Raw genomic sequence first — 94,333 nt, 5'->3', positions numbered from 1 at the left:
ATCTACGTCGGCAAGGCCAAGAGCCTGCGCAACCGGTTGAACTCCTACTTCGCCGATATCGCCGCGCTGCATCCGCGCACCCGGCAGATGGTCACCACCGCCGCCAGCGTGGAGTGGACGGTGGTGACCACCGAGGTGGAAGCCCTGCAGCTGGAATACAACTGGATCAAGGAGTTCGATCCGCGGTTCAACGTCCGCTACCGCGACGACAAGACCTACCCGATGCTCGCGGTGAGCATGAACGAGGAGTATCCGCGGGTGTTCGTCTACCGGGGCGCGCGCAAGAAGGGGGTGCGCTACTTCGGTCCCTATGCCCACGCCTGGGCCATCCGCGAGACGGTCGACCTGCTGTTGCGGGTGTTCCCGGTGCGCACCTGCTCGGCCGGAGTCTTCAAGCGGCACCGGCAGATCGGGCGGCCCTGCCTGCTCGGTTACATCGACAAGTGCTCCGCGCCGTGCATCGGCCGGGTGAGCGCCGAGGAGCATCGCCGCATCGCCGAGGACTTCTGCGACTTCCTGTCCGGTAAGACCGACCGCATGGTGCGCGAGCTCAAGCGCCAGATGCAGTCGGCGGCAGAGGATTTGGACTTCGAGGCCGCGGCTCGGCTGCGCGACGACGTGCAAGCGCTGGAGCGTGCGCTGGAGAAGCAGGCGGTGGTGCTGGGCACCGGTACCGACGCCGACGTGATCGCCTTCGCCACCGACGAACTGGAGGCCGCGGTGCAGATCTTCCACGTGCGCGACGGCCGGGTGCGCGGCCAGCGCGGCTGGGTGGTCGACAAATCCGGCGACGCGGCCGACGTGGTCGAGGCCGGGGGCGAGCTGCCCGCCCTGGTCGAGCAGTTCCTCACCCAGTTCTACGGCGAGCAGGCCGCCTTCGCCGAGCACACCGATACCGAGACCGCGGCGACTGTGGTGCCGCGCGAGGTGCTGGTGCCCGCGCTGCCGGGCGATCCCGAGCAGGTCCAGAGCTGGCTGTCGGAGCTGCGCGGATCCGCGGTACAGCTGCGGGTGCCGCAGCGCGGCGACAAGAAGGCGCTGATGGAGACCGTGCAGCGCAACGCGGGTGAGTCCCTGGCCCAGCACAAGCTCAAGCGCGCGGGCGACCTGACCGCGAGATCGGCTGCGCTGCAAGGAATTCAGGACGCGCTGGAACTGGACAGCGCCCCCCTGCGCATCGAATGCGTCGACATCAGCCACGTGCAGGGCACCGACGTGGTGGCCTCGCTGGTGGTGTTCGAGGACGGGCTGGCGCGCAAGTCCGAATATCGTCACTACACGATCAAGGAGGCCGCGGGGGAGGGCCGCTCCGACGATGTCGGCAGCATCGCCGAGGTGACCAGGCGGCGGTTCCAGCGGCTGCGCCGCGATCTGGATGCGATGGAGGCCGCGGAGCTGAGCGGCCGGGCGGTCGCGGGGGCGGAGCTCACGGACACGACGGGCGCGGCATCGGCCGAATACGGCGGCGACACACCCGGCGACACCGAGCCGAATATCCCGCCCGGGATCGACCCCAAGACCGGTAAGCCGCGCAGATTCTCCTATCCGCCGAACCTCTACGTCGTCGACGGCGGCGCACCCCAGGTGAACGCCGCCGCCGAGGTGCTCGACGAGCTCGGCATCACCGATGTGGCCGTGATCGGGCTGGCCAAACGCCTGGAGGAGGTCTGGGTCCCGGGCGAACCGGACCCGGTGATCATGCCGCGCAACAGCGAATCGCTCTACCTGCTGCAGCGAGTCCGCGACGAGGCGCACCGCTTCGCGATCACCTTCCACCGCAGTAAGCGCTCGCGGCGCATGACCGCGTCCGCGCTGGACTCCGTGCGCGGTCTCGGGGAGTCGCGGCGTACCGCCCTCGTCACCCACTTCGGGTCGGTGGCGCGGCTGCGGGACGCTACGGTGGAGGAGATCACGGAGGTCCCGGGGATCGGGGTGGCGACGGCGAAGGCCGTGCTGGCGGCCCTGAACGCGAGCGAGGCGAACGGTGGGTGACCGGTGCCCGCCCCGGGGCGCCGGTGCATGGAAACGGTCACGGCTCGGTTTCGCCTGCCGCGTGTCGGGCGACACGCCCGGCCGCGGGACGGAATGATCGAACGACAGGCAGACACGGATCCGGTAGGACATGACCAGCGTCGAATCGAACAGCAACCCGGCGACCTCGTCGCCGCCACAGCCGGGCAGCGCCGAGGCCACGCCCGCAGCCCCGTCCGGCAACGGCGGGCGGGTCGAGGTGGTCATCGTGACCGGCCTGTCCGGCGCCGGGCGCGGCACCGCGGCCCGGGTGCTCGAGGACCTGGGCTGGTACGTCGCCGACAACCTGCCGCCCGAACTGATCGGTCGGATGGTCGAGCTGGGCGTCTCGGCGGACCCGCCGATCCGCAAGCTCGCCCTGGTGATGGACGTGCGCAGCCGGTTCTTCACCGGCGATCTGTCGGGCGTGACCGAACAGCTGCGGGGCGCCGGGGTGCGCACGCGGGTGCTGTTCCTCGAGGCGTCCGATGACGTGCTGATCCGCCGGTTCGGCTTCGCCCGCCGCCGCCACCCGCTGCAGAGTGAGAGTGCCGACGGCACTCTCACCGCGGGCATCGCCGCCGAGCGGAGCCGGCTGTCGAAGGTGAAGACCGCCGCCGACCTGGTCATCGACACCACGGCGCTGTCGGTGCACCAGCTGCACCGCAAGCTCGAGGAGGCCTACGGCAGCGGTGCGGCGGCCGCCCTGCAGATCACAATCCAATCGTTCGGTTTCAAGTACGGAGTACCACTGGACGCCGACATGGTGTTTGATTTGCGTTTCCTACCCAATCCGCATTGGGTACCGGAACTACGCGAACACACTGGACAGGACGCGGTGGTCAGCGAGTACGTGTTGTCCCGCCCGGGCGCCGAGGACTACCTGCGGACCTGTTGCCATCTGATCGATCTGACGACGAACGGGTACCGCCAAGAGGGGAAGCGATACATGACCGTGGCAGTGGGCTGCACCGGCGGCAAGCACCGCAGCGTGGCGATAGCGGAGGCGCTGGGCGAGCTGCTCCGTGACAGAGAACCCGACCCCAGCGATGTCGTGCGGGTGGTGCACCGGGATCTGGGGCGCGAATGAGCGCAGGCGAGGACACCGCGGCAGACCGTGCACCGGAGCCCGCGGCGGACGGCCGTGAATCCGGTCCCGCGATCGTCGCCCTCGGCGGCGGCCACGGGCTGTACGCGACCCTGACGGCGGCACGGCGGCTGAGCCGCACCATCACCGCGGTGGTGACCGTGGCCGACGACGGCGGATCCTCCGGCAGGCTGCGGGCCGAGCTGGGCATGTTGCCGCCGGGCGATCTACGTATGGCGCTGGCCGCGCTGGCCGAGGACACCGACGGACTGTGGGCGCGCGCCGTGCAGCACCGATTCGGCGGCACCGGGGCGCTGGCCGGGCATTCGGTCGGCAACCTGATCGTGGCGGGCCTGGCCGAGGTGCTGGGCGACCCGGTGGCCGCGCTGGACGAGGTGGGCCGGATCCTGGGCACCACCGGCCGGGTGCTGCCCATGTCGCCGACCGCGCTGACCATCGAGGCCGACGTGTCGGGGCTGGAGGCCGATCCGCGGGTGAGCCGCTGTATCCGCGGGCAGGTGGCGGTCGCGACCACGCCCGGCAAGGTGCGCCGGGTACGGCTGATCCCGTCCGACCCGCCCGCCAGTCCGGAGGCGACCTCCGCGATCGAGCACGCCGACGTGGTCGTGCTGGGCCCCGGATCCTGGTTCACCAGCGTGATTCCGCACGTCCTGGTGCCCGGTCTGCGCGAGGCACTGGTACATACCAGGGCACGAAAAGTGCTGGTACTCAATCTCGCTGCCGAGCCCGGCGAGACGGCCGGATTCTCCGCCGAGCGGCACCTGCATGTATTGTCCCAGCACGCACCGGATTTCGCGGTCGAGGATGTGGTGGTGGATTCCGGGTCCGTTCCGGAGGGCAGAGAACGCGAACATGTGGCAAGAGCTGCCGAACAGCTGCGTGCACGAGTAACCTTCGCTGATGTCGCCGAGGCAGGGACGGACCGGCACCACCCTGGAAAGCTAGCCGCCGCACTGGATCAGGTGATCCGGCAACCTCGGCCGGAATCAGCAAGGCTTCGAGTCGAAGGACGGCACATGGGCCAGCAGGTGCGGTCCGCGTTGGGTGGAAAGGAGCGGGTCTCGTGGCGATGACAGCCGAGGTCAAGGACGAGCTTAGCCGTCTGTCGGTCTCGCAGGTGAGTTCACGCAAGGCGGAACTGTCGGCGCTACTCCGGTTCGCGGGCGGCCTGCATATCGTCGGTGGCCGGGTGATCGTCGAGGCCGAGGTGGATATGGGATCCATCGCGCGCCGGCTGCGCCGGGAGATCTTCGAGCTGTACGGCTACGGCTCGGATGTGCATGTGCTCGGTGCCGGCGGGCTACGCAAGACCTCCCGGTATGTCGTGCGGGTGTCGAAGGAGGGCGAGGCGCTCGCCCGCCAGACCGGCCTGCTGGATGTGCGCGGCCGTCCGGTGCGCGGGCTGCCCGCCCAGGTGGTCGGCGGCAGCATCCCCGATGCCGAAGCCGCATGGCGCGGTGCGTTTCTCGCGCACGGCTCGCTCACCGAACCCGGCCGGTCCTCGGCGCTCGAGGTGAGTTGCCCGGGTCCCGAGGCGGCGCTGGCGCTGGTGGGCGCCGCCCGCCGGATGGGCATCTCGGCGAAGGCCCGCGAGGTGCGCGGCACCGACCGGGTGGTGGTGCGCGACGGCGAGGCCATCGGCGCGCTGCTGACCCGGATGGGCGCCCAGGACACGCGGCTGACGTGGGAAGAGCGCCGCATGCGCCGCGAGGTCCGGGCGACGGCGAACCGCCTCGCCAATTTCGACGACGCCAACCTGCGGCGCTCGGCGCGGGCCGCGGTGGCCGCGGCCGCCCGGGTGGAGCGCGCCCTGGAGATACTCGGCGACGACGTGCCCGACCACCTGGCCGCCGCCGGTCAGCTGCGCGTGCAACACCGCCAGGCGTCGCTGGAGGAGCTGGGCCAGCTCGCCGACCCGCCGATGACGAAAGACGCGGTGGCGGGCCGCATCCGGCGCCTGCTGTCGATGGCCGACCGCCGGGCGAAGGAACTGGGCATCCCCGACACGGAGTCGGCGGTCACGGCCGAACTGCTCGAAGACGCGTGAGTAAGGAGGGCCGGTCGATATGACCGGCCCTCTCTCATGTGCCGACCGTCAGTCGTCCGCGGGGCGGCGGAGCATGGCCCAGGTGCGGGGGCCGTTGTCGGGGAGGTCGACCTCGGCGGTGACCGTGAATCCGAGGCGCTCGTAGAAACGGACGTTGGTCTCGTCGGAGGTTTCCAGGAAGGCCGGGACTCGATCCTGTTGCGCCGCTTGCAGTCCCGGCTCGATCACCGCGCGGCCGAGGCCGCGGCCCTGCCGGTCGGGATCCACTCCGACGGTGCCCAGGAACCACACCGGTTCCACCGGCCGGTGCGGCGCCATGGCGTGCTCGGCGGCCTCGCTGGCCGCCAGGCGATCACCGGCCAGCTCGGCGAACAGGGGAGCCAGCTCGCCGAACACCGGCCCGGCATCCGTCTCGGGTGTCGTCCAGACGGCCACGGCATCACCCTCGTCCGCGACCCAGACCCGCCCGTGCGGCAACCCGATACGCGTGACGAACAGCCGCTGGAACCGCTCCACTCGCCCCTGGTGATCGTCGGCCGCCACGGTGTGCCGCGTCCACGGGTAATCGGCGAACGCCCGCCCCAGCGTCCGCACCGCCTTCGACACATCCGCCGCCGTCCCCACCCGCACCCTGACCCCATTGTCGGCCACTCGAACCTCCTAGTCTGTTATTGCACAACCGATGCTACCGATCGCGTCGGATTGCCCGATTGCCCTGCACCGCAAGACAATCGAGCCTGCTTAGCTCGGCGTGTCGCATGCGGGTGTCGCGGTCGGACGATCCTCGACGCGGTCGCAGTGCGGGTAGCGTGAGCCCCCATCGACCGAGAGCCGCGACGCAAGGGGCTGACGATGAATCAGGCCACTCAACTCGATCCCGAACAGTTCGACTGCGAATCGATGAGGATCCTCGTCCGGCTCCGCGAGCTCGAGACGGCCGAGCGGGCGTCCGGCGAGGCTGCAGCCCGAGACGCTGAGGGTCGACTACACGAGTTGCGAGAGTTTCGGTTGTCGACCGAAGCGCACTTCGCCGACATGAAAGCGATGCTGCTGGAGTACCTCGAAAGTCGTGGAATGCCCTAGTTTCACAACCCGGTTGATTATCCACAGGTGGCTCTCGACAGCGCCTGACGTGGGTCGGCTGTGCGGTAAGTTCGGGCCTCCGGATCGAGAGTTGCCGAGCAGCGAAGGGGGATCGACAATGACGAGGTTGACGCAACTGGAGGCGAGGGTGGCCGCGTTGGAAGCAGAGCGGGTCGACGGCCGGGCAGTGTTGGCGGCGGTACATGCCCACCGAGCGAAGACCGACGCGGACCAGGAGCGCAACGAGTCGAAGTTCGCTGCGTTGCAGGCGGGGCAGGAGGCGCTGCAGGCCAGGCAGGATGTGCTGCAGAGCGGGCAGGAAGCGCTGCAGGCGGGGCAGGAAGCGTTGCAGGCCAGGCAGGATGTGCTGCAGAGCGGGCAGGAAGCGTTGCAGGCCGGGCAGGAGGCTCTGCAGGCCGGGCAGGGCGTCCTCGAAACAAGGGCGGACTTTCAGCGCGAGGCAACGAATGCACTCGGCCTGCGGCTCGCGGAGTTCCAACAGGAAACCCGCGATCGGTTCGATCGCACGGACCGGTCTCTGGCCGCGTTGCGATCCGGGCAACGCGCCTTGGAGGAGAACTTCGCCGAGTTCAGGGATCTTCTTGTCCAGGCGCTGGATAGGGGCCGCGGCGAATAGACGCGCTGCATTGTCGAAGACGGCCGCCGACCGGCCCCGGGTGGGATTCGGGGTCGGCTCGGCATCGCCCTGCGACGTCGAAGTCGCCCGTCGGCAGGGGCATGTCCGTGATGTAACACGCGGGCATTAGGGTGGACCTGCAACGGAACGAATCCGCTTGAAAGCTGAGGAGCGATAACGTGACTGTCCGGGTAGGCATCAACGGCTTCGGCCGCATCGGACGTAACTTCTTCAGGGCGGTCGAGGCGCAGAAGGCGCTCGGCACCACGGATATCGAGATCGTCGCGGTCAACGACCTCACCGACAACGCCACGCTGGCGACCCTGCTCAAGTACGACTCCATCCTCGGCCGCCTGCCGAAGGACGTCTCGCTCGACGGTGACGACACCATCGTGGTCGGCGACCAGCGGATCAAGGCGCTGGCCATCAAGGAGGGTCCGGCCGCGCTGCCCTGGGGCGATCTGGGCGTCGACGTGGTCGTCGAGTCGACCGGTATCTTCACCGACGCCACCAAGGCGAAGGGCCACCTGGCCGCCGGCGCCAAGAAGGTGATCATCTCCGCGCCCGCCAAGGGTGAGGACCTGACCGTGGTGATGGGCGTCAACGACGACAAGTACGACGGCAGCCAGAACATCATCTCCAACGCGTCGTGCACCACCAACTGCCTCGGCCCGCTGGCCAAGGTGCTGCACGACAACTTCGGCATCGAGCGTGGCCTGATGACCACGATCCACGCCTACACCCAGGACCAGAACCTGCAGGACGCGCCGCACAAGGATCTGCGCCGCGCCCGCGCCGCCGCCCTGAACATCGTGCCCACCGGCACCGGTGCCGCCAAGGCCATCGGCCTGGTGCTGCCCGAGCTCAACGGCAAGCTGGACGGCTACGCCCTGCGAGTCCCGGTCCCGACGGGCTCGATCACCGACCTGACCGCCGACCTGCGCAAGCAGGCCTCGGTCGACGAGATCAACGCCGCCTTCAAGGCCGCCGCCGAGGGCCCGCTGAAGGGCATCCTGAAGTACAACGTCGACCCGATCGTCTCCAGCGACATCGTCACCGATCCGCACTCGTCGATCTACGACGCGCCGCTGACCAAGGTGATCGACGGCCAGGTCAAGGTCAGCTCCTGGTACGACAACGAGTGGGGCTACTCCAACCGCCTCGCCGACCTCATCGGCCTCGTCGGCAAGTCGCTGTAAACCCATGGCAGTCAAGACACTTCAGGATCTGCTGTCGGAGGGTGTCGAGGGCCGGGGCGTGCTGGTGCGCTCCGACCTGAACGTCCCCCTCGACAGTGCCGTTTCGAGCGACCCGCAAGCGATCGCTAGCGGCGGGAAGATCACCGACCCGGGCCGCATCATCGCGTCGGCGCCGACGATCAAGGCGCTGGCCGAGGCCGGCGCCAAGGTGGTCGTCACCGCGCACCTGGGCCGCCCGAAGGGCGAGCCGGATCCGGCGCTGTCGCTGGCCCCCGTGGCCACGAGGCTGGCCGAGGAACTGGGCCGCAACGTCCAGCTCGCCGGTGATGTGGTGGGCCAGGACGCGCTGGCGCGCTCCGAGGGCCTCACCGACGGCGATGTGCTGCTGCTGGAGAACATCCGCTTCGATCCGCGCGAGACCAGCAAGGACGACGCCGAGCGCGGCAAGCTGGCGCGCGCCCTGGTCGAGCTGGTCGGCGACGACGGGGCGTTCGTCTCCGACGGCTTCGGCGTGGTGCACCGCAAGCAGGCGTCGGTGTACGACGTCGCCAAGCTGCTGCCGCACTACGCGGGCACCCTGGTGGCGGCGGAGGTCGAGGTGCTGCAGAAGCTGACGGCCGATCCGGAGCGGCCCTACGCGGTCGTGCTGGGCGGGTCGAAGGTCTCGGACAAGCTGGCCGTCATCGAGGCGCTGGCTCCGAAGGTCGACACGCTGGTGATCGGCGGCGGCATGTGCTTCACCTTCCTTGCGGCACAGGGCCTTTCGGTCGGCACCTCGCTGCTGCAGCAGGAGATGGTGGCTACCTGCCAGGGCCTGCTGGAGCGGTACGCCGATGTCATCCACCTGCCCGTCGACATCGTGGTGGCCGACAAGTTCGCCGCCGACGCGGACTCGAAGGTCGTGCCCGACAACGAGATTCCCGACGGTTGGATGGGCCTGGACGTGGGCCCGGAGTCGGCGAAGCGATTCGCGGCGCTGCTGACCGAGGCGAAGACGATCTTCTGGAACGGCCCGATGGGCGTGTTCGAGTTCGAGAATTTCGCCGCGGGCACCCGCAGTGTCGCCGAGGCGATCGTCGCGGCCACCGGCAAGGGCGCGTTCTCCGTTGTGGGCGGCGGAGATTCGGCCGCGGCGGTCCGTATTCTGGGTCTGCCCGAGGACGGTTTCTCGCACATCTCCACCGGCGGCGGCGCGTCGCTGGAATACCTGGAGGGCAAGGAACTTCCGGGCATCGCGGTTCTGGAGGAATGATGGCACGCAAGCCGCTGATCGCCGGCAACTGGAAGATGAATCTCAACCACCTCGAGGCGATCGCCCTGGTGCAGAAGATCGCTTTCGCCCTGCCGGACAAGTATTTCGCCAAGGTCGACGTCACGGTGATCCCGCCGTTCACCGACATCCGCAGCGTGCAGACGCTGGTGGAGGGCGACCGGCTGCTGGTCACCTACGGCGCGCAGGATGTGTCGACGCACGACGCGGGCGCCTACACCGGTGAGATCAGCGCCTCCATGCTGGCCAAACTGGGCTGCTCGTTCGTCGTGGTGGGCCATTCGGAGCGCCGGCAGTACCACACCGAGGACGACGCCACCGTGGCGGCCAAGGCCAAGAAGGTGCTCGACAACGGGATGACGCCGATCGTGTGCGTCGGCGAGGGCCTGGGTGTCCGGGAGGCGCAGACGCACGTCCAGTACAACCTGGAGCAGCTGCGCGGATCGCTGAAAGGCCTGTCGGCGGAGGAGATCTCGAAGGTCGTCATCGCCTACGAGCCGGTGTGGGCGATCGGCACCGGCCGGGTGGCCACGCCCGCCGATGCGCAGGAGGTCTGTGGCGCGCTGCGGGCCGAACTGGCGGAGCTGGCCGACCCCGAGATCGCCGGGGCGACGCGGGTGCTCTACGGCGGCTCGGTGAACGCCAAAAACGTCGGCGAACTGATCGCGCAGACCGATATCGACGGCGCGCTGGTCGGTGGGGCCTCGCTGAAGGGCGACGAGTTCGCCACGCTCTCGGCCATCGCCGCGGGCGGCCCGCTGCCGTAAACGGTTGCAGGACAGCAGAATCGGCCCGGTATCGCTCAGTCGGTACCGGGCCGATTGCTTTTGTGGATGAGTGATTCCGGGCAAAAGCGTGCCGGAATGACGAGGGGGGAGGGCTGGCGTTGTTCGCCGCGAATGTCGAGGGGTGGGCTGGCGTTGCTTCAGGGCACCCGCGCGACCGCGCCGAGCATGGACACCGCCTCCGGCCGGGGATGGGCCTTCCAGCTCTCCGGACGCCACGACATGATGGATCCGATGCCCGGCGGCACCACGTCCAACCCGTCGAAGAAGCGGCTGAACTCGGCCGTGGAGCGTAGCCGGAACGGAATGCCGCTGCGCCGGTTGGCCTCGTCGCTCTCGGCGAGGTCCTCCGCGGTGAGGTGATCGCTGGTGGCATGAGTCATCACCAGGTAGCTGCCCGACGGCAGCGCCTCGCACAGCTCCCGGACGATCTCGTAGGGCCGGTGCTCGTCGGTGATGAAATGCATGACGGCGACCAGCATGAGCGCGACCGGCTCGGTCAGGTCGAGGGTGGCGAGCAGGTCGGGATGGGTCAGGATGCGCCCCGGCTCGCGGACGTCGGCCTCGAGGTAGGCGGTCCGGCCCTGCGGGCTGCTGTTCAGCAGCGTGCGGGCGTGGATGAGCACGATCGGATCGTTGTCGACGTAGACGATGCGCGATTCGGGCGCGATGTCCTGCGCGATCTCGTGCACGTTCCCGGCGGTCGGCAGCCCGGCGCCGAGGTCCAGGAACTGCCGGACACCCGCCTGCTGCGCCAGGTAGGTGACCGCGCGGCGCAGGAAAGCGCGGTTCTCCAAGGCGGCGAACTGGATGCTCGGGAAGGCCTCGGCCACCATCTCGGCCGATTCCCGGTCGGCCTCGAAGTTGTCCTTGCCGCCGAGCCAGTAGTCGTACCGGCGGGCCGGATGGGGCTTGGTCACATCGATGCCGGGCGGTGCCTGTTCGGATTCCACGATGCTCTCATTCCTCTCGACTACTGTGATCATGTCAGCTCGCAGTGTGAAAAACGGTAGCGCCCCCTGCCGCACCGCTCGGAAGGCTCGCCATGCAATTGCAGTACAGCCCCTACGATTTCGACGTGCACGCGGACCCGTATCCGTACTACGCGCGGCTGCGCGAGCACGCCCCGGTCTTCCGCAACGAGACCGACGATTTCTGGGCCCTGTCGCGGCACGCGGATGTGCTTGCGGCGCTGCGTGATTCGCAGCGCTTCTCGAGCGCCAACGGGCTGCGCATGGAGCCCGCGTTCTGGGGTCCGCAGGCGGAGCAGTTCTTCTCCTTCGTCGCCATGGACCCGCCCAAGCACACCCGCATGCGCGGCCTCGTGACCAGGGCGTTCACCCAGCATCGGGTGCAGTCGCTGGAATCGCGGGTGCGCGAGATCGCCCGCGGCCTGCTGGAGCCGCTGCTCGCGCGGGGCAGTTTCGACCTGATGTCCGAATTCGCGGCGCCGTTCCCGACCGAGGTGATCTCCGAGCTGGTCGGAGTGCCCGAAGCGGACCGGGACATGGTGCGCAAACTCGGCATGGAGATCATGTACACCGAGGAGGAGTCCACCGATCTGCGCCCGGAGGCGATGCAGGCGATCGGCGCCCTGGTCGGCTATTACACCGAGCTGACCATCGAGCGTCACAAGCATCGCGGCGACGATCTGCTGTCGGACCTGCTCGACGCGGCCGACGGTGACGATCGGCTCACGCCGGAGGAGATCGTGGGCGTGCTGATCCTGCTGGTCGGGGCCGGTAGCGAGACGGTCATGCTGACCCTCGGCAATCTCTGGCACGCGGCGTGGGAGCATCCCGAGCAGCGTCGGCAGGCGCTCGGCGGCCGCCTCGACGACTGGATCGCCGAGGGCATGCGCTACGACCCGGCCACCCAGTCCAACCTGCGCACGGCCACCGAGGACCTCGAACTGCACGGGGTCCGCATTCCCGCGGGGGCGCGGATGCTGCTGATCAGCGGGTCGGCCAACCGGGACCCGGAGGTGTTCCCGAATCCGGACGCCTTCGACCTGGACCGGGACACCGGCGCATCCCTGGTGTTCGGCAGCGGCCGACACCACTGCCTCGGCTCGAACCTCGGCCAGCTGGAGCTGCGCATCGCCCTGCAGGAGATCGTGGCGCGGATCTCGGACTACGACATCGACGCCCAGGCCTTGCGCCGCATCCACTCCTCCAACAACCGGGGATTCGCATCCCTGCCCACCACCGTCGTCAACCGGTGAGAGGAATCTCAGGGGGCGGCGACCAGCTTCTGCGCCGCGGTTTCGACGGCGGTTTCGTCCAGTAGGACGGTGCTCGCCGCGGGGCCTAGGGGAACGAAGCTGTCGGTGCTGGTGGCTCGGGCGATGCGGCCGTCGAATCCGGCGTCGAGGAGGGTGGCGCAGACCGATTCGGAGACGCCGCCGCTGCGGCGGGTCTCGTCGGCGATCAGCACCCGGCCGGTGGCGCGGGCGTGCCGCAGCAGGTCCGCCTCGGGAAGCGGTGCGAGCCAGCGTAAGTCGAGGACGCGGGCGTGAATTCCCTGATCGGACAGGCGTTGCGCGGCCCGCAGGCTCATCGGTACGCCGTTGGCGAAGGAGACGATGGTGAGATCTGTTCCGTCACCGTAGGTTCGGGCGCTGCCGATCTCGACGTGCTCTCCGGTGGTCTCGGCGAGCCAGGCGTCGTCGCCGGACTCGTAGAGGTCGCGGGTGTGGTAGAGCGCGATCGGCTCCAGGAACAGGCACACCCGGCCGTCCACCCGGGCCGCCGATACGCAGGTGCGCAACATGGCGGCCGCATCGTCGGCACGGGCCGGTGACGCGACCAGCACGCCCGGGATATCCCGCAGCGCCGCAACGGAATCGTCGTTGTGGAAGTGCCCGCCGAACCCCTTCTGGTAGGCGTAGGCGGCGATCCGCACCACCATCGGGTTGCGGTACTGCCCGGTGGAGAAGAACTGCAGCGTGGCGGCCTCGCCGCGGATCTGATCGAGCGCATTGTGCAGATAGGCGAGATACTGGATCTCCGGAATCGGCACGAATCCCGCGAGTCCGGCCCCGAGCGCGGTGCCGAGGACGCTCTGCTCATCGAGCAGGGTGTCGAAAACCCGTCGTGCCCCGAAGGTTCGCTGCAGCCCCTTGGTGACGCCGTAGACCCCGCCCTTGCGCCCGACGTCCTCGCCGAAGACCAGCACATCGTCGTCGCGCTCCAGTGCCTGGGCGAGTGTGCTGTTGACGGCCTGCGCCAGGGTCTGCGGAATGTCACTGCGGGACTGCGTGTCTCGGCTGCCGGAGGTTCTCTCGTCGTCGCGGCGGGCGGCGGGATGCCTGGGCCCTTGTTCGCCGCTCCTCGGCTCGCGGTCCGCAGAACGGGTGTCGGTGCCGCGGTATGAAACTGGACCCTGCTGCGGCGCAACATCTTCCGTGTGACCTGCGGCAGTCTCGGCGCGTGCGTCGGCCGATGGTGCGGTGTCGCTCGCCGTGACCCCGGCCTCGGGCAGGTCCTGCGGCAGCGACTCGGTGCGGGTGGCGTCGGCGCGGATCCGGCCCGGGTCCTCGGGCGCCAGGGGTGCCGTCACCGCGGCCGCCGACGTCAGCTTCGCCTCGCGTGCAACGCTTTCCGCTACCTCGGCCACGTACGCGCCGATGGCGTCGTACCGCGCGAGCACCTCGGTCGAGTCGGCAACCCCTGCGGTGACCAGCAGGCGGGCGGTGGCCGTCAGCGGGTCGCGTTCGGCGTCGCCGGAGATGTCGGCGGATCGGCGGTAGGCCGATTCGACATCGGAGCCCGCGTGTCCCAGCAGCCGCACGGTGCGCAGCCGGAGGAAGGCGGGCTCGCGGTGCTCGCGCACCCATTCCACCGCCTTCGCCGAAACCGACAGCGCCTGCAGGAGATTGCAGCCGTCGGCGCTGAAATACCGCATACCGGGCCGCGATCCGTACGCGTGCTCGATCCATTCGGGTGGGGTGGGGACGCTGATGCCGATGCCGTTGTCCTCGCACACGAACAGCACCGGAATCGGGATCCGCTGGTGCGCAGTGTGAATCGCGGCATTGACGGCCCCGGCGGCGGTGGAGTGGTTGGCGGAGGCGTCGCCGAAGCTGCACAGCACCACCGCGTCCGGCGGCCATTCGGTGTACCGGCCCAGCCGGTCGGCGCGGCCCAGCGCGAACGCCAGCCCCACCGCGCGCGGCACGTGCGAGGCGATGGTCGAGGTCATCGGGATCACGGCGGCGTGCTTGCTGCCGAAGACCTTGTGGCGCCCGCCGGAGATCGGATCCGTCGCCGCGGCCACCACACCGAGCAGCACATCGCGAACGGGATCCGCCCCCTGTGCCTGGCGGCTGCGATAGACGAAGAACGCCCCCGAACGATAGTGCAGCAGCGCGGGATCGGACGCGCGCAGGGCGGCCGCCACGGCCACATTGCCCTCGTGCCCGGCCGAGCCGATGCTGTAGTAGCCGCGCCCGGCGGCGCTCAGGTGGCGCGCGGCCAGATCGAGATGCCTGCTCGTCGCCTGCGCGTCGAAGTACCGCAGGCAGTCCGCGGCCGTGTAGGGATAGCCCTTGTGGACCGGATCGTCTGCGGCACAGCGAAATCCCGGTGCCGCGGCCGCCACGTCGGTGCGGAACCGCCGGTCGAGTTCTGCTTCCCGTTCGTTGATCACGTCTCCCATGATGTTGCCCCGCGGCCGGAAGCGGGCCGGATTCACTGGGCGCGCAGGACCAGGCCGGTATTGTTGCCCGAATTGCGCAGTGTGAGTGTGTCGGCGTCGATCGTGGCCGAGGTCTTGCCGTCCAGCGCCTCCAGCACCTGCCGCTCGACCTCCATCACCTCCGGCGCGCACGCCATCCGGGTGGTGGCGATCCGGAAGGTGACGTCACCGCCCGCGATCTCGGCGGTGCCCATCATCCGATTGCAGCCCGCGCTGCCGCTCACCTGCCCGTCGGGGGCGATGGTGAGCGTCGGGTGCGCGTCGTCGAGGGCCTGCGAGCGCACCTGCGCATCGGGTCGCAGCAGTGCGGTGACGGTCCAGGAGGTGCCGGTGAGCGGCCGGTCCGGCTGGGCGACCTTCTTGTCCAGCAGCGTGACGGTGATGCCGTTGCCGGTCAGTGTGAGGGTGTCGTCGGAGAGGGCCCACTTCGGCGCCGACTGCAGCAGGTCGGTCTGCCAGCCGTCGGCACCGGACTTGCCGTCGGGGCAGGCCATCAGCGTGGTGGCCATCCCCGCGACCCGCAGGACATCGCCGTCGAAGCTGACCGGTCCGCTGCCGGTGTTGCAGCCGGAGTCGGCGGAGACGCGCCCGTCGGCGAAGGTGAGTTGCATCGGCCCGCCGCCGGGGATCGGAGTGCCCTCGACCTTCGTCGAGACGAACGAGCGTCCCATCGGTGTGGGCGCGGGCGTGTCGTTGCTGTTCCCCGAGCAGGCCGCGGCCAACCCGAGCGCGGCGAGAAGGGGAACCAATCGCAGCAGGGGAGCCGGCATGCCGCGATCCTACCGGCGGGCGCCGCCGGTAGGCCGCAGGCGCGACCCGGCCAGCCGGTGCCGGTAGGCCGGGTCGCGGCGCTCGGCGCGATCAGACCGGCATGCCCAATGCCGAGGCCAGCGTCTGCCCGATCGCGTTCACGAAGGTGCCGATCGCGCCCGGATCCAGGATCTGGCTGGGCACGTCGCGGTTGTGGCATCCGGCGGGCGCGGGAATGCCGTTGAGCCGGTCGTTCAACCACATGGCGGCGCTGGCGGTCCCGGATACGGCGGCGATGCCGTGCTCGCTGAGGATGTCGCGGGTGTAGAAGACCTCGGCCTCCGGGTCTCGGCAGTAGATGTCGTAGGTCTTGTTGACCGCGTTGATCGGCATGGCCTCGTCGAACGGCGCCTCGTAGATGTGCAGCGGCGCGGTGGGGGTGCCGCGGTTGCCGAGGGTCAGTTCGTCCAGCAGCGGCTGGAGTTCGGGCGCCAGCAGCGGATCGCCACCCGGATAGTCGAACAGGCCCTTGATGTTCACGAACGGAAATCCGGCGAATTGCAGTGCGACGCACTGGTTTTCGTGAATCACCCGGACGCCCTTGCCGAGCGGGTTCATGTACTTGTCGATGAACTCGTTGAGCTGCGGGTATTCCCGCGCCACCCCGAACAGGCCGCCGAGCACCGCGCCGCCGAAGGTGGAGGTGGCATTGTTGTAGTCGAGGGCCATCCGGATATCGGCCATCAGGCCGCCGGTGGACGAGCCGACGAGGTTCAGTTCGGGCGCGTAGGTGGGCTGCAGCTCGGCGGCGTGCGCGGTGGGAATGGCCCCGCCGGAATAGCCCCACATCGCGACGCGGGTATCGGCGCCCTGCAGCCCGGCCGGATCGAAATTCTCGGCGGCCCGGATGCCGTCGAGGGTGATGCGACCGCCGAGCGGCCCGGCCGCATACGCCGCGTCGGGGCCTTCGTGATCGGGGATCACGACCGCGTGGCCGAGCTGCAGCATGGCTTGGACTTCGACGAATTCGAGCTGGATGACATTGTTGAGCGGATTGGGCAGCGACCCCATCTGCAGCGCGTAGGACGGCGCGCAGTTCTGCGACAGCGAGTCCTCCGCGAACTGGAACGACAGCAGGCTGCGCTGTCCGGTCGGCGCCGGGCGGTGCGGCACGATCACCGTCGCCACCGCGGCGATCGGCTCGTCGCGAGTGTTGGTGCTGCGGTAGGAAACCTGCCAGGCCCGCACATTCAGCGGGATCAGCCAGAAGTTGGCCAGATTCACCTGCCGGGCGGCCAGGATCTGGCCCGGCTGCGCCGCCGCGACCCGCGCCGGATCCGGGTTGTAGAACGCCTGATCCTGATACGGCGGCGCCGGCGGCAGCGGGAACGGCAGCGGCGGCGCCACCGGAACCGGTTCCGCGGCAGCGGTATTCGCGACGATCGGGCAGACGGCCACGGTCAGTCCGGCCGCCATCATCGCCACACAGGTCCGGGCGGCGATCGCCCGAGTTGTCGCCTTCATTCCGAGCTCCTCCACATGCGCGCGGATCGCGCTCGTGCCACAAATAGAGAGCGAGCGCTTCCTAAGTTACGTGCATGACTGTATGTCTTTGCGGGAAACTGTGTCAACGGTCACGTCCGCGAGCACTGGCATGATGGGCGATCGTGACCCGACCGCACCGCCGCACCCAGCAGGAACGCCGCGCCGCCACGGTGACGAAACTGATCGACGCCACGCTCGCCGCCATCGGCGAGGTCGGCTATCACCGCGCCAGCGTGCAGGAGATCTGCGGGCGCGCCGGGCTGTCGACGGGTGCGATGTTTCGCCAGTTCGACAGCCGGCTGGATCTGATCGTGCGCACCGCCGAGGCGATCGTGGCCCGGCAGCTCGACGGTTTCCGTGCGGCGACAGCGCAACTCGGCGCCGCCGACGACACTCTCGATGTGGCCCTGCGGTTTCTGCGACAGGCACAGTCCTCGGCGCTCACCCACGCGCTCCGTGAGATCTATCTGGCCGCGCGATCGGACGACGAATTGCGTTCGCGCATAACGCCGATCGCGGAGTCCTACTACCGCGACATCGTGTCGGCCGTCAACGAGGCCGAGGTGCTGGCGAATTTTCCGGAACAGGTGCGGGAGCCGCTGTTCTTCGCGATGCTGTACGTCTTCTCGGGGGAGGCCGTGGTCCGGGGTGTGTACACCCGGCCGGACCTCGACGATGCGGTACTGGGGCTACTGGAGGACATGCTGCGGACGTATGCGGAGCGCGGTCCGAGTTCGGGTGGGTGAGCACGTGCGAAAAATCCCCCGTAGGTCCGACATCACCGGAACTACGAGGGATTCGCACCATGGGTTCACGGACGCGGCGATGCCGCCCGGCAGTCGGCACCGTCGCGGCGAACCCCGGGCCTCAGCCGGACTTGCCCGCCGCGATCGCCGGTTCCGAAGTCTGTTGCGGTACCGCTGATTCGAGGCGGAAGGTGCGGTACACCAGCGCCGCCGTGGTGCCGAAGCCGAGGCACAGCCCGAGCCACACGCCCGGCCCTTCCCAGCCGAGCCCGTAGCCGAACAGGCCCATGGCCGGGATGCCGACGGCGAAGTAGCCGATCAGCGTGTTCTTCATGCCGGCCTTGGTGTTGCCCAGGCCGCGCAGCAGGCCGATGCACAGATTCTGCGAACCCTTGCAGTACTGGTGCACGATGGCGAACCAGAGCAGCGTGGCCGCGGCGGAGGCGACCGCCGCGTCGTCGCGGTGCTCGCGCAGGAACGGGGTGAGCACCGCATCGGGGGCGAGGACGTACACCAGCCCGATCGCGGTCATGAGCGTAAAGGCGAGGGTGAACGTGCGCCGGGCGATGCCGCGCGCGGCGTGCCGTTCGCCCTGCCCGACCACGCGGCTCACCAGGATCGACGAGCCTTGGGACAGGCCGATATTGAACTGGTACACGATCTGCGCCAGGTTGTTCACGATATTGCTGGCCGCCAGCGCCACCGGCCCGAAGCTGCCCATCATGAGGGTTGCGACGGAGGTGATCGCGGCTTCGGCGCCGTAGGTGAGCGAGATCGGGGTGCCCATGGCGGTGATCTGCCGCACCGTGGCGAGATCGGCCCGCCACCCGCGCACGGTCAGGAGCGAGCCGAGCAGGTCGTCGCGCCGCACCGACACCAGGTAGGTGCCGCAGGTCCACAGCTGAACGATGGTGGTGGCCAGCCCGATTCCGGCGAGCCCGAGCTCGGGCAGCCCCAGCCACCCGTAGATGAACACGGCGTTGAGCAGCGCGTTGACGCCGATCGAGAGGATCGTCACCCGCATCAGCGATCCCGCCCGGCGCATCCCGACGGCGAACTGCCGCAACACGTTCAGCCACAGCATCGGCACCAGGCCGGGCGCCAGCGTCCAGATGATCGAGCGGGCCGCGTCGACGACCTCCGGGCGCTGTCCCAGCGCGCCCAGCAGGTATCCGATCGCGATCAGGACGATCGCCCCGGCCACCGAGGTGAGGGTGGCGACCGCGAAGGCTGCCCGCAGGTATCCGCGGATCTCGTCGCGGGCCTGCTCGTCGAGTTCCGCATCGCCGCCGCGCTTGTCGGCCCGGCCGACGGCGCCGGACACCATATTGCCGACGCCGGTGACCATCCCGACGCACATGGTGCGAATCTGGTTGTACAGCAGCAGCGCCAGGCCGCCCGCCGCGACCGCGGCGACGCCGAGCAGGCCCATCATCGCCAGGTCGACGGTGGTCAGCGCGATCTGGGCGAGCTGAATGCCGATGACGGGACCGGCGACGCCCAGGATGGCGCGATAGTCGGCCCAGCGAATCCTCATGTGCTCCCTCATGTTCCGGTCCGTTCCAGGTCGGCCGCGCGGCCGGGCCGGCCCCGGGTCCCCGCGTTGTCGTGCGGCCCGTCGACGACGTATCGGACGGCGGCGAGCTGGACTGAATCGTCGTAGGCCGTCAGCAGTCTCTTGATCCGCTGATGCGCGAGATGGTCGAGCAGGCCGCGCTCGAGCAGCCAGTCGTCGTCGTAGACCGAGTCGAGATACTTCTCGCCCGCATCGCACACCAGCACCACGGCGGTGCTGCCGGGCCGCAGGCGCAGCAGTCGGCGCAGCGCGACATATATTGCGGCACCGGCGGTTCCGCCGATGAGCAGCCCGGTGCGGCAGGCCACGACGCGGGCCGTGGCGAACGCGTCGACGTCGGCGACCTTGCAGCCCTCGTCGATGTGGCGGTAGTCGACATTGCTGCCCACCTGGAATCCGGCGGGGCTGCCCGCGCCGGTCTGCCAGTACGGGCGGCCGGGCCCGCCGAAGATGATCGAGCCGGTGGGTTCGACGCCGACGGTGCGCACCCGAGATCCGTGGCGGCGCAGCTCTTCCACCGTGCCGCACAGCGATCCGCCGGTGCCGACCGCGCCGATCAGGCAGTCGATGTCGGTGCCGAGGTCGGCCCGCAGTTCCTCGGCCAGCCCCCGGTAGCCCGCACCGTTGCCCGGATTGTTGTGCTGGTCGGGCCAATAGGCCCCGGTGGCCGCGGCGATCTCGGCCGCCTTGGCCCGCCGCGCGACGGTGCTCGGTCCGCCGTCGGCGCCGTCGACGAATACCAGCCGCGCACCCAGGGCCCTCATCGCCCGGAGTTTGTCGCGGGCCGCGTGCCCGTCCACGACGGCGGTGAACGTGTAGCCGCGCTCCAGGGCGATCAGGGCCAGCCCCGTGCCCGTGTTCCCGGAGGTCGGCTCGACGATGTGCCCGCCGGGACCCAGCAGTCCGGTGCGCTCGGCGTGCAGCACCATCTCCCGGGCCATGCGCACCTTCGCCGACCCGGTGGGGTTGAACTGCTCCAGCTTGAGCAGCAGCCGCGTGCCCGTGCCGGTGCGGGTCAGCTCCAGCAGGGGGGTGCGGCCGATCAGCTCGGAGGCCCGGTGCACGACGGGTTCGCGGCGGGGCGCGAGACCGGTCATCGGTCGAGTCTCCAGCGCAACCGCCCGTTCTCGCGGGTCAGCACGATCTTCGGGGGCAGCGGGAGCTGGTGGAATTCGCTCTCGTTCTTGTCCATCTGGTACCCGGCGGTATTGGGATAGACGAGCAGATCCCCGGCCGCGGGCGCCTGCGGGAACGGCACCTTGCGCCAGGTGAGGACGTCGTACTCCATGCAGCTGGCGCCGCCCACGCACGAGGCGACCGGTTGCGCGTCGGCGATCCTGTTGCGCGGCACCAGGATCGGATCCGGAAGGAACTCGCTGCCCTTCCACTGTTCGGAGACGCTCATGCTCAGCCCGGCCACCGTGGTGATGCCGTGGGCGTCGTTGCGCTTGAAGCCCTGCACCGGGAACACCGTGAATCCGGCATCGATCAGCAGGGCCCGGCCCGGTTCCAGAAACAGCCGGATGTCGTTGTCGCGCAGGTGGTGCGCCAGCGACGCCCCGTCGAATTCGACGGTCAGAACGGCCTCGAGCATGGCCGCCCCGACCGGTCTCTGGGCGTACGGGTAGAACTTCTCGAACTGCTTCCCGGCATGGAACCAGTCGTCGGTGCGACCGCTGGTGAACGCCTCCCAGTCGTCCGCGGCGAGATAGCTGCAGGCGAACCCGCCGCCGATGCAGACCGCCTGCGCCGCGAGCCCCGCGGCCCGCGCCTTGGCGACCAGTTCGATGAGCTCCCAGGCCAATTCGGCGCGCGGCGCTACGGCGTAGCCGTCGAGATGGAAGGAGAAGCCGGACATTTCGAGGTGCTGTCGCAGTTCGGCGCAGCGGACCAGCGCCGCCTCCAGATCGCCGGGGGACAGCCCGAACCTGCTGTGCGGCGCGCGCGGCGGCAGCACTCGCAGCAGGATGCGGGCCGGTCCGTCGGTGCGGGCCAGCGCGGTGATGCGGTCCAGTTCGTCGAGGGAGTCGATGGCGACCAGGCAGCCGTGCCGGACAGCGAGCCAGAGCAGCTCGTCGCTCTTGGCGGCGCCGGTGACTCCGATGTCCTGGCCTCGGATGCCCTGTGCGAGAGCGTGAATCAGCTCGGGTGCGCTGGCGACGTCCACCGCGCCGCCCAGTTCGGCGACCTTCGACAGCCAGCATCCGGCCTTGTTCGCCTTCTTGCCGAAATAGACCTGGCCGCGCACACCGTGCTCGTCGAGCACCGCCTGGAACGCGCGGAGATTATCGGCGAACTGCTCGGGATAGACGACGTGGAACGGGCCGCCGACGGCGTGCCCGATATCGAACAGCAGCTCGGAATCGGCCCGAACCTCCTGGGCCCAGGGCTTTTCCAGCGCGGGCAGGGAAATGGTGGTCACGACCACAGCGACACCTCCTGTCCGCGCCCGGCCGCCACCGCGCGGGTGGCCAGGGCGTGTGCCACCGGGATGTCGGTGATCACCATGCCGCTCGAGAAGGCGAACACCCGATCCTGCGGGTCGCGGCGCCCGGGGGCCCGTCCGGCGACGATATCGGGCAGTTCGGCGTGGATCTCCACCTTGCCGTCCGGCCCGGCGAGCCGGGTCCCGGTCACCCCGAGCTGGCCGGTGTTGGTGGCGATCGCGTAGTCCGCGTTCCGCAGCGCGCCGCCCGCGACACCCTTGCTGGCGACCGAGATCAGCAGCCCGCCCGGCTTCAGCCAGGCCGTCTGCACCTTCGGATGCGCGGCGCGGCCGGAGGCGGCCACGACGATATCGGATTCGGCGACGGCCGCCGGAACATCCTCGACGAGTTCGACCTCCCGGTTGGGGAAGTAGCGGTGCAGGGTGGCGATGGTGTCGGCGATGCCGTCGGGATGGGTGCCGAACAGCCGCAGCCGCTCCAGGCCGGGCAGCACGGTCAGCAGGAACGGCAGCGTGTTGCGGCCCTGCACCCCGGTGCCGATCATCAAGGCGCTGGTGGCATCCGGCCGCGCGCTGTGCTTGGCGATGATCGCCGTGGTCGCGGGCGTGCGCGAGGCGCCGACCCGCTGGCAGTCCATGAACGCGAACGGCAGGCCGGTGGTGTCGTCGTAGAGACTGATTGTCGTGTAGTACTTTTCGGCGTTGTCGCTGCCCTGCCGGTAGGAGGTCTTGAAACCGAGCTGCTGCAGCGAGCCGTCGTAGCCGAGCATGGAATAGGACACCGCATCGCGTTCCTCCACCGGAATCGGCATCATCAACTTCGTCGGACAGCGCGAATCGCCCTGCGCGAACGCCTGATAGCCGTCCTCGACGAGCGCGATGATCTCGCCGGGCATGATGTCGACATCGGCGAGATCGGTGCGGGTCAGGATGTGCAGCGTGGGATTCATCTCGTTTCCTCGTTCGGTTCGGACCGGCCGGTCACGCCGCTGCCGTCGAGGTGCACGAGGCGATTCGTGCAGGCCCGCAGCAGCGGCAGATCGTGGCCGATGAGGAGTACGCCGACTCCGGTGGCGGCGGTTGCGGTGACGGTTCGGACGACGGTGGCGGTGGTGGCGGGGTCGAGCATGGCCGTCATCTCGTCGCAGACGATGTAGTCGGGCCGCCAGGCCAGTACCCGGGCCACCGCGGCGCGCTGGAGCTGGCCGTCGGACACCTGCGACGGGTAGCGGTCGAGAAGGTCCCGGGTCATGCCCGCGGCGGGGAGTACGGTATCCCAGTCCACGGGCCCGCGGCCGAGCTCGGAGATGGTGTCGCGCAGCGTCATCCGCGGGCTGCACGAGCGCCGCGGCGATTGGAACAGCATGGCGATCCGGCCGGAGTGCCGCCGCGAGAGCTCGGCCCCGTCGCAGCGCACCCGGCCGGAATCCGGCCTGCGCAGGCCGGTGAGTACCTGTGCGAGAGTGGTTTTCCCGGTGCCGGACGGCCCGGTGAGGCCGACGATCTCGCCGGGGGAGACGGTGATCGACACCCGGTCGAGCACGCGGCGCCTGCCGAAGGAGACGGAGATGTCCTGGGCGGCAAGGACTTTGTCGGTCATCGGGCACCGTACCGGTAGTCGTCGGGCAGATTCACCAGCGACGGGGTGAGGTGGGGGATGGGTTGCAGGCCGTTCTCCGGCAGCGCCGCCAGCAGGTCCCGGGTGTATTCGTGCCGGGGATGGTCGAGAACCTCCGTGGCCGTGCCGGTCTCGACGATGCGGGAGGCGTGCATGACCGACAGCTCGGTGCAGAGCGCGGACTCGCGGAGCGCGGTGATGTCGTGGGTGATGAGCAGTACGCGGCCGCCCTCGCCCGCGAATTCGGCGAGCAGCTTCAGGATCGCGGCCGATCGCTCGGCATCCAGGGCGGAGGTGGGTTCGTCGGCGACGATGACCGCCGGATCGGCCGCGAGCGCGAAGGCCACGGCCGCGCGCTGCGCCATGCCGCCCGACAGCTCGTGCGGATACCGCTGCAGCGCAGAGGTTTCCAGCCCGACCCGGTCGAGCAGATCCGCCGGATCGTGCCCGGTGCCGAGGTAGCGGATGGTCTCCGACAGCTGCGGCCCGATGCGCCGCACCGGCGTGAAGTAGGTCATCGCCGACTGCGGGACGAGGGCGACGGTATGGCCGCGGGCCCGCTGGATCTCCGGGCCCGTCAGCGTGCGGTCGCCGACCGTCAGTGTGACGGTGCCCGCCACCCGGGCTCGGCGCGGCAGCAGCCCGGTGACGGTGGCTCCGAGCATCGACTTGCCCGAACCGGATTCGCCGATGAGGCCGTGCACGGTCCCGGCACGCACCTCCAGCGCGGCGTCGGTGACCGCGTGCACCGTCCGCCCGGGAGCGAGCGGGATCCGGACGGTGATGCCATCGAGGGTCAGGGTCACAGCGAAACCTCCTCGGGCGCGGCGGTTCTCGCCTGCCGACGTCCGCCGATCACCGAGATGCTCAGTGTCACCAGGACCAGCACTCCGCCCGGAAAGACCAGCAACCACCAGTCGCCGAGCAGGATCGAGGTCTGCGCGTCCGACAGCAGCGTCCCCAGCGAGGCCTGGTGTGGCGGCAGGCCGACGCCCAGGAACGACAGCGTGGACTCGTGCCAGATGGCGTGCGGGATCAGCAGCACCACGCCGATCAGCGCCTGCCCCAGCGCCACCGGCACGAAATGCCGGGCGATGATGCGGTGCGGGGGCAGTCCGCGCAGCCGCGCCGCCTGCACGAACTCGGCATGCCGCAGCGCCAGCACCTCGCTGCGGACCGCCCGGGCGACCGTGGTCCAGTGCGTCAGCACCAGCGCGGCGACGATCGCGGTGATCGAACCGCGGAACATCGCCACGATCAGCAGCGTGAGCAGCAATGCGGGCAGCGCGCTGAAACCCTCGGCGATGCGCATCGCGATCCGGTCCCACCAGCCGCCGAACGCACCGGCGGTCACGCCCACGACGATGCCCAGCAGCGCGGAGCTGACCGCGGTGGCCAGCGCGATGCCCAGCGAGATCCGCATCCCCTCCGCCACCAGGACGAAGACGTCGCGGCCCGCGCTGTCGGTGCCGAACGGAAACCGCGGACCGGGCGGCCGGCGGCTCATCGCGAAGTCGACCAGGCTCGGATCGAGTGGGCGCAGGATCGGCACCAGGGCCGCGTAGAGGACGGCGAGGGCGAGGACGGCGCAGGCCGCGGCGAACAGCGGGCGGCGCGAACGCTCAGCCATCGGCGTCGATCCTCGGATCGATCAGGATCCCCGCGGCGTCCGCGCACAGGTTGCCCAGCAGCACCACCGCGGTGGTCAGCACCGTGAGAACGGCCAGCAGCGGAAAGTCCAGGGCGCGAGCGGCGTTCACGGTGGCGTCCCCCACTCCGGGCCAAGCGAAGACGGTTTCGACGACGGTGGCGCCGACCAGCAGTTCGGGCAGCCGTGCGCCGCACAGCGTCAGGAACGGCGCGATCGACATCGGCAGCACGTGCCGGAATGCGATGACGTGCCAGGGCAATCCGCGCGCCCGGGCGCCCCGCACGGCATCGCCGCCGAGATGTGCGGTCACGGTCTGGCGCAGGCCGAGCAGCAGCCACGGCAGCTGGGTGAGGCCGAGCACGATCGCGGGAAGCACCAGGTGCCGCACCGTCGAGGACACGGAGATCGGTTCGCCCGGATCGGTCAGACCCGACGCCGGGAACCACTGCAGCGTCAGCGCGAACAGCAACACCGTGCCCAGGACCAGCACAAAAGGTGGAATCGACTGCAGCACAACGGCTACCGCGCTCAGCGTGCGGTCCACGAGCCCGCCGCGGCGCAGCCCGGCCCAGGCGCCGAGGACGAACGCCAGCACGATGGCCACGAGACCGCCGCACGCGCCGAGCAGCAGCGTCCAGGGCAGCCGCTCCGCCAGCACCTGTGTGACCGGCTCACCGTAGGAACGGGATTCACCCAGGTGGCCGTGCAGCAGGTCGGTGAACCACGACCACCACTGGCCGGGCCATGCCCGGTCCAGACCCAGGCGCTCGCGCAACTCGGCGCGCTGCGCCTCGGTGAACCGGTCGCCCTGGTCGCGCAGATACGCGTCCAGCGGATCGAACGGGCTGGCGGCGGCCAGCGCGAAGACCGCGACCGACACCAGCAGGACCAGCGGTACGGCCAGCGCGGCCCGGCGCCCGGCCAGCCGCAGTACGCGACGAGCCCGCATCAGTGTGCCCAGCGGGCCAGCGAATACCACGGACCCCAGGCGACGCCGTGCGTGTGCGGCTCGAGCGCGGTCGGCGGAATCCGGAAGCCCTTGTCCCGCACCACGTATACGTGGTCCTCGCTGACCAGCGTCAGCATGGCGGGATCGGCGTGGTATTCGGCCTGGAACTGCCGGTAGAGTTCCGCGCGGCGCTGCGGATTCGGCTCCACGCGGGCGGCGTCGAGGACCGCGTCGACGCGCGGATTGACGTAGTCGGACAGGTTGTCCCACTTGGAACCCGCGCCGGGGGCGGCGTAGCGGGAATGGAATTTGGTGTAGAGCTGGCTGTCGATCGTGTAGGGCTGCCCGCCGCCGCCCACCATGAACGGCGTACGCGCCAGATAATCCGAGGTCATGGCCTTCTTGTCCACCGCCACCGGGGTGATGTCGATGCCGACCTTCTTGGCGTCCGACACCGTCGCCATGGTGAGGTCGCGGCGGACGACCTCGGTGGGGTAGTAGGCGATCTCGAAGGCGGCCCGGCGGCCGTCGTGTTCGCGGACCCCGTCGGCTCCCCGCCGCCATCCCGCGGCATCGAGAATCCGCTCGGCGTCGGCGGGATCGAACGCGAAATCCTGTGCGGGGTCGTAGGAGTCGCCGTAGATGCGGCCGAGCAGGGTGGAGGTCGGGCGGCCCGCGCCCTGCAGGATGTGCTCGACCATCGAGTTCCGGTCGACGGCGCGGTTGAGCGCCCTGCGGATCGCCGGATCGCCGGCCACGGGGTTGCCGGTCGGCAGGCTGATCCCGAGCCAGTCGTTGGCCGATGCGGTGACGGCGCGGAAGCCGTTGCGCGCCACGCCCTCCGCCAGTTCGGCGGGCAGCCGGGTGCCGTCCGCGCCGTCGCGCACCTGGGCGGCCCGCGCGTTGTCGTCGTCGGTGCGCCGCACCACGAACGTCTTCACCTGCGGCTTCTCGCCCCAGTAGTCGTCGCGCGCGGTGAGTACGGCTTGGTCGGGGCGCAGTTCGGTGAGCGCGTACGGCCCGGTCCCGACCGGGTGGTGGTTGAGTTCGGACTTGTCGGCCGGGCCGGGCTGCGCGAATGCCTCGGCGGGGGCCACCGCCAGGAACAACCGGTGGTCGAAGTCGGGGTACGGCCCGTTCAGCTGGAATTCGACGGTGTCGGGCCCGGTCTGGGCGGCATGGCGGAGGAACTCGTAATCCGCGGCGATCGGGGAGGAGAAGGCCGGATCTATCACCGAATTGTAGGTTGCGGCAACATCTTCCGGGCCGAACGGGCTCCCGTCGGAGAATCGGACGCCGGGCCGGGTGTGGACCACCCACCGGCTGTAGTCGCCGCCGACGGGCTCCGGCGCCCCCGCGGCCAGCACCGGCACCGCGTCGGGGATCCGGTCGTCGACGCCCTCCTGTACCCGGTACAGGCTGTCGTAGATCTTCGACTCGCCCGTCTTTCCGTGCCCCAGCAGCGGGTTGAAGTTGCCCAGCTCCTCGGTGTCGATCACCACGAACCTCTCCGTGCGTGAATTCGATTGCGGCGCAGCGCATGCGGTGGCTGCGACGGCGAACGAGGTTGCGGCGGCGAGGATTCCGAGCCGGAGCAAGTGCATGCGTGTACTGTAGACTAATGATAATGATTGTCAATATAAATAGTATCGTGATCTGGCGCACGCTCGCAACTCGGGGCGGAGGAGTCCCTGGTGGGCGACCGGAACGGGGGCGTCTCGAATTGCATTGAGGCCAAGGTGGTTTCATCCGGAAGTTCACCGGATGCGCGGCCGCCGCGCTGTCGCGCCGGATCCGGCCGCGGTCCTACGCGCCCGGCCGGACGACGTCCGTGCACCCGCGACGGCGTGGTTGCTGCGGATAAGCTCGCATCCCGTGACCGTCTCCAGCACCGAATCACCGGTCTCGACGTGGGCGCCGCTGGCGTCGCGGATCTTCCGCGCGCTGTGGATCGCCCAGCTGGTCTCCAACCTCGGCACCTGGATGCAGACGGTCGGCGCGCAGTGGCTGCTGGTCGGCGAGCCGAATGCGGCCACGCTGGTCTCGCTGGTGCAGACCGCGACGGCGCTGCCGGTGATGCTGCTGTCGGTGCCGTCGGGTGTGCTCGCCGACCTGGTCGACCGCCGCCGCCTGCTGATCGGGGCGCAGTCGGCGATGGCGATCGCCGCGGCGGTGCTGGCGGTGGTGACGGCCACGGGACACATCACGCCCGTGCTACTGCTGACGCTGCTGTTCCTGCTCGGGGCCGGGCAGGCGCTGACCGCCCCGGCCTGGCAGGCGATCCAGCCGGAACTGGTGCCGCGCACGCAGATTCCGGCCGCGGCGGCGCTCGGCAGCATGAGCAACAATGTCGGGCGCGCGGTCGGCCCGGCGATCGCCGGGGCGCTGGTGTCCCTGGCCGGGCCGACGCTGGTGTTCGCGCTGAACGCGGTCTCGTTCGTCGGGATCGTGGCGGTGCTGTGCTGGTGGCGGCGCCCGCCCGACGATCACGACCTGCCCGCCGAACGGCCCGTCGCGGCACTCGCGGCCGGGCTGCGCTTCATTCGGGCGGCCCCGGCGGTGCGGCGGGTGCTGCTGCGCTCGATCCTGTTCATCGCGCCCGGTAGCGCGCTGTGGGCGCTGCTGCCGGTGATCGCGCACGACCGGCTGCACCTCGGGTCGTCGGGCTACGGGCTGTTGCTGGGCGCGCTCGGCGCGGGCGCCGTGCTCGGCGCGACCCAGCTGTCGCGGCTGCGGGGCGTACTGACCCCGACGCAGCTGCTGGCGGTCGGCGCCGGGCTGTTCGGCCTGGCCACCGTCGTGGCCGCGACCGTGCAGAACATGCCGATCGTGCTGGTATGCCTGGTGTTCGGCGGATTCGCCTGGATCACCTCGATGTCGACGATGAACTCCACCATGCAGCTACTGCTGTCGTCGTGGGTGCGGGCGCGCGGGCTGTCGGTGTATCAGCTGGTGTTCATGGGCGGGCAGGCGCTCGGCGCGCTGGCGTGGGGGCTGGTCGCGGGCGCGTTCGGCACGGTGACCGCCATGATCGCCGCCGCCGCGCTGCTCGGAGTGTGCGCGCTCAGCACGCTGTGGCTGCCGGTCCGGGTGACCTCGATCGACACCACGCCCGCCGCCTACTGGCCGGAGCCGGTGCTCGACTACGCACCGGAACCCGACGACGGCCCGGTGCTGGTGCTGGTCACCTACCACGTGCCCGGCGAGGCGGTCGCCGAGTTCTCGGGCGCGATGGCGCGGGTCGGCCGCTCCCGCCAGCGCACCGGCGCGATGGAATGGCGGCTGTACCACGACGTCGGCGTCGCCGACCGCTATGTGGAGGCCTTCGTGGTGCGGTCCTGGCAGGAACACATTCGCCAGCATCAGGTGCGGTTGACGGCGCAGGACCGCCTGGCCGAGCAGCGGGTCGCGGAGTACACGGTGGGGGAGAGCCGGACCCTGCACCTGGTGGCCGTGCAGCCGGTGCGCACCTGGCGGCGAAACTGATCACCCCTGGCCGGCGCCGCCGAGGCGACCGCCTAAACTGTCGGGCATGCGCATGTTCCTGGATATCCTCCTGATCATCACCAGCGTGTTGCTGGTGTTGCTGGTGCTGCTGCATCGTGCGAAGGGCGGAGGCCTGTCCAGCCTGTTCGGCGGCGGCGTGCAGTCGAGCCTGTCGGGGTCCACCGTCGTCGAGAAGAACCTCGACCGCATCACCATCTTCGTCGGCGTCGTCTGGCTGATCGCCATCCTCGGCATCGGTTTCGAGATCAAGTTCGCCTGACCGGCAGCGCCGCCGCGGTCGCGAGCCCCAGCACCACGGCGGCGATCGCGAAGGCGGCGGCGTAGCTCGACCCGAGCACCGGCGCGACCGCCAGCGGCCCCAGCATCTGGCCGCAGCTGTACCAGGCGGTCAGCGCCGCGGCGGCACCGGGACCGGCGAGGTCGCCGCCCACCTCGATGCTCAGCATCACGATCCCCATGAACGTCCCGCCGAACAGCGCCGCCGACACCACCGCCGGGATCACACCGGTGGACACGGCGGGTAGCACCGCCGACACCACCTGCAGCAGCAGTGCCACGATCAGCGCCGTGATCGGTGTCCAGCGCCGCGCCGCGAGACCCCACAGCACGGTCGCCGGGGCCGCGGCGAGACCCACCACCACCCACATCGCCGTGCCCAGCGACTGGTGCCCCGGCGTGCTCACGGCGGCGACCAGGAACGTGCCGATGACGATATAGCCCAGGCCCTCCAGGAAATAGGACACCAGCAGCGCCCGCCACGCGCGCAGCGAACGGGCCGCGGTCGCCACGGCGCGGGCGCCCGGAACGATATCGAGCCGCAGCGCGGGCAACAGCAACAGCGCGGTCAGGACGGCGGCACCGAGCCACATCGCCTGCCAGGAGGCGATCGGACGGGCCGCGAGGGCGAGCAGTCCGGTGAGCGCGATTCCGCAGCCGACCCCGGAGAACGCGATACCCGCCGCGCGCCTGCGGTTTTCGTGTCGTGCCGCGATACCGGCGCAGCCGATGAACACGATCGCGCTGGCGACCCCGGCGAGCAGGCGCAGCACCACCGGCACCGCGGTGGGCGCGGGCCAGGCCATCAGCGCCTCGCTGGCCACCAGCACGGCCGCCGCGAGCCGAAACAGGTTGCGGCTGTTCCATTCCGGGCGGCGTGCCAGGAGTACGGCGCCGAGCAGGTAGCCCGCGTAGTTGGCGGCCGCGACGACCGCACCGGCGTGCGCGTCCATCCGCCCGGCGTCGATCATCACCGGCATCAGCGGGGTGTAGGCGAAGCGGCCGATCCCCATCGCCGCCGCCAGACCGGCGGCCGCCCGCAGCGCGGGGGCCAGGCTCTGCTGTCGAGGTGCTGCGATTGTCACCGTATCGACGGTAAGGGTCGCGATCGATCCGGTGAAATGCTTTCTGCGCACCATGTATACGCTGGACGCATGGAACTGGAGCTGCGGCATCTGCGCGCCTTCGCCGTGCTGTGCGAGGAGCGGAACTACACCCGCGCCGCGCAGCGGCTGCACCTGGCGCAGCCGTCGCTGTCGCGCACGATCCAGCAGCTCGAGCGCATTCTGGACTGCCGCCTGATCGATCGCACGCCGCGGCGCTTCGAGGTGACCGGGGAGGGGAGGGAATTTCTGACCCACGCGCGCCGCATACTCGCCGACCTCGACTCGGTGGTGGCGGACCTGCAGCTGCGCTCCGGGGTGGCGGTGGGGTTCGCGTGGCTGCTGCCCGACGGGTGGTTCGGCGCCGCGCGAACCCGGTTCGAATCGGTCGGTGGGCACGTGGAGATTCATCGCGTCGACGACCCGATCGCCGCCCTGGCGGCCGGGACCATCGATATCGCCCTGTACCGCAAGGATATTCGGCTGCCGAAGAATATGGCCGCGCGCACCATCGGCACCGAGCGCCGGGTGCTGGCGGTATCCACCGCGTCGCCGCTGGCCGGTGCGACCGATCTGTGCTGGCGGGACCTGGCGGGATATCCCTTGGTGGTCAACACGGTATCCGGGACCATCGACGAAAACTCCTGGCCGGAGCCGGATCCCGCGCGGGAGATCGTCACCTGCACGAATTTCGACGAATGGCTCGAGCTGGTGGCCGCCGGGCGCGGTATCGGCGGGGTGCCCGAACTGGCCCGTACGCGCGCACCGCATCCGGGCGTGGCCTATGTCGATGTGGCCGACGCGCCGCCGTCGCGCATCTACCTGGTCTGGCGGACCAAGCCCGCGCCGTCGCGCTCGGTGCAGCGGTTCCTCGAGGTCGCCTGAGGGCGGGCCGGATTCGACGGCGCGATACGCTCGAGCGGTGTGGGGCTGGCCGGATTCCAGCCCCACACCCGTATTCACCGCGCGTGTGCGGATTCGATCACGCGTGATCGAGACTCACGCGCTGTCGCTCGTCATCGATGTCGAGAATCCGTACCGACAGCGTGGATCCGACCAGCGGATCCCGCTGCCACTGCGACTTGTGCAGCAGCCCATGGATTCCCGGCGCGACCTCGAGGAACGCGCCGAACGGCACGAGCGATACGACGGACGCGTCGAGCACCGCGCCGCGATCGTGGGCAGTGCGGAACGCCTGCCACTCGCGCGGCGAAATGGATTCGTGGGACATGTATTTCACCTCCTTCCGCAGTCCCGAGAAGTGAACGGGATGCGTCGGAGGGGCGGTCCTCTCGCCCGCGCCGCGCTCAACGCGCGGCCGGGTTGCCCATCTGTGTGCGGCTGGTAGCCGACCCGGCAGTCACGGGGCGAAGATTAGCACGGGGTGGGGGATTCGGCGCAAGGCGTTCGCAGCCGGGGCTGTGAGACACTGTCCCGGCCGAGGACGGAGAGTGACAGTGGGGAGCGAATGATCATCCGGATGCGGGCGGCGGGCCGGGGCGCGATGGTCGCCGCGGTCGTGGCGACGGTGATCACCGGTTCGTCCGGTGTGAGTGCGGCGCAGGATGGAGACACCGACGACGGGCCGAATATCCAGTGTCGCAAGGATATCGACCCGCAGGCCCACCACTTCTATCCCGGTGAATCCGGCGGCACCGCGTACGACGCGGTATTCACGCGCGGAACCGGAAAGCCGCTGCCCGACCTGGGCAGCTACGTTCCGCAGGGCGCCGCGACCTGGGGTAACTGGGACGGGCAGGGAAACGACCTGCTGCTGGTCACCCAGCATGGACCGGGGAACGGCCCCGCCCATATCGCGGGAATCGACCTCCGGACGTACGAGACGGTCGGCGTGGTCACCATCGAGGCGACGCATGCGGGCGGGATCGGGGTCACCGGCAACGGGTGGGTGTACGTGTCGGGCGGGCAGAATCGAGTACTTCGGTTCTCGCAGCAGCGTTTACGGGAAGAACTGCCCCGGCGCGGAAACCTCGAGCACACCGGATCGCTGGAGGTCGCCGGGTCGTCGTTCCTGTCCGGATTCGGGGACAAGCTCTATGCCGGAACCTTCGACAAGGACAAGCCGGGCACGATGGCGCGGTACGGCGTGGGCGCCGACGGCGCGCTGCTGCACGAGGAGGACTACCAGGTTCCGCGGAGCACACAGGGGCTGCTGGTCACCGAGAAGAATTTCGTGTTCAGCTCCTCGTACGGCCGGACGAAACGGGGCAACATCTACGTTGCCGCGCACGGTGAACGGACGATCGCGCCGAACACCGTGCAGTGCTTCCGCACACCCAGCATGCCCGAGGGAATCGCCGGGCTCGGAAACACCGCCTATCTCGTCTTCGAATCCGGCGCCGGTGAGTTCGCGAACGACCCGAAGACCAGGAACAAGATCTCCGACGTGCATATGGCGGATATCGGCGCGCTGGTCGCACCGCGACCGTAAGAGGTTCGGCGCCATACCGACTCGCTATGTCTGCGCTATCCGCTATACGGAGCTGTTCGCCGGTGGCTTGACGACGCCGACCAGAACCGAGCTTCCCATCTGGTAGTCGTTGCGTTTTACTTCGCCCCGGGCTCCGGCGTTTCCTTCGATGGTTCTGATCGTATTGCCGTCGACGGATTCCACGATCCCTATGTGGTCCTGTGTCCCGTCGCCGTTCCAGTCGAAGACGATCATGTCGCCGGGTTTGGCATTCTGCACGCCGTCGTTCAATCCCATGTGCTGGGCATCGGCCCAAATGCTGGGCACATAGTCCTTGTTCGACCACTTGACGTCGTAGCCGGCCTCTTTCCAAGTCCAGCTGGCGAATGCGGCACACCATGCGTCATTGATGTCGTACGGCTTACCCGGCAGGTCGTCGCCCGCCTTTTCCACGGTGCCCACCTCGCCCCTTGCATTCTGGAGAATGCCGTTGATCGTGCCTTTCTCATTCAGCCTGTAACTGGCGTTGCTGGCCGCTGGTGTGGGAAGCCTCGGACCGCCGCGGGTCGGGCCCGGTGAGTATGGATGGGAGCTGCTGATTTCCCCCGCCTCTGTGCGCATCTTCGTCGTCGCCTCGTCGACTTTGGTGTAGACGTCGTCGAAGGCCGACAGCAGGCTGTGGATGGCCCGCGCCTCACTGGCGGCCGTCAGCGGGAGAAGTGCACCCTCCTTGTTCACACGCTGTTCGATACTTCGCAGTTCGCCGTCGAGGTGGTCGATTCGTTTCTTGATCGCCTGGAAGGTTCCGTTCGCGACCTTGAAGGTGTTGAGCACCGAGTCGTTGACGGCATCGCCCTGCCGGTCCATTTCCTTGATTTTCGACTCGAACTCGTCTTTTCGCGAACTGTAGCCCTCGGCCATTGCCGACTTGTCCCGAGGTACGTTGAGGCCCTTCTCGCCGAGCAGCTTCTTCTGCATCATCCACTGTGTCAGGTCTGGCTGCTCCTCTCCTCTGCCGGAGGCGAACATCAGAATCGATGCGCAGATGCCCTCCCGCACGGCGTTGAAGACGGCGATCAGCCCCCCACTGGGGATCTCCGGGAGCTTCAGGGCCTCGACGAAGCCGGTCAGATCTTCGCGGGTAGCCATCACTGAACCTGCGCGCGTTCATCTTCGGCTGGTGTGGCGTCGAACCGAAGCCCCTCCATTCGCACCCTCATCTTGTCCCGGGTCACCCGGTGTGTCGGTGACGCAATTCATCTGCCACCGATTATCGAGTATTCCCAGGGCGGGGAAGGTGTGGGCCTATCCCGTGCGGGGGACCCGCCCATCGACATCGGTGAAACCGTAGTCCTCGGCGAGATCTGCTACGCGCCAGGCCTTTCCGGTGCGGGCGCGGCGGTTCGGGTCGCCCGCCAAGGCGACGACGGCGCGGCCCGGGAAACGTGGGGACTCCGCCTCGTCGAGATCGAAGGTGCCCTCTCCGGGCAGGGTGATCAGGCGGCGGCCGTCGGCGCCGGGCGGAACCATCTGCAGCAGTTCGGTGTTGACGATGCCGGGCCAGATGGAGACGGCGGTGACCTCGGTATCGGCGAAGTCGTGTGCCATATCCGCGGTGAGCCGGTCGACGGCGGCCTTCGCGACCCCGTACACGGTGTTGTGCGTGTGGTGTTCGGCGCCGGGGGAGGAGACGCTGACGATCAGCCCGCCGGACTCGATCAGCAGCGGTGCGGCGAAATGGCTTGCCACGTAATGGGATCGCACGCCGATATCGAAGCTCTCGTCCCAGGCCGCGGGCGGCACCTCCCAGAACGGCTTGCCCAGCCAGCGAGACGACGCGGGAGCGTTGTAGACGTTGTTGACGAGCACGTCGAGGCGGCCGTGGTCGGCGCGGACCTTGGCGAACAGGTCGGCGACGGCGGTGTCGTCGCGGTGATCGCAGACGAACGGCACGCCGGTGCCGCCGAGTTCGCCGATCTCCGACGCGGTCCGGCCGACGGTGCCGGGCAGCTGTCCGGGCTGGGCGGAGCGACCTGTCACGTACACCGTCGCGCCCGCCGCCCCGAGCTCGAGTGCGATGCCCTTGCCGATGCCGCGGCTGGCGCCGGTGACGACGGCGACCCGGCCGGTGAGTATTCCGTTCACGACTCCGGGACATTACCGTGAAATGAGAACACGTTCTAGTCTTTGGGAGGCGAAGTGGAGCCGACACATCGGTTCGTGGAAACAGGCGAGGCCCGGATGCACGTTGCCGAGCAGGGGGAGGGGTATCCGGTCGTCTTCTGTCACGGGTTCCCGCACGGCTGGTTCATCTGGCACCGGCAGCTGTCGGCGGTCGCCGCGGCCGGATACCGTGCCATCGCACCTGACCTGCGCGGATATGGTCGCACCGAATCGCCGGACGGGATCGAGGCGCATACCAATCGGGCTGTGATCGGCGATCTGCTGGCGCTGCTGGACGATATCGGAGCCGAGCGCGCGGTGTTCGTGGGACTGGATTTCGGCGCGCAACTGGTGTGGGAACTGGCGTTGCGCGCACCGGAGCGGGTGGCGGCGGTGTTCGTGCTGAACAATCCGTTCGCCCCGCGCCCGCCGAAACCCCCGTCGGCGTTCTGGACGAAGGCGGCCGAACGGCACTTCCTGCACCTGTCGTATTTCCAGACCCCGGGCGTGGCCGACGCCGAACTGGCCGCGCGACCGCGCGAGTTCCTGGAGCGCGTCTACTACTCGCTGAGCGGTGACTACCACTATCTCGACACGTGGAAGAACCCGCCGGGCCTGGGCTATCTCGACGTGCTGCCCGAAGCGCCGCCGCTCCCGTGGAGCTGGCTCAGCGAATCCGAACTGGACACGCTGGCAACCGAATTCGAGCGCACCGGCTTCACCGGCGGACTCTCCTGGTACCGCGCCCTGGACCGCAACTGGGAGCTCACCGCCGACCTGCCGACCGAGGTCCCGGTCCCGACCTACTTCCTCTACGGCGAGAACGACCCGGACATGGAGGGTTTCAGCGGCCGCGACCCGCTGGCCACGCTCCGCGCTCACGTCCCCGATCTCCGCGCCGTCGAAAAGGTGCCGGACGCAGGACATCTGGTGCAATTGGAACGCACCGATGCCGTGAACACCTTCCTGACGAACCACTTGGACAAGCTGAACCTGCGGCCGTAGCCGTCTGCCGACGTGCGGGCCGAAGCGTTGGCAAGCCTCACGCCGCCGCGTTCGTATGCCGTGGTGCGTCCGCGGGTATGCGGCCGGTGGCGGCGCGGGCCGGGGTGGTCAGGAGATCCAGGTGAGGAGTTCGGACGTGGTCAGGCGGCCGCGGGGTATGGCGGTCGGAGCCGCGCGGCGGGCGGGGTCGGGGTAGCCCGCCGCGATGGCGTGGCGGGGCAGCCAGCCCGGCTCGGCGGCGACGAGCCGGGCGGTGTGGCGGACGTTGTCGTCGGGGTGGAAGGTCGTCAGGCAGGTGCCGAGGCCGTGCTCGTGGGCGGTCAGGCAGATCGACTGGGCGACGCGGCCCATGTCGAATTCGGTGTCGGCGAAGCCGTTGTCGGCCGACAGCAGGACCAGCACCAGCGGGGCGTCGGCGAGGTGGAGGGCGAAGTTGCCCGAGCGGGAAAGGTCCTGGCGCACATCGGGATCGGTGACGGCCACGAACCGCCACGGCTGACGGTTGCGGGCCGAACCGGTCCAGCGCGCCACGTCGATGATCTGCTCGACAACGGTGCGGGGGACCGGGTGCGGCAGGAAATGCCGCACCGATCTCAGATCCTTGATCGCCTCGTCCACCGCGCCGACCCTACCCGGGACCGATTCGGCCTCTCCGATGTGAGGCGCGGCTTACTCGCTCTGTTCCCAGGCGGCGACCGGCAGCGACAGATACACGCCGAAATTCTCCAGCCCCGTCGCCTTCTCGATGTCGCGGTGCAGCCGCTCGCAGCGCTCCTGCCGGTTGTCGGCGCGACTGGCGAACCACTTGGACCGCACCTCGATCACGACATCGAGCCCGCTGCGGTCGAACGGGCCCAGCGCCCGGAACCGGATCTCCACATCGCCGGGCTGGAGATCGCCGTCGTACGGCTCCTCGGGGCATTCGACGGCCACCGAGATCAGATGCGGAAGCTGCTGCCCGAGTTCTTTCAGCATCGATTCGGGCACGTGGGCTGCGTAGGTCACCTCGACTAGTGGCACCGGGTCAGTCTATCGATTCGCGCGCGCGGTCCGGGTGGGGCACGATCAGATGAACTGGACAATGGACCAACTGGAGGGTCATGAGTGACTGCGGTCGGCTCCGTATCCACCACCGCGTGGACCTACCCGCCACCCCGGAGCAGGTCTTCGACCTGCTGACCGACCACTGGGCGCGGCTGTGGCCCGTGACCCAGCGCCGCATCCGCGACGGCGCCGACCCCGCGACGCCGAACGGTCCGGGCTCGGTGAGAGCCCTACGTGCACTCGGCATCTGGCAGATCCACGAGTCGATCGTCACCCACACCAGGCCGCGGCTGATCGAATACCGCACGATCCGCGGCCCGGTCCGCGACCACCTCGGCCGCCTCGAACTGACCCCCGCGCCCAGCGGCGGCACGCACCTCGACTACCGCATCTGGTTCGACACCGCACCGTGGATCCCCGCCCGCCTGATCGCGATATCGCTCGAAACGACGTGGCGACTCTGGAGCGTCCCGCGCCTGCGCAAACTCTGCCGACACCTCCCCGGAACCACCACGAACTAGCCGCTGGGCCGAACTTTCCCGCACCCTCTGCACGTTCCCGCACCCCCTACAGCGGCCCGCAAGGGGTGCGGGAACACGTAGGGGGTGCGGCGTTGCTGGTTCCGTCCTCAGCGTCTGGGGCGTCGGTGGGTGAGTGGCGTTGGGAGGCCGACTGTCCTGGGTGTCAGCGGGGGAGGTTCGCGGCGGCTTCCTCGTCCAGTAGCCAGGTGGTGGTGGCGCTGCCCTGCGCCCCGGCGGCGGGGATGTCGACGGGTGCGGCGCCCGCGAGGGCCGCGGCGACCGCCTCCGCCTTGGCGGCGCCGCCGGTGACCACCGCGACGTGGCGGGCCAGGCGGACGGCCGGGAGGGTCAGGGTGATCCGCACCGGCGGGGGTTTCGGCGAATCCGTCACGGCCACAACGAGTTCGTGGGCCTCACGGACCGCATCGGTGTGCGGGAACAGCGAATTCACGTGCCCTTCGCCGCCTATGCCGAGCAGGTGGAGGTCGAACGCCCCGTGCTGGGCGAGGTGCGCGTGCACCGCCGCCGAATATTCCGCCGCGGCCTCGACCGGGTCCGGATATTCGCCGTCGGAGGCGGCGGCGGGATGAACCCGCGCGGGGTCCACCGGAACATGATCCAGCAGCGCCTGCCGCGCCTGCAGCTCATTGCGCTCGGGATCGCCTGCGGGAACGAACCTTTCGTCGCCCCAGAACACGTCCAGCCGCGACCAGTCGATGGCGCCGGGCGCCTTGCGCACCACCTCGAGCAGGCCGATGCCGGTGCCGCCGCCGGTGAGTACCACCGACGCCGACCCGCGCAGCGCCTGCGCCTCGGTCACCACCGCGACGAATCGCGCGGCCGCGGCCGCGACCAGATCGTCGGTGCCGGAGAATACCTCGACGACCGGTTCACTCATGGGTCACTCCTTCGGTCCGCACGGACCCCTCACTCGTAGATGACCTTGTCGATGCCCGACAGCGCCTCGGCGTAGATCTCGTCGTCGTCCAGCCGCCGCAGCTCCTCGGCCAGGCAGTCCTTGGTTTCGCGGCGCGCCAGCGCGAATCGCTTGTCCGGTTCGCCGGTGCGCGACAGGGTGGCGGTGCGTCCGGTCTGCGGGCGCGAGATCACGATCGACACCGTCGGCCGGTGCAGCTCGACCCTCAGCTCGCCGGTGCGCCGCCGGACCGGGCAGTTCAGCCGTGCGGCCAGCCAGCCCGCCAGCACATCCAGCGCGGGCTCCTCCTGCAGTCCCGAGACCGTCACCGATTCGACCGCCTCGTACGGGGGCTCGTCGAGCGCGGCGGCCAGCAGCGCGCGCCAGTAGGTGATGCGGCTCCACGCCAGGTCGGTGTTGCCCGCCGCGTAGGACTTCACCCGCTCCTTGATCGCCTGCTGCGGGTCTGGCGCGAAGGTGGCGTCGGTGATGCGCCGAATCGCCAAGCGCCCCACCGCATCCTTGGACGGATACACCGGCGCACCCCGCGGCCACCACGCCACCACCGGTGTATCGGGCAGCAGGAACGGGATGACCACGCTGTTCTCGTGATTGATCAGCTCACCCTGCAGCCGCAGCACTATCACCTCGGAGGCGCCCGCATCGCCGCCGACGCGGATCTGGGCGTCCAGCCTGGTCTCGGCGAACCGGTCACCGCGCGCGAGAACGATGACGCGGCAGGGATGTTCGCGGCTGGCGTCGTTGGCCGCATCGATGGCGCCCTCGGCCTCCGAGCTGTCCAGTGTGCACACCACCAGCGTCAGCACCCGGCCGGTGGTGATGACGCCGTTGCTCTCGGCCAGCTGCACCAGCCGCTTGGCGACGGAGCGGGTGTCGGTGGCGGGGATGTCGACGATCATGCCCGCCGCCATTCGCGCCCGGTGCGGGCGAGCATCGCGTCGGCCGACCACGGGCCCCAGGTGCCCGCCTCGTACGATTCCGGCCGGCCGTCGGCCGCCCAGTGCTCCAGCACGGGATCGAGGATGCGCCAGGACAATTCGACCTCCTCGTTGACCGGGAACAGCGACGGCTCACCGAGCAGCATGTCGAGGATCAGCCGCTCGTAGGCCTCCGGCGACGATTCGGTGAACGACTCGCCGTAGCTGAAATCCATATTGACGTCGCGCACTTCCATGCTCGACCCGGGCACCTTGGACCCGAAGCGCAGCGTGATGCCCTCGTCCGGCTGCACCCGGATCACCAGCGCGTTCTGGCCCAGCTCCTCGGTCATGGTCTCGTCGAACGGCAGATGCGGCGCCCGTTTGAACATGACCGCGATCTCGGTCACCCTGCGGCCCAGGCGTTTTCCGGTGCGCAGGTAGAACGGCACGCCCGCCCAGCGCCGGGTGTCGACATTGAGCGTGATGGCCGCGTAGGTCTCGGTGCGCGAGTGCGGGTCGAACCCGTCCTCCTGGAGCAGGCCCACCACCTTCTCGCTGCCCTGCCAGCCCGCCGTGTACTGCCCGCGGGCCGTCGTCTGGTCCAGCGGCTCCACCAGTTTCGTCGCCGAGAGCACCTTGATCTTCTCGATCTGCAGCGCCCGCGGCTGGAAGCTGACCGGATCCTCCATGGTCGTCAGCGCAAGCAGCTGCAGCAGGTGGTTCTGGATGACGTCGCGGGCCGCGCCGATGCCGTCGTAATAGCCTGCGCGCCCGCCCAATCCGATGTCCTCGGCCATCGTGATCTGCACGTGGTCGACGTAGTTGGCGTTCCAGATCGGTTCGAACATCTCGTTGGCGAAGCGCAGCGCCAGCAGATTCTGCACCGTCTCCTTGCCGAGGTAGTGATCGATGCGGAACACCGTCTCCTCGGGGAACACCTGGTTCACCAGGGTGTTGAGCTCCTGGGCGCTCTGCAGGTCGTGCCCGAACGGCTTCTCGATCACCACCCGCCGCCACGGCTTCGGCGCCCCCGGGCCCGGATCCGGCGGCTTGGCCAGCCCCGTGCGGGAAAGCTGTTGCAGCACAAGGGGAAACGCATTGGGTGGGATGGACAGGTAGAAGGCGTGGTTGCCGCCGGTGCCGCGGTCGTGGTCGAGCTGCTTGAGCGTCGCCGCCAGCTGGGAGAAGGCGGCGTCGTCCTCGAAGGTGCCCTGCACGAACCGGATGCCCTCCGACAGCTGGTCCCAGACCTCCTGCCGGAAGGGCGTGCGCGCGTGCTGTTTCACCGCCTCCAGCACGACCTGTGCGAAGTCCTCGTCGGCGTAGTCCCGGCGCGCGAAACCGACCAGCGCGAATCCGGGCGGCAGCAAGCCGCGGTTCGCGAGGTCGTAGATGGCCGGCATCAGCTTCTTGCGGGACAGGTCACCGGTGACGCCGAAGATCACCATGCTGCACGGGCCCGCGATCCGGGGAAGCCGCTTGTCCCGCTGCTGGCGGAGCGGATTCCCCGGGGCGGCCGTCGATTCGTCGCCGGCCATCGCGGTTACTGGCCCCCGGTGCTCTGGAGCTCGGTGGCGGTCGCGGACAGCAGTTCCTCCCACGACTTCTCGAACTTGTCGACGCCCTCGCGCTCGAGCACCGCGAACACGTCGTCGAGGTCGATGCCGACGGCGGCGAGCTTGTCGAAGACCTCCTGGGCGGCCGCGCCGGTGCCCGACATCGTGTCGCCGCGCAGCTCACCGTGATCGGCGTAGGCCTCGAGTGTCTTCTCCGGCAGCGTATTCACCGTATTGGGCGCCACCAGCTCGGTGATGTACATGGTGTCGGAGTAGTCCGGGTTCTTCACGCCGGTCGACGCCCACAGCGGCCGCTGCCGGTTGCCGCCCGAGGAGGACAGGTGCGCGAACGTGGAGGTGTGCTTGCCGCCGTCGAAGACGTCCTGGTACTCCGCATAGGCCAGGCGCGCGTTGGCGATTCCCGCCTTGCCGCGCAGCTCCAGCGCCTCCGGCGTGCCCAGCGCCTCCAGCCGCTTGTCGATCTCGGTATCCACGCGGGAGACGAAGAACGAGGCGACGGAATGGATCCGGGCCAGGTCGTGCCCCGCGATCTTGGCGTTGCGCAGGCCGTCCAGGTAGGCGCCCATCACGCTGCGGTAGCGGGCAACCGAGAAGATCAGCGTCACGTTCACGCTGATGCCCTCCGTGATCACCTTGGTGATCGCGGGCAGGCCCTCCTCGGTCGCGGGGATCTTGATGAACAGGTTGGGCCGGTCGACGATCTTCCACAGCTCGACCGCCTGCGCGACGGTCTTGTCGGTGTCGAAGGCCAGCCGCGGGTCGACCTCGATCGACACCCGGCCGTCCACCCCGCCGGACGCCTCGAACGTCTCGGCGAACACATCACAGGCGGCGCGCACGTCGTCGGTGGTGATGGTGCGGATCGCGGATTCGACGTCGGCGCCCCGGGCGGCCAGCTCCTTGACCTGCTCGTCGTAGGCGTGGCCCTTGCTCAGGGCGCCCTGGAAGATGGTCGGGTTGGTGGTGACCCCGACGATGCTGCGGGTGGCGATGAGTTCGGCGAGGTTGCCGGACCGGATGCGGTCCCGCGACAGATCGTCGAGCCACACCGACACCCCCGCTGCGGACAGTGCGGCGAGATTCTCGTTCTGTGCCATTCGCTTTTATCCCTTCACCTTGTCGAGCGAGCGCTGAGCGGCCTCGACCACGGCGTCGGCGGTGAGGCCGAACTCGCGGAACAGGGTCTTGTAGTCGGCCGACGCACCGAAGTGCTCGATCGATACGATCTGGCCGTCCGCGCCGGCGAACCGGTACCACGGCATCGAGATCCCCGCCTCGACGGTGACGCGGGCGCGGACCGCCGGTGGCAGCACCTCGTCGCGGTAGGCCTGGTCCTGCGCGTCGAACCACTCCACGCACGGCATCGAAACCACGCGGGTTCCGACGCCCTGCGCCTCCAGGGTAGTCCGCGCCTCGACCGCGAGCTGCAGCTCCGAGCCGGTAGCGATCAGGATCACCTGCGGTGTGCCGGTGGAGGATTCGGCCAGGATGTAGCCGCCCTTGCGAACACCCTCGTAGCTGGTGCCCTCGACGACGGGCAGGTTCTGGCGGGTGAGCGCCAGCGCCGAGGGGCCGTCGATGTGCGGGGTCTCGGAGACCTTGAACGGCGAGTGGTGGTCGCCGCTCTCCAGCTCCAGCACCGCGCGCCAGGCGTGCACGGTCTCGTTGGCGTCGCCGGGGCGGACCACGTTGAGGCCCGGGATGGCGCGCAGCGCGGCCAGGTGCTCGATCGGCTGATGCGTCGGGCCGTCCTCGCCGAGGCCGATCGAATCGTGGGTCCACACGTAGACCGCCGGGATCCGCATCAGCGCGGCCAGGCGCACCGCGGGGCGCATGTAGTCGGAGAACACCAGGAAGGTGCCGCCGTAGGGGCGGGTCGGGCCGTGCAGCGCGATGCCGTTGAGGATCGCGCCCATGGCGTGCTCGCGGACGCCGAAGTGCAGGGTGCGGCCGTACGGGTTGGCCTTCCAAATGCCGGTGGAGATCGACTCCGGGCCGAAGCTCGGGGTGTCGGGCATGGTGGTGTTGTTGGATTCGGCGAGGTCGGCCGAGCCGCCCCACAGCTCCGGCAGCACCGGCGCCAGCGCGGCCAGAACCTTGCCGGAGGCCTTGCGGGTGGCGACGCCGCCCGGGTCGGTCTCGTAGGAGGGCAGGCTGTCGGCCCAGCCCTCGGGCAGCTTGCGGGCCTGCAGGCGATCGAACAGCGCCTTGTTGTCCGGGTTGGCCTGTGCCCACCCGTCGAACTGCTCCTGCCAGGACGCGCGGGTCGCCTTGGCGCGGTCGGCGGCGTTGCGGCGGGTGTGGTCGATGACCGCGGCGTCGACCACGAAGGACTGCTCGGGATCGAAGCCGAGGGCCTTCTTGGTGCCCGCCACCTCGTCGGCGCCGAGCGCGGCGCCGTGGGCGGCGCCGGTGTTCATCTTGGTCGGGGCCGGGTAGCCGATGATGGTGCGCAGCAGGATGAACGACGGCTTGTCGGTCACCGCCTGCGCCTCATCGATGGCCTTCTCGATGGCGACGACATCCTCGCCGCCCTCGACGACCTGGACGTGCCAGCCGTAGGAGCGGTAGCGCTCGGCGGTGTCCTCGGTGAGGGCAATGGTGGTGTCGTCCTCGATGGAGATCTTGTTGTCGTCGTAGATGACGACCAGGTTGCCCAGTTGCTGGGTGCCCGCCAGCGACGACGCCTCGGAGGTCACGCCCTCCTCGATGTCGCCGTCGGAGGCGATCACGTAGACGTAGTGGTCGAACGGGCTCTTACCCGGTGCCGCCGACGGATCGAACAGCCCGCGCTCGCGCCGCGCCGCCATCGCCATGCCGACCGCCGAGGCCAGGCCCTGGCCGAGCGGGCCGGTGGTGATCTCGACGCCCGGGGTGTGCCGGAACTCCGGGTGGCCGGGAGTCAGCGAGCCCCACTTGCGCAGGTTCTTCAGGTCGTCGAGCTCGAGGCCGATACCGGCGAGGTACAGCTGGATGTACTGGGTGAGGCTGGAGTGACCGCACGACAGCACGAAGCGGTCGCGGCCCACCCAGTCCGGATCGGCGGGGTCGTAGTTCATGACCCGCTGGTACAGCGTGTAGGCCAGCGGCGCCAAGCTCATCGCGGTGCCCGGGTGGCCGTTGCCGGCGGTCTGCACGGCATCCGCGGCGAGCACGCGGATGGTGTCGACGGCTCTGGTGTCCAGATCCGTCCAGTCGACCGGGTGGTTCGGCTGGGTGAGGGCGCGGATGTCGTCTGTGACTGACACGACCGAGGTTCTCCTGACCTTCTCGTCAACTGTGCGGTTTACGGCGGCGTAGTGGTGGGTGACGCATGGCTGTTTCGACGTGCGGTCCCGGTGTACTACCACCCTAGAGCCCAACCGAATCGTGGTATGCGGGAACCCGCCGACGACGGGCGCCGCGTCCGGGCTCGTTACCCGGAATCGGAACCCCCCGCGACAGTCTGTCGCCCGCTGCCATCGGCAGCATTCGACGCAACGCGTGTCCGGCCGGCACGACCCGACCGGCGTGTCGTGGCGTGTCGGACCCACATCCCGAGGTCGAACGATTGCGCACGAACGCTGCGTCACGGGCTGATTCGCGGCGGGTGGGTGCTGGGCCACAACCCGTGTGGGTCTACCATCGCCTGTAGTAGTTGCGGCGCCGCGCTGGATCTCGTCCGTGGATCAATCCCCGTGGGAATGTGATCGAAGGGCGGCGCGCTGCTCATTCCCGAGACCGGATCGATGCACCACCTGCGAGGAGAGACAGTGCGGATTGGGCAACAGCCGGGTGATGCGCATGGCTCCTCCGCGACGGCGCTGGCCGACCGTGTGACCGGCACCGGTCCGCTCTCGGCGCTGACCCGCCGCGTGCTGGCCTACATCGCGCTGACCAAGCCGCGCGTCATCGAATTACTGCTGGTCGCCACGATCCCGACGATGCTGCTGGCCGACCGCGGGCATATCGACATCCGGTTGATCCTCGCCACGCTGTTCGGCGGCTGGATGGGCGCCGCCAGCGCGAACACGCTGAACTGCGTCGCCGACGCCGATATCGACAAGGTGATGAAGCGGACGTCGAAGCGGCCGCTGGCGCGCGACGCCGTGCCCACCCGCAACGCGTTCGTGTTCGGTGTGGTGCTGGGCGCCGGATCGTTCGCGTGGCTGTGGTGGCAGGCGAATCTGCTGTCCGGACTGCTGGTGGTCGCGACGATCCTGTTCTACGTCTTCGTCTACACGCTGGGCCTCAAGCGCCGCACCTCGCAGAACGTGGTGTGGGGCGGCGCCGCCGGATGTATGCCCGCGCTGGTCGGCTGGTCGGCGGTCACCGGGAATATCGGCTGGCCGGCGATCGTGCTGTTCCTGGTCATCTTCTTCTGGACGCCGCCGCACACCTGGGCGCTGGCCATGCGGTACAAGGAGGACTACCGCGCGGCGGGCGTGCCGATGCTGCCGGTGGTCGCCACCGAGCAGGCCGTGACCAAGCAGATCGTCATCTACACGTGGCTCACCGTCGCCGCCACGCTGGCCCTGATCCCCGCCACCGGCGTCGTGTACGCGGCGGTCGCGATCGCCGCGGGGGCGTGGTTCCTGCTGATGGCCCACCAGCTGTATTCCGGTGTGCGCCGGGGCGAATCGGTGAAGCCGCTGCGGCTGTTCCTACAGTCGAACAACTATCTCGCCGTGGTCTTCTGCGGCCTGGCCGTCGACTCGGTCCTCGGCTGGCACACCGTCGGCAGCACCCTCTTCGGCTGAGCCGGCGTCAGTTTCTCTGGTACGCAACGGATCCGAGCGGTACAACGGAGATGTGCTGCTCGAGACGATCGTGCCCATCGTTGCCCAGCAGATCGGGGACCTCGTCCGCGATGCCCTGGGCCGTCGTCGTGAGCAGGCCGAGGCCCGCCGCGGCGCGCACGAGGACGCGGAGATCGCGGAACGGGCCCATGTCCGCGCGCTGACCGCGGAATCCGTCGTGCTCGAGTCGCGGGAGCGCAGGAATCGGCTCATCGAGGCCGGGCCGTTCATCTACGACAGCGACGTGGTGGTTCACCACATCAGGCAGGCGAGCAAGCATGCCGGGACGCCGATCCTGCTGTTCGCTCCGATCGGGTCCACTCCCGGAGCCGGGGACACCGGGCCCTATGACGTGGGGTTGCGGAACACATGGAATCAGCTGCCCTGGCGTGAGGACGCGTGCGCCATCGGCGGCGCGTTCAAACGACCGCTCGACAATCACGACATCGATCTCGCGGTATTGCGCGCCGCCGTGCAGGATCTGCCCATCATTCTGCTGCGCGGCGAATTGCAGACCGCGGACCGGTTCTGGATTTCGATCGTCGGCTGGGGAATCGTCGGCGGCAACCGGGATTCGGGTATAGAAATCAATCTCCCGCCCCTCGCGGTACCTGCGGCCCAGCCCCTCGAATTTCAGGATTGGCTCGCGCGTCTGTGCGCGATCCTGGTGGGGATTCTCGCCGAGTGGCATGCGCTGATCACCAGCGACCGGCCGCCGCGAATCCACACCCTCGTCACCCCGGACGAGCAACCGTGGGTGGGTCCGGCCGTGGCGGCCGGATACGACATCGCCGCGGAGCAGGGGTTGTACACCGCGGAGACGAAGCAGTTGCGGCAGTCGCGCATTCTCGCCGAGAGCGGACGCCCGGACGACGCCGCCGCGCGAATCGATGACGAGACGCTGCGACGACTCACCGAGTCCGCCGATTTCCGACCCACCTTGGACGATCTGCACGCGGTATGCGAATTGCTGGAGGACGAAACCCGCGTGTCCGCTATCCGTGATGCGATCGATGTGATCACGCAGCGCTCGTTCATCGCGGGGGACTCACCGCTCCGAACATGGTGAATCGGCCGGGACGTAGCCAAGGAGCTCGTATGACGGACCTCGAGGTGGCGGCGGCCGTCGATTTCGGCACCTACGGAACGGGTTTCGCCTGGGCCGACCTGCGGGATCGCGACCGTGCCTCGGACCCGCGCACGATTCACCACTACGACCGGTGGCGCAATCAGCCCGCCTCCTACATCAAGACCCGGACATCGTTGTTACTGCGGGACGGTGACATCGTCGCATGGGGTTACGAGGCCGACCGCCGGCGCGTCACGGCGGAATTGGAGCAGGACGGCCTGAGCTATCGGGACCGTTTCAAACTCGGACTGGGGGATCCGGTCGAGGCCACGGCCCGCGCGGCCGAGCGGGATATCACCGCCTACCTGTCGGCCTTCTATGATTTCGCGTTGCGGCAGATCACCGGCGACATGTCGGTCGGCCCGGAGCAGATCCGCTGGTGCATAACGGTTCCCGCCATGTGGTCGGATCAGCAGCGCGGTGTGATGCGGCAGGCCGCCCACGCGGCCGGATTTCCTTCCGGGACAGACCGTCTACTCCTCGCCGTCGAATCGGAAATGGCCGCCCTGTACTGCCACTACCATTCCGAGCGAACGGATTTCGCCACCGAGGGCAAGTCGTTCCTGGTCGTCGATGCCGGTGGCGGCACCGTCGACATCACCGCCTATCGGGTCGACGGCGTCGGGCAACTCGTGCAGTTGGGGGTCAGTCCCGGTGGGCGGTGCGGCTCGACCTACGTCGACAAGCTGTTCATGACCGACCTCCTGCCGCGGCGATTGCCGATGGCCGTGCTGGAACGGGTATTCCGCAAGTCTCCGCAGGTGGCCTACGAATTGCGGGGCGCGTGGGAGCGTGCCAAGCACGGCTGGGATCCGGACCGCGACGCTCCGACGGAATTGCCGCTCCCGGTCCCGATCTATGCCGCGCTCGATCCTGTCGCCCGGCGACACCTGGCCGATGCGCAGAATCAGGTCAGCGATTGGCTGATCCTGCAGCCGCAGGAGATGCGGGACCTGTTCGATGTGGCCGTCGACGAGATCGAGGAATTGGTGGGCGAACAGATCCGGCGGGTCGGGAGCGTCGATACGGTGCTGCTCGTCGGCGGATTCGCGCAGTCGAAGTATCTGCGGCAGCGGCTCGGTGACGCCGTCGGTGTGAATGTGGTTGTGCCCCGGAGTCCCTCGGGCGCCGTGCTCTCCGGCGCGGTGCACTATTGCCTGCGGCCGGAAACCGTCGTCGCGCGCTGCAGCAGCTTTACCTATGGACTGCGGATCAGCAGCACCGTAGATCCGGAACACCGCGGCGATCTCGAACGCAGGTTCGTCGACGGGTGGGGAGAAGAGCGGTGCGACAACCGGTTCGACATCTACGTCCGGCGTGGCGATGTGGTTCCGGCCGGGTACGTCGTCACCAAGACCTTCTTTCCGGCGCATCGAACACAGGACGCGTTGACATTCGCGGTCTTCGCCTCTCGCCGGGAGAATCCCCGTTACACCGACGAACTCGGAGTCTTTCAGATCGGTACGCTGGAGGTCGAGATCGGGGAGGTCACGAAGCTGCCCAGGAACGATCAGAGGATCGAACTCGCCATGGAATTCGGCGGCACCGAGATACGGGCCCGAGCCAAGGTCGTCCGGACGGGTGAATTGCTGAACACCACGTTTCGGTTCGAGCGGGCCTGGGGGTAGCGGATGCGTTGTGATGCAGCGAATTCCGAAACGCTCTACCCTCGCGTACACGATGATCGATCGAGGTGTTGTCCGCCGAGTCCGTCGTAGTGGCTCGGGGCGAGATTCCGAGGGGGCCGTTCGATGCCTATTCGCCGATGGCTGTGCCGCCGGGCCGTGTATTCGGCCGGGGCGACGGGGGAGCGACCGTGGTGAACCACCGGACCGATCCCCCTCGGCCGGATCCACCGCCCACTCCGGGAGTGCTGGAAAAGGCAGCGCGACTGCGGAAGTCGTGGGTGCGGTGGCTGCGACGGCATGGGCGGCCCGTGTCCGCGATTCTCGTCGTCCTGGTCGTCGTCGCCGGGATCGTGTACTGGGTCGTCGGCCGAGATGGCGAGAATGCGTGCGCCGCCGCCGGGATGGAGGTTGTCGACGGTGAGTGCATCGGTGTGACCGACGGGGCTTTCACCGAGTTCGACGACGCGTCGACCGGTGTGGTCGAACAGATTCGGAAACAGAATGCGGAGGTCGGCGACGAGTACGTCAACATCGCGCTGCTGGGTCCGCTGTCGCAGCCTCGGCAGTCCGATAAACCCGGAGACCGGCCCAGACAGGGACAGCTGAGCAGCGACCAGGTCCGGCAGATGCTGATCGGCGCCGCGATCGCCCAGAAACGGGTGAACGCCGGCCGGGTAATCGGTGACCCGCAGCCGAAGGTCCGTCTCCTGCTGGCCAATCAGGGCGGTTATCAGACTCGGTGGCGGCGGCCGGTGGAGGAGCTGATCGCGCGGGCCGGAGCCGAGGACCCGCACCGCCGCGTCGTCGCCGTCGCCGCGCTCGGTACCAGCGTCGCGGACACCCGAGATGCCGCGATGGCGCTCAGCGCCGCCCGGGTCCCGATCATCGGGGCCATCACGACGGCGGACGAACTCAGCTACGCCAGCATTCCCGGAATGCTTCGCGTCACCCCCACGACCTCCGAGTTCGTCGACGCACTGGGCACCTACCTGGAGCCGCGGCCGCAGTACGGCCCGGCGATCGTGGTGTGGGACCAGAATGCGGAGGGTCGTGGCGACCTCTATGCCGGTGCGCTGCAGCGGGCATTTCACGCCCGGCTGCACCGCTGGATCGGCGATCTGCCCGATCAGGCGTACGTGGGAGCGAGTATCCCCAGTGAAAGCTGGCCCCAGATGTTCGACAACGTGACGATCAACGTGTGCCAATCCGGCGCGAACACGATTCTCTATGCCGGGCGTATCACCGATCTTCCGGCCTTCATCGATTCCCTCGAGCTACGAATCTGCCGGGATCGGCCGCTGACCATCATGACCGGAGTCACCGCGCTCACGGCAATCGACCGCGGCAGCGCCGAGGAACTGCGTTCGGCGGGTCTGACGGTCGTCTATGCCGGGGTAACCGATCCGCATCGGTGGCCGCACGGCGACGGCAATCCGCCCGGCGGGTGGTCGGACTATTCCGACGCGTTGCTGGCACACGGCTATCGGGTCACCGACAGCGATGCGTACACGTGCCTGTCCCACGACGCGATACTCACCGCCACCCGCGCGATGCGGTTGGCGGCGGCGCCGAATCGGCTGCCGAAGAGTGTCGATGTCGGCGGCCAGTTGCGAAATATCAACGGTGCGTACACGGTTCCCGGCTGCAGCGGCAGTTTCTCGTTCACCACCATGAGCAATGGCGCACCCCTCGGAACCCCGATACAGATCGTCACCATTCCGCAGTGACGCAACCGCTACTCCGAGGGGCAGTCGGGCTGCAGGGGGAAGCACGCCGGGCCCGGGGTATCCGGGGGAACGGTCGGATCCGTGGTCGTGGTGCGGGGGACGGTGGTCGCCGTGGTGACCGGGGCGGGTGCGGGCTTGCTGGGCTCGTCGTCGGATCCGGCGGTGCACAGGGCGGCGACCGCGAGGACGAGGACCAGCAGAGCGAGCAGGACGAGCGGAACGTACCCGCGGCCGCGGGGGCGCATCGGTTTGGGCGGGCGGGGCTCGAAGGGAACCGAATACGGCTGGGCGGGAGAGGAATAGGACTGCTGCGGGGATCCGTAGCTCGGTGTGGCGGACGCGTAGGGGCGCTGCTGGCTGCCGTAACCCGGTGGGGAGGAAGCGAATTCCCGCTGCGGCGGCGCGTAACCCGGTGCGGCGGAGGCGGACTCGCGTTGCGGCGAGCCGTAACCCCGTGCGGCGGGTTCGCTCTGCGGCTCGCGGTAGCCCGTCGCGGGCTGGGAATGTCCGTAACTTGTCGGTGGGGGCGCGGATTCGCGCTGCGGCGCCGGCTGGCCGCCCGCAGTGGCGGGCGCCCCGCCCGGGACCGGAATCGGGGCAGGCCCGCCGGGTGGGGGTGGGATCGGAGCGCCGGAGCCCGGTGGTGTGGACGGCGGGGCTCCGGGCGGGGCGGCCGTCACGGGCGGGACCGGTGCTTCCGGGGCGGGGTGCGACCTCGTGCGGTCGCCCCGCGGCGGCGGAAATCCCTCGGCGGTCAGATCGGAATAGGTTGCGGCGGCGGCGAAGCCGAGGGCGCCGAGCGCCTGGCTCACCTGGGCGGCATCCCAGGTGGCCGGATCGCCCGGCGCGGGCCCGGCGGGCGCCGCCTCGCCGGTCGTTCCCGAATCGCCGCCGCCCGAGATGCGGGTGAAGTAGGCGCGCAGCGAGGACGGCCCGTCGCCGACCACCACGTCCAGCCCCTCCGGCAGATGCCCCTTCTCCAGGCTGACGCGAGTGCCGAGCTGCGGGATCACCAGCACGATGCCCATGACCGCGACCTGCTCGCGGCCCGGCGCACCGCGCAGCAGGTGCGCGATCTCGGCGGTGCGGGCGCGGACCTCGGCCATCGGCTCGGTGCCGTCCTGCACGCCCTCGAGCGGGGCGATGTGGCCGTCGACCGTCCACGGCGCGGTATCGGCGGCGTTGAGCGCGCCGTTCATCCGTTCGGTGAAGCCCTTGACGACGACCACGACGCAGGTCGTGGGGGTCCACACGATCATGTCGGCACCGTGCGCCTTCACCACCGCGATACCGGACAGCGCGTGCGCACCGGTCCACGACTTCAACCAGTTCACCACCGTCCGTTCGGTACTGGACAGCCGCGATGGGTCGTCGTTGCGGACCTTCACCAACATCCTGATCAACCCCTGATCGATGCGTAGTCGTTCGGCCGCGCTGGGCGTCCGATCACCGTACGAGGGTACGGCGAACCGGACGAATCGGCTTGCGCAGCAGCACAGATCATCCAGCATCGCCACAGCGACCGTGCGAGCGGGTGGTGAATTTTTACGGGCGGTGCATACCGGTCGGCCGTCTATTGCGCTCTACGTATCGGCACGCCAGGCCAGGTAGCCGTCGGGGCGAACCAACACTCGTGTGCCCGGCGTGGCCGCGTAGTCGGCGAATGCGTGACCGTCGACGGCGACCAGGTCGCCGTCGGCCGGTGTGTGATCCGGCGGGACGACGGAATGTGCCCGGACGCCGCTGGTTTCGGCCGAGGCGGCGGTACCGAAGGACAACAGGGTGGCATGGGGCCCACGGAACAGGTCGAACAGGCGCAGTGCGGTGCCGTCCGCGCGCCGCAGCGGAGCGTCGGGCGCGCGGTCACCGGCGAGCAGGGGACCGGATGCGCCGGGCGCGCGGTAGGTGATGTCGAGCTGCTGCGTCTCCGGTCCGCGCCGCATCGCGTCTTCGTCTCCGTGCCTGTGCTTTTCGAGTAGATCGGTGCTGATTCCGAGAACGCGCGCGGCGACCGCGCGGCGTTCGGTGGCGTAGCTGTCGAGCAGGGCCTCGCCATCGGGGAAGCCGCCGTCGAGGGGCGGTGCGCCTCGCAGGGCGGCGGCGAGCTTCCAGCCGAGGTTGTAGGCATCCTGGATGCCGGTGTTCATCCCCTGCCCGCCGGTCGGCGGATGCACGTGGGCGGCGTCCCCGGCCAGGAATACCCGCCCGTCCCGAAAACGCTGCGCCAGACGGATGTTCGGCCGCCACACGGTGGACCACACGGGTTCCCCGAGCACGATATCGGTGCGCCGGGCGAGCCTGTCGACATAGTCCTGCAGCACCGCCCGCGTCGGCTCGGTGTCGGCGCTCAGCGGTGCCGCGAACTGGAACAGTCGACGGCCGGGCAGGGGAGTCAGGGCAATTCCCTCCATCGGTGCATCCTGATGGGCGAACCAGTAGCCGTACCCGTGGTCCAGCGCATCGGCGCGGACGTCACCGAGCAGCATCCGGATCGACTCGTCGGTGGTGCCCTCGAACGCGATCGCGAGCGCCCTGCGGACCGTGCTCCGCCCGCCGTCCGCACCGACGAGATAGTCCGCCCGCACGGTCTCGGTGCCGCCCGGGCCGTTCAGGGTCGCGGTCACCCCGGCCGTGTCCTGCGTGAAATCGGCCAGCTCCGTGGACATTTCGACCTGGACCCCGAACTCGGCGAGCCGCTCGCGCAGGATCGACTCGGTATCGGACTGCCCGAGCACCCACGGATTCGGGTACGGCACGGCGGGGGTCGGTTCGCGCGGCTCGGTCATCCGGCGCTCGGTGACGAACTCCCCATCGAGATGGACCCGCATCGGAGCCTGTGGTGAGCCCGCGGCGAATACCGCCTCGAGCACGCCGAGATCGTCGAACACCTCCAGGGTGCGCGGCTGAATCCCGTCGCCGCGCGAGCCCGCGAAGAACTGCGCCGCCCGGTCCACGATGCGCACATCGACGTCGCGGCGGGCGAGATCGATGGCGAGCGTGAGCCCGGTCGGACCGGCGCCGGCGATCAGTACCTGCGGTGACACATCGTCCTCCTGTAATGAATCTAAATTCAGTGAAGATGGATTCAGTATTGAGGTTGGTAGGGTCCGCCGTCAAGGAGGTGGTGATGCCCACGAGTCGCGCGGAAGCGGGTAGCCGCAAGGAGAAGGCGGCGGAGACCGAGCAGGCGCTCAAGGCCGCGGCGCGGCGGCTGTTCGCCGAGCGTGGCTATCTGAACACGAAGATCACCGATATCACCGCGGCGGCGGGCCGCGCGGCGGGCTCGTTCTACAACCACTTCGCGGGCAAGGAGGAGCTACTGCAGGCCCTTCTGGAAGACTTTGCCGCGGAAGGAGATACGGCGGCCGAGGAGCAGGCGCACAATCCGGACTTCACCGATCCGGAGGCCGTCCGCTTCCACGTGGAGCAGTATTGGACCTTCGCCCGCCGCAACTGGCCGGTGCTGCGCGCCGTGGATCAGGCCGCGCTGGTCAGCGAGGATTTCGCCGGGCTGGCGGCGCGGTTCTCGGCCGAGCAGCGCGCGGAGATCGCGGACCACCTCGACGGGTTCCTCGCGGCCGGAATGCGGCTGCCCAGCACTCCGGACGGCAGCCTGGCCATGATGTTCCTGACCCTGCACGGCCTGCTCGAGGCGGTGCAGCAGGGCACGGTCGAGCTGACCGACGAACAGGCCGTCGACGGGCTGACCCGGTTCGTCTACCGCGGCCTCACCGGGCGCGACTACTGAGTTCTCAGGGCAGCAGCACGATGGACCCGGTGGTCTGGCGGCCCTCCAGGTCCCGGTGCGCCTGCTCGGCCTCGGCGAGGGGATAGGTCGCGCCGACGCGTACCCGGAGCGTCCCCGCGGCGATGGCGTCGAAGACATCCCCTGCGCGCCACAGCAATTCGGCGCGGTCGCGGGTGTAGTGGGCGAGCATCGGGCGGGTCAGGAACAGCGAACCGCCGCGGTTGAGGCGCTGCGGGTCCACCGGCGGCACCGGCCCGCTCGCCGCCCCGAACAGCGCGAGCATGCCGCGCACGCGCAGCGAGTCGAGGCTGGCGTCGAAGGTGGCCCGGCCGACGCCGTCGTAGACCGCCGCGACGCCGACCCCGTCGGTCAGCTTCCGCACCCGCTGGGCCAGGTCGTCGCCGTAGCGGAGCACCTCGGCGGCACCGGCCTCGCGCGACAGCGCCTCCTTCTCGTCCGTCGACACGGTCGTGATCACGCGCACGCCGCGGGCCGCACCCATCTGGGTGAGCAGCAGTCCCACGCCTCCGGCGCCGGCGTGCACCAGTACCGTCTCACCCGGTTCCGGCTTGTAGATCGACTCGATCAGATAGTGCGCCGTCATGCCCTGCAGCAGCGCCGACGCCGCGACCGGCGCGTCGACACCGGCCGGAACCGGCACCGCCACCGCGGCGGGCACCAGGACCCGCTCGGCATAGCTGCCCGGCGCCGCGGCCCACGCGACCCGGTCGCCCACGGCGAATTCGGTCACGTCCGGGCCGACCGCCGCGACCACGCCGGTGCCCTCGGAGCCGGGAACATACGGCACATCCTGCGGATAGATTCCGGTCCGGATGTAGGTGTCGATGAAGTTGACGCCGATCGCCTCGGTGTCCACCAGCAACTGCCCGGGCCCGGCGTGCGGCTCCGGTAGGTCGGCCGACTGCAGGACCTCGGGTCCACCGTGCTCGGAAACCTGAATGGCGCGCATGACAACGTTCTACACCCGCCGCGATGTGAACATTCCCGCCGGGCGGTGGACCGAACCCTACTGGACGGTAAACTCATGATCATGAGCGAAACCGCCGCAGCCGCCCCGACGAAGCTGTCGCCCTCCATCATCGACTCGGCGAAGGAGTTCGTCGCCGAGCACGGCGGTTCCGCCACCGCCGTGCTGCAGCCCATCGGCCGGGCGGGCGTCCGGGTCACCCTCGTCGGCTCCGACGGCGTGCTCGGCGACCGCGTCGTCGACGATCTGGCCTCCGCGAAGGCCCTGGTGGAGACCGTGAACGGGCTGTCGGAGACCGAACACTGGGACCGCGAGCTGACCTCGATCGTCACCCCGGCCAAGGGGCACTGGGCGAAGATGGCCGGGTGGGTCGCCCACCAGACCCGCTTCCCGAAGGCGCGCAACGAGCGCTGAGCAGTAGGAAATATGCGAGTTCGACATATCGCGGCGGCGCTGGCCGCCGGTGTGATTTCTCTTGTGGCCGCGGCAGTTCCGGCGAGCGCCCAGGACCCGGCCGCCCTGCGGGTGTGCACGACCGGCGACTACCCGCCGTATTCGGTGAGCGACGGCAACGGTGGATTCCGGGGCGTCGACATCGATCTGGCGCGCGGGCTGGCCGAGGTGCTGCGCCGCCCGATCCAGTTCGTGCCGACCACCTGGGCGGGGTTGAAGACCGACTTCGGCGCCCTGAACTGTGATGTCGCCGTCGGTGGCATCTCGGATTCACCGGCGCGGCGGGCGTTTTCCGAATTCTCGATCACCTACGGCACCGACGGCAAGGCTCCGATCACCCGGACCGCCGACGCGGACAGGTACGCCACGATCGAGCAGATCAACCGGCCCGAGGTCCGGGTGATCGTCAACCGCGGCGGCACCAACGAGGAGTTCGCGCGCAAGAACTTCCCCGACGCGCAGCTCACGCTGTGGCCGGACAACGTCACGATCTTCGACGAGATCGCCGCCGGCCGCGCCGACGTGTTCGCCACCGATTCGGTGGAGGGCCGCTACCGCGTGCGCACGCATCCGGATCTGACGGTGCTGCATCCGGAGCGGCCGTTCGACTCCTTCGGCAAGGTGTTCCTGCTGCGCAAGAACGATCCGCTGCTGGCCGCCGAGGTCAACGGCTGGCTGGCCGCCCAGATGGCCACCGGCGCGGTCGACCGCCTCTTCGACGCCTGGATCGGACCGAACGCCACCGCCTGATCGTTCCCGCACCCCCCACGTGTTCCCGCACCCCCCACGTGTTCCCGCACCCCCCACGTGTTCCCGCACCCCGTACATCGCTCGTAGCGGGTGCGTGAGCATGGGCGAGGTGCGCGAAGTGCGGGTCAGGCGCAGCAGCCGCCGCCGCAGCAGCCGCCACCGGTGGCCGGGGCCGCGGAGGGCGCTGTGCCGCTGGCCGATCCGGTGAGCGAGATCGCGTTGAGCAGCTTGACGGTGTCGGCGTGCCCGCCCGGGCAGGGGGCGGGTTCGGCGGACCGGCTCATCGGGCGCACGAGTTCGAACGTCTCGGTGCATTCTCGGCAGCGGTACGCGTAGGTCGGCATGAATCGATTATCGCCGGACGCCGTGTGCGGGCAAAGTCGTGGCTGCGGCGCGGCCGGAAGACGTTATGGCACTGCCGGATCGGCGATAGACAGTGCAGGGGTGGGCGCGGCAAAACACCCGATTGCACACCTACCGCGCACCAACCCACGTCTCGCGGCCGCTCCGCAGGGATGGCGTTCTCCGGACGGCATGCGAGACAACCCCTGGCTGGACGACCACACCCGGTCGCGGCAGCCGAGTCCAGTGTGGCTGCCGGTATGCCGGTGGGGGAGAGCGGAATACGCCAACCTCGGCGCGAACGCGCCAAATTCGTCGGCGCTGTCCCGCGGTCAGGAGGAGGCGTGCGCGACGCTCGACCTGGCCGCCGCCCCGACCTGTTCGCGGCTGCGCATGGACGCCCACAGTGCGGCGGTCGCCGCGGTGCAGGCCGCGGCGCCGCCGACGTGAATCGCCACCAGTGCCGCGGGAACGTCGGTGAAGTACTGCACCACGCCGACCGTGCCCTGCGCGCACACCAGCGCGATGAGGACGACGAGCCGGATGCGGATCGCGCGGGTCATGCCGACGGCGGCCAGACCGAACGCCAGGCCGACCAGCAATGCCAGATAGGCGATCAGCATATCGGCGTGCAGGTGGACCAGCGGCACGATCTCCGCCTCGAGCCGCGTGACCTGCCGCTCGATACTCTTGTCGCCCGCGTGCGGGCCGGCGCCGGTGACGAGAGTTCCGGCAATCAGCGTGCCGGACAACGCGATTGCGCTCACGACCGTCAGCCAGCGCAGGGGCGCGGGGACCTGCGTCACCTCGACGCCGTCGTCGGGCTCGCCGATCTTGGCGAACAGCTGGACGGCCAGCCACACCATCACCATCGAGGCCAGCAGATGCACCGCCACCGTCCACCAGAGCAGGCCGGTGCGCACGGTGATGCCGCCGATGACCGCCTGCACCACGGTGCCACCGGGCATCAGCCACGCGTAGATCACCACCTCGCGCCGCCGCCGGGCGCGCAGCACGGCCAGCACGACCAGCGCCGCGCACAGTGTGACCGCGAAGGTCAGCAGGCGATTGGAGAATTCGACGACCTGATGCAGCACCGGCACCTCGGCGTGCGCCACGGGGGTGAAGCTGCCCGGGAAGCACTGCGGCCAGGTGGGGCAGCCCAGCCCGGACGCGGTGACACGAACGACCGCACCGGTGACCGAGATGCCCGCCTGCGACAGGATCACCGCCACCGCGATGATCCGCTGCACTCGCAACGAGGGCAGCGGCAGCAGATCGACCAATCGCATGAATGCGCGAGACAGCACGCACCGATGGTAGTCGACGGTCAACTACAGCCTGTAGTGGGTGCGCACTTTCGGGTGCGCGGCCGGTGGTGCCGGGAGGTCGGGCACACTGAGCGGATGCCGAAATCCGCTCGTCCCACGCCTGCCGATCTGGATGCCGCGCAGGGGAAGACGATTGCCGATGTGGTGGCGCCCGGACTGCGGGTGCTGTTCTGCGGGATCAATCCGGGGTTGTGGTCGGGGGCGACCGGGCACCATTTCGCCCGGCCGGGTAATCGTTTCTGGCCCGCGCTGTTTCGGTCCGGGTTCACTCCGCGCCTGGTGCGGCCGGACGAGCAGGACGAACTGTTGGAGTGGGGGCTGGGCATCACCAATGTCGCGGCGCGGACCACGGCCAAGGCCGACGAGCTGACGCCGGACGAACTGCGCGAGGGCGGCCGCGCGCTCGTCGAGCGGGTGGCGCGGTACCGGCCCCGGGTGCTCGCCGTGCTCGGTATCGGCGCCTACCGCACCGCCTTCGGCCGCCCCCGCGCAACCGTTGGCTCCCAGCCGGATTCACTCGGGGCGACCGCGGTGTGGGTGCTGCCCAATCCGAGCGGGCTGAACGCGCACTACACCCTGGAGGCCCTGGCCACGGAGTTCCGGACGTTGCGCGAAGCCATCGAGTGAACCGTTCCCCGGCCGCGGTGACGGGCTTCGGTGCCCGCCCGGCGAACGTGCAGGTACGACGTGAACTTGAACGGTGTTAAAGTTAGCCCCGCTCATGAACACATCGATCGCTACGCGTGCCCGCTCGGCCCACCGCATCACCGCCTCCGCGGCGGGCGCCGCCCTGGAAGCCTACGAATGGTCGCTGTACGCGCTGCTGGTGACCTATTTCGCGCCGCAGTTCTTCGGCGGTGACCTGCGGCAGTCCGTGCTGTACGGATTCGGCCTGTTCGCCGTCGGATTCCTGATCCGTCCGATCGGGGCGCTGGTACTGGGTCAGCTGGCGGACCGCCGCGGCCGCAGGCCCGCGCTGGTGCTGTCCATCGGATTGGCCGGGGTGGCGACGCTGGGCATGGCCCTGACGCCCGGCCGGGAGGCCATCGGTGCGGCGGCGCCGATCCTGCTGCTGGTGTGGCGGCTGGTGCTGGGATTCTCGTTCGGCGGGGAGCAGGCGGTCGCGCAGGCGTACATGTACGAGTCCGCGCCACCGCGGCGGCGGATGCTCGGCACCAGCGTGTACTCGATCTTCTACGGACTCGGCACGATCTCGGCCAACCTGCTCGTGGCCGGGCTGGTGACCGGCGCGGGTGCGGACGCGCTGCGCGACGGGTACTGGCGCATACCGTTCCTCGCCGCCGCCGTGCTGTCGCTGATCTTCCTGTTCGCCCGCCGCACCATTCCGGAGACACTCGACCGCGAGCAGTCGGACCGTCCGGTCCGGTGGCGCCGCGAATGGCGCGCGCTGCTCGGGCCGTCGCTGGCCGTCGCGGGGATCACGGCGGGGACGCTGTCGTCGTACTACCTGTGGGTCAGCGCGCCGACGAGTTACGCGATCACGGTCCTGAAAATGCCTGACAGCGAGGTGTTGTGGGCGGGAGTGGTGGCTCAGCTGGCCTATATGGCGGCGGCGCCGGTGTTCGGCGCCCTCGCCGACCGGGTCGGTCCGCTGCGCTGGATCGCCGGTGCGGCAATCGCTTCGGCGCTGGCGACCCTGCCCATGCAGGTGCTGCTGAATTCGGCCACGCCGGTGACGTACTGGGTGCTGATGATCGTAGGGTCGATCTGCGTGGTGACCCTGGCCGCGACCCTGCCCGGCGCCACGGCGATGGTGGCGCCCGCACGCTACCGGGTCACGGTGATGGCCGTGCCCTACACCGTCACCGCCGCGATCTTCGGCGGTACGACCCCCGCCCTGAAACAGCACTTCGCCGCGCATCCGGCGCTGTTCTCGGGCTACATCATCGTGCTGTTGCTCGTCACCGCGGCCACGGCACTGCTGTCGCGCCCGCTGCTCGACCGGGCCGCGGCGGAGGGCGAGATCGGGCATCCGGCCGGTCGATGAGGCCGGACACGATCGGACGCATCCTTCGCGACGACTGCTCCGAATACCTGGATGGTGCTCGGTGGTTGCCGTATGGCCTGCCGGGCACTGTCTCGGATACAACCGGCGCCGGTGGGCGGATGCACATGAGCCGCTCCGCCCATCGGTGCCGGCGGGGCGTTCAGAGACGGTCGAGCGAGCGGTCCCACCACCAGGCGATCGAGGGCGCGTCCGGCGGCGGTCCCGACGGTAGGCGGGGGGCGGTGTCGGTGACGGACACCCCGCAGGTCGCGGTGGGGTCGGGGTACGAATGGTGGTTTCGGGGGCTGGCGTAGCGGGGTGCGGTGTTGCCCCATTCGAGGTTCCCGCGAATGGTGTGCCCCAAGCCGGTGATGTAGCGCCGCAGCTCCGGGCCGCAGGCGTGTGATCCGCCGATCCGGTCCGACAGCCGGAGATAGTGCAGCATCAGCCCGTCGCGCAGCGCCGCGGCCGCGGCCACCGCGTCCGGCAGCGGGCAGCCGCGGTGGCGGACAAGGACATTGGCGATGTTCTGCGCCGGTGGCTCGAGGTGATCGCCCTTCGGATAGCTCATCAGATCGTTGTCGATCCGGATGATGGTCCCGGCCAACTGCGTGAGGGCCTGTGTGCCCGGCGCGTAGAACTGATGGGGCGGAACCTCGACGCCCGCCCCGATCTCCATCCAGCCGAAGAAGAACCGGAAACCACCGCTCTCCGCGCACACCGCCAGGTAATCGTCGAACGACGGCAGGACGGCGCGTTCGGTGGTCGCCGCCTCCAGGGTCGCGGCCAGCATCCAGTCCCGCACGGCGCGGGTGATCCGATGCCAGTGCGCCGCACTCAGTGCCGCGCGGGTGGTGGGCACCAGGTCGTCCCCGGCGCCGTCGAGCCGAGAGCCGGGGTGCTCGAGGCCGCGGATCATCCGCCACGCGAATTCGATGGTGTCCGTTGCCGATACGACTGCGCCGGCGTCGTCCGCCGAGTCCTCGTCGATCAGGTCGTCTATGGCGAACGTCCAGTAGTTCCACTCGGCGAACAGGACCGCCATATCCTCGCCTGCCGGATCCGGGATCAACCGGCATGCCCATTCCCCGCTGTGAGTGGCCCGGCCCCACGCCCGATCGGATTCGTCCCGGTACAGGCCGACCCGCTCGGTCCACCGCAACGCGCGATCTTGCACGCGCGCCATGTGCGGGTTCAAGACCGGGGGGAGCGGGCAGTAGAACGGCGGCAGGGCGTACCGCTGCCCGGCATTCGGGTGCACGGCCGGGTGGGTGGTCATCGCGCCCTCCTCGTCGTGGGTCTCAGCGGCTCAGGCGGAACAGCAATTGCCGCGTCTGCACCGCGTGGTCACGCCAGAGCCGGAACAGCCTGCCGTGGAATACGCAGGACTGCATCAGCCGCTCTCGCCGGATCGGGGACGCCTGGCCGTCGTCGATGGCCGCGAGTTCCGCGGTCGTCCAGGCCGCGGACTGCATCCAGAATTCGGTGACCCGTTCGGTGACGTCCTCGTCGGTCTCGAGGACGAAACCCGTTGCCGCCGCCGCGGACAGGTATTCCTCCAGAACGCCGAGCCGCGTTTTGTAGTAGTCGTCCAGTAATGCCGTGACCGCGCAATCCGAGCGGAACGGGAAATGCTCCTGGATCCCGAACCATCCGCCCGGTCGCAACGCGGTGGCGACGACCTCGAACAGACGGGTCCGATTCATATATCCGGAACTTTCGAAGGCCACGGCGGCATCGAAGGCATTGCGGTCGGTGAGCGAATGAACATCCTGTGCCCGCACCGACACCCGGCCCTGCGCACCGGCGTGCCGCACCAGTTCCCGCATCACCCCGACATGGTCGGCGGCGACCGTCAAACCGGTGACGGCGGCATCGTGCTCCTGCGCCCAGAACAGGGACCCGCCGCCCACGCCGCACCCGATGTCCAGGAGCTCCGCGGGCCGGTGACCAGCGACGTCCCATGCGGCGGCCGCGTGGGTCAGCGCCTCCTCCTGCGAGTCGTGCAGCCGCCGCTGGAGGACATACCCGGGGACGTCGGAGGTCGGCTCGGCCCCGCCGGGGAATAGGCCGACGTGAAAGTGAATGCGCGGCCCGGGACCATATTTGTGCATGATCTCGGCCGTTTTGCGCACATAATATCGCGACACGTCGTCATCGGCCGTCTGACGCTCATACCCTGTCTGCATACATGCTATCCCGATGTCTGCTAAAGGCTTTCGCGATATTGCGACTATACCGCACGGGTCACCGGGATCCGATGTGGTATTTCTACCGAGCGGTTCGAATTCGGAATTCCGCCCGAGGCAGGACGGGGTCCGTTAAAATACGCGCTGCCGTTGCGACATCGGCTGGCGCGCGCCATGATCCGGGCATGGACGATGCGCAACGGCAGGTGTGGGAGATTCGACTGGGCGTGTACGCGACGGAGGAGCAGGCCCGTCACGTCGTGGACCAGGTGACGGCGCTGCTGTGCCCGGATCCGGATCACCGCCCGCCGTGCCCGATCCCCTGGTCTGTTGCCCTGCTCGGAGATCCCGAGTTGGAGGAGGGGGAACTCTACGCCGACCTGATCGAGCAGTACCGGATCGAGCAGTACCGGATCGAGCACGACCGCGAGGAGTGAGGGCGTTCGAGGGATTCGGCGAATTCGATCGGGAGACAATTGCTTCCGGGCACCGGGGAGGCGGGCGGGGTCCGGCGAATCGGTAACGTGCGTGTGATGGCGCATGCTCCTGAGACGACCCTGATCGTGTTCGCGGGCCTACCGGGCTCGGGCAAGTCCCGCCTGTCTCGCGGCGTCGCGGACACCCTCGGCGCGACGTACCTGCGCATCGACAGCATCGAATCGGCCATCGTCTCCAGCGGCTTCCCCTTCGAGGGAAACCCGGTGGGCTACATCGTCGCCGAGCGAATAGCCGCCGACCAACTCGTCGCCGGCCGCACCGTGGTCGCCGACGCGGTGAACGGCGTCGCCGCCGCCCGTGAGATCTGGGCGGGCTTGGCGGAGCGCACCGGTGCGGCGCTGCACTTCATCGAGGTGACCTGCAGCGATCCGGTCGAACACCGGCGGCGCGTCGAGGGTCGCGTGGCCGAGATGCCGGGCCAGGGGATCCCGACGTGGCAGCAGGTCCAGGAACGCGAGTACGAGCCGTGGGCGCACGACAGGCTCACCGTGGACAATATCGGCGATCCGGGGGTCCATATCGCGCTGATAGCCGACCACGTTGCCGGTGGCTGATCGTCGGCTGCATTGCTACCGGGGGAGATTGCCGGACTGTCGAGCACATCGGTCCGGTACCGGCCGGGTGCCGATGACCACGGTGGCGTCGAGTTCCTCGGCGTGGGCGACCGTGGGTGTGAGGCCTTGCCGGGCAAAGATTTCCGCGGCGACGGGCGCCTGCGTCCCGCTCGCCTCCACCAGGACGTGGCCGCCGGGCGCGAGCCAGGACGGGGCCGCGGCCGCGACTCGGCGCGCGATGTCGAGACCGTCGGAGCCGCCGTCCAGGGCCGAGCGGGGTTCGTGATCGCGTGCCTCCGGCGGCATCCGGGGAATCATCGCGGTGGGGACGTAGGGGGTGTTGGCGAGCAGGATGTCGATGCGGCCGGTCAGGTCCCCGGGCAGCGGCGTGAACAGGTCGCCCCGATAGACCCGGGCGCCGAGCGGTTCGAGGTTGCGCCGGGCGCACGCCACCGCCGCGGGCTCGATATCGCTCGCGGCCAGCTCGACGGCGATCCCGTACGCGGCCAACTCGGTGGCGACCGCGAGGCCGAGCGCACCGCAGCCGCAGCACATATCGACCACGACCCGGCCGCTCCCGGTGCCGATGCGACCGCGCTCGACCGCCTGCTCCACGAGGAACCCGGTGCGCTGCCGGGGTACGAAAACGCCGGGCGCCACCGCCACCCGCAGGCCGCGAAAGTCGGTCCAGCCCAGCAGATGTTCCAGCGGTATGCCGGAAATCCGCTGCGCCACCAGGGCATTCAGATCGTCGGGGGACGAGGCCGCGGCGGTGAGCAGGGCGGCCTCGTCCTCGGCGAATACGCAGCCGGCGGCGCGGAGCTCGGCGACGACGGATTCCTGATGGGGTGCGGTCACCGGATCATTGTCCACCGGCCGACAAGCGGTTTTACCGTGCGGACGGCAGCAGGAACGTGCGGGTGGCGTCCAGGTAGATGCCGCGCTGGGCGGCCTTGTTCGGCGGCGGCAGCTGCGACACCAGCTGATCGGTCGAGGTCATCGCGCCCACCACCGGGATTCCGGCGACGATGAAATCCGCGACCGCGCGGCGGATGTGGTTCGGCGACGTCACCACCACCGCACTCGTCAGGCCGTTGTCCCGCAGCATCCGGGTGCTGAACAGCGCATTCTGCACCGTCGACCCGGCGCGGTCCTCGACCAGCACCCGGTCGGCCGGAATGCCGTGTCCGATCAGCCATCCCGCCATCGCGACCGACTCCGGGACGCCGTTCTGCGGGTTGCCGCCGGTGACCACGATGCGGGAACCCGGTGCGGCGATGGCCTGCAACCACGCCGCCTGCAGCCGGTTCACCAGTTCGGGGCGCAGCGAGCCGTCGGGCAGCAGGCCGTAGCCGAGCACCACGATGCCGGTCTGCGGGCCGATCAGCGCCGGGAGCGGATTGGGCAGGGTGCCGACGGCGGCGCCGATGGCGCCCAGCAGATTCCGCGTCCCGTTGGCCATGTTGCCGTCGATGCCGCCGAGGCGGTTCAGCGCGGCCTCGCGGCCCAGCAGGTCACCGACGTAGTCCGACCAGACGGCCTGCAGCGCGAGCGCCTGCGCGTCGTCGGGGGCTTCGTCGAGCAGCTGCCGCAGATCGGCCAGCCCGGCGGGATCGTTGCCGTTGAGGAAGTTGGATTGGGCGGAGTTGTACAGGGGGGCCGGGCCTTCGGCGGCGGTGGCCGTGGTGGCGGCGGGCCCGGCGAGCATGAGGGCCACCGCCGAGGATGCGGCGAGATATCGGAAACGCCTTGCTATTTTCACTGCAGTCGACACCTTTCCGAGCGAACGGGGTCATGCGCGTGTTGCTGGCAATTGGCTCGAGAACAATCGAGCCAACGATACGGCGGACCGGCGTGCCCGGCGAGGATTTGAGGGTGTGACATTTCCAGATGTAACGCGGTAGCGGGTCGGTAGCGATAGAGGCCACGCCAGCCGTCGTGACCTGCGCGGCGCCCGATAGGGTGGGTGCCCGTGGACACGACTTCGCTGACCGGCAAGGAACTTGCCGCCGCACTCAGGGCCGATACCGAGCAGCGCGCCGCCGCGCTCACCGCGCAGGGGACCGCGCCGCGGCTCGTCCTGGTGGTAGCCAACGACGATCCGGCCAGCGGCTGGTATGTGAAGTCGCTGCAGCGCGCCGCCGCGAAGCTCGGGATCACCTGCGACACGACCGATCTCGGTGCGGACTCCACCGCGGATGCGATCCGCGCGGAGCTGGAGAAGCTGAGCTCGGACCCGGCCGTGGACGCGGTCATGCTGCAGACCCCGCTGCCGCCGGGGGTGGGGCTCAACGATGTCAGCTCCGCCATCGCGGCGGGCAAGGATGTCGACGGCGTGAGCCCGCTGTCGCTGGGCCTGCTCGCCAGCGGGCTGCCCAGCTTCCCGCCCGCCACGGCCGAGGCGGTCGTCGAGCTGGCGAAGCACCACGGTATTCCGCTCGCCGGACGGCACGTAGCGGTCGTGGGCCGGTCGAACGTGGTCGGTAAGCCGCTGGCCCAGCTGTTGCTGGCGGAGAACGCGACGGTCACCGTATGCCACTCGCGCACTACGGATCTGCCCGCGGTCACCTCGGCCGCCGACATCGTGGTCGCCGCCGTCGGGCGCGCGGGCCTGATCTCCGGCGAGCATGTCCGTGAGGGCGCGGTGGTCATCGACGTCGGCACCAACGAGGGACCCGACGGCGGCATCGTCGGCGACGTGGACGCGGCCTCGGTGGCCGGCAAGGCCGGTGCCCTGAGCCCGGTCCCCGGCGGCGTAGGCCCCGTGACCACGGCCCTGCTGATGCGGCACGTGGTGCAGGCGGCGGAGACAGCCCGGACCGCCTAGTCACCCCGTCGTCTACGTCGCCGTCCTGCAGGGCAGGACGTGGCCGGGATGGCCCGGGCCGCGGAGGCCCTCGCGGCGAAGGCGTGGCCGCGGATGCCCTGACCCGCGGCCACGGAATTCACCAGTGGATGGTCACCGGATCGCCGACATTGACGTTGGCGAAGTACCACGCGGCATCGTCGGGAGAGAGATTGATGCAGCCGTGGCTGACATTGGCGTAGCCCTGCGAATCCACCGACCACGGCGCCGAGTGGACGAAGACGCCGCCCCACGTCAGGCGCACCGCGTACTCGCCGGTGAGCAGGTAGCCCTCCGGGCTGCTGAGCGGTATCCCGATGGTGCGCGAGTCGAAGGTGGTGCTCCGGGCCTTCTCGATCACCGTGAAGGTGCCGGTCGGCGTCTCGTAGCCGGACTTGCCCATCGAGGCGGGCATGGTCCGCGACTCACCGCTGGGCAGGGTCACGGTGAACGAGAAATTGGACATATCCGCGTCCGCGGTAGTGCCGCCGACGGCGGTGCGGAATTCGGAGCGGGCATCACCGGCGGGGATCGCCGCCGCCGTGCCGGAGGTGACCGCGGCGAGCGTCGCGATCACGATAGCCAGGAACAGATGTCGAATCACGTTCCACATGGCTCCACCCCCTCAGGTGGTGTGGTTTCGAGATGTTCATTTTAGTACTTCATGATCATGTAGCGCCCCGGAACGTGTCCGGTTCGTGATCAAAACGCGGCCTGTCGCAACATCTCTCGCGGCGTGCCGTCTGTTAACGGCGTACCCGTTGTATTGCGCCGTAACCGGACATACCGGACCGTCGGTGCGCGCGCCGCGGGCCACCTCCGTAGCATCGGTGATCGTGTTGCCGGGCCAGCAGGAGACGAATGCCGTGACCGAGCGTGCCGAGCCCGAGCCGCGGCCGAGGCGGCGGCGGTGGTGGTCGCCGATCCGAATGCTGCTGCTGACGGTGGCGGCGCCGCTGGGCCTGTACACGGTCCTGGCCCAGGTGCTCGCCCTGGTGCCGGTCTCGTGGACGGGGCCGCTGCTGCAGGTGCGGCCGCTGCAGGCCGCCGTGCTCTCGATCGGCTGGTTCCGCGACTCCTTCGGTTCCTGGAACATCGTGGTGGCGGTGGTCGCCGTCCTCGCGGCGCTGTCGGCGATCCGCCTGCGGCGCACATGGCCGTCCGGATCGGTGGCCGCGGCGACGGCGGTGGGGCTGGTGCTGTGCCTGGTGACCAGCGTCGGGCTGGCGCTGTCGGCGCACGCGGCCACCGGCAAGTGGACGCTGTTCGCGCCGCTGCCGCTGGTGTCCGCCGGGAAGGTGCCGAACGAGACCGTCACCTACGCGACCCTCGACGGCGAGCGCATGCAGGCCGATCTGTACCTGCCCCCGCCGAGTGCCGCGCCGATCCCGCTGGTGGTGAACATCCACGGCGGCGGGTTCATCGCGGGCAGCAAGGGACCCTCCCCGTACAACCACTGGCTGGCAGGCCGCGGCTATGCCGTGCTCGACGTCGACTTCCGGCTGTCCGAGTCCGGTAACCTGCGCTGGAACACCGAGGACGCGGACGTCGGCTGCGCGATGACCTGGGCCGCGGCCAACGCGGGTCGGTACGGGTGGGATATGAACCGCGTGGCCACCTTCGGCGGGTCGGCAGGGGGCAACCTCGCGATCAACGTGGCGTACAAGGCGAATGCGGGCCGCCTGCAGCCCAGCTGCGGCAGCGCGGCGGAGATCCCGAAGGTCCGCGCGGTCGTGGCCGTGTACCCCGCGGTGGATCTGGCGGCGTCGGAACGCGACAGTGCGGAAGGCGAGCACGTCGCCCGCGAATACATCGGCGGCCCCGTCTCGGAGTATCCGGACCGCTACGCCGCGACCGACTCCGCGCCCCAGATCACCCCGGCGGCCCCGCCGACGCTGCTGTTCCAGGGGCGCGGGGATCACCTCGTGTTCGCCTCGCACACAGCGGAATTCGCGGACCGTCTGACCGCCGCCGGTATCCGGAACCGCTACGTCGAACTGCCCTATCTGGACCACGGATTCGACGCCGAGGTCCTCAACACGGGTGCCGAGGTGGGCCGGGAGGTCACCCTCGATTGGCTCGAGCGCTACGACAAGCCCTGAGCGCGGCGACCGCGATCCCGCAGCTGGGGCTCAGCCGGTGATGGCGGCCACCACGTCGGTGTGCAGGGCGTCGGCGCGGGCGACGATCTCATCGATCGTGCGCAGCACCGGGGCGAACTCCGCGCCGTGGCCCTCGCTCAGCGAGGCCACGTTGATGGCGATGTTGAGCTGGGAACTGGTCGCGGCGGCGCGGGCGGCATCGGCCGCGGCGCCGATATCGGTCACCACGTTCGGGTTGCCGATCGGGAGCAGATCGGTTGCCAGGGAGAGGATCTCGTCGGCCTCGGCCACGACGGCGGCCGGGACGCGGGCGGCCTGCAGCAGGGCGGCGGTGACGGCGTCGGCGCGGGCGGCGGTCTCGGCGTCGGTCGACTTGGGCAGCTTGTAGGCGGCGCCGACGGCGGTGAAGGCGGCGGCGTCCGCGTCGGCCAGCGCCAGCGCGCGCTCGCGGGCGGCGTCGGCGGCCGCGATGATGCGGTCGACCACCGGCCGGTTGTCGGCATCCTTGGCCCGTGTGGTGTAGCGGGCGACCATGGCCACCAGCGCGGCCCCCTGCGCGGCGTGCAGCGCGGCCACCGCACCGCCGCCGGGCGCCGGGATCTTGGCCGCCAGATCGTCCAGGTACCGCCCGATCGTCGACTCCCCGAAGGTGGTGGTGTCCTGTGACGGCGCGGTGTCCTGAGACATGCTGCGGGGCCTCCCGTTTGGATGCTGGGCGTACGGTTCGCCGACAACCGTACCGGCCGCTGCCGCGCGGTCGTCGACAGGTACGGCCGGATCGCGTGCCGATCGTGCTCGCGCGGCGCGAAGCCGGACCGAACAGGACCGGTTCGCGGGCGGGATGCCATGCTTCGGGTCGAGGCAGTGCCGGAACCGTTGCGGTGACAGACCGGCTCGAGGTAGTACTAAACGAGTTGCATATGAAAGGAGTTGCATATCTGATGCGTATCGGACTGGGCATCAACTATGCGGGCGGGTTCAAAGAGGTGGCGGCGGAGGTCGCCGATCTGGAACGGGCGGGCCTGGACATCGCCTTCGTGCCCGAGGCGTACTCCTACGACGCGGTGAGCGGGCTGGGCTACCTGGCCGCCAAGACCGATCGTGTGCAGCTGGCCTCGGGCATCCTGCAGCTCTACACCCGCACCCCCACGCTGACCGCCATGACCGCCGCGGGCCTGGACTACGTCTCCGACGGCCGCTACATCCTGGGCCTGGGCGCCTCGGGCCCGCAGGTGATCGAGGGCTTCCACGGCGTGCCCTACGACGCCCCGATCGGACGCACCCGCGAGGTGATCGAGATCTGCCGCAAGGTGTGGCGGCGCGAACGCCTGCAGTACGACGGCAAGTACTACACCATCCCGCTCCCGGCCGAGCGCGGCACCGGGCTGGGTAAACCGCTCAAGCTGATCAACCACCCTGTCCGCGAACGCATTCCGGTGCTGCTGGCCGCCCTCGGCCCCAAGAACGTCGAACTGGCCGCGGAGATCGCCGAGGGCTGGCAGCCGATCTTCTTCCTGCCGGAGAAGGCCGAGGACATCTGGGGCGACGCGCTGGCGGCCGGAAAGGCCAAACGCGATGCGGCACTGGGTGATCTGGAGGTCTACGCCGGTCCGGCGCTGGCCATCGGCGATAACGTGGACGGGCTGCGCGAGTTCGTCAAGCCGCATCTGGCGCTCTACATCGGCGGAATGGGCGCCAAGGGCAAGAACTTCTACCACACGCTGGCCACCAAGTACGGCTACGGCGCCGAGGCCGACCGGATCCAGGAGCTGTATCTGGCCGGTGAGAAGGAGGCGGCCACCAAGGTCGTGCCCGACGACCTCGTTCGTGACATTTCGCTGATCGGTTCCGCGGGCTTCGTGAAGGAGCGGATCGCGGCGTTCCGCGAGGCCGGGGTCACCGTGCTGAACGTGGTGCCGCTGGCGGGCACGCCCGGCGAGCGGGTGAAGCTGATCGAGCAACTGCGCGAGCTGGTCTGAGCCGCGGCCGAAAGCGCGCCGGGAACAAGGGGTGCCGGGCGCGCCTCTCCATTATCTCCGGCGCGCTTTCGGCCGGAATCACTCGCGCAGGTCCGCCAGTGCTTGATCCAGGCTGGAGTGCAGGGTGAAGACCTGGTCCAGGTTGGTCATCCTGAGCTGGCGGCTGGTGGCCGGACCGTCGGCGACCACCGCTATGCGGGTGGACTGCCCGGCCCGCTGGTGCGCGCCGACGAGAGCGGCCATCCCGGCGGAGGCGAGGAAGGTCACCTGCGCCAGATCGATGATCAAGGCCGCGGGCTTGCCGCCCAGTGTCGCCTCGATCGCGTTCTCCAGCGCGGGGGCGGTCGCCAGGTCGACCTCACCGGCCACCGTCAGGACGGTCGCTTCGTCGTGCACCGAGACCGAGGTGGTCATCGCGTCGGCGAGGGGATTCGCGTCTCCGGAAGTGTTGGTCACATCAAGACAATCTGCCATGAACCCGCCGTCCGCGCTGCATCGTCGGCCGATTGGTTGGCGTTTCGTAGCTTTCCTCGCGGCGAAAACCCCAGGTATTCCGGGTGTTCCGCGGATTGTGGCCGAATCGCTGGCGGGAATGCGCCGGAGTGTCTCGTCTGTGACCGACCGGCGGGCCGCCGGGTGTGTGTCGTCACACCCGGGCGGCCGCGGAGAACGCGACCGCGGGCAGCGTCACGATCATCTGCACCCGCGTCCCCACGCCCTGATGATCGATGATCAGTTCGTCGGTGAGCGCGCGCATCATGGCGATGCCGCGGCCGCGCGGGCCGGGATCCTCGGGCAGCGGCCGCCACACGCCGGTGTCGGCGACCTCGATCGTGACCCGGTCCACCGAACAATCGGCGGTGAGCACCATATGACCCGGGGGAGTGTCCAGATAGGCGTGCTCGATGCTGTTGCTGCACGCCTCGTTGGCGGCGGCGACCAGATCGGCCGACAGTTCGGCCGGGACCGCGGCCGCGGCCAGCCAGGCGGAGAGCTCGCGCCGCACCGCCGCCAGGCGGCCCGGCTCGGCGGGCACGTCCACGTGCAGCGGGAGCGGCGGCTGCCGGTAGACCACCATGGCCACGTCGTCGTCGTACCCGGCCGCCGGGCGCAGCCGTGACAGCACCGCGTCGGCCACCTCGCGCGGCTGATGTGCTGCGGCGCCGGACAATTCGTCGGCGAGGTCGTCGAAGCGCATATCGATATCGATGCCGCGCTGCTCCACGAGTCCGTCGGTGAACAGCACCAGCGTCGACCCCGGCGCGAGGGCGGTGGTCGCCTCCGGGCGCTGCGGCGGGTCGAAGGTGGCCAGGGGTACCGCGCGGCCGCCCTCGAGCAGCCGTCCCTTCTCGTCGGGATCGGCGAGAACGGGGGGCATGTGTCCGGCGCTGGAGTAGCGGATCAGGCCGCGCACGGGATCGAGGATCGCCGCGCATACGGTGGTGCACATGGCTCCGGGGATGCGGGCGGCGACCGTGTCGAGCTCGGCGAGCAGCTGTGCGGGGCCCGCACCGCGCAGCAGCAGAGCCCTTGCCGCCGAACGCAATTGGCCCATCACCACCGCCGCCGAGAGACCTCGCCCGACGCAGTCGCCGACCACGACGCCGATGGTGCCGTCGCGCAGCTGCACCACGTCGTACCAGTCGCCGCCGATCTCGAGCGGCGGCAGCGCGGGTTCGTAGTGCACCGAGAACCGCGGCGGCAGTTCGATCGGGCCGAGCATGGCCCGCTGCAGCGTGAGCGAGGTGGAGCGGGCCTGGTCGAAGTTGCGGGCCCGCTGCACGGCCAGGCTGAGATGCCCGACGAGCAGCGAGAACAACGCCCAGTCCCCGGGGCTGATGGCGCGCGGCGCGGCGAAGCGCAGCCACAGCGCGGCATCGCCGGTCTCGCCCAGCGGCGCCACGATGCCCTCCGAGGTCGAGGCGCCCTCCGGGATCGCGAACATGGTCCGGCCGGGTCGCGTGCGGGCGCGATCGAGCAGCGCGCGGGCGCGGGCGTCGAGCACCTGACGGGAGACCGCGGCGGCGACCTCCTCCGGGTCGGTGGACGACTCGGAGGCGTGGATGCGTTCGCCGGGCTCCGACGCCGCCGTGGCGGTGCCCGAAACCGGCCCGGACACATAGAGTTCCGGCCCCGTCTGGCGATTCGGCCATACCGACACCACGGCCGTCTCGGCGCCGATCGCGCGGCGCAGCTCCTCGAGCCCGACCGCCAGCACCTCGACCACGCTGGTGGCCGCGGCGACCGCGGTCGCCAGCCGTGACACCGCCTGATCCCGTGCCTGCGCGTCGTGCTCGGCGGTGACGTCGCGAATCGTGCCGACGAAGATCCGCTCGTCGTCTTCGGGTTTCACCAGCGACGACGTGCTCACCGCCAGCCACAGCCGCCGTCCGTCGCGGTGACGCACCGGCATTACGAAGCGCGCGGCCTCGGTGCCGAGGTCCGGGTATTTCGCGCCGTCGTCCGACACCCACGGATGCGGCAGCGCGTAGGGCGCCCCGTCGGGTCCGTAGCCGGTCAGGGCGCCGAAGGCGGAGTTGACCTCGGTCAGCGTGCCGTGCGCGTCCGCGATGAAGAAGCCGTCCTGCAGCGATTCGACCAGCGCGGTGCGGAAGGCGTCGCGGCCCTCCAGGTCCTCCGCGCGCAGCCGCTGGATCTCGTAGCTGCGGGTGCTGTCGAGAAAGCCGCGGGTCGCCACGTCCAGCGCGGCGAGGGTCTGCAGCAGGAACTCCAGCGCGGCCTCGGACCGGGTGCTGCCGTCGGCCGCTCCGCCCCGGGCGCCGCCCTTCGCCAGCAGGCCCTCGCGGCCGAGTAGCCGGAAGTGGTGCTCGGTGAGATCGAGGATGCTCACGCCCTCCACGAGCGCGCGGCGGCCGAGCTCGTATCCCTCGGCGAGGGTGTTCTGCGTCGGCGAATCCAGGTGCAGCCGTAGCGCATTGGAGTAGGCATCCCGGAACGCCGCCAACACGGCGCTCATGGAGGGGACCTGCGTTCGTTCACGGCATCGGATCCGTGTGGCCGCGGTGCCGGGCCGCCAGCACCAGCGCGTCGTCGGTGTCCTTGGCATGGCGGCCGAGGATGTCGGCGGTGATGTCGGCGGTCGATTTGGCCAGGTCGATGCTCTCCACGAATTCGTCGACGATGCCGTCGGTGGACATCAGCAGCAGGTCGCCCGGCCGGACCGATACGGTCTGTGTCTGCAGGTTCTGCGGCAGCAGGTAGCCGATGATGCCGCCGGTGAGCAGCGCGGTCGACCGCACGACGGGCCGGCCGGGCCCGGCCGTCACCACCCGGGACTCCACATTGCCGACGCCGAGCCAGTGCAACTGGTCCTCGGAGCTGAACAGCGCCAGCGACACCGCCGCACCGCGGGTGTCGGACATGGCGCGATGACACATCACCATCAGCACGTCGAGGGGTTCGGCGCGATTCTCCGACAGCACCTGCGTGGCCCGATCGGCGGCCTCCCCGGCGGCCGACCCGTGCCCGAGTCCGTCGAGCACCGCGAACAGCACCGCGCCACCGCCGGCGTCGAGTACTACGGAACGATCACCGGAAATCTTCTGACCGGGCAGCGCGCGGCCCGCGACGGCCCATTCGACCGCGCCGATAAATCCGTCCTCATGCACCGGCGGGCGCCCACTTCCACATCTCCACCAGCGTGCCCTGCCCGGGTGTGGACTCCACGAGCAGCCGGTCCATCAGCCGCCGCGCCCCCGGCAGGCCGAGACCGAGGCCGCGCCCGGTCGAAAATCCGTCCTCCAGGGCCCGCATGATGTCCGGAATGCCCGGTCCCTGGTCCTGCGCCTGCACGACGAGGGCGCGCCGACCCTCGCGATCCTCCACGGTCACGCGAATCTCGCCGGTGCCGGCATAACTGGTGATGTTGCGGGCCACCTCGGAGATGGCCGTGGAGATCATGGTGATGTCGGTCAGCGTGAAGCCGAGCTTGGCCGCCAGCTCTCGACCGGCCTGACGAGCGGTCACGATGTCGTTGGACATCTTGACCGCGATCACCACGTTGTCGGAGGTCACGGTCACGAACCATCTCGCTGGTGGCGGGCGGAGAACTTTCTGTTGAGCCAGGCCAAACCTTCCTCGAGGTCCAGAGCGGTGTGCATGTCTTCGAAGGTGAGGCCCAATTGCACCATGGCGAAGGCCACCTCGGGTTGCAGGCCGACGATGACCGTCTGCGCGCCGCGCAGCTTGGTCATGTGCACGATCGTGCGCAGTGAGCGCGCGGCGAAGGAGTCCATCACGTCGATCGCGGTGACATCGACGATGATGCCCTGCGCGCGGTACTTGCTGACGTACTTCATCAAGTCGTCCTGCAGCCGCTCGGTATCGGCATCGGTCAGTGCCGATTGCACGGACGCGATGAGGTAGGTGCCCTGTTTCAGAATGGGTACCGGCATGGGGGCGCCCCGGTTCAGCGTCCGTCGCGATCGGTCACGCGGGAGACTTCGTAGCCGAGCAACCGCTCCGCCTCCTCGATGCCGCCCTGCAGGTCACCGACCGCAGTTATCTTCGACAGGTCCAGGCCTATGGTCACCAGGATCAGCGCGATCTCCGAGGACAAGCCGGTGATGATGACGCTGGCGCCCATCAGGCCCGAGGCGTCGACGGTCTGCACCAGGTGGTTGGCGACCGTGGAGTCTATCGAGGGCACACCGGTGATGTCGATGACGACGACCTTCGCGCGGTTGGCCCGGATCGCCCGCAGCAGCTGCTCGGTGAGCTGCCGGGCGCGCTGGCTGTCCAGCATGCCGATGATGGGCAGGATGAGCAGTTGTTCGCGCACCTGCAGGACCGGGGTGGACAGCTCGCGGATGGCCTCCTGCTGCTGCCGGATGACGCGCTCGCGCTCCTGCACGAAGGAGATGGCCACGGTGTTGGCGATGCGGTTGGCGGCCGGCTCGTACGCGTCGAGCACCCGTTTGAGCAGGTCGAAATTGGTCTGGTACTTCTCGAAGAGGCTGCGTGCCAGCACATCTCGCAGCAGCAGCACGATACCGATGACCTCGTCGGTCTCGACGCCACGGGGAATGATGCGCTCGGACAGATCGCGGGCGTATGCCTGCAGGGCCTCGACGCTACCGGTCTGCAGTGCCTCGACGTAGTTGTCGTAGATCGAGGTGGCCTCGGAGAAGATCTCCTCCGGGGTCATGGCCGTGAGTAGTGCGGCATCGCCGATGCGACGAGCCCATTCCTCACGCAACTCGGTGCGATTCTGCCGCAGGTGCTCGACCAACTGCGGGAGCAGGGTGTCGACCGGGCCGGACGGCAGCGAATCCGGCGAAAGGCCGATGGACACGTCGGACATGGAAACTCCTGCCCCTTTCGAAGGGTAGGTCGGTTGCTCGTCAGGTGGGCTCGCGCACGGCTGCTCCTCGCTTGCCATTACGAGCCTAGTCTTTCCCGATACCCGATGGGGCGCAAACCAAACCTGACCTCCCGTCATCCCGGCTTGCTCGCGGCCCGGAGGGGGAGTCGTCCGGGCCGGAACACCGAAGGTCACGGGTTTGCGCCGTCCGACGGGGCCGGGGCGGCGGCGTGGTGTTGATCACCCGGTCTTCGATGATGGGCGAGCAGCGTGTCGTAGATGTCGGCCAGGGCCGCGAGCTGATCGCGGTCCAGTACGTCGATCATGTTGCGGCGCACGCTCTCGACGTGTGCGGGCGCGGCGGTGTCGAGGACCTCGGCCCCCTTGGCGGTGAGCACGGCGGCGGTGCGCCGGGCATCGTCGGGGATCGCCTCGCGCGCGACCAGGCCGCGCTTCTCCATTCGGGTGATCTGGTGCGAGAGCCTGCTCTGCGACCACTCCAGCACGCCCGCCAGTTCGGCGAAGCTGCGCCGGTGGTCTTCGGAGTCGGCGAGGCGGGACAGCACCGTGTACTCGACGTAGGTCAGATTCGAGGCGCGCAGCGAATCCCGGCCGACCGCCGCGGCGATGAGATCGCGCGTGAAGACGAAGCCGAGCCAGGCGCGCATCTCGACATCGTCGAGCCACCGGGGTTCCGTCACAGCCCCGCCTCGCTGGCGCTCGGCGCCGCCGTGCCGGACGGTGCTGCGCTGATGGTGCCCTCGCTGCGCTCCGTCACGATTCCTCTCCAGGTCCCTGATACGTCATGCTATTGCCTCCCCGTCCTCGGCCACCACTCCAAACGACAGGTACACCGACAATGTTGAAGGTGCAACCTATGTGACTGGTGATGAAGATTAGGCTTGCCTGAGATCGGCGCGGCATCGGGTCCTGGCTAGAGTCGGTTCGCTTGGATTCACCCGGCTGCGTGGGCGTGCGCGCCCCGGCCCTCGTCGAGGAGTGTGCGAAAACGTGTCCGCGCCTGATTTCCTGTACTCGGATCTGCTGCCGACCGGCGCGGACGACACCCCGTACCGGCTGCTGACCACCGAGGGTGTCAGCACGTTCGAGGCGGGCGGCCGGACGTTCCTGCAGGTCGAACCCGATGTGCTGCGGATGCTCACCGCCGAGGCGATGCACGACATCAGCCACTACCTGCGCCCGGCGCACCTGTCGCAGCTGCGCAAGATCATCGATGATCCGGAGTCGTCCGGCAACGACCGGTTCGTGGCGCTGGACCTGCTGAAGAACGTGAACATCTCCGCGGGCGGCATCCTGCCGATGTGCCAGGACACCGGCACCGCGATCGTGATGGGCAAGAAGTCCGAGGGCGTGCTCACCGGCGCCGACGATGCCGAATGGATCAGCCGCGGCGTTTTCGACGCCTACACGAAGCTGAACCTGCGGTACTCGCAGCTGGCCCCGATCACCATGTGGGACGAGAAGAACACCGGCTCCAACCTGCCCGCACAGGTCGAGTTGTATTCCGCGGCAGGCGATCCGGCGCATCCCGCCTACAAGTTCCTGTTCATGGCCAAGGGCGGCGGCTCGGCGAACAAGTCGTTCCTGTACCAGGAGACCAAGGCCATCCTGAACCCCACGCGGATGCTGGAGTTCCTCGACGAGAAGATTCGCTCCCTGGGCACCGCGGCCTGCCCGCCGTACCACCTGGCGGTCGTGATCGGCGGCACCAGTGCGGAATTCGCGCTGAAGACCGCGAAATACGCCTCCGCGCACTACCTCGACAACCTGCCGACCGAGGGATCGCTGTCGGCGCACGGGTTCCGGGATCTGGAACTGGAGGAGGAGGTCTTCAAGCTGACCCAGTCCTTCGGCATCGGCGCCCAGTTCGGCGGCAAGTACTTCTGCCACGACGTGCGGGTGGTCCGGCTGCCGCGGCACGGCGCCAGCTGCCCGGTCGCGATCGCGGTGTCGTGCTCCGCCGACCGTCAGGCGCTGGCCAAGATCACCCCCGAGGGCGTGTTCCTGGAGCAGCTGGAAACCGAACCGGCGCAATACCTTCCGGAGCAGACCGACGCCATCCTGGGCGGCGACGTGGTGCAGGTCGACCTGAACCGGCCGATGTCGGAGATCCGGGCGGAACTGTCGAAATACCCTGTGAAGACCCGGCTCTCGCTGACCGGGCCGCTGGTGGTGGCCCGCGATATCGCGCACGCCAAGATCAAGGAGCGGCTGGACGCGGGCGAGCCGATGCCGCAGTACATGCGCGATATGGCCGTCTACTACGCGGGTCCCGCCAAGACTCCCGACGGGTACGCCTCGGGTTCGTTCGGCCCGACGACGGCCGGGCGGATGGACTCCTACGTCGACCAGTTCCAGGCCGCCGGTGGCTCGTTCGTCATGCTGGCCAAGGGAAATCGCTCGGCGCAGGTCACCAAGGCGTGCAACGAGTACGGCGGGTTCTACCTGGGGTCGATCGGCGGCCCGGCGGCGCGGCTGGCGCTGGACTGCATCAAGTCCGTCGAGGTGCTGGAGTATCCGGAACTCGGCATGGAGGCGGTGTGGAAGATCGAGGTCGAGAACTTCCCGGCGTTCATCGTCGTCGACGACAAGGGCAACGACTTCTTCGCCGAGACGCAGAAGCCGATCGCCCTGCGGGTGCGCACCCGGTCCAAGGAACGGGTCTAGCGACTCAGAGCGTGAGGCCGAGGCGCAGTCGGCCGTCCGGATCGGCCGCGCGGTGCAACTCTCGCAGGCGGGAGAAGTTGGTCCCGTAGTACCGCTCGGGCGTCTCGTCCGGCTCGAGGTAGTTGACGTAGGCGCCGGACGACGCCGCGCCGAGCGTTCGGTGCGCGTCGCGGATCCACCGACGGTCCGCCTCGGGGTCGTCCGGCGCCTCGACGACCCATTGCAGCGAGGCGGTGTGATTGCGCCAGGGGAACGCGGAGGCGTCGGCCGGGACGTCGCGGACCGCGCCGTCCAAGGGGTCGACCAGGACGTAACCCGGTGCGCCGCTGCGTAACCGGGTGCTGACGATGGCGACGATCGTCTCGGCGACCGCGGGCGAGAGGTCCGCGACGACATCCGAACCGGCGACCTTCGTGGCGCGGGAGGCCGTCGCGCCGCCCCCGAGCCGCAGCACCGCGTCCAGGGGTTCGAGCGTCCGGTGGTCCACCGATGTCGGAACCACTGCGGCGGCGGTGGTCAATTCGGTTGCGGCCCCGGCGCCCTCGCCCGCCGCGGACACGATCTGCATCGCACACCCGAGGCTTCCGTCCGCCGCCGATATCTCGACATTCGCCCACACCGATCGCGGTGCCGTGGCCAGCCACCGGGCCCAGCCGCTGAGGGCTCGGGCGGCGGAATCTCCCGGAAATGACAGTCGCACAATATCTTTCGCTACCGCGGGACAGGTGCGGTAGGTCAGCGACGTGACGATCCCGGCGGCGCCGCCCGCGCCGCGCAGCGCCCAGAACAATCCGGGCAGTGCGTCGGCCGACGTGCGGGCCGTGGCGCCGGTGGGCAGGACCAGTTCGGCGGCGGTGAGGCGGTCGCAGGTCAGGCCGTAGCGGCGGGAGTCGACGCCGAGCCCGCCGCCCAGCGTCAGGCCCGCGAGCCCGACCGTGGGGCAGGTGCCGACCGGCAGGGCCCGGCCAGTTCGCGCGAGTTCCGACTGGACGGGGAAGACCGTGGCGCCCGCGCCGACCGTCACCAGGTCGCCGTCGAGGCCGATCTCGTGCAGTCCGCGTACATCGATGATCAGCGAGCCGGTGGTGGCGGAGGCGCCCGCGTACGAGTGGCCGCCCGCTCGCGCGGCGATCGGAAGCCCGTGTGCCCGCGCGAAAACCGCGGCGGCGCGCACATCGTCGGAGGTGGCCGCCGCGACCACGGCCGCCGGGGTCTCCGTATCGAACCGCGGATCGAACAACGCCGTCGCGGAACCGAATTCGCCGTCCTCCGGCAGGGTCAGCGTCCCGCGCAACTGCTGCCGCAAACCGTCCCAGGCGCTGTCGTCCACGGGTTGCGCGGTGGCGGTGCCGGTGGGCCGCCACCCGGCGAGACCGGCGGTCGTGATCGCACTCGCGCCCAGCAGCAGCGCACGCCGCGGAAGGACCGCGGCCGCCGGATTCGCCTGCTTCGCCATCGAATTCATGATGCCGGGTCGACGGCCGCCGCGTCATGTGCCCAGGTATGCAGGACGAAAGGCGTCGTCCGCCACTCGCGCGGTGTCAGGCCGTAGCCGGAGAGGCGGATCGGGTCTCGCGGGAGGGAACCCGTTGTCGCCGGGTCCAGTCGGCTCAGCTCCCGCGCGAACGGAAGGCCGCGGCGAAATGCTCGCGGGCGCCGGAATCGGTTCGGGTCGGGGAGTGGGAGGTCAGCGCGATCAGTGCGGTGGCACCGACTGCCGCCGCGAGAGGAACCAGCACGTGCGCCGTCATCGAAAAAGTCATGACACCCTCCTCGCCGTCGGGCCACAGACCTCGGACCGCCCGTAACGGTAGCTGGTGGGTGGCGGATTGCCGGGTGCGGACACGCGAATTGTCGAAAACGAGCCGGTGACGGCGGCAAAATACGTGTTCGAGGGGTAGATGATCGGTCGCTGCTCGGAGTTGCGGCAAGGGTGCCGCAGTGTGTGGATCGGTTGCAGGCATTGCGCACCACCGAGTGTGACTCGGGCGTGGCTAGGATCGTCCGCATGTTGCGAGGAGTTGCGGGGTCTGTGCTGGTTGTCGGGATCGGGGTCGGTGGTTGGGGTGTGCTGCCGGGTGCGTACGCGGCACCCGCCGCGTCCGAATCCGCTACCGGCACAGGGGGACTCGATCCGATGCTGGCCACCGCCTACACGCTGGCCGAGCGGGAGGCGCACGAGCAGGGCGTGCCGCTGTGGGTCACGTCGGGCTACCGCACCCACGAGCAGCAGCAGGAACTGTGGGAGGACGGGCTGGTCACCTACGGCGGTCCGGATGCGGCGCGGCGCTGGGTGCTGCCGCCCGAGGAGTCCACGCACGTGCAGGGCAAGGCGGTGGATGTCGGCCCCGAGGAGGGGGCCCGCTGGCTGGAGGCGAACGGTAGCCGCTGGGGCCTGTGCCGGACCTTCGACAACGAGTACTGGCACTTCGAGCTGGCGACGGCGCCGGGTGGTGAGTGTCCGCCCCGCATCGCCGACGCCAGCGTGCGCTGACGCGCGCAGGCGCAACCGCCGGCCGGGTGGGTAGCTAACGACCGGTTGTCGGCAAACTTCGGCTGACACGCCGACTGTCCTGCGCATTACCGGCGTGGCGATCGGCGGTGTCGAGCATCCTGGACAGCTGGCGGCGTTCCGGCAAACGGCCGGGCGCCAAGATGAGGTGCGACGCGATGGAGGTTCGGTGAGCAGGCGGGTTTCGGGGGCGGGCTATTGGACGATTCCGATCGAGCGGGGGGTACGCCCCGCGGGAAGCCCGAAGTTCGCAGCGGCCCTGAACTTCTCGCCGACCTGGTTACTGCTGGATCTACCGACCGCGGTCCTGGTGGCGGTCTTCGTCGGCACGGGATGGCTGGGCTACACGCAGCCGGGCCCGGCGGAGGTGGACGCGCCCACGCCCGCCCTGGTCGTCCCCACCGATCCCGTCGCCCCGGCTCCTCCCCGGTAGGCCGGGCGGGCCGACTCACGCCGTGGCGGCGGAGGCCGATTCATCTAGGACGGTTGTGGTCCTACTCGTGTGTCAGGGTTGGGTATGACCGATACACCCGCCCGGCTGCTGCGGCTGCTGTCGCTGTTGCAGACACCTCGTGAGTGGCCCGGGAGCGAACTGGCCGAGCGGCTCGGCGTCACCGATCGCACGGTGCGCCGCGATATCGATCGGCTGCGCGAGCTGGGATATCCGATCGACGCGACCATGGGGGCGGCGGGCGGGTACCGGCTGGCGGCCGGCGCGGCCATGCCGCCGCTGCTGCTCGACGACGAGGAGGCGGTGGCGGTCGCCGTCGGCCTGCGCGCCGCCGCGGGCCAGGCGGTGGCGGGCATCGAGGAGGCGTCGGTCCGCGCGCTCGCCAAGCTGGAACAGGTGCTGCCCTCGCGGCTGCGCCGCCGCGTCCGCGTGGTGAGCACCGCGACCGCCGCATCGGCCGGTGACGGGCCCCTGGCCGATCCCGAGACGCTCAGCGCGCTGGCCGCCGCCGCGACGAATCGGGAACGGGTGCGGTTCACCTACCGCGACGCCGCCGGAAACGAGAGCCGCCGCCATGCCGAGCCGACCGGCTTGGCGGTGGCGGGCCGCAGGTGGTACATGGTGGCCTACGACCTCGACCGTGACGCCTGGCGCAGTTTCCGGGTGGACCGGCTCTCGCAGCCCCGGGCGACGGGTGCGCGATTCACGCCGCGTCCCTTGCCCGCGGCGGACGCCGCCGCCTATGTGGCGGGCCAGCGAACCGACTGGGGCACAACGAAATACCGCGTGGATGTCACGATCCATGCCCCTGCACACCGCGTCGAGGGGCGCCTCGGAGACGACCCGGGTGCGGTCCGGCCACTGGGCGAGCGGTCCTGCCGAATGACCGCCGAGCGGGAGGACGATCCGCAATGGCTCGCCGCCCGGCTGGTTTCACTCGGCGCGGAGTTCCAGGTGCACGGATCGCCGGAACTCGCCGAAGCGGTGGGCACGCTCCGCGATCGCGCCGCCCGTGCCCTGCCGGACCCGACCTGACGGCTCGTCTGTGTCGCGGGCCTCGCGAGAAGCGTTCGTGTCGCGCTGTCGACTCGCCGCCGGATTTCGTTGCTTCGCTTCGTGATCGGGCTCCGTGTGCGACCATGGGCACGGGTCGGATCCGACGGAAAATCGAGCGAGATCATGGCTGTGGCGTGGGAACGGACAACCGCGGATGGTCAGCGTGCCGAGGTGATCTCGGTGGTGCGGCAAGCATGCTCGCAGGCGGGGGTCGACGCCTCGTCGCTGCGGCCGGTTCGCTCCGGATCCCGGGCGTATGTCCGGCTACCCGGCGACATCGTGGCGCGGGTGGATTCTCCCGGTCGGTCCGCGGTGGCGCGGCGGGTGCTCGCGGTGGCCCGGTGGCTGGAATCCTCGGATGTGGATGCGGTGCAGTGCGTTTCGCCGATCGAGCAACCGGTGGAGGTGCGCGGGCACGCGGTGACGTTCTGGCATGCCCTGCCGCCCTACCGGTCCGGCACCCCGGGGGAGGTGGCCCGGGCGCTGGTGCGGCTGCATCGAATGACCCCGCCGGTCGGTGGCGAACTCGGCCCGATGCAACCGCTGTCCCTGGTGGAGCAGCACATTCGGGCCTGCCGGACGCTCGAGGTCGGCGACCGGCGATGGCTCGCCGAGCACGCGGCCGGACTGCGGCGGCGCTGGGCCGCCCTGCCCGCCGGTCTGCCCTGGGGTGTCGTCCACGGGGACGCGCGGTCGGAGACCGTGGTGTGCGCCGACGACGGCCGCGTGCTGCTGCGCAGCCTGGACCGGCTGGCGATCGGCCCGCCGGAGTGGGACGCGGTGTGCACGGCGATCAAGCTGACCTCGTTCGGGTGGATCACGGCCCAGCAGTACGAGGAATTCTGCCGGGACTACGGGCGAGATGTGTTGCGGTGGGCCGGTTTCTACCTACTGCGCGATATCCGGGAATTGCATCTGGCGGTGGCGGCGGCACGGGCGGCGGCGCGCGACGGGGTCTACCGGGAGCAGGCGGAGTACCGCGTGCGCTGCCTGCGCGGGGACGAGGGCCCGCGACAGTGGCCGAACTGGCGGCCGCTGTGGTGGGTGCGGCTGCAGCACGGTATGTGACCCCGACCGGTATCAGTCGTCGAGAATCTTGCCGGGGTTGAGCAGGCCGAGTGGATCGAGGGCGTGCTTGACGGCCGCCATCACGTCCACCGCCGCGCCATGCTCCTCCGGCAGATACCGCTTCTTGGCCAGGCCGATGCCGTGCTCGCCGGTCGCGGTGCCGCCGGCGGCGAGCGCGTGCCGCACCACTCGATCGGAGAAGTCTTGCGCCGCTTCGTAGGTCGCGTCGGTGTAGGGGACGACCGCATGGACGTTGCCGTCGCCGACATGTCCGGCCACGCTGGCGTCGAGCCCGAATTCGGCGGCGAGCCGTGTGGCGGCGGCGACCGCGTCGGGGATCCGTGAGATCGGCACGGCGGTATCGGTCACCAGGAAGCGGTGGCCCGGGCTGCGCGCCTTGAGCGCGAAGAACAGCGTGTGGCGGTCCTCCCACAGCGCGTGCCGGTCGGTGTGGGTGCGGGCCCACGCCACGTCCATCGCGCCGTGTGCCCCGCAGATCCGCTGGATCTCGGCCTCGTCGGCGGACGCGGCAGCGGCCGACGCGGCCTCGAGGTCGATGAACAGCGCGGGCGACTCGGCATAGGCGGTGCCCCGGTACGCGTTGACGGCGGCCATACTTCCGGCGTCCACGAGTTCCAGGCGGCTCACCGGCAGCGCCAGCCCCAGCATCTCCACGGCGGACGCGACCGCGGCATCGACGGTCGGGAACGAAACCCGCAGCGACCGTAGCCATTCCGGAATCGGGTGCAGCCGTACGGTGAGCTCGGTGATGATCCCGAGGGTGCCCGCGGACCCGATCAGCAGGTCCTTCAGGGCGTAGCCGCTGGAGGACTTGCGCACGGCACGGCCCAGCCGGGCATGTGTCCCGTCGGCGAAGACCGCCTGCAGGGCAAGGGTATTGGCGCGCATCCCGCCGTAGCGCACGCTGGTGGTGCCGCTGGCGTTGGTCGCCGCCATGCCGCCCAGGGAGGCGTCGGCGCCGGGGTCGACGGTGAACTGCAGCCCGAACTCGGCCGCGGCCGCGTTGAGACGGGTGCGGGTGACGCCCGGCTGCACGGTGGCGGTGAAGTCGCCGGGGGAGATGCCGATGATCGAATCCGCCTGGGAGAGATCGAGAACCAGCTCGTCACCGCGGGCCAGCAGGTGCCCCTCCAGGCTGGTCCCGGCGCCGCGGGCGATGAGCGGCGTCCGGGTGTCGCGCGCCCAGCCGACCACCGCCAGGACATCGTCGAGACCGGCCGCGTAGGCGACGCCGCGGGGGCGCCGGCCGAGGCGGCCGGTCTCGTCGACGGTGAACTGATCGAGTACCGACGGGCGGGTGTCGATATCGATCGGCGGTCCGTCGAAAGTGGTCATTCGCGTTCCAGGATCGTGGTCACCAGCATCGTGTGATCCTCCATCCGCCGGGTCACCGACCAGCCCAGGCCGGCGAAGGCATCCTCGTATTCGCGCTGCGTCCACAGGCGCACGCCCGTCACCGCATGGTAGATCTCGTAGGTCGGTGAGAACCAGGGCTGCTGGGTCCACTGCGGCGCCTCGAGCAGGTAGCCGTCTCCGATCACGAGGCGGCGCACGTTCGGGAACCAGTCCATCCAGCCGCGCATTACCGCGGCGATGCCGTCGCCGTCGCTGGCCAGCTGATGCAGCAGGAAGAACGACATGGCGGTGGTGACCGCGTGCCGGTCCACCGCATCCAGCCAGGCCGGGAGGCGTGACCCGGGTTGTACCGAGCCGGGCAGCAGCGTGATCCGTTCGGTGAGTCCCAGCTCCGCGAGTTCGGTTGTCGCCGCGGCGATCACGCCCTCCTCGATGTCGACCCCGAGGAAGTTCTCCCGCGGTGCGCAGCCCGCGAGCGCCGTGACCCGGCCCGCGTCGGCGCAGCCCAGATCGATGGTGCAGCCCGGGGTGTCGGCGGCGAGCACGCGGCCGATCGTCTCGAAGATCTCGGGTCGGCGACGCGCGATATCGGTGCACCCGCGCGCCACCTCGCCGGGTTCGGTGGCGGCGGGAATGTAGTGCCGGTGCGGGCTGTCCGACAGCTGCCGGAAGGTGGGCTCCCATCCGCGCACCGCGACCCGGACGAAGCCGCGGTTCTTGCCGACGTCGTGGCCGGTGTGGGTGAGCTGATAGCGGTGGCCGCGCCGGTGCAGGAATCCGGCGCGCACCAGCCCGTCGGCGACGGTCTGCTGGATGCCGGTGGCGGGCGCGATGGTCTCGCCCGCGAGAAGCGTTGTCCACCAGCCCCAGTCGTCGGCGGCGACGATGAGCTGTCCGGCGGTCTGGCCCTCGATGACATCGCGGATGGTGAAGTCACCGACGGCGGAATGCGGGGCTACGAGCGGTGTGACTGCGGTCATGATCGATCTTCCTGATTCGCGGCGACGGCGATCGCCTGGATTTCGATGAGCAGCCCGTCGATGGGCAGGGTGGTGACGGTGGTGGTCCGCGCCGGTGCGGCCGTGGGGAAGAACTCGGTGAAGGCGGCGTTCCACGCGGGGAACCACCGCCGGTCGGACAGGTAGCAGTCGAGCTTGAGCACCTGGTCGCGGGTGCTGCCCGCGGCGGTCAGCGCGCGATCGAGCTGCTCGAACACCTCGGCGGCCTGATCGTCGAACGCGATCGACGACACCGTCATGGTGGCGGGATCGATCGCGGCCAGGCCGGAGGTGAATACGAGGCCGCCGCCGCTGCGCGCCGGCGGGAACGGTGCGGTGGGCATCTGCGCGGTCTCCTCTGTATCGGATCGAATCGGGGTCCGGGGCATCTCATGACTCCGCCCGCACGATTCGGGTGCGGTCGATATCGGCGAGGGTCTGGGCACCGGAGAGGATCATCAGCGTGCGCAGTTCCTCGGTGAGCAGTTCGAGCACGCGGTCCACCCCCGCCGAGCCCGCTGCCGCCAGGCCGTAGATGGCCGAGCGGCCGATGATCACCGCGTCGGCACCCAGTGCCAGCGCGAGGAATACGTCGCTGCCGGTACGGATGCCGCTGTCGAACAGGATCGGCAGCGCGGGACCGACGGCCGCGCGTATGCCGGGCAGCATGGCCAGACTGGCCGGGGCCGGATCGGCTTGGCGTCCACCGTGATTCGAGACCACGATCGCCGCCGCACCGAGCGCCGTCGCCCGCTCGGCGGCGGCGGGGGTGAGCACGCCCTTGGCGATCCACGGCAGCCCGAACCCGGCCGCGGCATCGGCCAGCTGATGCCAATCCCACACGGTGCCACCGTGCTTGAGCAGCTGCCCGAACACCTCGGCGACGCCCGGAGCGCCGTTCTCGCCGGTCAGGTTGCCCGCGAAGTATCGGAGGTCAGGATCGAAGCGGTTGCCCATATTGCGGGTGCGGAATCCGCCCACCGGGCAGTCGACGGTGACGCACAGGGCCTCGAAGCCCGCTCGCCGCACTCGATCGGCGACCGCCCGGGCGTGTGCGAAGGGATGCAGTTGCGCGATCCGGGCCGCGGCGGGACCGGCCTCGCGGACCTGCTCGTAGGAATAGCTTCCGGCCTCGGGCACGATCGACAGCGCGCCGCGCCGCTGTGCGGCTCGGGCGACCGCGAGGTGGCCGTCCGGATGGAACATCGCATCGCCGCCGAAAGGCGCGGTGAGAATGGGTGTTTCGAGTGCCAGCCCGAGCAGTTCGGTGCGGGTGGACGGGTTGCCGACCCCGCTCATGGGTTCGGGCAGAATCCGCCAGCGGTCGAACGCCTCCAGGTTGGCGCGCAGCGTGACCTCCCGGCCCGCACCGCCCTCGACGAAATCCCAGACGTCGGCGGGCAGGGCCGCCGCGGCGGCACGGTGGATCTCGTCGTGCGTGCCGAAGTCGACGCGGGTGGGGTAGAAGCTGTCCAGCTGCGCGGTCATGCGGTGCCTCCGATGTCGCGGCCCGCGAGCGAGTGGCTGCGGCCGTAGGTGAGATAGAGCGTGACCCCGGCCGCCGTCCAGATCAGGAACCGGAGCCAGGTCAGGGCCTCGAAGGTGGTTGCCAGCCAGACGCATCCGGCGATCGCGGCGAGCGGGACCAGCGGCATGAGGGGCACCCGGAACGGGCGCGGCCGGTCCGGGTCGGTGCGGCGCAGCAGGATGACGCCGAGCGCCACGACGACGAAGGCGAACAGCACACCGATATTCACCAGTTCGGCGACGGTGCCGATGGACAGCAGCCCCGCCACCACCGCGACCACCGTGCCGAGGACGAGACTCAATCGCACGGGCACGTTCCGGGAGCTGGTGTGGCACAGGGCCTTCGGCATCAGACCGTCGCGGCTCATGGCGAAGACCAGGCGGGTCTGTCCGTAGAACAGCATGAGCAGGCCCTTGGTCAGCGCGACCACCGACGCCACCAGGATCACCTTGCCGATCCATCCGGCGCCGACGGCGCCGAGGGCGGTCGCGACCGGTGCGGCGTTGTCGAGGGCCGGATACGGCGCCACGCCGGTGAGCACGGCACTCACCGCGACATAGAGGACGGTGGCCACGACGACCGAACCGATGATGCCCCACGGCAGATCGCGGCGCGGATTCCGGGTTTCCTCCGCGGAGGTGGCGACAATATCGAATCCGAGGTAGGCGAAGAAGGCGAGCGCCGCGCCGGCCGCAATTCCGTTGACGCCGAAGGGCATGAACGGCGTCCAATTGCCGGTATCGAGATGTGGTGCGCCGACCGCAATGACGAGAATGAGCACCGCGATCGTCAGTGCCACCAAGGTTTTCACGACGGCCGCGGCTACTTTCACCTCGAATACGAGCACCGCGACCAGCGCGCCGACGATGAGTACCGCCGGAAGATTGACCACTCCGCCATTCCCGGGCCCGGCCGTAATCGCCTGCGGCAGTTCCACGCCGAACAATGATTGGAGGGCCGCCGTGAAGAGCCCGGACCATCCGATGGCCACGGCCGCGGCGGCGACGGCGTATTCGAGGAGCAGATTCCAGCCGACCAGAAATGCGGGCGCCTCGCCCATTGTGGCGGAGGTATAGGTGTAGGCGCTGCCGGATGCCGGTGTCATCGACGCCAATTCGCTGTAGCACAGCGCCACCAGCACGCAGATGGCCCCGGCGAGCAGGAACGAGAGCATGATCGCGGGACCAGCCTTGGTCGCGGCCGCCACACCCGTGGTGACGAAGATACCGGCGCCGACGATGGCGCCGACGCCCATCGCGATCAGATCGACGCGGCCCAGACTGCGCGCGAGCGTGCCGGTGGCGTTCGCGGAGAATGCGGCGTCGATATGGGGAGGTGCTGCCATGGTGGAATCCATTCGCTGGGAATGTATTTCGAGCGGTACGTATTCAGTGAAGCAACCGGAGTTTGTGTTCCCGTGAACCTGTGTAACAACACGGTTTCGGATATTCGGTGAAAATATTGTGGCGCTGTGTATCTGGGCGCGACAATCTGGCCCGAGCCGTGCTCGAGCATGTTTCAATCCAGTTTCAATTGTTTCGGTGTGTCATGTCAGTTTTACTGTGCGCCAAGCCGTTCCGGCGTGCCAGGTCCTTGTGGCATCCTGGCGTTCCAGGGCTTCCTGGCGTGCCAGGGTCTTTCTGGCCTGCCAGGGTCTTCTGGTGTGTCATAGTCTTTCCCGGCGGGTATTTGGCCGGGATCCCGCCAGATTCCAACCAAAAGTGCGCCGCACATATATTGGGAGTAGTCGGAGGAACGAGGTTATGCGATTGTCGATGTTTCACGAATGGATTCGATGTGTGCGGCGCGCATCGTCGCGCGCCTGCGGACGAGTACGGTGGCGACGACTACCGCGACGAGTGCGGCCGCGGCGGCGAGCACCGCGTCCCGCATCGATCCGGCGGTGGCGATGGCGCCGAATCCCAGGGTCGCGACCGCCGCGCACAGATACGCGACGGTGGCGTAGCGGGACGCGGCGCGCGCATGTCCGTCGGGCGGCGTTGCGGCACTGACGATCCGGAGCCCGGACCGATAGGCGATCCCCTGCCCGCATCCGGCGATGACGCCGCCGCACAGCAGCAGCACCAGATTCGGCACCCACGACACCACCGCCGCCACGGCCACACCGGTGATGATGATCAACTGAGCCGAAACCGGTTCGGCGGGAAGCGCATTCGGCCCGAATACCCGCTGCGCCACCCAGGCGCTGACGAGATAGAGCGTCACCGGCAGCGCCAACACCGCGAGATTCGTGGTGCCCAGCAGATCCGCGCCGTAGCTGGGGAGCAGCGCCACCACCAGCCCGGCCGAAACCCACGCGGCGATCCCGCTGAGATATCCGGCGACCGGCGATTCCGGTGCGAGAGGCGGGATGTCGCGGGTGGAGGCGGTGGCGGCCGTGGGCTGCGGGGCGCGATCCGTGAGCACGGAGAGGGTGGCGATGCCCAGCGCAACGGCGTGCACGATGTAGACGGTGACGCCCGGCGCGGGCAGATACTGCGCGATGGCCGCGGCGGCGATGGTGCCGAGCGCCGAGCCGAAGACGGTGGCGCTGGCCATGGCGGTACGCCCGCGCTCACCCCGGCGCTCCAGGATGAGCCCGGCCAGCGATCCGGTCACCAGGCCCACCGACAGACCCGCGCAGATGCGCGCCAGGCACGCGAGCCATGCCGAATGTGCCAGCGCCATGGCGAGATCCGCGCCGACCCCGCATGCTGCGCCGACCCCGATGCGCCACCACCACCCCGCGCGCGACGGCGGCGTCCCCAGCACCGACAGCGTCGGAGTCAGAGCGAACAGGTAGGCCGCGAAGATCACCGTGATGAGCAGCGGTGCGAGCGCCCAGGCATGCCGGTAGTACGGCATCATCCCGGTCGCGAGATTGGGTTGCGCCATGATCAGCACAAACAGCGCACTCGGCGCGGCTGCTCGCATCACACCCCCTAGGTGAGGAGATCTTCTCGTTTGAAAGGATAGCCAACTGAGAAGAACTTCTCTACTCGGGTGGCCGAATGGGTGCGTCGGGTCGAGTTGTCGCCGGACCCGCGGTTTTTCGACCCTCCCGTTCGCCGCCGCGGCCGGGTATGCAGGATGGTCACGTGCCCGTGAACACCCGCAGCGACGCCCAGCGCAGCCGCGTGCTGCTGGAAGACGCGGTCCGCAGCCTGCTGCAGTCCGGTCGCGTCGGCTTCTCGATTCCCGAACTCGCCGCGGCCGCCGGGGTCGGCGTGGCGACGGCGTACCGGCATTTTCCGACGCCGCAGGACGCCATGCAGGCGTTCCATCGCCGGGCGATCGAGCAGTTGGTGGGCGCGCTGGCGGCGCTCGGCGAGAACCCCGACCCCGTGGCGCGCTTCCGCCGCTGCTGCGAGACGTGGGTCGAGCAGGCGACGCAGTGGGGCCCCGCGGTGCGCTACGTCCGCAGCAGCAAGGGCTTCGTCGAACGACTGGCCGACGGCGACGAATCGATCACCGCCCTGCACGACATGCTCGCCGATGTGCTGGCCGCGCTGGCCCGCGACGGCAAGGCGCCCGAGTTCGACGTCACCTACGCGGTTCTGCTGTGGATCACCATCTTCGACGAACGCGTCGTCTACGACCTCACCGAACACCGCCACTGGAATGTCACGAAGGTCACCGACCATCTGACCCGCGCGGTCTCGGGCGCCCTCGGCATCACCGTCTAGCCATCACGCCCATATCCCCGGCGTCGCTTGCCCCACATCCCGGCGTCGCGCCGACCCAGCATTCCCCGGCGTCGCGCCGCCCCGGCATTCCCCGGCGTCGCGCGGACCCCCGCATTCCTCGGCGTCGCGCGGACCCCCGCATTCCTCGGCGTCGCGCCGACCCCCGCATTCCTCGGCGTCGCGCCGACCCCGCATTCCCGGCATGCTTTTGGCCGGGATCATCAGGCGGGATCCAGCGCCTCGTCCAGCGTGATGCCGCCCTCGACCGTATGCGGCGTGCGGCGCCGGTTCGGTGAGCCCAGCGCGGTGGTGAGATCCGATCCGTCGTGCTCGGCGAGCAGGTCCTTGGAGTCCCAGACCAGCAGCGTCGCGCTGACGGTGTTCTCGGCCGCCGAATGGGCCAGATCGTAGTGGGCGCAGGCGGGCACGTGGTCGTAGGTGATCCACAGGTCGTAACCGGTCATGAACAGGTCCAGGTCGAAATCGACCGACAGGCCCAGCAATTCGCTGCGGCCGTTGTCGTCGACACCGGCGAAGGCCTCGTCCAGCGCGAGCAGGCGGGGCGCCTGCGGGTCGGCGGAGTCGAGCATGACGTGCGCCGCGGCGAACAGCGGCAGATGCAGCGAGACCGACTGCTCCCCGCCGGACAGCGTGCTGTGCCGGGCCACGGTGAGCCGGTCCTCGGCGCCGTCGGCGGTGATCAGCGTGAACGAGAACACCCGCCAGGTGCGGTAATCCAGTGTGGTGGCGAGGATCTCGGGGTAGGACCGCTCGGGGTGCGCGGCGCGGGCGGCGCGGATCTCCGAGGCGAAGTGCGCGCGGATGGTGGCCAGATCGTCGGGGGACAGGTCGGCTGAGTCGCGGTCGAGCAGCTTGCACACCGCACGCGCCGAATCCGCCAGATTGTCGGCCAGCACCCAGTGCACGCCGATGGTATTGCCCGACGACATGCGGCGCTGCTTCATCTCGGCGCCCATGCGGGTGATCAGATCGCGGGCGTCGCTGGTGCGTTCGTGGATCTGCTGCGCCAGCCCCGTCAGCAGCGCATCCTCGAGGATGCGGCGCTCGGCATCGGTCAGCAGCAGCTCCTGATCGGAGCGGGCGCCGGCGATGCGGTCGGCGAAATCGGCGAGGGCGGCGGCGCCCTGATCGTCGTGCACCTGCACCACGGTCAGCCCGTCGGCGGCGTCCCACTGCAGGCGGTAGTCCTGCCGGGCGGCGGCCAGCGCGGCATCGAACTCCTGCAGGGCCGCGGTCACCGCGCTGCGGGTGGACTTGCGCACCGCTTCGCCCGCCCGCACGGAAGCCGTTGCCGCGGAAAGGTTCTCGAACAGCTCGTGGACCTCGTCGGGCAGCACCCGCGACTGCGCCGCGTCGTCGCCGCCGCCCGGCCCGGCGGTCTCGATCCGGTACAGCAGCTGGTCGGGCGTGGACCATGCCGCGTCGCTGCTGGGCCAGCGGCTGTCCTCGGGCGCGCCGAGCAGGCTCAGCAGGTCCGGGCGGGCATAGGGCGCAAGCTGTTTCACATCGGCGAGCAGTTCGGTGAGTGCGGTGCCGAGGGAGTCGTGGGCGGCCTTGTAGGCGCCCTCCGCGGTGCCGACGCCCTCGATGGCGTCGGCGGCGGCCTTGCGTGCCGCCTTCTGTTCCGCGCGGGCCGCGTCGATGCGTTCGCGCGCCTGCTCGAGCTCGCGATCGATATCTGCGGCACCCGCGCCCAGCGCCTCACGTAGCGTCTCGAGCTTGCGGAGCTGCTCCTCGTAACCGACGCGGGCGGACTCGGCCTCCTCGGCGAATGCCTCAGCCAGGTCCCGGGATTCGGCGAGCCGGTCGTCGGATTCGCGGGCGCGCTCGTGCTCGCGCTGATGATCGCCGCGCAGCCGCAGCAGGACGGTGCCGGTGTTCTCGAAGTGCCGGATGGCGGCCGCCAGGGCGTCGAGTTCGGCCGGGTCGCGCGGCGCCCGGTGCGCCGAGGCGACCGAGCGGACCTTCTTGTCGGCGGCGGTGAAATCGGCCACCGCCTGATCGAGGTCGCGATCGGCCTGGGTCGCCGTCTCCGACCGCGATCGCAGCATGCCCGCGGCCTCGGACACCGCCCGCAGCGCGGTGGTGACGGCGCTGGTGCGCGGCAAGGCCTTGGCGGCGGCGGAGATCCGGCTCAGCTCCGCGGTGGCGGCCTGCTCCTCGGCACGCGCGGCCTGCTCCGCCGCGTCGGCGGCCTCGATGGCGGCGGTGATCTCGGTCAGGCGCAGTTCGCGGCGGCGGGCGCGGGCGGTGGCGCCGATGAACTCCGCGTGCGGCTTGCGGTGCCGGCCCAGCTGGACACCCTGGCGGTAGCGGCCGTCGGTCGCGATGCTGGTGCCCGTGTCGAGATCGGTGTCGCTCAGCGAGATCGAGGCGAGGATGTCGGCGACGGTCTGCCGCGGGACGGTGAGATCGGCCGAATCGTCTTCCACGACAAGCACATCGGCGAGCGTGCGACCGGACGGTCGGGCCCGCTTCGGCAGCGGAACGAGGAACTGGTCCGAATCGTGCGGCGGCAGTTCGGTCTCCGCGCACACCCAGCCGTCCAGCAGATCCGCGGCCTGCAGCGCCGCCTCGAGCCCGGCGGCCTGCTCCGGGGTGACGGCGTCGGCGAAGCGCACCAGGCGCCACAGCGGCGCGCCCGGACGGCCGTCGCGGGTATCGGTGCGGGCCGCGAACGGCGGTGGCGCATCGTCGTTCTCGGCGGCGACCTGCTGTTGTTCGGTCCGCAGCTGCGCGGTGCGGGCCACGGCCTGCTCGGCGGTGGTGCGCGCCTGCTGGCGGCGGGCGCGGATCTCCTCGGTGAGCGATTCGGTGCGTTCGGCGAGCACCTCGGCGAGGGTGGGCGCGTCGTCCCCGCCCGCCTCGGCCAATGCCGCGTCCAGCGCCTCGTATAGGCCGTCGCGCACGGGGGCGTGGATCTCGCGGTGTTCCTCCCACCAATCCCGCAGGGCCGCGGCCGTATTCGAGCGGG

Annotated in this window: 88 protein-coding genes and 1 pseudogene; 37 read left to right on the top strand and 52 right to left on the bottom strand. The window is 69.6% G+C overall.

What is annotated here, in order from left to right; all coding sequences use genetic code 11:
- The 4 genes from uvrC to whiA all read left to right on the top strand — a co-directional run.
- A partial coding sequence (gene uvrC, locus NM1_RS12495) for an excinuclease ABC subunit UvrC (RefSeq protein WP_068018545.1) occupies nucleotides 1–1,992 on the top strand: 1,992 nt, incomplete at its 5' end.
- A 130-nt stretch (nucleotides 1,993–2,122) separates the two neighbouring features.
- Nucleotides 2,123–3,100: an RNase adapter RapZ gene (rapZ, locus tag NM1_RS12490; RefSeq protein WP_084519491.1), complete on the top strand. Its 978-nt coding sequence runs from the start codon at nucleotides 2,123–2,125 to the stop codon at nucleotides 3,098–3,100.
- Nucleotides 3,097–4,191, top strand: a complete 1,095-nt coding sequence (locus NM1_RS12485; RefSeq protein WP_068018542.1) for a gluconeogenesis factor YvcK family protein — start codon at nucleotides 3,097–3,099, stop codon at nucleotides 4,189–4,191. Before rapZ ends, NM1_RS12485 begins: the two co-directional genes overlap by 4 nt.
- Nucleotides 4,182–5,165: a DNA-binding protein WhiA gene (gene whiA / locus NM1_RS12480; RefSeq protein WP_068018539.1), complete on the top strand. Its 984-nt coding sequence runs from the start codon at nucleotides 4,182–4,184 to the stop codon at nucleotides 5,163–5,165. The genes NM1_RS12485 and whiA overlap by 10 nt, the downstream gene beginning before the upstream one ends.
- Before the next feature lie 48 nt (nucleotides 5,166–5,213).
- Here whiA and NM1_RS12475 read toward each other — a convergent pair whose 3' ends face one another.
- Entirely contained in the window at nucleotides 5,214–5,816 is a 603-nt protein-coding gene (locus NM1_RS12475) for a GNAT family N-acetyltransferase (protein ID WP_068018536.1), read from the bottom strand.
- 201 nt (nucleotides 5,817–6,017) lie between these two features.
- Here NM1_RS12475 and NM1_RS12470 point away from each other — a divergent pair, with 201 nt between their 5' ends.
- From NM1_RS12470 to tpiA, 5 genes are all read left to right on the top strand, one after another.
- Entirely contained in the window at nucleotides 6,018–6,248 is a 231-nt protein-coding gene (locus NM1_RS12470; RefSeq protein ID WP_068018533.1) for a hypothetical protein, read from the top strand.
- A 127-nt stretch (nucleotides 6,249–6,375) separates the two neighbouring features.
- The gene (locus tag NM1_RS12465; protein WP_147288969.1) at nucleotides 6,376–6,885 is read left to right on the top strand and encodes a hypothetical protein; all 510 of its coding nucleotides are present in this window, start codon (nucleotides 6,376–6,378) and stop codon (nucleotides 6,883–6,885) included.
- Nucleotides 6,886–7,064: 179 nt separating this feature from the next.
- Complete coding sequence (gene gap / locus NM1_RS12460; protein WP_068018528.1) at nucleotides 7,065–8,084, top strand: type I glyceraldehyde-3-phosphate dehydrogenase; 1,020 nt, start codon at nucleotides 7,065–7,067, stop codon at nucleotides 8,082–8,084.
- Nucleotides 8,085–8,088: 4 nt separating this feature from the next.
- On the top strand, nucleotides 8,089–9,336 hold the full coding sequence (locus tag NM1_RS12455) for a phosphoglycerate kinase (protein WP_068018525.1): 1,248 nt from the start codon (nucleotides 8,089–8,091) through the stop codon (nucleotides 9,334–9,336).
- Complete coding sequence (tpiA, locus tag NM1_RS12450; RefSeq protein WP_068018521.1) at nucleotides 9,336–10,121, top strand: triose-phosphate isomerase; 786 nt, start codon at nucleotides 9,336–9,338, stop codon at nucleotides 10,119–10,121. The genes NM1_RS12455 and tpiA overlap by 1 nt, the downstream gene beginning before the upstream one ends.
- A 158-nt stretch (nucleotides 10,122–10,279) precedes the next feature.
- Here the strand turns inward: tpiA and NM1_RS12445 are convergent, their stop codons facing one another.
- Nucleotides 10,280–11,092: an SAM-dependent methyltransferase gene (locus NM1_RS12445; protein WP_211339391.1), complete on the bottom strand. Its 813-nt coding sequence runs from the start codon at nucleotides 11,090–11,092 to the stop codon at nucleotides 10,280–10,282.
- Between the two features lie 92 nt (nucleotides 11,093–11,184).
- On the opposite strand from NM1_RS12445, the gene NM1_RS12440 reads away from it, so the two are divergent.
- Nucleotides 11,185–12,363: a cytochrome P450 gene (locus NM1_RS12440; RefSeq protein WP_068018515.1), complete on the top strand. Its 1,179-nt coding sequence runs from the start codon at nucleotides 11,185–11,187 to the stop codon at nucleotides 12,361–12,363.
- 8 nt (nucleotides 12,364–12,371) lie between these two features.
- On the opposite strand, the gene NM1_RS41015 is transcribed toward NM1_RS12440, so the two are convergent.
- The 3 genes from NM1_RS41015 to NM1_RS12420 form a co-directional block, all read right to left on the bottom strand.
- On the bottom strand, nucleotides 12,372–14,789 hold the full coding sequence (locus NM1_RS41015; protein WP_246011288.1) for a thiamine pyrophosphate-dependent enzyme: 2,418 nt from the start codon (nucleotides 14,787–14,789) through the stop codon (nucleotides 12,372–12,374).
- Nucleotides 14,790–14,830: 41 nt separating this feature from the next.
- Nucleotides 14,831–15,607 carry an META domain-containing protein gene (locus tag NM1_RS12425; RefSeq protein ID WP_068018511.1) on the bottom strand — a complete coding sequence of 259 codons (777 nt, stop codon included), beginning with the start codon at nucleotides 15,605–15,607 and terminating at the stop codon, nucleotides 14,831–14,833.
- A 91-nt stretch (nucleotides 15,608–15,698) separates the two neighbouring features.
- Nucleotides 15,699–17,111: a lipase family protein gene (locus NM1_RS12420; protein ID WP_114699580.1), complete on the bottom strand. Its 1,413-nt coding sequence runs from the start codon at nucleotides 17,109–17,111 to the stop codon at nucleotides 15,699–15,701.
- A gap of 143 nt (nucleotides 17,112–17,254) precedes the next feature.
- Between NM1_RS12420 and NM1_RS12415 the strand changes: the two genes are divergently transcribed.
- Nucleotides 17,255–17,878, top strand: coding sequence for a TetR/AcrR family transcriptional regulator (locus NM1_RS12415; RefSeq protein ID WP_068018509.1), 624 nt, complete (start codon nucleotides 17,255–17,257; stop codon nucleotides 17,876–17,878).
- A 121-nt stretch (nucleotides 17,879–17,999) separates the two neighbouring features.
- Here the strand turns inward: NM1_RS12415 and NM1_RS12410 are convergent, their stop codons facing one another.
- The 9 genes from NM1_RS12410 to NM1_RS12370 are packed head-to-tail and all read right to left on the bottom strand — an operon-like array spanning nucleotide 18,000 to nucleotide 27,722.
- Entirely contained in the window at nucleotides 18,000–19,415 is a 1,416-nt protein-coding gene (locus NM1_RS12410; RefSeq protein ID WP_068018506.1) for an MATE family efflux transporter, read from the bottom strand.
- 8 nt (nucleotides 19,416–19,423) lie between these two features.
- Nucleotides 19,424–20,551: a PLP-dependent cysteine synthase family protein gene (locus NM1_RS12405; RefSeq protein ID WP_084519487.1), complete on the bottom strand. Its 1,128-nt coding sequence runs from the start codon at nucleotides 20,549–20,551 to the stop codon at nucleotides 19,424–19,426.
- Nucleotides 20,548–21,876 carry an alanine racemase gene (locus NM1_RS12400; RefSeq protein ID WP_246011290.1) on the bottom strand — a complete coding sequence of 443 codons (1,329 nt, stop codon included), beginning with the start codon at nucleotides 21,874–21,876 and terminating at the stop codon, nucleotides 20,548–20,550. The genes NM1_RS12405 and NM1_RS12400 overlap by 4 nt, the downstream gene beginning before the upstream one ends.
- Complete coding sequence (locus tag NM1_RS12395; RefSeq protein WP_068018500.1) at nucleotides 21,873–22,850, bottom strand: ornithine cyclodeaminase; 978 nt, start codon at nucleotides 22,848–22,850, stop codon at nucleotides 21,873–21,875. The genes NM1_RS12400 and NM1_RS12395 overlap by 4 nt, the downstream gene beginning before the upstream one ends.
- Nucleotides 22,847–23,500, bottom strand: a complete 654-nt coding sequence (locus NM1_RS12390) for an ABC transporter ATP-binding protein (protein WP_068018497.1) — start codon at nucleotides 23,498–23,500, stop codon at nucleotides 22,847–22,849. The genes NM1_RS12395 and NM1_RS12390 overlap by 4 nt, the downstream gene beginning before the upstream one ends.
- A complete protein-coding gene (locus NM1_RS12385) occupies nucleotides 23,497–24,324 on the bottom strand; it encodes an ATP-binding cassette domain-containing protein (RefSeq protein ID WP_068018493.1) in 828 nt (275 codons plus the stop codon). The genes NM1_RS12390 and NM1_RS12385 overlap by 4 nt, the downstream gene beginning before the upstream one ends.
- The gene (locus NM1_RS12380) at nucleotides 24,321–25,148 is read right to left on the bottom strand and encodes an ABC transporter permease (RefSeq protein WP_068018490.1); all 828 of its coding nucleotides are present in this window, start codon (nucleotides 25,146–25,148) and stop codon (nucleotides 24,321–24,323) included. The genes NM1_RS12385 and NM1_RS12380 overlap by 4 nt, the downstream gene beginning before the upstream one ends.
- Entirely contained in the window at nucleotides 25,141–26,148 is a 1,008-nt protein-coding gene (locus NM1_RS12375) for an ABC transporter permease (RefSeq protein ID WP_307719313.1), read from the bottom strand. Before NM1_RS12375 ends, NM1_RS12380 begins: the two co-directional genes overlap by 8 nt.
- Nucleotides 26,118–27,722: an ABC transporter substrate-binding protein gene (locus NM1_RS12370; RefSeq protein ID WP_068018484.1), complete on the bottom strand. Its 1,605-nt coding sequence runs from the start codon at nucleotides 27,720–27,722 to the stop codon at nucleotides 26,118–26,120. Before NM1_RS12370 ends, NM1_RS12375 begins: the two co-directional genes overlap by 31 nt.
- A gap of 271 nt (nucleotides 27,723–27,993) precedes the next feature.
- Here NM1_RS12370 and NM1_RS12365 point away from each other — a divergent pair, with 271 nt between their 5' ends.
- Both NM1_RS12365 and secG read left to right on the top strand, forming a co-directional pair.
- Complete coding sequence (locus NM1_RS12365; RefSeq protein ID WP_068018594.1) at nucleotides 27,994–29,604, top strand: MFS transporter; 1,611 nt, start codon at nucleotides 27,994–27,996, stop codon at nucleotides 29,602–29,604.
- A gap of 46 nt (nucleotides 29,605–29,650) precedes the next feature.
- A complete protein-coding gene (gene secG, locus NM1_RS12360) occupies nucleotides 29,651–29,884 on the top strand; it encodes a preprotein translocase subunit SecG (protein ID WP_068018480.1) in 234 nt (77 codons plus the stop codon).
- Here the strand turns inward: secG and NM1_RS12355 are convergent.
- Complete coding sequence (locus tag NM1_RS12355) at nucleotides 29,871–30,986, bottom strand: YbfB/YjiJ family MFS transporter (RefSeq protein ID WP_246011292.1); 1,116 nt, start codon at nucleotides 30,984–30,986, stop codon at nucleotides 29,871–29,873. The two genes, secG and NM1_RS12355, sit on opposite strands and share 14 nt — an antisense overlap.
- 69 nt (nucleotides 30,987–31,055) lie before the next feature.
- Between NM1_RS12355 and NM1_RS12350 the strand changes: the two genes are divergently transcribed.
- Nucleotides 31,056–31,889, top strand: coding sequence for a LysR family transcriptional regulator (locus tag NM1_RS12350; RefSeq protein WP_068018477.1), 834 nt, complete (start codon nucleotides 31,056–31,058; stop codon nucleotides 31,887–31,889).
- A gap of 97 nt (nucleotides 31,890–31,986) precedes the next feature.
- On the opposite strand, the gene NM1_RS12345 is transcribed toward NM1_RS12350, so the two are convergent.
- Nucleotides 31,987–32,235 (bottom strand): S1 RNA-binding domain-containing protein, encoded by a 249-nt coding sequence (locus NM1_RS12345; protein ID WP_211339392.1) that lies wholly within the window; start codon nucleotides 32,233–32,235, stop codon nucleotides 31,987–31,989.
- Nucleotides 32,236–32,472: 237 nt separating this feature from the next.
- Here NM1_RS12345 and NM1_RS12340 point away from each other — a divergent pair, with 237 nt between their 5' ends.
- Complete coding sequence (locus tag NM1_RS12340; RefSeq protein ID WP_068018474.1) at nucleotides 32,473–33,456, top strand: hypothetical protein; 984 nt, start codon at nucleotides 32,473–32,475, stop codon at nucleotides 33,454–33,456.
- Nucleotides 33,457–33,498: 42 nt separating this feature from the next.
- Here the strand turns inward: NM1_RS12340 and NM1_RS12335 are convergent, their stop codons facing one another.
- Nucleotides 33,499–34,584, bottom strand: a complete 1,086-nt coding sequence (locus NM1_RS12335; RefSeq protein ID WP_068018469.1) for a CHAP domain-containing protein — start codon at nucleotides 34,582–34,584, stop codon at nucleotides 33,499–33,501.
- A gap of 156 nt (nucleotides 34,585–34,740) precedes the next feature.
- A complete protein-coding gene (locus NM1_RS12330) occupies nucleotides 34,741–35,580 on the bottom strand; it encodes an SDR family NAD(P)-dependent oxidoreductase (RefSeq protein ID WP_068018466.1) in 840 nt (279 codons plus the stop codon).
- Nucleotides 35,581–35,634: 54 nt separating this feature from the next.
- On the opposite strand from NM1_RS12330, the gene NM1_RS12325 reads away from it, so the two are divergent.
- Complete coding sequence (locus NM1_RS12325) at nucleotides 35,635–36,603, top strand: alpha/beta fold hydrolase (protein WP_246011293.1); 969 nt, start codon at nucleotides 35,635–35,637, stop codon at nucleotides 36,601–36,603.
- Between the two features lie 108 nt (nucleotides 36,604–36,711).
- On the opposite strand, the gene NM1_RS12320 is transcribed toward NM1_RS12325, so the two are convergent.
- Nucleotides 36,712–37,221 carry a nitroreductase family protein gene (locus NM1_RS12320; RefSeq protein ID WP_068018460.1) on the bottom strand — a complete coding sequence of 170 codons (510 nt, stop codon included), beginning with the start codon at nucleotides 37,219–37,221 and terminating at the stop codon, nucleotides 36,712–36,714.
- Between the two features lie 51 nt (nucleotides 37,222–37,272).
- Nucleotides 37,273–37,623, bottom strand: a complete 351-nt coding sequence (locus NM1_RS12315) for a hypothetical protein (RefSeq protein WP_068018457.1) — start codon at nucleotides 37,621–37,623, stop codon at nucleotides 37,273–37,275.
- A gap of 80 nt (nucleotides 37,624–37,703) precedes the next feature.
- Here NM1_RS12315 and NM1_RS12310 point away from each other — a divergent pair, with 80 nt between their 5' ends.
- A complete protein-coding gene (locus NM1_RS12310) occupies nucleotides 37,704–38,168 on the top strand; it encodes an SRPBCC family protein (RefSeq protein WP_084519482.1) in 465 nt (154 codons plus the stop codon).
- A gap of 163 nt (nucleotides 38,169–38,331) precedes the next feature.
- Here the strand turns inward: NM1_RS12310 and pgl are convergent, their stop codons facing one another.
- From pgl to tkt, 5 genes are read right to left on the bottom strand one after another with little or no spacing between them, the layout of a single operon-like run.
- Complete coding sequence (gene pgl, locus NM1_RS12305; RefSeq protein WP_068018452.1) at nucleotides 38,332–39,066, bottom strand: 6-phosphogluconolactonase; 735 nt, start codon at nucleotides 39,064–39,066, stop codon at nucleotides 38,332–38,334.
- Nucleotides 39,067–39,095: 29 nt separating this feature from the next.
- The gene (gene opcA, locus NM1_RS12300) at nucleotides 39,096–40,004 is read right to left on the bottom strand and encodes a glucose-6-phosphate dehydrogenase assembly protein OpcA (RefSeq protein WP_174556867.1); all 909 of its coding nucleotides are present in this window, start codon (nucleotides 40,002–40,004) and stop codon (nucleotides 39,096–39,098) included.
- Nucleotides 40,001–41,563 carry a glucose-6-phosphate dehydrogenase gene (zwf, locus tag NM1_RS12295; protein ID WP_068018449.1) on the bottom strand — a complete coding sequence of 521 codons (1,563 nt, stop codon included), beginning with the start codon at nucleotides 41,561–41,563 and terminating at the stop codon, nucleotides 40,001–40,003. The genes opcA and zwf overlap by 4 nt, the downstream gene beginning before the upstream one ends.
- Nucleotides 41,564–41,568: 5 nt before the next feature.
- The gene (gene tal, locus NM1_RS12290; protein WP_068018447.1) at nucleotides 41,569–42,699 is read right to left on the bottom strand and encodes a transaldolase; all 1,131 of its coding nucleotides are present in this window, start codon (nucleotides 42,697–42,699) and stop codon (nucleotides 41,569–41,571) included.
- Between the two features lie 6 nt (nucleotides 42,700–42,705).
- Complete coding sequence (gene tkt, locus NM1_RS12285; protein ID WP_068018444.1) at nucleotides 42,706–44,850, bottom strand: transketolase; 2,145 nt, start codon at nucleotides 44,848–44,850, stop codon at nucleotides 42,706–42,708.
- Between the two features lie 504 nt (nucleotides 44,851–45,354).
- Between tkt and NM1_RS12280 the strand changes: the two genes are divergently transcribed.
- The 4 genes from NM1_RS12280 (at nucleotide 45,355) to NM1_RS12265 (ending at nucleotide 50,864) form a co-directional block, all read left to right on the top strand.
- A complete protein-coding gene (locus NM1_RS12280; protein ID WP_114699557.1) occupies nucleotides 45,355–46,341 on the top strand; it encodes a heme o synthase in 987 nt (328 codons plus the stop codon).
- A 52-nt stretch (nucleotides 46,342–46,393) separates the two neighbouring features.
- On the top strand, nucleotides 46,394–47,449 hold the full coding sequence (locus NM1_RS12275) for a hypothetical protein (RefSeq protein WP_068018441.1): 1,056 nt from the start codon (nucleotides 46,394–46,396) through the stop codon (nucleotides 47,447–47,449).
- Nucleotides 47,450–47,478: 29 nt separating this feature from the next.
- On the top strand, nucleotides 47,479–49,137 hold the full coding sequence (locus NM1_RS12270; protein ID WP_068018438.1) for an Hsp70 family protein: 1,659 nt from the start codon (nucleotides 47,479–47,481) through the stop codon (nucleotides 49,135–49,137).
- A gap of 308 nt (nucleotides 49,138–49,445) precedes the next feature.
- A complete protein-coding gene (locus NM1_RS12265; protein WP_147288970.1) occupies nucleotides 49,446–50,864 on the top strand; it encodes an ABC transporter substrate-binding protein in 1,419 nt (472 codons plus the stop codon).
- An 8-nt stretch (nucleotides 50,865–50,872) separates the two neighbouring features.
- On the opposite strand, the gene NM1_RS12260 is transcribed toward NM1_RS12265, so the two are convergent.
- Nucleotides 50,873–52,258 carry a hypothetical protein gene (locus tag NM1_RS12260; protein ID WP_068018433.1) on the bottom strand — a complete coding sequence of 462 codons (1,386 nt, stop codon included), beginning with the start codon at nucleotides 52,256–52,258 and terminating at the stop codon, nucleotides 50,873–50,875.
- A gap of 189 nt (nucleotides 52,259–52,447) precedes the next feature.
- Nucleotides 52,448–53,908: an FAD-dependent monooxygenase gene (locus NM1_RS12255; protein WP_068018430.1), complete on the bottom strand. Its 1,461-nt coding sequence runs from the start codon at nucleotides 53,906–53,908 to the stop codon at nucleotides 52,448–52,450.
- Between the two features lie 83 nt (nucleotides 53,909–53,991).
- On the opposite strand from NM1_RS12255, the gene NM1_RS12250 reads away from it, so the two are divergent.
- On the top strand, nucleotides 53,992–54,612 hold the full coding sequence (locus NM1_RS12250; RefSeq protein WP_068018577.1) for a TetR/AcrR family transcriptional regulator: 621 nt from the start codon (nucleotides 53,992–53,994) through the stop codon (nucleotides 54,610–54,612).
- Between the two features lie 4 nt (nucleotides 54,613–54,616).
- Here the strand turns inward: NM1_RS12250 and NM1_RS12245 are convergent, their stop codons facing one another.
- A complete protein-coding gene (locus NM1_RS12245; RefSeq protein WP_068018427.1) occupies nucleotides 54,617–55,582 on the bottom strand; it encodes a quinone oxidoreductase family protein in 966 nt (321 codons plus the stop codon).
- A gap of 81 nt (nucleotides 55,583–55,663) precedes the next feature.
- Here NM1_RS12245 and NM1_RS12240 point away from each other — a divergent pair, with 81 nt between their 5' ends.
- Complete coding sequence (locus tag NM1_RS12240; protein WP_114699582.1) at nucleotides 55,664–56,014, top strand: hypothetical protein; 351 nt, start codon at nucleotides 55,664–55,666, stop codon at nucleotides 56,012–56,014.
- A gap of 12 nt (nucleotides 56,015–56,026) precedes the next feature.
- The gene (locus NM1_RS12235) at nucleotides 56,027–56,803 is read left to right on the top strand and encodes a transporter substrate-binding domain-containing protein (RefSeq protein ID WP_068018422.1); all 777 of its coding nucleotides are present in this window, start codon (nucleotides 56,027–56,029) and stop codon (nucleotides 56,801–56,803) included.
- A 125-nt stretch (nucleotides 56,804–56,928) separates the two neighbouring features.
- On the opposite strand, the gene NM1_RS12230 is transcribed toward NM1_RS12235, so the two are convergent.
- Both NM1_RS12230 and NM1_RS12225 read right to left on the bottom strand, forming a co-directional pair.
- On the bottom strand, nucleotides 56,929–57,147 hold the full coding sequence (locus NM1_RS12230; RefSeq protein WP_068018420.1) for an FmdB family zinc ribbon protein: 219 nt from the start codon (nucleotides 57,145–57,147) through the stop codon (nucleotides 56,929–56,931).
- 330 nt (nucleotides 57,148–57,477) lie between these two features.
- Nucleotides 57,478–58,455, bottom strand: coding sequence for a COX15/CtaA family protein (locus NM1_RS12225; RefSeq protein ID WP_068018574.1), 978 nt, complete (start codon nucleotides 58,453–58,455; stop codon nucleotides 57,478–57,480).
- 96 nt (nucleotides 58,456–58,551) lie between these two features.
- Between NM1_RS12225 and mug the strand changes: the two genes are divergently transcribed.
- Nucleotides 58,552–59,103: a G/U mismatch-specific DNA glycosylase gene (mug, locus tag NM1_RS12220; RefSeq protein ID WP_068018571.1), complete on the top strand. Its 552-nt coding sequence runs from the start codon at nucleotides 58,552–58,554 to the stop codon at nucleotides 59,101–59,103.
- A gap of 94 nt (nucleotides 59,104–59,197) precedes the next feature.
- On the top strand, nucleotides 59,198–60,484 hold the full coding sequence (locus NM1_RS12215; RefSeq protein WP_068018417.1) for an MFS transporter: 1,287 nt from the start codon (nucleotides 59,198–59,200) through the stop codon (nucleotides 60,482–60,484).
- Nucleotides 60,485–60,644: 160 nt separating this feature from the next.
- On the opposite strand, the gene NM1_RS12210 is transcribed toward NM1_RS12215, so the two are convergent.
- A complete protein-coding gene (locus tag NM1_RS12210) occupies nucleotides 60,645–61,763 on the bottom strand; it encodes a terpene synthase family protein (protein WP_084519479.1) in 1,119 nt (372 codons plus the stop codon).
- A gap of 22 nt (nucleotides 61,764–61,785) precedes the next feature.
- Complete coding sequence (locus tag NM1_RS12205; protein ID WP_211339393.1) at nucleotides 61,786–62,598, bottom strand: SAM-dependent methyltransferase; 813 nt, start codon at nucleotides 62,596–62,598, stop codon at nucleotides 61,786–61,788.
- Between the two features lie 260 nt (nucleotides 62,599–62,858).
- On the opposite strand from NM1_RS12205, the gene NM1_RS12200 reads away from it, so the two are divergent.
- Both NM1_RS12200 and NM1_RS12195 read left to right on the top strand, forming a co-directional pair.
- Entirely contained in the window at nucleotides 62,859–63,110 is a 252-nt protein-coding gene (locus NM1_RS12200; RefSeq protein ID WP_068018411.1) for a hypothetical protein, read from the top strand.
- Nucleotides 63,111–63,206: 96 nt separating this feature from the next.
- A complete protein-coding gene (locus NM1_RS12195; RefSeq protein WP_068018565.1) occupies nucleotides 63,207–63,725 on the top strand; it encodes a P-loop nucleotide/nucleoside kinase family protein in 519 nt (172 codons plus the stop codon).
- Between the two features lie 15 nt (nucleotides 63,726–63,740).
- On the opposite strand, the gene NM1_RS12190 is transcribed toward NM1_RS12195, so the two are convergent.
- Entirely contained in the window at nucleotides 63,741–64,583 is an 843-nt protein-coding gene (locus NM1_RS12190) for a putative protein N(5)-glutamine methyltransferase (RefSeq protein ID WP_068018562.1), read from the bottom strand.
- Between the two features lie 31 nt (nucleotides 64,584–64,614).
- Nucleotides 64,615–65,487: a YdcF family protein gene (locus tag NM1_RS12185; RefSeq protein WP_246011297.1), complete on the bottom strand. Its 873-nt coding sequence runs from the start codon at nucleotides 65,485–65,487 to the stop codon at nucleotides 64,615–64,617.
- 210 nt (nucleotides 65,488–65,697) lie between these two features.
- Between NM1_RS12185 and NM1_RS12180 the strand changes: the two genes are divergently transcribed.
- Entirely contained in the window at nucleotides 65,698–66,552 is an 855-nt protein-coding gene (locus NM1_RS12180; protein ID WP_068018405.1) for a bifunctional 5,10-methylenetetrahydrofolate dehydrogenase/5,10-methenyltetrahydrofolate cyclohydrolase, read from the top strand.
- Between the two features lie 118 nt (nucleotides 66,553–66,670).
- Here NM1_RS12180 and NM1_RS43930 read toward each other — a convergent pair.
- Nucleotides 66,671–67,042, bottom strand: a pseudogene (locus NM1_RS43930) (L,D-transpeptidase); the annotation flags it as partial.
- Between the two features lie 394 nt (nucleotides 67,043–67,436).
- Here NM1_RS43930 and NM1_RS12170 point away from each other — a divergent pair.
- The gene (locus NM1_RS12170) at nucleotides 67,437–68,672 is read left to right on the top strand and encodes an alpha/beta hydrolase (RefSeq protein ID WP_211339394.1); all 1,236 of its coding nucleotides are present in this window, start codon (nucleotides 67,437–67,439) and stop codon (nucleotides 68,670–68,672) included.
- A 30-nt stretch (nucleotides 68,673–68,702) separates the two neighbouring features.
- Here the strand turns inward: NM1_RS12170 and NM1_RS12165 are convergent, their stop codons facing one another.
- Entirely contained in the window at nucleotides 68,703–69,359 is a 657-nt protein-coding gene (locus NM1_RS12165) for a cyclodeaminase/cyclohydrolase family protein (RefSeq protein WP_068018395.1), read from the bottom strand.
- A gap of 254 nt (nucleotides 69,360–69,613) precedes the next feature.
- Between NM1_RS12165 and NM1_RS12160 the strand changes: the two genes are divergently transcribed.
- On the top strand, nucleotides 69,614–70,651 hold the full coding sequence (locus NM1_RS12160; protein ID WP_068018392.1) for an LLM class F420-dependent oxidoreductase: 1,038 nt from the start codon (nucleotides 69,614–69,616) through the stop codon (nucleotides 70,649–70,651).
- Between the two features lie 78 nt (nucleotides 70,652–70,729).
- Here NM1_RS12160 and NM1_RS12155 read toward each other — a convergent pair whose 3' ends face one another.
- The 7 genes from NM1_RS12155 to NM1_RS12125 form a co-directional block, all read right to left on the bottom strand.
- Nucleotides 70,730–71,107, bottom strand: coding sequence for an STAS domain-containing protein (locus NM1_RS12155; protein ID WP_373864037.1), 378 nt, complete (start codon nucleotides 71,105–71,107; stop codon nucleotides 70,730–70,732).
- Between the two features lie 190 nt (nucleotides 71,108–71,297).
- On the bottom strand, nucleotides 71,298–73,628 hold the full coding sequence (locus tag NM1_RS12150; RefSeq protein WP_068018389.1) for a SpoIIE family protein phosphatase: 2,331 nt from the start codon (nucleotides 73,626–73,628) through the stop codon (nucleotides 71,298–71,300).
- Nucleotides 73,629–73,647: 19 nt separating this feature from the next.
- Nucleotides 73,648–74,280 (bottom strand): SpoIIE family protein phosphatase, encoded by a 633-nt coding sequence (locus NM1_RS12145; RefSeq protein WP_068018387.1) that lies wholly within the window; start codon nucleotides 74,278–74,280, stop codon nucleotides 73,648–73,650.
- Nucleotides 74,273–74,653: an ATP-binding protein gene (locus tag NM1_RS12140; RefSeq protein ID WP_068018556.1), complete on the bottom strand. Its 381-nt coding sequence runs from the start codon at nucleotides 74,651–74,653 to the stop codon at nucleotides 74,273–74,275. Before NM1_RS12140 ends, NM1_RS12145 begins: the two co-directional genes overlap by 8 nt.
- Before the next feature lie 35 nt (nucleotides 74,654–74,688).
- Complete coding sequence (locus NM1_RS12135; RefSeq protein ID WP_068018384.1) at nucleotides 74,689–75,066, bottom strand: STAS domain-containing protein; 378 nt, start codon at nucleotides 75,064–75,066, stop codon at nucleotides 74,689–74,691.
- 14 nt (nucleotides 75,067–75,080) lie between these two features.
- On the bottom strand, nucleotides 75,081–75,974 hold the full coding sequence (locus NM1_RS12130; RefSeq protein ID WP_068018381.1) for an STAS domain-containing protein: 894 nt from the start codon (nucleotides 75,972–75,974) through the stop codon (nucleotides 75,081–75,083).
- 191 nt (nucleotides 75,975–76,165) lie between these two features.
- Entirely contained in the window at nucleotides 76,166–76,675 is a 510-nt protein-coding gene (locus NM1_RS12125; protein ID WP_068018377.1) for a MarR family winged helix-turn-helix transcriptional regulator, read from the bottom strand.
- 310 nt (nucleotides 76,676–76,985) lie between these two features.
- Between NM1_RS12125 and NM1_RS12120 the strand changes: the two genes are divergently transcribed.
- On the top strand, nucleotides 76,986–78,662 hold the full coding sequence (locus NM1_RS12120) for a fumarate hydratase (protein WP_084519493.1): 1,677 nt from the start codon (nucleotides 76,986–76,988) through the stop codon (nucleotides 78,660–78,662).
- Nucleotides 78,663–78,666: 4 nt separating this feature from the next.
- Here NM1_RS12120 and NM1_RS12115 read toward each other — a convergent pair whose 3' ends face one another.
- The gene (locus tag NM1_RS12115) at nucleotides 78,667–80,118 is read right to left on the bottom strand and encodes an FAD-binding oxidoreductase (RefSeq protein ID WP_068018553.1); all 1,452 of its coding nucleotides are present in this window, start codon (nucleotides 80,116–80,118) and stop codon (nucleotides 78,667–78,669) included.
- 154 nt (nucleotides 80,119–80,272) lie between these two features.
- Nucleotides 80,273–80,425: a hypothetical protein gene (locus NM1_RS42190; RefSeq protein ID WP_157123895.1), complete on the bottom strand. Its 153-nt coding sequence runs from the start codon at nucleotides 80,423–80,425 to the stop codon at nucleotides 80,273–80,275.
- A gap of 245 nt (nucleotides 80,426–80,670) precedes the next feature.
- On the opposite strand from NM1_RS42190, the gene NM1_RS12110 reads away from it, so the two are divergent.
- The 4 genes from NM1_RS12110 (at nucleotide 80,671) to NM1_RS12095 (ending at nucleotide 83,749) form a co-directional block, all read left to right on the top strand.
- Entirely contained in the window at nucleotides 80,671–81,156 is a 486-nt protein-coding gene (locus tag NM1_RS12110) for a M15 family metallopeptidase (protein ID WP_084519474.1), read from the top strand.
- A gap of 187 nt (nucleotides 81,157–81,343) precedes the next feature.
- A complete protein-coding gene (locus tag NM1_RS12105; RefSeq protein WP_147288971.1) occupies nucleotides 81,344–81,607 on the top strand; it encodes a hypothetical protein in 264 nt (87 codons plus the stop codon).
- 84 nt (nucleotides 81,608–81,691) lie between these two features.
- Nucleotides 81,692–82,660 carry a helix-turn-helix transcriptional regulator gene (locus NM1_RS12100; protein WP_068018363.1) on the top strand — a complete coding sequence of 323 codons (969 nt, stop codon included), beginning with the start codon at nucleotides 81,692–81,694 and terminating at the stop codon, nucleotides 82,658–82,660.
- Nucleotides 82,661–82,804: 144 nt separating this feature from the next.
- The gene (locus NM1_RS12095; protein ID WP_068018550.1) at nucleotides 82,805–83,749 is read left to right on the top strand and encodes an aminoglycoside phosphotransferase family protein; all 945 of its coding nucleotides are present in this window, start codon (nucleotides 82,805–82,807) and stop codon (nucleotides 83,747–83,749) included.
- A 12-nt stretch (nucleotides 83,750–83,761) separates the two neighbouring features.
- On the opposite strand, the gene NM1_RS12090 is transcribed toward NM1_RS12095, so the two are convergent.
- The 6 genes from NM1_RS12090 to NM1_RS12065 all read right to left on the bottom strand — a co-directional run bounded on the left by NM1_RS12090 (nucleotide 83,762) and on the right by NM1_RS12065 (nucleotide 90,586).
- Nucleotides 83,762–85,105: an FAD-binding oxidoreductase gene (locus NM1_RS12090; RefSeq protein ID WP_068018360.1), complete on the bottom strand. Its 1,344-nt coding sequence runs from the start codon at nucleotides 85,103–85,105 to the stop codon at nucleotides 83,762–83,764.
- The gene (locus tag NM1_RS12085) at nucleotides 85,102–86,106 is read right to left on the bottom strand and encodes a class I SAM-dependent methyltransferase (RefSeq protein WP_068018357.1); all 1,005 of its coding nucleotides are present in this window, start codon (nucleotides 86,104–86,106) and stop codon (nucleotides 85,102–85,104) included. The genes NM1_RS12090 and NM1_RS12085 overlap by 4 nt, the downstream gene beginning before the upstream one ends.
- On the bottom strand, nucleotides 86,103–86,468 hold the full coding sequence (locus NM1_RS12080) for a RidA family protein (RefSeq protein WP_169814251.1): 366 nt from the start codon (nucleotides 86,466–86,468) through the stop codon (nucleotides 86,103–86,105). The genes NM1_RS12085 and NM1_RS12080 overlap by 4 nt, the downstream gene beginning before the upstream one ends.
- A 46-nt stretch (nucleotides 86,469–86,514) precedes the next feature.
- A complete protein-coding gene (locus NM1_RS12075; protein ID WP_068018352.1) occupies nucleotides 86,515–87,612 on the bottom strand; it encodes an alpha-hydroxy acid oxidase in 1,098 nt (365 codons plus the stop codon).
- Nucleotides 87,609–88,997, bottom strand: a complete 1,389-nt coding sequence (locus NM1_RS12070; protein WP_068018547.1) for an amino acid permease — start codon at nucleotides 88,995–88,997, stop codon at nucleotides 87,609–87,611. Before NM1_RS12070 ends, NM1_RS12075 begins: the two co-directional genes overlap by 4 nt.
- 416 nt (nucleotides 88,998–89,413) lie before the next feature.
- On the bottom strand, nucleotides 89,414–90,586 hold the full coding sequence (locus tag NM1_RS12065) for an MFS transporter (protein WP_068018350.1): 1,173 nt from the start codon (nucleotides 90,584–90,586) through the stop codon (nucleotides 89,414–89,416).
- 164 nt (nucleotides 90,587–90,750) lie between these two features.
- On the opposite strand from NM1_RS12065, the gene NM1_RS12060 reads away from it, so the two are divergent.
- Nucleotides 90,751–91,338 carry a TetR/AcrR family transcriptional regulator gene (locus NM1_RS12060; RefSeq protein ID WP_169814250.1) on the top strand — a complete coding sequence of 196 codons (588 nt, stop codon included), beginning with the start codon at nucleotides 90,751–90,753 and terminating at the stop codon, nucleotides 91,336–91,338.
- Nucleotides 91,339–91,559: 221 nt separating this feature from the next.
- Here NM1_RS12060 and NM1_RS12055 read toward each other — a convergent pair.
- A partial coding sequence (locus NM1_RS12055; protein WP_303756733.1) for an SbcC/MukB-like Walker B domain-containing protein occupies nucleotides 91,560–94,333 on the bottom strand: 2,774 nt, incomplete at its 5' end.

The organism is Nocardia mexicana NBRC 108244, from assembly GCF_001613165.1.
GTDB lineage: Bacteria > Actinomycetota > Actinomycetes > Mycobacteriales > Mycobacteriaceae > Nocardia > Nocardia mexicana.
Note: the sequence above shows the minus strand (reverse complement) of the source record. Positions and strands in the feature narration are given on the sequence as shown.

Coding starts and splice junctions, on each gene's coding strand:
- rapZ (WP_084519491.1), top strand. CDS start 2,123: ATGACCAGCGTCGAATCGAACAGCAACCCGGCGACCTCGTCGCCGCCA.
- NM1_RS12485 (WP_068018542.1), top strand. CDS start 3,097: ATGAGCGCAGGCGAGGACACCGCGGCAGACCGTGCACCGGAGCCCGCG.
- NM1_RS12470 (WP_068018533.1), top strand. CDS start 6,018: ATGAATCAGGCCACTCAACTCGATCCCGAACAGTTCGACTGCGAATCG.
- NM1_RS12455 (WP_068018525.1), top strand. CDS start 8,089: ATGGCAGTCAAGACACTTCAGGATCTGCTGTCGGAGGGTGTCGAGGGC.
- tpiA (WP_068018521.1), top strand. CDS start 9,336: ATGGCACGCAAGCCGCTGATCGCCGGCAACTGGAAGATGAATCTCAAC.
- NM1_RS12440 (WP_068018515.1), top strand. CDS start 11,185: ATGCAATTGCAGTACAGCCCCTACGATTTCGACGTGCACGCGGACCCG.
- NM1_RS12425 (WP_068018511.1), bottom strand. CDS start 15,607: ATGCCGGCTCCCCTGCTGCGATTGGTTCCCCTTCTCGCCGCGCTCGGG.
- NM1_RS12420 (WP_114699580.1), bottom strand. CDS start 17,111: ATGAAGGCGACAACTCGGGCGATCGCCGCCCGGACCTGTGTGGCGATG.
- NM1_RS12410 (WP_068018506.1), bottom strand. CDS start 19,415: ATGAGGATTCGCTGGGCCGACTATCGCGCCATCCTGGGCGTCGCCGGT.
- NM1_RS12405 (WP_084519487.1), bottom strand. CDS start 20,551: ATGACCGGTCTCGCGCCCCGCCGCGAACCCGTCGTGCACCGGGCCTCC.
- NM1_RS12395 (WP_068018500.1), bottom strand. CDS start 22,850: ATGAATCCCACGCTGCACATCCTGACCCGCACCGATCTCGCCGATGTC.
- NM1_RS12390 (WP_068018497.1), bottom strand. CDS start 23,500: ATGACCGACAAAGTCCTTGCCGCCCAGGACATCTCCGTCTCCTTCGGC.
- NM1_RS12380 (WP_068018490.1), bottom strand. CDS start 25,148: ATGGCTGAGCGTTCGCGCCGCCCGCTGTTCGCCGCGGCCTGCGCCGTC.
- NM1_RS12370 (WP_068018484.1), bottom strand. CDS start 27,722: ATGCACTTGCTCCGGCTCGGAATCCTCGCCGCCGCAACCTCGTTCGCC.
- secG (WP_068018480.1), top strand. CDS start 29,651: ATGCGCATGTTCCTGGATATCCTCCTGATCATCACCAGCGTGTTGCTG.
- NM1_RS12350 (WP_068018477.1), top strand. CDS start 31,056: ATGGAACTGGAGCTGCGGCATCTGCGCGCCTTCGCCGTGCTGTGCGAG.
- NM1_RS12345 (WP_211339392.1), bottom strand. CDS start 32,235: ATGTCCCACGAATCCATTTCGCCGCGCGAGTGGCAGGCGTTCCGCACT.
- NM1_RS12340 (WP_068018474.1), top strand. CDS start 32,473: ATGATCATCCGGATGCGGGCGGCGGGCCGGGGCGCGATGGTCGCCGCG.
- NM1_RS12335 (WP_068018469.1), bottom strand. CDS start 34,584: ATGGCTACCCGCGAAGATCTGACCGGCTTCGTCGAGGCCCTGAAGCTC.
- NM1_RS12310 (WP_084519482.1), top strand. CDS start 37,704: ATGAGTGACTGCGGTCGGCTCCGTATCCACCACCGCGTGGACCTACCC.
- pgl (WP_068018452.1), bottom strand. CDS start 39,066: ATGAGTGAACCGGTCGTCGAGGTATTCTCCGGCACCGACGATCTGGTC.
- opcA (WP_174556867.1), bottom strand. CDS start 40,004: ATGATCGTCGACATCCCCGCCACCGACACCCGCTCCGTCGCCAAGCGG.
- zwf (WP_068018449.1), bottom strand. CDS start 41,563: ATGGCCGGCGACGAATCGACGGCCGCCCCGGGGAATCCGCTCCGCCAG.
- tal (WP_068018447.1), bottom strand. CDS start 42,699: ATGGCACAGAACGAGAATCTCGCCGCACTGTCCGCAGCGGGGGTGTCG.
- NM1_RS12270 (WP_068018438.1), top strand. CDS start 47,479: ATGACGGACCTCGAGGTGGCGGCGGCCGTCGATTTCGGCACCTACGGA.
- NM1_RS12260 (WP_068018433.1), bottom strand. CDS start 52,258: ATGTTGGTGAAGGTCCGCAACGACGACCCATCGCGGCTGTCCAGTACC.
- NM1_RS12250 (WP_068018577.1), top strand. CDS start 53,992: ATGCCCACGAGTCGCGCGGAAGCGGGTAGCCGCAAGGAGAAGGCGGCG.
- NM1_RS12245 (WP_068018427.1), bottom strand. CDS start 55,582: ATGCGCGCCATTCAGGTTTCCGAGCACGGTGGACCCGAGGTCCTGCAG.
- NM1_RS12240 (WP_114699582.1), top strand. CDS start 55,664: ATGAGCGAAACCGCCGCAGCCGCCCCGACGAAGCTGTCGCCCTCCATC.
- NM1_RS12235 (WP_068018422.1), top strand. CDS start 56,027: ATGCGAGTTCGACATATCGCGGCGGCGCTGGCCGCCGGTGTGATTTCT.
- NM1_RS12230 (WP_068018420.1), bottom strand. CDS start 57,147: ATGCCGACCTACGCGTACCGCTGCCGAGAATGCACCGAGACGTTCGAA.
- mug (WP_068018571.1), top strand. CDS start 58,552: ATGCCGAAATCCGCTCGTCCCACGCCTGCCGATCTGGATGCCGCGCAG.
- NM1_RS12215 (WP_068018417.1), top strand. CDS start 59,198: ATGAACACATCGATCGCTACGCGTGCCCGCTCGGCCCACCGCATCACC.
- NM1_RS12210 (WP_084519479.1), bottom strand. CDS start 61,763: ATGACCACCCACCCGGCCGTGCACCCGAATGCCGGGCAGCGGTACGCC.
- NM1_RS12205 (WP_211339393.1), bottom strand. CDS start 62,598: ATGCACAAATATGGTCCCGGGCCGCGCATTCACTTTCACGTCGGCCTA.
- NM1_RS12200 (WP_068018411.1), top strand. CDS start 62,859: ATGGACGATGCGCAACGGCAGGTGTGGGAGATTCGACTGGGCGTGTAC.
- NM1_RS12195 (WP_068018565.1), top strand. CDS start 63,207: ATGGCGCATGCTCCTGAGACGACCCTGATCGTGTTCGCGGGCCTACCG.
- NM1_RS12165 (WP_068018395.1), bottom strand. CDS start 69,359: ATGTCTCAGGACACCGCGCCGTCACAGGACACCACCACCTTCGGGGAG.
- NM1_RS12160 (WP_068018392.1), top strand. CDS start 69,614: ATGCGTATCGGACTGGGCATCAACTATGCGGGCGGGTTCAAAGAGGTG.
- NM1_RS12150 (WP_068018389.1), bottom strand. CDS start 73,628: ATGAGCGCCGTGTTGGCGGCGTTCCGGGATGCCTACTCCAATGCGCTA.
- NM1_RS12140 (WP_068018556.1), bottom strand. CDS start 74,653: ATGTCCAACGACATCGTGACCGCTCGTCAGGCCGGTCGAGAGCTGGCG.
- NM1_RS12135 (WP_068018384.1), bottom strand. CDS start 75,066: ATGCCGGTACCCATTCTGAAACAGGGCACCTACCTCATCGCGTCCGTG.
- NM1_RS12130 (WP_068018381.1), bottom strand. CDS start 75,974: ATGTCCGACGTGTCCATCGGCCTTTCGCCGGATTCGCTGCCGTCCGGC.
- NM1_RS12115 (WP_068018553.1), bottom strand. CDS start 80,118: ATGGCGAAGCAGGCGAATCCGGCGGCCGCGGTCCTTCCGCGGCGTGCG.
- NM1_RS42190 (WP_157123895.1), bottom strand. CDS start 80,425: ATGACTTTTTCGATGACGGCGCACGTGCTGGTTCCTCTCGCGGCGGCA.
- NM1_RS12110 (WP_084519474.1), top strand. CDS start 80,671: ATGTTGCGAGGAGTTGCGGGGTCTGTGCTGGTTGTCGGGATCGGGGTC.
- NM1_RS12100 (WP_068018363.1), top strand. CDS start 81,692: ATGACCGATACACCCGCCCGGCTGCTGCGGCTGCTGTCGCTGTTGCAG.
- NM1_RS12095 (WP_068018550.1), top strand. CDS start 82,805: ATGGCTGTGGCGTGGGAACGGACAACCGCGGATGGTCAGCGTGCCGAG.
- NM1_RS12090 (WP_068018360.1), bottom strand. CDS start 85,105: ATGACCACTTTCGACGGACCGCCGATCGATATCGACACCCGCCCGTCG.
- NM1_RS12085 (WP_068018357.1), bottom strand. CDS start 86,106: ATGACCGCAGTCACACCGCTCGTAGCCCCGCATTCCGCCGTCGGTGAC.
- NM1_RS12080 (WP_169814251.1), bottom strand. CDS start 86,468: ATGCCCACCGCACCGTTCCCGCCGGCGCGCAGCGGCGGCGGCCTCGTA.
- NM1_RS12075 (WP_068018352.1), bottom strand. CDS start 87,612: ATGACCGCGCAGCTGGACAGCTTCTACCCCACCCGCGTCGACTTCGGC.
- NM1_RS12070 (WP_068018547.1), bottom strand. CDS start 88,997: ATGGCAGCACCTCCCCATATCGACGCCGCATTCTCCGCGAACGCCACC.
- NM1_RS12065 (WP_068018350.1), bottom strand. CDS start 90,586: ATGCGAGCAGCCGCGCCGAGTGCGCTGTTTGTGCTGATCATGGCGCAA.